The organism is Nonomuraea dietziae (assembly GCF_014195505.1).
Lineage (GTDB): Bacteria > Actinomycetota > Actinomycetes > Streptosporangiales > Streptosporangiaceae > Nonomuraea > Nonomuraea roseola.
The window spans coordinates 57,672-173,014 of sequence record NZ_JACIBV010000002.1; the positions used below are offsets into that span (position 1 = coordinate 57,672).

Annotated in this window: 102 protein-coding genes and 5 pseudogenes (2 of these 107 cut by a window edge); 56 read left to right on the top strand and 51 right to left on the bottom strand. The window is 69.7% G+C overall.

From position 1 onward, the window contains the following. Nucleotides 1–816, bottom strand: the 5' portion of a protein-coding gene (locus tag FHR33_RS42870; protein WP_221242518.1) for an MFS transporter. Its footprint begins 375 nt before the window's first position; only the first 816 of its 1,191 coding nucleotides appear in the window; the start codon lies at nucleotides 814–816; the stop codon falls past the left edge of the window. 238 nt (nucleotides 817–1,054) lie between these two features. Between FHR33_RS42870 and FHR33_RS53490 the strand changes: the two are divergent. From FHR33_RS53490 to FHR33_RS53710, 3 genes and pseudogenes are all read left to right on the top strand, one after another. Beyond that, nucleotides 1,055–1,249 (top strand): annotated as a pseudogene (locus FHR33_RS53490) (winged helix-turn-helix domain-containing protein); the annotation flags it as partial. 172 nt (nucleotides 1,250–1,421) lie between these two features. Next, nucleotides 1,422–2,198: pseudogene (locus tag FHR33_RS53705) on the top strand (AfsR/SARP family transcriptional regulator); the annotation flags it as partial. 1,407 nt (nucleotides 2,199–3,605) lie between these two features. Then, nucleotides 3,606–4,046, top strand: a complete 441-nt coding sequence (locus FHR33_RS53710; RefSeq protein WP_446685818.1) for a tetratricopeptide repeat protein — start codon at nucleotides 3,606–3,608, stop codon at nucleotides 4,044–4,046. Between the two features lie 97 nt (nucleotides 4,047–4,143). On the opposite strand, the gene FHR33_RS42885 is transcribed toward FHR33_RS53710, so the two are convergent. Next, nucleotides 4,144–4,560, bottom strand: a complete 417-nt coding sequence (locus FHR33_RS42885; RefSeq protein WP_183660752.1) for an NUDIX domain-containing protein — start codon at nucleotides 4,558–4,560, stop codon at nucleotides 4,144–4,146. Nucleotides 4,561–5,002: 442 nt separating this feature from the next. On the opposite strand from FHR33_RS42885, the gene FHR33_RS42890 reads away from it, so the two are divergent. Beyond that, nucleotides 5,003–5,446: a nitroreductase/quinone reductase family protein gene (locus FHR33_RS42890; RefSeq protein WP_183660760.1), complete on the top strand. Its 444-nt coding sequence runs from the start codon at nucleotides 5,003–5,005 to the stop codon at nucleotides 5,444–5,446. 201 nt (nucleotides 5,447–5,647) lie between these two features. Here the strand turns inward: FHR33_RS42890 and FHR33_RS42895 are convergent, their stop codons facing one another. After that, entirely contained in the window at nucleotides 5,648–6,979 is a 1,332-nt protein-coding gene (locus FHR33_RS42895; RefSeq protein WP_183660762.1) for an extracellular catalytic domain type 1 short-chain-length polyhydroxyalkanoate depolymerase, read from the bottom strand. Between the two features lie 518 nt (nucleotides 6,980–7,497). On the opposite strand from FHR33_RS42895, the gene FHR33_RS42900 reads away from it, so the two are divergent. From FHR33_RS42900 to FHR33_RS49430, 7 genes and pseudogenes are all read left to right on the top strand, one after another. Continuing rightward, the gene (locus tag FHR33_RS42900; protein ID WP_183660764.1) at nucleotides 7,498–8,961 is read left to right on the top strand and encodes an endo-1,4-beta-xylanase; all 1,464 of its coding nucleotides are present in this window, start codon (nucleotides 7,498–7,500) and stop codon (nucleotides 8,959–8,961) included. Nucleotides 8,962–9,533: 572 nt separating this feature from the next. Next, nucleotides 9,534–11,672 carry a glycoside hydrolase family 127 protein gene (locus FHR33_RS42905; RefSeq protein ID WP_221242519.1) on the top strand — a complete coding sequence of 713 codons (2,139 nt, stop codon included), beginning with the start codon at nucleotides 9,534–9,536 and terminating at the stop codon, nucleotides 11,670–11,672. After that, entirely contained in the window at nucleotides 11,569–12,261 is a 693-nt protein-coding gene (locus tag FHR33_RS52250) for an RICIN domain-containing protein (protein ID WP_312896099.1), read from the top strand. The genes FHR33_RS42905 and FHR33_RS52250 overlap by 104 nt, the downstream gene beginning before the upstream one ends. A gap of 5 nt (nucleotides 12,262–12,266) precedes the next feature. Beyond that, entirely contained in the window at nucleotides 12,267–14,267 is a 2,001-nt protein-coding gene (locus tag FHR33_RS42910) for an RICIN domain-containing protein (protein WP_221242521.1), read from the top strand. 33 nt (nucleotides 14,268–14,300) lie between these two features. Continuing rightward, the gene (locus FHR33_RS42915) at nucleotides 14,301–15,752 is read left to right on the top strand and encodes a non-reducing end alpha-L-arabinofuranosidase family hydrolase (protein ID WP_183660766.1); all 1,452 of its coding nucleotides are present in this window, start codon (nucleotides 14,301–14,303) and stop codon (nucleotides 15,750–15,752) included. Between the two features lie 549 nt (nucleotides 15,753–16,301). Further along, nucleotides 16,302–17,104, top strand: a pseudogene (locus FHR33_RS42925) (FAD-dependent monooxygenase); the annotation flags it as partial. A 27-nt stretch (nucleotides 17,105–17,131) separates the two neighbouring features. After that, the gene (locus FHR33_RS49430) at nucleotides 17,132–17,398 is read left to right on the top strand and encodes a hypothetical protein (protein WP_221242703.1); all 267 of its coding nucleotides are present in this window, start codon (nucleotides 17,132–17,134) and stop codon (nucleotides 17,396–17,398) included. A gap of 112 nt (nucleotides 17,399–17,510) precedes the next feature. On the opposite strand, the pseudogene FHR33_RS42930 reads toward FHR33_RS49430, so the two are convergent. Continuing rightward, nucleotides 17,511–18,048 (bottom strand): annotated as a pseudogene (locus FHR33_RS42930) (IS256 family transposase); the annotation flags it as partial. A gap of 105 nt (nucleotides 18,049–18,153) precedes the next feature. Between FHR33_RS42930 and FHR33_RS42935 the strand changes: the two are divergent. Further along, on the top strand, nucleotides 18,154–18,981 hold the full coding sequence (locus tag FHR33_RS42935) for an alpha/beta hydrolase family protein (protein ID WP_183660768.1): 828 nt from the start codon (nucleotides 18,154–18,156) through the stop codon (nucleotides 18,979–18,981). A gap of 362 nt (nucleotides 18,982–19,343) precedes the next feature. On the opposite strand, the gene FHR33_RS42940 is transcribed toward FHR33_RS42935, so the two are convergent. From FHR33_RS42940 to FHR33_RS42950, 3 genes are read right to left on the bottom strand one after another with little or no spacing between them, the layout of a single operon-like run. Beyond that, nucleotides 19,344–20,108 (bottom strand): sugar isomerase domain-containing protein, encoded by a 765-nt coding sequence (locus tag FHR33_RS42940; RefSeq protein WP_183660769.1) that lies wholly within the window; start codon nucleotides 20,106–20,108, stop codon nucleotides 19,344–19,346. Next, the gene (locus FHR33_RS42945; RefSeq protein ID WP_183660772.1) at nucleotides 20,105–22,111 is read right to left on the bottom strand and encodes a GH36-type glycosyl hydrolase domain-containing protein; all 2,007 of its coding nucleotides are present in this window, start codon (nucleotides 22,109–22,111) and stop codon (nucleotides 20,105–20,107) included. Before FHR33_RS42945 ends, FHR33_RS42940 begins: the two co-directional genes overlap by 4 nt. Next, nucleotides 22,108–22,890: a GntR family transcriptional regulator gene (locus FHR33_RS42950; protein ID WP_183660773.1), complete on the bottom strand. Its 783-nt coding sequence runs from the start codon at nucleotides 22,888–22,890 to the stop codon at nucleotides 22,108–22,110. Before FHR33_RS42950 ends, FHR33_RS42945 begins: the two co-directional genes overlap by 4 nt. A gap of 76 nt (nucleotides 22,891–22,966) precedes the next feature. On the opposite strand from FHR33_RS42950, the gene FHR33_RS42955 reads away from it, so the two are divergent. Continuing rightward, nucleotides 22,967–24,313: an MFS transporter gene (locus FHR33_RS42955; RefSeq protein WP_183660776.1), complete on the top strand. Its 1,347-nt coding sequence runs from the start codon at nucleotides 22,967–22,969 to the stop codon at nucleotides 24,311–24,313. Further along, a complete protein-coding gene (locus FHR33_RS42960) occupies nucleotides 24,310–25,632 on the top strand; it encodes a M28 family peptidase (protein ID WP_312896037.1) in 1,323 nt (440 codons plus the stop codon). The genes FHR33_RS42955 and FHR33_RS42960 overlap by 4 nt, the downstream gene beginning before the upstream one ends. Before the next feature lie 18 nt (nucleotides 25,633–25,650). Here FHR33_RS42960 and FHR33_RS42965 read toward each other — a convergent pair whose 3' ends face one another. The 4 genes from FHR33_RS42965 to FHR33_RS42980 form a co-directional block, all read right to left on the bottom strand. Continuing rightward, nucleotides 25,651–27,510, bottom strand: a complete 1,860-nt coding sequence (locus tag FHR33_RS42965; protein ID WP_183660778.1) for an AfsR/SARP family transcriptional regulator — start codon at nucleotides 27,508–27,510, stop codon at nucleotides 25,651–25,653. 204 nt (nucleotides 27,511–27,714) lie between these two features. Further along, a complete protein-coding gene (locus FHR33_RS42970; RefSeq protein ID WP_183660780.1) occupies nucleotides 27,715–28,392 on the bottom strand; it encodes a response regulator in 678 nt (225 codons plus the stop codon). After that, nucleotides 28,374–29,474 (bottom strand): hypothetical protein, encoded by a 1,101-nt coding sequence (locus FHR33_RS42975; protein ID WP_183660782.1) that lies wholly within the window; start codon nucleotides 29,472–29,474, stop codon nucleotides 28,374–28,376. The genes FHR33_RS42970 and FHR33_RS42975 overlap by 19 nt, the downstream gene beginning before the upstream one ends. Continuing rightward, on the bottom strand, nucleotides 29,464–30,567 hold the full coding sequence (locus FHR33_RS42980; RefSeq protein WP_183660784.1) for a sensor histidine kinase: 1,104 nt from the start codon (nucleotides 30,565–30,567) through the stop codon (nucleotides 29,464–29,466). Before FHR33_RS42980 ends, FHR33_RS42975 begins: the two co-directional genes overlap by 11 nt. Before the next feature lie 537 nt (nucleotides 30,568–31,104). Between FHR33_RS42980 and FHR33_RS42985 the strand changes: the two genes are divergently transcribed. After that, entirely contained in the window at nucleotides 31,105–32,424 is a 1,320-nt protein-coding gene (locus FHR33_RS42985) for a hypothetical protein (protein ID WP_183660786.1), read from the top strand. A 60-nt stretch (nucleotides 32,425–32,484) separates the two neighbouring features. Here the strand turns inward: FHR33_RS42985 and FHR33_RS51205 are convergent, their stop codons facing one another. Together FHR33_RS51205 and FHR33_RS42995 are read right to left on the bottom strand one after the other, a co-directional pair. Further along, nucleotides 32,485–32,898 (bottom strand): hypothetical protein, encoded by a 414-nt coding sequence (locus FHR33_RS51205; RefSeq protein ID WP_312896100.1) that lies wholly within the window; start codon nucleotides 32,896–32,898, stop codon nucleotides 32,485–32,487. Nucleotides 32,899–33,189: 291 nt separating this feature from the next. Then, the gene (locus FHR33_RS42995) at nucleotides 33,190–34,038 is read right to left on the bottom strand and encodes an EamA family transporter (protein WP_183660788.1); all 849 of its coding nucleotides are present in this window, start codon (nucleotides 34,036–34,038) and stop codon (nucleotides 33,190–33,192) included. A 114-nt stretch (nucleotides 34,039–34,152) separates the two neighbouring features. Between FHR33_RS42995 and FHR33_RS43000 the strand changes: the two genes are divergently transcribed. Further along, the gene (locus tag FHR33_RS43000; RefSeq protein WP_183660790.1) at nucleotides 34,153–34,731 is read left to right on the top strand and encodes a helix-turn-helix domain-containing protein; all 579 of its coding nucleotides are present in this window, start codon (nucleotides 34,153–34,155) and stop codon (nucleotides 34,729–34,731) included. A gap of 277 nt (nucleotides 34,732–35,008) precedes the next feature. Here the strand turns inward: FHR33_RS43000 and FHR33_RS43005 are convergent, their stop codons facing one another. Both FHR33_RS43005 and FHR33_RS43010 read right to left on the bottom strand, forming a co-directional pair. Then, entirely contained in the window at nucleotides 35,009–36,424 is a 1,416-nt protein-coding gene (locus tag FHR33_RS43005; RefSeq protein WP_183660792.1) for a VCBS repeat-containing protein, read from the bottom strand. A 706-nt stretch (nucleotides 36,425–37,130) separates the two neighbouring features. Continuing rightward, the gene (locus FHR33_RS43010) at nucleotides 37,131–37,715 is read right to left on the bottom strand and encodes a hemerythrin domain-containing protein (protein ID WP_183660794.1); all 585 of its coding nucleotides are present in this window, start codon (nucleotides 37,713–37,715) and stop codon (nucleotides 37,131–37,133) included. Between the two features lie 233 nt (nucleotides 37,716–37,948). Here FHR33_RS43010 and FHR33_RS43015 point away from each other — a divergent pair, with 233 nt between their 5' ends. After that, complete coding sequence (locus FHR33_RS43015; RefSeq protein WP_183660796.1) at nucleotides 37,949–39,151, top strand: hypothetical protein; 1,203 nt, start codon at nucleotides 37,949–37,951, stop codon at nucleotides 39,149–39,151. 49 nt (nucleotides 39,152–39,200) lie between these two features. Here the strand turns inward: FHR33_RS43015 and FHR33_RS43020 are convergent, their stop codons facing one another. Further along, nucleotides 39,201–39,572 carry a hypothetical protein gene (locus tag FHR33_RS43020; RefSeq protein ID WP_221242524.1) on the bottom strand — a complete coding sequence of 124 codons (372 nt, stop codon included), beginning with the start codon at nucleotides 39,570–39,572 and terminating at the stop codon, nucleotides 39,201–39,203. A 310-nt stretch (nucleotides 39,573–39,882) separates the two neighbouring features. Between FHR33_RS43020 and FHR33_RS43025 the strand changes: the two genes are divergently transcribed. Beyond that, nucleotides 39,883–40,164, top strand: coding sequence for a VOC family protein (locus FHR33_RS43025; RefSeq protein ID WP_350656923.1), 282 nt, complete (start codon nucleotides 39,883–39,885; stop codon nucleotides 40,162–40,164). Nucleotides 40,165–40,343: 179 nt separating this feature from the next. Here FHR33_RS43025 and FHR33_RS43030 read toward each other — a convergent pair whose 3' ends face one another. From FHR33_RS43030 to FHR33_RS43045, 4 genes are all read right to left on the bottom strand, one after another. Continuing rightward, the gene (locus FHR33_RS43030; RefSeq protein WP_183660798.1) at nucleotides 40,344–41,207 is read right to left on the bottom strand and encodes an alpha/beta fold hydrolase; all 864 of its coding nucleotides are present in this window, start codon (nucleotides 41,205–41,207) and stop codon (nucleotides 40,344–40,346) included. Nucleotides 41,208–41,371: 164 nt separating this feature from the next. Next, on the bottom strand, nucleotides 41,372–41,866 hold the full coding sequence (locus FHR33_RS43035) for an FAD-dependent monooxygenase (protein WP_312896101.1): 495 nt from the start codon (nucleotides 41,864–41,866) through the stop codon (nucleotides 41,372–41,374). Beyond that, the gene (locus tag FHR33_RS43040) at nucleotides 41,758–42,756 is read right to left on the bottom strand and encodes an NAD-dependent epimerase/dehydratase family protein (protein ID WP_183660800.1); all 999 of its coding nucleotides are present in this window, start codon (nucleotides 42,754–42,756) and stop codon (nucleotides 41,758–41,760) included. The genes FHR33_RS43035 and FHR33_RS43040 overlap by 109 nt, the downstream gene beginning before the upstream one ends. Further along, nucleotides 42,753–43,982 carry a CocE/NonD family hydrolase gene (locus tag FHR33_RS43045; RefSeq protein WP_246453746.1) on the bottom strand — a complete coding sequence of 410 codons (1,230 nt, stop codon included), beginning with the start codon at nucleotides 43,980–43,982 and terminating at the stop codon, nucleotides 42,753–42,755. Before FHR33_RS43045 ends, FHR33_RS43040 begins: the two co-directional genes overlap by 4 nt. Here FHR33_RS43045 and FHR33_RS53755 point away from each other — a divergent pair. Continuing rightward, a complete protein-coding gene (locus tag FHR33_RS53755; protein ID WP_512766928.1) occupies nucleotides 43,869–44,126 on the top strand; it encodes a hypothetical protein in 258 nt (85 codons plus the stop codon). The two genes, FHR33_RS43045 and FHR33_RS53755, sit on opposite strands and share 114 nt — an antisense overlap. 11 nt (nucleotides 44,127–44,137) lie before the next feature. Here the strand turns inward: FHR33_RS53755 and FHR33_RS43055 are convergent, their stop codons facing one another. Together FHR33_RS43055 and FHR33_RS43060 are read right to left on the bottom strand one after the other, a co-directional pair. Beyond that, nucleotides 44,138–45,430 carry an ArsB/NhaD family transporter gene (locus tag FHR33_RS43055; protein ID WP_183660806.1) on the bottom strand — a complete coding sequence of 431 codons (1,293 nt, stop codon included), beginning with the start codon at nucleotides 45,428–45,430 and terminating at the stop codon, nucleotides 44,138–44,140. Beyond that, nucleotides 45,427–45,870 (bottom strand): CBS domain-containing protein, encoded by a 444-nt coding sequence (locus FHR33_RS43060; RefSeq protein WP_183660808.1) that lies wholly within the window; start codon nucleotides 45,868–45,870, stop codon nucleotides 45,427–45,429. The genes FHR33_RS43055 and FHR33_RS43060 overlap by 4 nt, the downstream gene beginning before the upstream one ends. A gap of 424 nt (nucleotides 45,871–46,294) precedes the next feature. Between FHR33_RS43060 and FHR33_RS53500 the strand changes: the two genes are divergently transcribed. Continuing rightward, entirely contained in the window at nucleotides 46,295–46,675 is a 381-nt protein-coding gene (locus FHR33_RS53500; RefSeq protein ID WP_183660810.1) for a universal stress protein, read from the top strand. A gap of 2 nt (nucleotides 46,676–46,677) precedes the next feature. On the opposite strand, the gene FHR33_RS43070 is transcribed toward FHR33_RS53500, so the two are convergent. The 6 genes from FHR33_RS43070 to FHR33_RS43095 all read right to left on the bottom strand — a co-directional run bounded on the left by FHR33_RS43070 (nucleotide 46,678) and on the right by FHR33_RS43095 (nucleotide 55,547). Further along, a complete protein-coding gene (locus tag FHR33_RS43070; RefSeq protein WP_183660812.1) occupies nucleotides 46,678–47,160 on the bottom strand; it encodes a class I SAM-dependent methyltransferase in 483 nt (160 codons plus the stop codon). A gap of 299 nt (nucleotides 47,161–47,459) precedes the next feature. After that, nucleotides 47,460–48,635, bottom strand: coding sequence for a cation:proton antiporter (locus tag FHR33_RS43075; RefSeq protein WP_183660814.1), 1,176 nt, complete (start codon nucleotides 48,633–48,635; stop codon nucleotides 47,460–47,462). 3 nt (nucleotides 48,636–48,638) lie between these two features. Beyond that, nucleotides 48,639–49,118, bottom strand: coding sequence for a cation:proton antiporter regulatory subunit (locus FHR33_RS43080; RefSeq protein WP_183642579.1), 480 nt, complete (start codon nucleotides 49,116–49,118; stop codon nucleotides 48,639–48,641). Between the two features lie 360 nt (nucleotides 49,119–49,478). Then, a complete protein-coding gene (locus FHR33_RS43085) occupies nucleotides 49,479–51,161 on the bottom strand; it encodes an ABC-F family ATP-binding cassette domain-containing protein (protein WP_183660816.1) in 1,683 nt (560 codons plus the stop codon). Continuing rightward, a complete protein-coding gene (locus FHR33_RS43090) occupies nucleotides 51,154–52,779 on the bottom strand; it encodes an ABC-F family ATP-binding cassette domain-containing protein (RefSeq protein WP_183660818.1) in 1,626 nt (541 codons plus the stop codon). Before FHR33_RS43090 ends, FHR33_RS43085 begins: the two co-directional genes overlap by 8 nt. A gap of 239 nt (nucleotides 52,780–53,018) precedes the next feature. Continuing rightward, nucleotides 53,019–55,547, bottom strand: a complete 2,529-nt coding sequence (locus FHR33_RS43095) for a BTAD domain-containing putative transcriptional regulator (RefSeq protein ID WP_221242525.1) — start codon at nucleotides 55,545–55,547, stop codon at nucleotides 53,019–53,021. Nucleotides 55,548–55,872: 325 nt separating this feature from the next. Between FHR33_RS43095 and FHR33_RS43100 the strand changes: the two genes are divergently transcribed. After that, nucleotides 55,873–56,640, top strand: a complete 768-nt coding sequence (locus FHR33_RS43100; RefSeq protein ID WP_221242526.1) for an AfsR/SARP family transcriptional regulator — start codon at nucleotides 55,873–55,875, stop codon at nucleotides 56,638–56,640. 59 nt (nucleotides 56,641–56,699) lie between these two features. Here the strand turns inward: FHR33_RS43100 and FHR33_RS43105 are convergent, their stop codons facing one another. Beyond that, a complete protein-coding gene (locus FHR33_RS43105) occupies nucleotides 56,700–59,468 on the bottom strand; it encodes an ATP-binding protein (protein WP_183660821.1) in 2,769 nt (922 codons plus the stop codon). 132 nt (nucleotides 59,469–59,600) lie between these two features. Here FHR33_RS43105 and FHR33_RS53505 point away from each other — a divergent pair. From FHR33_RS53505 to FHR33_RS43135, 7 genes and pseudogenes are all read left to right on the top strand, one after another. After that, nucleotides 59,601–59,813, top strand: a pseudogene (locus FHR33_RS53505) (LLM class flavin-dependent oxidoreductase); the annotation flags it as partial. Next, complete coding sequence (locus FHR33_RS43110) at nucleotides 59,788–60,384, top strand: LLM class flavin-dependent oxidoreductase (protein WP_376773308.1); 597 nt, start codon at nucleotides 59,788–59,790, stop codon at nucleotides 60,382–60,384. The pseudogene FHR33_RS53505 and the gene FHR33_RS43110, both read left to right, overlap by 26 nt. Before the next feature lie 108 nt (nucleotides 60,385–60,492). Further along, the gene (locus FHR33_RS43115) at nucleotides 60,493–61,098 is read left to right on the top strand and encodes a TetR/AcrR family transcriptional regulator (protein WP_183660822.1); all 606 of its coding nucleotides are present in this window, start codon (nucleotides 60,493–60,495) and stop codon (nucleotides 61,096–61,098) included. Between the two features lie 130 nt (nucleotides 61,099–61,228). After that, complete coding sequence (locus FHR33_RS43120; RefSeq protein ID WP_183660823.1) at nucleotides 61,229–62,338, top strand: aldo/keto reductase; 1,110 nt, start codon at nucleotides 61,229–61,231, stop codon at nucleotides 62,336–62,338. A 168-nt stretch (nucleotides 62,339–62,506) separates the two neighbouring features. After that, nucleotides 62,507–63,352 (top strand): hypothetical protein, encoded by an 846-nt coding sequence (locus FHR33_RS43125; protein ID WP_183660824.1) that lies wholly within the window; start codon nucleotides 62,507–62,509, stop codon nucleotides 63,350–63,352. Nucleotides 63,353–63,373: 21 nt separating this feature from the next. Next, nucleotides 63,374–64,276, top strand: a complete 903-nt coding sequence (locus FHR33_RS43130) for an alpha/beta fold hydrolase (protein ID WP_183660825.1) — start codon at nucleotides 63,374–63,376, stop codon at nucleotides 64,274–64,276. Between the two features lie 229 nt (nucleotides 64,277–64,505). Then, nucleotides 64,506–67,271: a helix-turn-helix transcriptional regulator gene (locus FHR33_RS43135; protein WP_221242528.1), complete on the top strand. Its 2,766-nt coding sequence runs from the start codon at nucleotides 64,506–64,508 to the stop codon at nucleotides 67,269–67,271. Nucleotides 67,272–67,278: 7 nt separating this feature from the next. Here the strand turns inward: FHR33_RS43135 and FHR33_RS43140 are convergent, their stop codons facing one another. After that, nucleotides 67,279–68,052, bottom strand: coding sequence for an alpha/beta hydrolase (locus FHR33_RS43140; RefSeq protein WP_183660826.1), 774 nt, complete (start codon nucleotides 68,050–68,052; stop codon nucleotides 67,279–67,281). Between the two features lie 271 nt (nucleotides 68,053–68,323). On the opposite strand from FHR33_RS43140, the gene FHR33_RS43145 reads away from it, so the two are divergent. Next, nucleotides 68,324–69,382 carry an alpha/beta fold hydrolase gene (locus FHR33_RS43145; protein WP_183660828.1) on the top strand — a complete coding sequence of 353 codons (1,059 nt, stop codon included), beginning with the start codon at nucleotides 68,324–68,326 and terminating at the stop codon, nucleotides 69,380–69,382. Nucleotides 69,383–69,801: 419 nt separating this feature from the next. Here the strand turns inward: FHR33_RS43145 and FHR33_RS43150 are convergent, their stop codons facing one another. Next, nucleotides 69,802–71,415 carry a tannase/feruloyl esterase family alpha/beta hydrolase gene (locus tag FHR33_RS43150; RefSeq protein ID WP_183660830.1) on the bottom strand — a complete coding sequence of 538 codons (1,614 nt, stop codon included), beginning with the start codon at nucleotides 71,413–71,415 and terminating at the stop codon, nucleotides 69,802–69,804. Nucleotides 71,416–71,853: 438 nt separating this feature from the next. Between FHR33_RS43150 and FHR33_RS43155 the strand changes: the two genes are divergently transcribed. The 4 genes from FHR33_RS43155 (at nucleotide 71,854) to FHR33_RS43170 (ending at nucleotide 75,082) form a co-directional block, all read left to right on the top strand. After that, entirely contained in the window at nucleotides 71,854–72,681 is an 828-nt protein-coding gene (locus tag FHR33_RS43155; RefSeq protein WP_183660832.1) for an alpha/beta fold hydrolase, read from the top strand. A gap of 29 nt (nucleotides 72,682–72,710) precedes the next feature. Then, entirely contained in the window at nucleotides 72,711–73,157 is a 447-nt protein-coding gene (locus FHR33_RS43160) for a VOC family protein (RefSeq protein ID WP_183660834.1), read from the top strand. Between the two features lie 41 nt (nucleotides 73,158–73,198). Continuing rightward, nucleotides 73,199–74,344 (top strand): dihydrolipoyl dehydrogenase family protein, encoded by a 1,146-nt coding sequence (locus FHR33_RS43165; RefSeq protein WP_183660836.1) that lies wholly within the window; start codon nucleotides 73,199–73,201, stop codon nucleotides 74,342–74,344. 174 nt (nucleotides 74,345–74,518) lie between these two features. Then, complete coding sequence (locus tag FHR33_RS43170) at nucleotides 74,519–75,082, top strand: dihydrofolate reductase family protein (protein WP_183660838.1); 564 nt, start codon at nucleotides 74,519–74,521, stop codon at nucleotides 75,080–75,082. Between the two features lie 303 nt (nucleotides 75,083–75,385). On the opposite strand, the gene FHR33_RS43175 is transcribed toward FHR33_RS43170, so the two are convergent. Continuing rightward, a complete protein-coding gene (locus FHR33_RS43175; protein WP_183660840.1) occupies nucleotides 75,386–76,393 on the bottom strand; it encodes an RNA polymerase subunit sigma-70 in 1,008 nt (335 codons plus the stop codon). Between the two features lie 344 nt (nucleotides 76,394–76,737). Between FHR33_RS43175 and FHR33_RS43180 the strand changes: the two genes are divergently transcribed. From FHR33_RS43180 to FHR33_RS49445, 4 genes are all read left to right on the top strand, one after another. Beyond that, nucleotides 76,738–76,989 carry a hypothetical protein gene (locus FHR33_RS43180; protein WP_434094492.1) on the top strand — a complete coding sequence of 84 codons (252 nt, stop codon included), beginning with the start codon at nucleotides 76,738–76,740 and terminating at the stop codon, nucleotides 76,987–76,989. A 136-nt stretch (nucleotides 76,990–77,125) separates the two neighbouring features. After that, complete coding sequence (locus tag FHR33_RS53510; protein WP_376773325.1) at nucleotides 77,126–77,323, top strand: transposase; 198 nt, start codon at nucleotides 77,126–77,128, stop codon at nucleotides 77,321–77,323. After that, a complete protein-coding gene (locus FHR33_RS49440; protein ID WP_221242704.1) occupies nucleotides 77,235–77,429 on the top strand; it encodes a hypothetical protein in 195 nt (64 codons plus the stop codon). Before FHR33_RS53510 ends, FHR33_RS49440 begins: the two co-directional genes overlap by 89 nt. A 111-nt stretch (nucleotides 77,430–77,540) precedes the next feature. Next, complete coding sequence (locus FHR33_RS49445) at nucleotides 77,541–77,678, top strand: hypothetical protein (protein ID WP_221242530.1); 138 nt, start codon at nucleotides 77,541–77,543, stop codon at nucleotides 77,676–77,678. 484 nt (nucleotides 77,679–78,162) lie between these two features. Here the strand turns inward: FHR33_RS49445 and FHR33_RS43190 are convergent, their stop codons facing one another. Together FHR33_RS43190 and FHR33_RS43195 are read right to left on the bottom strand one after the other, a co-directional pair. Then, nucleotides 78,163–79,221: an acyltransferase family protein gene (locus FHR33_RS43190; RefSeq protein ID WP_183660844.1), complete on the bottom strand. Its 1,059-nt coding sequence runs from the start codon at nucleotides 79,219–79,221 to the stop codon at nucleotides 78,163–78,165. After that, entirely contained in the window at nucleotides 79,218–79,589 is a 372-nt protein-coding gene (locus FHR33_RS43195) for a hypothetical protein (protein WP_183660846.1), read from the bottom strand. Before FHR33_RS43195 ends, FHR33_RS43190 begins: the two co-directional genes overlap by 4 nt. 503 nt (nucleotides 79,590–80,092) lie before the next feature. Between FHR33_RS43195 and FHR33_RS43200 the strand changes: the two genes are divergently transcribed. Continuing rightward, nucleotides 80,093–81,280: a serine hydrolase domain-containing protein gene (locus FHR33_RS43200; RefSeq protein ID WP_312896039.1), complete on the top strand. Its 1,188-nt coding sequence runs from the start codon at nucleotides 80,093–80,095 to the stop codon at nucleotides 81,278–81,280. Nucleotides 81,281–81,756: 476 nt separating this feature from the next. Here FHR33_RS43200 and FHR33_RS43205 read toward each other — a convergent pair whose 3' ends face one another. Beyond that, complete coding sequence (locus FHR33_RS43205; RefSeq protein WP_183660848.1) at nucleotides 81,757–82,233, bottom strand: hypothetical protein; 477 nt, start codon at nucleotides 82,231–82,233, stop codon at nucleotides 81,757–81,759. Nucleotides 82,234–82,428: 195 nt separating this feature from the next. Here FHR33_RS43205 and FHR33_RS43210 point away from each other — a divergent pair, with 195 nt between their 5' ends. From FHR33_RS43210 to FHR33_RS43250, 9 genes are all read left to right on the top strand, one after another. Beyond that, on the top strand, nucleotides 82,429–83,412 hold the full coding sequence (locus FHR33_RS43210) for a DUF5937 family protein (RefSeq protein ID WP_183660850.1): 984 nt from the start codon (nucleotides 82,429–82,431) through the stop codon (nucleotides 83,410–83,412). A gap of 410 nt (nucleotides 83,413–83,822) precedes the next feature. Then, nucleotides 83,823–84,251: a carboxymuconolactone decarboxylase family protein gene (locus FHR33_RS51215; protein ID WP_183660857.1), complete on the top strand. Its 429-nt coding sequence runs from the start codon at nucleotides 83,823–83,825 to the stop codon at nucleotides 84,249–84,251. A 13-nt stretch (nucleotides 84,252–84,264) separates the two neighbouring features. Further along, nucleotides 84,265–84,963 (top strand): SDR family oxidoreductase, encoded by a 699-nt coding sequence (locus tag FHR33_RS43220; protein WP_183660859.1) that lies wholly within the window; start codon nucleotides 84,265–84,267, stop codon nucleotides 84,961–84,963. 91 nt (nucleotides 84,964–85,054) lie between these two features. After that, on the top strand, nucleotides 85,055–85,273 hold the full coding sequence (locus FHR33_RS43225; protein ID WP_183660861.1) for a hypothetical protein: 219 nt from the start codon (nucleotides 85,055–85,057) through the stop codon (nucleotides 85,271–85,273). A gap of 79 nt (nucleotides 85,274–85,352) precedes the next feature. Further along, nucleotides 85,353–86,498 (top strand): serine hydrolase domain-containing protein, encoded by a 1,146-nt coding sequence (locus FHR33_RS43230; RefSeq protein WP_183660862.1) that lies wholly within the window; start codon nucleotides 85,353–85,355, stop codon nucleotides 86,496–86,498. Nucleotides 86,499–86,508: 10 nt separating this feature from the next. Beyond that, nucleotides 86,509–87,948, top strand: a complete 1,440-nt coding sequence (locus FHR33_RS43235) for an MFS transporter (RefSeq protein ID WP_183660864.1) — start codon at nucleotides 86,509–86,511, stop codon at nucleotides 87,946–87,948. Nucleotides 87,949–88,015: 67 nt separating this feature from the next. Then, nucleotides 88,016–88,513: a carboxymuconolactone decarboxylase family protein gene (locus FHR33_RS43240; RefSeq protein ID WP_183660866.1), complete on the top strand. Its 498-nt coding sequence runs from the start codon at nucleotides 88,016–88,018 to the stop codon at nucleotides 88,511–88,513. 376 nt (nucleotides 88,514–88,889) lie between these two features. Next, nucleotides 88,890–90,131: an SGNH/GDSL hydrolase family protein gene (locus FHR33_RS43245; RefSeq protein ID WP_183660868.1), complete on the top strand. Its 1,242-nt coding sequence runs from the start codon at nucleotides 88,890–88,892 to the stop codon at nucleotides 90,129–90,131. Between the two features lie 108 nt (nucleotides 90,132–90,239). Then, complete coding sequence (locus FHR33_RS43250) at nucleotides 90,240–91,223, top strand: alpha/beta hydrolase (RefSeq protein WP_183660870.1); 984 nt, start codon at nucleotides 90,240–90,242, stop codon at nucleotides 91,221–91,223. A gap of 294 nt (nucleotides 91,224–91,517) precedes the next feature. Here FHR33_RS43250 and FHR33_RS43255 read toward each other — a convergent pair whose 3' ends face one another. The 5 genes from FHR33_RS43255 to ctaD form a co-directional block, all read right to left on the bottom strand. Next, entirely contained in the window at nucleotides 91,518–92,843 is a 1,326-nt protein-coding gene (locus FHR33_RS43255; protein WP_183660872.1) for an aspartyl protease family protein, read from the bottom strand. Beyond that, the gene (locus FHR33_RS43260) at nucleotides 92,830–93,084 is read right to left on the bottom strand and encodes a hypothetical protein (RefSeq protein ID WP_183660874.1); all 255 of its coding nucleotides are present in this window, start codon (nucleotides 93,082–93,084) and stop codon (nucleotides 92,830–92,832) included. Before FHR33_RS43260 ends, FHR33_RS43255 begins: the two co-directional genes overlap by 14 nt. A 414-nt stretch (nucleotides 93,085–93,498) precedes the next feature. After that, entirely contained in the window at nucleotides 93,499–93,858 is a 360-nt protein-coding gene (locus FHR33_RS43265) for a hypothetical protein (RefSeq protein WP_183660876.1), read from the bottom strand. 238 nt (nucleotides 93,859–94,096) lie between these two features. After that, nucleotides 94,097–94,423: a DUF3040 domain-containing protein gene (locus FHR33_RS43270; protein WP_183660878.1), complete on the bottom strand. Its 327-nt coding sequence runs from the start codon at nucleotides 94,421–94,423 to the stop codon at nucleotides 94,097–94,099. A gap of 33 nt (nucleotides 94,424–94,456) precedes the next feature. Next, a complete protein-coding gene (gene ctaD, locus FHR33_RS43275) occupies nucleotides 94,457–96,160 on the bottom strand; it encodes an aa3-type cytochrome oxidase subunit I (protein ID WP_183660880.1) in 1,704 nt (567 codons plus the stop codon). A gap of 581 nt (nucleotides 96,161–96,741) precedes the next feature. Here ctaD and FHR33_RS43280 point away from each other — a divergent pair. The 5 genes from FHR33_RS43280 to FHR33_RS43300 all read left to right on the top strand — a co-directional run bounded on the left by FHR33_RS43280 (nucleotide 96,742) and on the right by FHR33_RS43300 (nucleotide 101,362). Beyond that, nucleotides 96,742–97,269 carry a hypothetical protein gene (locus FHR33_RS43280; protein ID WP_183660882.1) on the top strand — a complete coding sequence of 176 codons (528 nt, stop codon included), beginning with the start codon at nucleotides 96,742–96,744 and terminating at the stop codon, nucleotides 97,267–97,269. 91 nt (nucleotides 97,270–97,360) lie between these two features. After that, nucleotides 97,361–97,735 (top strand): phosphodiester glycosidase family protein, encoded by a 375-nt coding sequence (locus FHR33_RS52255; RefSeq protein WP_312896102.1) that lies wholly within the window; start codon nucleotides 97,361–97,363, stop codon nucleotides 97,733–97,735. A gap of 130 nt (nucleotides 97,736–97,865) precedes the next feature. Further along, the gene (locus FHR33_RS43290) at nucleotides 97,866–98,240 is read left to right on the top strand and encodes a hypothetical protein (RefSeq protein ID WP_183660886.1); all 375 of its coding nucleotides are present in this window, start codon (nucleotides 97,866–97,868) and stop codon (nucleotides 98,238–98,240) included. Between the two features lie 152 nt (nucleotides 98,241–98,392). Beyond that, on the top strand, nucleotides 98,393–99,967 hold the full coding sequence (locus tag FHR33_RS43295) for a PucR family transcriptional regulator (protein ID WP_183660888.1): 1,575 nt from the start codon (nucleotides 98,393–98,395) through the stop codon (nucleotides 99,965–99,967). Nucleotides 99,968–100,117: 150 nt separating this feature from the next. Next, nucleotides 100,118–101,362 carry an NAD(P)/FAD-dependent oxidoreductase gene (locus tag FHR33_RS43300; RefSeq protein ID WP_183660890.1) on the top strand — a complete coding sequence of 415 codons (1,245 nt, stop codon included), beginning with the start codon at nucleotides 100,118–100,120 and terminating at the stop codon, nucleotides 101,360–101,362. Nucleotides 101,363–101,613: 251 nt separating this feature from the next. Here FHR33_RS43300 and FHR33_RS43305 read toward each other — a convergent pair whose 3' ends face one another. After that, a complete protein-coding gene (locus FHR33_RS43305; RefSeq protein WP_221242532.1) occupies nucleotides 101,614–102,234 on the bottom strand; it encodes an MBL fold metallo-hydrolase in 621 nt (206 codons plus the stop codon). On the opposite strand from FHR33_RS43305, the gene FHR33_RS43310 reads away from it, so the two are divergent. Further along, entirely contained in the window at nucleotides 102,217–103,251 is a 1,035-nt protein-coding gene (locus FHR33_RS43310) for a GlxA family transcriptional regulator (RefSeq protein WP_312896040.1), read from the top strand. The genes FHR33_RS43305 and FHR33_RS43310 overlap by 18 nt on opposite strands. Nucleotides 103,252–103,383: 132 nt before the next feature. On the opposite strand, the gene FHR33_RS53020 is transcribed toward FHR33_RS43310, so the two are convergent. Both FHR33_RS53020 and FHR33_RS43320 read right to left on the bottom strand, forming a co-directional pair. Then, nucleotides 103,384–104,562, bottom strand: coding sequence for an L-2-amino-thiazoline-4-carboxylic acid hydrolase (locus FHR33_RS53020; RefSeq protein WP_183660894.1), 1,179 nt, complete (start codon nucleotides 104,560–104,562; stop codon nucleotides 103,384–103,386). 418 nt (nucleotides 104,563–104,980) lie between these two features. Then, nucleotides 104,981–105,763, bottom strand: coding sequence for an AraC family transcriptional regulator (locus FHR33_RS43320; RefSeq protein ID WP_183660896.1), 783 nt, complete (start codon nucleotides 105,761–105,763; stop codon nucleotides 104,981–104,983). A gap of 96 nt (nucleotides 105,764–105,859) precedes the next feature. Here FHR33_RS43320 and FHR33_RS43325 point away from each other — a divergent pair, with 96 nt between their 5' ends. Next, entirely contained in the window at nucleotides 105,860–106,660 is an 801-nt protein-coding gene (locus FHR33_RS43325) for an NmrA family NAD(P)-binding protein (protein ID WP_312896104.1), read from the top strand. Between the two features lie 80 nt (nucleotides 106,661–106,740). Here FHR33_RS43325 and FHR33_RS43330 read toward each other — a convergent pair whose 3' ends face one another. Together FHR33_RS43330 and FHR33_RS51230 are read right to left on the bottom strand one after the other, a co-directional pair. Then, entirely contained in the window at nucleotides 106,741–107,412 is a 672-nt protein-coding gene (locus tag FHR33_RS43330) for a peroxiredoxin-like family protein (RefSeq protein WP_221242533.1), read from the bottom strand. Nucleotides 107,413–107,558: 146 nt separating this feature from the next. Then, complete coding sequence (locus tag FHR33_RS51230) at nucleotides 107,559–108,656, bottom strand: alpha/beta hydrolase (protein WP_183660900.1); 1,098 nt, start codon at nucleotides 108,654–108,656, stop codon at nucleotides 107,559–107,561. A gap of 136 nt (nucleotides 108,657–108,792) precedes the next feature. Here FHR33_RS51230 and FHR33_RS43340 point away from each other — a divergent pair, with 136 nt between their 5' ends. Then, nucleotides 108,793–109,794: an RNA polymerase subunit sigma-70 gene (locus FHR33_RS43340; RefSeq protein ID WP_183660902.1), complete on the top strand. Its 1,002-nt coding sequence runs from the start codon at nucleotides 108,793–108,795 to the stop codon at nucleotides 109,792–109,794. A gap of 500 nt (nucleotides 109,795–110,294) precedes the next feature. Here the strand turns inward: FHR33_RS43340 and FHR33_RS43345 are convergent, their stop codons facing one another. The 5 genes from FHR33_RS43345 to FHR33_RS43365 all read right to left on the bottom strand — a co-directional run bounded on the left by FHR33_RS43345 (nucleotide 110,295) and on the right by FHR33_RS43365 (nucleotide 113,715). Next, nucleotides 110,295–111,137 (bottom strand): alpha/beta fold hydrolase, encoded by an 843-nt coding sequence (locus FHR33_RS43345; RefSeq protein WP_183660904.1) that lies wholly within the window; start codon nucleotides 111,135–111,137, stop codon nucleotides 110,295–110,297. Beyond that, nucleotides 111,134–111,571 (bottom strand): MarR family winged helix-turn-helix transcriptional regulator, encoded by a 438-nt coding sequence (locus tag FHR33_RS43350; RefSeq protein WP_183660906.1) that lies wholly within the window; start codon nucleotides 111,569–111,571, stop codon nucleotides 111,134–111,136. Before FHR33_RS43350 ends, FHR33_RS43345 begins: the two co-directional genes overlap by 4 nt. 311 nt (nucleotides 111,572–111,882) lie before the next feature. Beyond that, nucleotides 111,883–112,464, bottom strand: coding sequence for a dihydrofolate reductase family protein (locus tag FHR33_RS43355; protein WP_183660908.1), 582 nt, complete (start codon nucleotides 112,462–112,464; stop codon nucleotides 111,883–111,885). A 125-nt stretch (nucleotides 112,465–112,589) separates the two neighbouring features. Next, the gene (locus tag FHR33_RS43360) at nucleotides 112,590–113,165 is read right to left on the bottom strand and encodes a dihydrofolate reductase family protein (RefSeq protein WP_183660909.1); all 576 of its coding nucleotides are present in this window, start codon (nucleotides 113,163–113,165) and stop codon (nucleotides 112,590–112,592) included. Between the two features lie 25 nt (nucleotides 113,166–113,190). Then, a complete protein-coding gene (locus FHR33_RS43365; RefSeq protein ID WP_183660911.1) occupies nucleotides 113,191–113,715 on the bottom strand; it encodes a pyridoxamine 5'-phosphate oxidase family protein in 525 nt (174 codons plus the stop codon). An 88-nt stretch (nucleotides 113,716–113,803) separates the two neighbouring features. On the opposite strand from FHR33_RS43365, the gene FHR33_RS43370 reads away from it, so the two are divergent. Next, complete coding sequence (locus FHR33_RS43370; protein WP_183660913.1) at nucleotides 113,804–114,475, top strand: HxlR-like winged helix-turn-helix transcriptional regulator; 672 nt, start codon at nucleotides 113,804–113,806, stop codon at nucleotides 114,473–114,475. Between the two features lie 220 nt (nucleotides 114,476–114,695). Here the strand turns inward: FHR33_RS43370 and FHR33_RS43375 are convergent, their stop codons facing one another. Next, nucleotides 114,696–115,343: the 3' portion of a winged helix-turn-helix transcriptional regulator gene (locus tag FHR33_RS43375; protein ID WP_312896041.1), read on the bottom strand. Its footprint extends 3 nt past the window's final position; only the last 648 of its 651 coding nucleotides appear in the window; its start codon lies beyond the right edge, outside the window; it ends in the stop codon at nucleotides 114,696–114,698.

The window sequence follows — 115,343 nt, forward strand, 5'->3', positions numbered from 1 at the left end:
GGCCAGCCCCCACGAGACCACCTGCCGAGGGGGGAAGCGGTCGGCGAGCCGTCCCGCCGCCATGTTGCCCACCATGTTGCCCACGCCCCAAGCCAGCAGCACGACGGTCAGCGACGTCGCAGAACCGCCGGTGGCACCCGCGACCGTGGGACTGATGTAGGTGTAGAGAACATGGGTGCCCGCAAGGGTCAACACGGTGACGGCGAGCATGCCGAACACGCGGATCTCCCGCAGCGGGGCCAGCCTGTCCCGCAACGTGACTGCCGGCAGGGAGATCGGCCCCAGGGCGACGGTCACACCCGCCGCCGCGACGACGCCGAGCGCGGCGACGGCCCACAACGTCAGCCGCCAGTCGGCGCCGCCGATCAGCGTGCCCGCCGGCAGTCCGAACGCGATGGCCAGCGTGAGCCCGCCCATGACGAAGGCCAGCGCCCGGCCGCGCCGTTGCTCGGGTGCGATCGCGGCCGCGGCGCCGATCAATCCGGCGCCCATGGCCGTCACGACGCGCGCGATAATCACGACCTCGTAGTTCGGGCCCACGGCCGTCGCGGCGTTGCCGACCACGAAGATCGCCAGGGCCAGCAGCAGGGCGGCCCGCCGATCCATCCCGCTCGTCAGCGCTCCAAGGATCGGCGCCGACACGGCGAACGCCAACGCGAACGCCGTAACCAGTTGCCCGGCCACCGCGACGCTCACGTCCAGGTCGGCGGCGATCTGCGGCAGCAGTCCGGCGATGATGAACCCGTCGGTGCCGACCGCGAAGAGCGCCATCGACAAGGGGATCAGCTGCCTGAGCAGCCGCTTCTGATCTCTCAACGTTCTTTCGTGTCCTTCCCGTGGCCCACCCCGCCGCGGAGCGCTCACGTCGAGCGGTCACGACCGTGGCGGCATGGGCGCGGCAGTATGTCCTTGCCGCGCCAGCATTTTCAGCGCCACTTGCTGATCGCTGTCCGACGGCTGTCCGGCGTAGGGTGGGCAGGTGCGGTTCGGTGTGCTTGGCCCTCTCTCGGTGGCGAAGGCGGACGGGACGCCGGTTGCCGTGCCCGGGGTCGAGGTGCGGGCCCTCCTGGCGCTGCTCCTGCTGCACGAAGGCCGCCTGGTCCCAGTCGACAGGCTGATCGGCGACCTGTGGCCTGGCTCGTTGCCGGCGCACCCCGCGAACGCGTTGCAGATCAGGGTCGCCCGGCTACGCCGGGCGCTGGAGGCTGCCGAGCCTGGCGCGCGTGCCTTGGTGGAGCACCGGTCCGCCGGTTACCGGCTTCGCGTGCCGGCCGAGTCGATCGACAGTGTCAGATTCCAGACGCTGCTTCATCGTGCCCGCACCTCCGTCGATCCATGGACCCGACGCCAGGTGCTCACTGACGCGCTGACGTTGTGGCGAGGCCCGGCGCTCGCCGGCTTCGAGGACCGCGCGTTTCACGCAGCCGGTGGCCGAGCGGCTGACCCAGCAGCGGCTGGCCGCCCTGGAAGACCTCGCCGAGGCGCGACTGGATCTGGGCGAGCACCACGCGGTCGCCGCGGAACTGACCGAATCGGTAGGCCGGCACCCCGGCCGCGAGCGGCTCGTGGCAGCGCAGATGCGTGCGCTCCACCGCTCCGGACGGCAAGCGGAGGCGCTGGCCGCGTACGACGAGTTCCGCCGCCGGATGGCGGTGGACCTGGGGCTCGATCCGAGCCCGGAGTTGGCGGCGCTCCATCAGGCGGTCCTGGTGCGCGACCCGGCGCTGGAGACGCCGCCGGGTCAGTGCCCCACGAACCTGCCCACCCCGGTGACCGAGCTGATCGGCAGGGAGGCGGCGGTCGCCGACGTGCTCATGTCGCTGGAGAGTCGGCGTCTGGTCACGCTCACGGGCCCCGGCGGGGTGGGCAAGACCCGCCTGGGAGTGGCGGTCGCCGCTGCGCTGGCCCCGTCGTACCCGGACGGCGTGTGGCTGGTCGAGCTGACCGGGTTGGATGGCGCCCATGCGGCCGATGCCGTCGCCGAGGCCGTGATGGCGGTGCTGGGCATCCGCGAGAACACCATGCTGGGGCCGGCTCCCGCCGGCGAGCCGATGGGCCACCTCGATCGGCTGACCGCCTTTCTGCGCGGCAAGAGACTCCTTCTCCTGCTCGACAACTGCGAGCACGTGGCGGGACAGGTCGCGGAGCTCGTGCTGGCCCTGCTCCATGCGGCGCCCGGCCTGCGCGTGCTGGCGACCGGCCGCGAACGGCTGGGCATGGCCGGCGAGGTGCTGTACGCGGTGCCGCCGCTGGACGTCCCCACCCCCGGGGCTGATGTGGAGGCCATATGGGAGTCCAGTGCGGCGCGGTTGTTCTGCGCCCGCGCCGCCGACGCCGATCCGGGGTTCACGCTGGAGGCGGCCAACGCGCGGGTCGTGACCGACCTGGTACGCGGGCTGGACGGTCTGCCGCTTGCTCTCGAGCTGGCCGCCGCGAAGGTCCGGGCACTGGGTGTGCACGAGCTCGCAGCCCGTCTGGATGACCGGTTCCGGCTGCTGGCCGCCGGCAGCCGCGGCGCTCCGGCCAGGCACCGGACTCTGCAGGCCGTACTCGACTGGAGCTGGGAACTGCTCACCGACAACGAACGGGTCGTGCTGCGCCGTCTCGCCGTCATGGACGGCGGCACACTGGCGGCGATCGAATCGATCTGCGCGGACGGCGACGCCGCCGCCCGAGGCGTGGCCGGGACCCTGGCACAGCTCGTGGACCGCTCGATGGTCATGGTCACCGGCGATCGGCGCTACCGCCTGCTGCAGACCATCGCCGCCTACGCCAGGGCGCGGCTCGACGAGGCAGAGGAGAGCGACGCCGTACGTGCCAGACACTCCCTGTACCACGTGTCGATGGCCGAGGCCCTGCTGCCTGGACTGTTCGGTCCTGATCAGCAGTCCTGCCTCCAGCAGCTCGACACCGAGCACGGCAACCTCCATTGCGCGCTGGACCATGCGATCGCTCAAGGGTCCGCCGAGCTCGCGTTGCGGCTGGTCGACGCGCTGGCCTGGTCGCTGTTGCTGCGTGGCCGGGTACGCCAGGCGGCACGGTGGGCCGACCGGGCGCTCGCCGTCGCCGGGCCCGCGCCGCAGGCCCTGCGCGCGCGGGTGCACTCGTGGCAGGCGGGCATCGCGATCCTGCTCGACGTCGAGCACGACCCGGCGGCCGCGGCCCGCACCGCGCTGACACATTTCAGCGGCGCCGACGACCCTGACGGGCTCGCCATGGCGCACTGGTTCTTGGCGTACGTGCTCCTCCACGCCGGAGACCTGGACACCGGCGAGGAGCTGGCGATGCGTGCTGCGGCGGGCTTCCACACGCTCGGCCACCCCTGGGGCCAGGCCGTCGTCGCAAGCCTGCGCGCCAACCACGCACTGGCAAGGGGAGATCTGGCCACCTCGCAGACGGCGTGCGACAACGCACTCGCGCTGTTCCGGTCACTCGGAGACCGGGGCGGCGAACTGCTCACGGTGTACCCGCGCGCCGCGCTTGCCGAGATCCGGGGCGACCATGACACGGCCGAGCGACTGCACCGCGACGGGCTCCGGCTGGCCGAGGATCTGGGCATGTGGGCCGAGGCCGCCGATCGGCTGTCCGGACTCGGCCGGATCGCGATGCTGCGCGATGATCACGGCACGGCGAGAGAGCTCCACGAGCGGGCCAGGCGGCTCGCCGCCGAACACGGCTTCAAGGCCGGCGAGGTCTACGCCGTGATCGGCCTGGGGCAGACGGCCCGCCATTCCGGCGACCTGGCAGCGGCCAGCGATCATCTGCACGAAGCCGCCGCGTGGTATCGCCGGACGGTCAGCGCACCGGGATATGCGGCAGTGCTCAGCGAGCTCGGCTTCATCGCCGAGCGAAAAGGCGACCCGGCAGAGGCGGCTGCCTACCACCGGCAGGCGCTCGCCTCCGCTCGGCGGCTGGGTAATCCCCTGGCCCAGGCCACAGCCCTGGAGGGCATCGCCGGGGCCCACCTGCTGGCCGGTCGGCAGTCACAGGCCGCCCACCTTCTGGGCGCCGCACACGCCCTCCGGGAGTCGTCGGGAGTGACGTGATCTCAGTGTGCCGCCAGGTGGTTGTGCCTTCCGGCTGAGCCGGGTGCGAGTGCGCGGATCTGCCGACGAGCGCGCACCTCTGGCTTCCGGAGCGACGTCACGTGACGAGCACGGCGGTGAGCATCGAGAGATACGACTCATGGGCGAGACGCAGGCTGTCAAGGTCGGACGTCTCGAACCACGCCACAGCGTCGTGCTCGTCCGGCGCGGCGTTGACGGGTGTTCCGGTCCACCTGTCGACCATCCAGATCTGCATGCCGAACGTCGCGGTCCGGATCTCATGCATCGGCGGGCTGGACGGCTCCGATGCCGTGATTCCCAACTCCTCCCGAAGCTCGCGCACAAGGCTCTCTTCCGGATCCTCCCCCTCCTCAACATGACCGCCCGGCAGGTCCCACACGTCGGGATACCAACGGCGTCCGGCGCTTCGATGACACAGCAACACCCGATCGCCGTCGCGAAGAACGGCCGTCACAATCCGGACAGGACCGGAGTCGTCAGCGGAGGTCGTCATCGGCACATTGTGACCCATGCGGATCCGCCGCAGACAAGGCGCGTCCCGCCGCCGACACCCGTCACCGTGCGTGAGCGGTGCGCCGGCCGGCGACAGACACGAGGGGCGGCACCCAACCTCACGAACATCGAGATCGGTGAGATTCCGCTGGTGCCGAAACTCAGCGACCTCTGGTGCCGGAACTCACGAACAAAGCCATGGGGGATGTCGCGTTCGCCGCGGAACCAGTGCAGCACCATGACCGCTTGCCGGAATGGCGTCAAGACCGGCCGGCTGAGTTTCTCGTGGTGAGAGCTCCTCTGCCGGGGGGTCCACGCCTGTTCCCGGCCTTCGGCGACTCCTCCCGAAAAGCCCGGAACGCCGCTGGCGGCGATCATACGAAGGCGTACATGGTGTTGCCATGGGGCTACCTTGATCGGCCCATTCCCCATAAACTACGCGGATGCTTCCTAACCTCGACGGCGAGGCGGGTGCCAGCGCCGAGCAACGCCTCCAGGACGAGACGATCATCTGGCTGACGACGGTCAGGTCCGACGGACAGCCTCAGACGTCGCCTGTGGGGTACGTGTGGGACGGAGTGAGATTCCTGATCATCAGCAATCCCGGCGCCCCGAAGATCCGCAACCTGCGTGACAACCCCAAGGTCACGCTGCACCTGGACCTCGACGGCAACGCGGAGCGATTCAGCGTCCTCACCATCGAGGGCGTCGCCGAGCTGGAACCTGCGCCCCTGGGCGGGCCTGCGCCGCTGAGTGAGCGGGAGGTCTCCGCCTACCTGGAGAAGCACCTGGAGTCGATGCGCTGGGCCGGTTTGACGCCCGAGCAGACCTTTGCCGACTTCTCCACCGCGATCCGGGTGACGCCAATCCACGCCCGCTGCTACTGAGCCGCCTGCCGCTGAGGTGAGCGATCGGGACGGGGCGGCGAAAACCGCCGGTCCGGGATCCACTACACAGGTGAGAGCTCTTCTACGAGGGCTCCACGTCTGTTCCGGCCTTCGACAACTCACTCGCGAAAGCCTGGAACGCCCTTGGAGGCCAATCCGCGATGCCCGTTGTAGTGCTCGGCATACCCTGCTGGGGCGGTGTCAGGTGCGGGTCCAGCGCTGGTTGGCGCCGCCGTGACAGGAGTAGAGCTGGAGCCGGGTGCCGTTGACGGTCCCCTGGCCCACGGCGTCCAGGCACAACCCGGACTGCGCCCCTGTGACGGTGCCGTCGGCGTTCAGGCGCCATTTCTGGTTGCCGCCGCCGTGACAGGAGTAGATCTGGATACCGGCTCCGTTGCCGGCGCCGGCCGCATCGAGGCACTTGTTGCCGTAGACCCGGAGCTCTCCGGCCGAGGTGGCGGTCCACTGCTGGTTGCCGCGCCCGTTGCAGTCCCACAACTGCACCGCGGTGCCGTCGGCGGTGGCGGCGCCGGGCACGTCCAGGCAACGCCCGGAGCCGACTCCCCTGATCTGTCCGGCGGGTGGCGGAGTCGGCGTCGTGGTGGACGAGCCGCCGTCCAGGCCGAAGAAGCGGATGGCGTGCGCGGCCATCCCTGGTCGCGGCAGGTCGTGGCCGGCTCCGGTGATGGTGTACGCCTCGACCTGCCCGGAGCCGAAGACTCGCCGGGTCCATGCGGATTGCGGGCTGTCGGTGGAGGCCGGAGTCTGGCTCAGCCCGTGCACGTTGGTCCACTGGTCGACCTCCTCCTGCAGCATCGTGTACGGCAGCACGGAGTCGGCGGTGCCGTGCCAGGCCATCAGGCGCGGCCGGGGCCCTGTGTAGCCGGGGTAGGCGTTCCTGACCAGGTCACCCCACTGCTGCGGTGTCTTGTCGCCGCACCCGGCGGGGCCGAGGCAACCGTAGGGAACTCCCGCGAACGGCGCGCCGGCCTTGAACACGTCCGGGTACGTGGCGAGCAGGTTGTTGGTCTCCATGGCGCCGGAGGAGAAGCCGGTGGCGAACACTCGCTGCGGGTCGCCGTTGTAGCGTTGCAGCACATAGGCCGTCATGGAGACGATCGACACCGGGTCACTGCCGCCACCGTGGCGCAGGGCCTCGCTGGACCACACGTCGAAACAGTTCGACATGCCGTTGGCGCTCTTGTTCGCCTGCGGGTAGATGACGATGAAACCGTACCGGTCGGCCAATGAGGCGAACTCGGTGCCCTGGTGGAAGCCCGGCGCCCAGCCGTTGCAGCCGTGCATCGCCACCAGGACTCCCGGGCGGGATGCCACCGTGTCGGGGACGTAGAGGTACATCCGCAGGCCGCCGGGGTTGGCTCCGAAGCTGGTCACTTCGGTCAGGGTCGCCGCCGACGCTCCCGGCGCGACCGTGACGAACACGGACAGAGCGGCGGCTACCGCCGTGATCAGAGCCGCCAGGGCGGCTCCGATGCCCGCGCACCTTCTCGTACGGCGTGCGCTTCGCTGCATGGGTTCACCTCTCCGATGTTAGCGTTAACAAACCGCTGGACTGGTGGAGCTCCCCTGGGGCCGGTGGAGGTGGTGGCAGAACGGAGCAAACACGAGGCAGAAAGGGGCTGTCAAGAGCGCCTTAACGTGCAGCGCGTCGACGGAGGCGACACCCGAGCGCGCTCACCTCGGATGACGGGCCTGGCCGGATTCGACCAGCGCGAGCGTCTCCGTGAAACTTTCATTCGCATCCAACCCGAGGCCTCCGTTGAAACTTTCAAGGACCGCCGCCCCAGAGAATGCCCAGTGCAATCGGCAAGGGAAGGATGGAGTCGCCGAAAATTTTTACTCCGTCCTTGACTATTTTCGGTGAGGTTCCCACACTGAGTGCCCGAGGTGATCTCCCCTGCCGGCTCGGTGGTGCTCAACAGGGGACTGCCGTCCCGACGCCTGTGGTGTGCGTCCCAGCCGGGGCGCGGCGTCGGTCCCGCGGGTGTCCCGCACCAACCCTTCCCCGATTCGCATACGGAGGCTCAAGCATGCGTGTCAACGCCATGTCCCCACCCACCGCCCGACGGCCGCTCGGCGCGCGCCGCCGGGCGCTGATCACCGGCGCGCTCGGCGCACTCGGCCTGATCACGGCACTGGCGACGGCGATTCCGGCCGATGCCGCGGCGAGCACACTCGGCGCGGCCGCCGCGCAGAGCGGCCGCTACTTCGGCACCGCCATCGCCTCGGGCAAGCTCGGCGACTCCGCCTACACGACGATCGCCAATCGCGAGTTCGACATGGTGACGGCCGAGAACGAGATGAAGATCGACGCCACCGAGCCCAACCGGGGCCAGTTCAACTTCACCGCCGGGGACCGGGTCTACAACTGGGCCGTGCAGAACGGCAAGCGGGTGCGCGGGCACACCCTGGCCTGGCACTCACAGCAGCCGGGCTGGATGCAGGCGCTGTCGGGCAGCTCGCTGCGCCAAGCGATGATCAACCACATCAACGGCGTCATGGGCCACTACAAGGGCAAGATCTACGCCTGGGACGTGGTCAACGAGGCCTATGCCGACGGCAACTCCGGCGGCCGACGTGACTCCAACCTCCAGCGCACCGGCAACGACTGGATCGAGGTGGCCTTCCGCACCGCGCCCGCCGCCGACCCGGCCGCCAAGCTGTGCTACAACGACTACAACATCGACAACTGGACCTGGGCCAAGACACAGGGCGTCTACAACATGGTCAGGGACTTCAAGGCCCGCGGCGTGCCGATCGACTGCGTCGGCCTGCAGTCCCACTTCAACAGCAACAGCGCCTACAACAGCAACTACCGCACGACCATCCAGAGCTTCGCCGCGCTGGGGGTCGACGTGCAGATCACCGAGCTGGACATCCAGGGCGGCTCGGCCACCACGTACGCCAACGTCGTCAACGACTGCCTGGCGGTGCCGCGCTGTACCGGCATCTCGGTCTGGGGAGTTCGCGACAGCGACTCCTGGCTCGGCGCCAACACCACCCCGCTGCTCTTCGACAGCAACGGCAACAAGAAGGCCGCCTACACCGCGGTGCTCAACGCGCTCAACGGCGGCAGCACGACGCCGCCGCCCGGTGGGGGCGACGCGGGGCAGATCAAGAGCACGGCCTCCGGCCGCTGCGTCGACGTGCCCAGCGCCGGCACCACCGACGGCACCGCGGTACAACTGTGGGACTGCAACGGTCAGAGCAACCAGCAGTGGACGCGGACCTCAGCAGGGGAATTGAAGGTGTACGGCAACAAGTGCCTGGACGCCGGGGGAACGGGCAACGGCGCCAAGATCCAGATCTACTCCTGCTGGGGTGGCGACAACCAGAAATGGCGCGTCAACTCCGACGGCACGATCGTGGGCGTACAGTCCGGGCTGTGCCTTGACGCCGTCGGCGGCGGCGTCGGCAACGGCACGGGGCTGCAGCTGTACAGCTGCTGGGGCGGCAGCAACCAGAAGTGGACCTACAACGCGGGCACCGCGTGAGCTTCACCGGCTGCTCGCCCCGGCGCCGGGCCTACTGACCCAGAACAGCTCCACCCGCTGACCGCACCCCGGGTGCGGTCAGCGGGTGGAGGCGGAGCAGCGCGCGCACAACCCCACGACTTCAGACAGTAAGTTAACCCGCACAAGGCCGCACCTTACCCTGTTGCCTCCCGGCGACTTCTGTGAAACTTTCACAGGAACGAGCGGTGCGGCGCGATCTCCTTGGCCGCAGAACCCCCAGGCGGGAAGGCATTCCGGCGGCAACGCCATGGTCGGCGAGGAATGCCCTCGTTGACGCCGGGCCGGCCGTCGGATGTACTCCGCGACAACGTACTCAATGGAACAGGCCACACAGCTCTGGACAAGAGAATGTTAACGCTAACAAATTCTCGTGGTGATCTTGCCAAGGAGCCCCGGATGCCCCCTCCCCGACTACGGCACACGACACACCGTCCGTCGGCATGCTGCGGGCACCCGAGACGTCGCCCATGAAATGTTAACGCTAACACTCACTTGAGAGTGAACCCGTGACCGGCGGCCGGTCACCACCCCCCATCTCCGAGGAGCACCGCATGTCCTTGAGCCGTCGTCAGCTCTTCCACGCCGCAGGCGCGACCGCCGCGCTCTCGGTCGCCGGCCAGGTAGCCGGCACATCCCCCGCTCTGGCGGCACTCCCCCAGGCCAGATCCGACATCGGCGTCTCGGCCTACGAGTTCGACCTCGGCCAGGTCCGGCTGACCTCTGGTCGCCTGCTCGACAACCAGAACCGCACCCTCAGCTACCTGCGCTTCGTCGACGTCGATCGGCTCCTGTACGTCTTCAGGACCAACCACCGGCTGTCCACCAACGGCGCGGCGGCCAACGGCGGCTGGGACGCCCCCAGTTTCCCGTTCCGGTCCCACATGCAGGGCCATTTCCTGACGGCGTGGGCGCAGGCCTACGCCGTGCTCGGCGACACCACCTGCCGGGACAAGGCCGACTACATGGTGGCCGAGATGGCCCGATGCCAGGCGAACAACGGCGCCGCCGGATTCACCAGCGGCTACCTGTCCGGTTTCCCCGAGTCGGACATCACGGCCGTGGAGAACCGCACCCTGACCAACGGCAACGTGCCGTACTACTGCATCCACAAGACCCTGGCCGGGCTGCTGGACGTCTGGCGGCTGATCGGCAACACCCAGGCCAGGACCGTGCTGCTGGCCCTGGCAGGGTGGGTGGACGCACGCACGTCGCGACTCGGCCCGAGCCAGACGCAGGCCATGCTCGGCACCGAGTTCGGCGGCATGAACGCCGTGCTGACGGACCTGTACCAGATGACCGGGGACTCCCGCTGGCTGACCACGGCCCAGCGGTTCGACCACGCGGCCGTGTTCGATCCGCTGGCCGCGGGCCAGGACCGGCTCAACGGGTTACACGCCAACACACAGGTGCCCAAGTGGATCGGGGCGGCCCGCGAGTACAAGGCGACGGGCACGACCCGCTACCGCGACATCGCCGTCAACGCCTGGTCCATCACCGTCGGCGCGCACACGTACGTGAACGGCTCCAACAGCCAGGCCGAGCACTTCCGCGCACCCAACGCGATCGCCGCCCACCTGACCAGGGACACCGGTGAGGCGTGCAACACCTACAACATGCTCAAGCTGACCCGGGAGCTGTGGCTGCTGTCGCCGGCCCGGGCCGACTACTTCGACTACTACGAGAACGCCCTGCTCAACCACCTGATCGGGCAGCAGAACCCGGCGGACGCACACGGTCACGTCACCTACTTCACCCCGCTCAACCCCGGCGGACGGCGGGGTGTCGGACCGGCCTGGGGCGGAGGCGCCTGGAGCACGGACTACAACTCCTTCTGGTGCTGCCAGGGCACCGGGGTCGAGACCAACACCAAGCTGATGGACTCGATCTACTTCCACAACGGCACCACCCTGTTCGTGAACCTGTTCGTGCCCTCCACGCTCAACTGGAGCCGGCGCGGCATCACGGTCACCCAGACAACCTCCTATCCGGTCGGCGACACCACGTCGCTGCAGGTCAATGGCGATGCGAGCGGATCATGGACGATGCGCATCCGCGTCCCGGCCTGGACCCAGGGCGCGACGATCAGCGTCAACGGAGTCCGGCAGAACATCGCCACCACGCCGGGCACCTACGCCGACCTCACCCGGTCGTGGGCGCCGGGCGACACCGTGACCGTGCGGCTGCCCATGCGGGTGGTCATGAAGGCCGCCAACGACAACCCCGACGTGCAAGCCGTCACCTATGGCCCGGTCGTGTTGTCGGGCGATTACGGCAACACCGGCCTGTCGTCAGCCCCCGCCCTGGCCCCTTCCTCGATCACCCGGACCAGCGCCTCCTCTCTGACCTTCACGGCCACGGCCAACGGGGCGTCGGTGCGGCTGGGGCCGTTCTACGACGCGCACGACCACAACCACGTCGTCTACTGGAACACCGGTGGCCAGGGCGGTACCGGCGCGGCGAGCTTCCGGCTGATCAACGCGGCCAGCGGGCTGGCCCTCGGCGTCCAGAACATGTCCACCGCCGACGGCGGCCCTGGCCCTCCAGTGGACCGACAACGGCACCGCCGACCACGACTGGGTCCCGATCATCGACGGCGGTGCCCTGCGGTTCCGCAACGTGAACAGCGGCAAGGTACTCGGCGTCGAGAACATGTCGACCGCCGACAACGCCCGGGTGCTCCAGTGGGGTGACACCGGCACCGCCGACCACCGCTGGACGATCAGCGACGTCGGCGACGGCTCAGTCAAGATCCGCAACGTCCACAGCTCCAAGCTGCTCGGCATCCAGAACGGCTCGACCGCCAACGGCGCCCAGGTCGTCCAGGACTCCGACGACGGCAGCCCCGACAACCAGTGGCGGTTCGTGCCGAACGGCGCGCGGCGTCTCCAGAACATCGGCACCGGGATGGTCGTCGGCGTCACCGGCATGTCCACAGCCGACGGCGCGCTCGTCATCCAGTGGGGCGACACCGGCACCGCCGACCACTTGTGGACGGCGATCGTCGACACCGGCGGCTACCTGCGGCTGCGCAACTCCCACAGCCAGAAGGTGCTGGGCGTGGAGAACATGGGCACCGCTGCAGGGTCGCGCGTCGTGCAGTGGGCCGACAACGGCACCGCCGACCACCGCTGGCGGCTGCGCCACGGGCCGGCCGCCGGCTTCCGCATCCAGTGCGCCTACGGCGGACGCGTCCTCGGCCTCGCCGGCACCTCGCAGGGCGCGCAGGTCGTGCTCGCCGACGACAACGGCGCGGACAACAACCTCTGGAGGTTCCTGTGAGGCGCGTGCTCGCGGTTCTCTCGTCCCTGCTTCTCGTGGGCGTGTTCCTCACGCCCCAGGCGTCGGCCGCGACGGTCGACACGAACGCGTGGTACGTGCTGGTGAACCGCAACAGCGGCAAGGCCCTGGACGTCTACAACCTGTCCACCGCCGACGGTGCGCGGATCACCCAGTGGACCCGTAACAACGGTAACCAGCAGCAGTGGCAGTTCGTCGACTCCGGCGGCGGCTACTACCGGCTCAAGTCCCGCCACTCCGGCAAGGTCCTGGACGTCCACAACTTCTCCACCGCCAACGGCGCGAACATCGTCCAATGGGCCGACCACAACGGCACCAACCAGCAATGGAGACTGGCCGACTCCGCCGGAGGCCACATCCGCTTGATCAACCGCAACAGCGGCAAGGCCCTCGAAGTCCAGAACGCCTCCACCGCCGACGGCGCCGCCATCGTCCAATACGACGACTGGGGCGGGAACAACCAGCAATGGCAGCTCGTCCCGGCCAGCGGCGACAGCGACTACACCAACCCGGTCGTCTGGCAGGACTTCGCCGACGGCGACATCATCAGGGTCGGCGACGCCTACTACTACTCGGCCTCGACGATGCACTACTCGCCGGGCGCGCCGATCCTGCGCTCCTACAACCTGGTCGACTGGGAGTACGCCGGCCACTCTGTCCCGAGGCTCGACTTCAACTCTGCCGCCTACGATCTCACCGGCGGCCGGGCGTACGTGAAGGGCATCTGGGCCTCGACCCTGAACTACCGGCCCAGCAACGCCACCTACTACTGGATCGGCTGCGTCGAGTTCAACCGGACCTACGTCTATACCGCCTCCGCCGTGGACGGCACGTGGACCAAGCGCTCGCAGATCGGCAACTGCTACTACGACGCCGGCCTGCTGATCGACAGCGACGACACCATGTACGTCGCCTACGGCAACGGCACCATCAGCGTCGCCCAGCTCTCGGCCGACGGGCTCAGCCAGGTGCGCGCCCAGCAGGTGTTCCAGACTCCGAGCAGCGTCGGCACCCTGGAGGGCGCCCGCTTCTACAAGCGAGGCGGCTACTACTACATCTGGCTGACCCGCCCCGCCAACGGCCAGTACGTGCTCCGCTCCACCTCGCCGTGGGGCCCGTACGAGATGCGCCAGGTCCTGCTCGACATGCCGGGCCCCATCTCCGGCGGCGGCGTCCCCCACCAGGGCGGGCTCGTCCAGACGCAGAACGGCGACTGGTACTACATGTCCTTCGTCGACGCCTACCCCGGCGGTCGGGTCCCCGCCCTCGCGCCGATCACCTGGACCAACGACTGGCCGACTGTGCAGACCGTCAACGGCGGCTGGGGAGTCACCTATCCCAAGCCGAACATCCAGACCAACCGGACCGTGGCGCCCATGATCGGACCCGACACCTTCACCTCGGGCAGCCTCGGGCACCGCTGGGAGTGGAACCACAACCCCGACACCAGCCGCTTCTCCACCGGCAACGGCCTGCGCCTGCAGACCGCGACCGTCACAGCCGACCTCTACAACGCCCGTAACACGCTGACCCACCGCATCCAGGGCCCGTCGTCGACGGCGACCATCGAGCTCGACCACTCGCAGATGACCAACGGCGACCGCGCCGGGCTGGCCATGCTGCGCGACCAGTCGGCCTGGATCGGCGTCAAGCGCGACAACGGCGTCAACCGGGTCGTGATGACCAACGGCCTGACCATGAACAGCTCGTGGCAGACCACCGGCACCGGCACCGAGGCGGCGAGCGCGGCCATCTCGGGCGGCCGGATCTGGTTGCGGGTCAGCGCCGACATCCGGCCGGGGTCCGGCAGGCAGGCCCGCTTCTCCTACAGCACCGACGGCAGCACCTTCGTGAGCCTCGGTCCCGCCTTCACGTTGAACAACGCCTGGCAGTTCTTCATGGGCTACCGCTTCGGGATCTTCAACTACGCCACCCAGTCCCTCGGCGGCGCGGTCACCGTGCGCCGCTTCGACCTCACCACCCCCTGACCAGACACTTCGACAGATGAATCGGAGAACCTCATGAAATGCAGACCACTGACCGTCCTCGCGACGGTGGCCACCTTACTGGCGAGCCTGTTCGTCGTCCTTCAGACGCAGTCCGCCTACGCGGCCACCGTCGACACCAACGCCTGGTACGTGCTGGTGAACCGCAACAGCGGCAAGGCTCTGGACGTCTACAACCTCGCCACCAACGACGGCGCCCGCATCACCCAGTGGAGCAGGAACAACCAGAATCAGCAGCAATGGCAGTTCGTCGACTCCGGCGGCGGCTACTACCGCGTCAAGTCCCGCCACTCCGGCAAGGTGCTCGACGTCCACAACTTCTCGACCGCCAACGGCGGCGCGATCGTGCAATGGGCCGACGGCAACGGCACCAACCAGCAGTGGCGGCTGGCCGACAGCTCGGGCGGCCATGTGCGGTTCATCTCGCGCCACAGCAACAAGGCCCTGGAGGTCCAGGGCGCCTCCACCGCCGACGGCGCGAACATCGTCCAGTACGACGACTGGGACGGCGCCAACCAGCAGTGGCAGCTCGTCCGGGTCGACGGCGGCAACCCCGGTACGTGCGATCTTCCCTCGACGTACCGCTGGACCTCGACGGGCCCGCTCGCGAACCCGAAGTCGGGCTGGGTCTCGCTCAAGGACTTCACCGTCGCCCCCTACAACGGCAGGCACCTCGTCTACGCCACGACGCACGACACGGGCACGAGATGGGGCTCGATGAACTTCAGCCCCTTCACCAACTGGTCCGACATGGCCTCGGCCAGCCAGAACACGATGTCCTCCTCGACAGTCGCGCCCACGCTCCTCTACTTCGCCCCGAAGAACATCTGGGTGCTCGCCTACCAGTGGGGCGGGACAGCCTTCTCCTACAGGACCTCCAGCGACCCCACCAACCCGAATGGCTGGTCTGCTCAGCAGGTGCTCTTCTCAGGAAGCATCACCGGCTCCAGCACGGGCCCCATCGACCAGACACTCATCGGTGACGGCACGAACATGTACCTGTTCTTCGCCGGGGACAACGGCAAGATCTACCGGGCCGGCATGCCCATCGGGAACTTCCCTGGCAGTTTCGGCACGACCTCGACGGTGATCATGAGTGACACGACGAACAACCTGTTCGAAGCCGTTCAGGTCTACAAGCTGCAGGGCCAGAACCGATACCTCATGATCGTCGAGGCAATCGGCTCGCAGGGCCGCTACTTCCGCTCGTTCACCGCCACCAGTCTGAACGGTTCGTGGACACCCCAGGCCGCCACCGAGAGCAACCCCTTCGCTGGCAAGGCCAACAGCGGCGCCACCTGGACCAACGACATCAGCCACGGCGAACTGGTCCGCGCCAGCGCCGATCAGACCATGACCGTTGATCCATGCAACCTGCAGCTGCTCTACCAGGGGCGCAACCCCAACTCCGGCGGCGACTACGGCCTCCTGCCCTACCGGCCGGGTCTGCTGACACTGCAGCGCTGATGGCGTGACGCCGTTCGGGGCGGCCCGGCGGTCCGGGCCGCCCCTCCATCAACGGCGGGAGCGGGCGGCGTACGGCGCGACCAGCCCACACCGACGCGTGCCGTGATCGCTCAGCTCGCCGAGCTGGCCGGAGTCTCCACCGCGACGGTCTCCAAGGTCGTGAACGGCCGTTGCCCGGCCATCATCCGCTCTTGCCGCTGTCGTACTTGCTGTCCATGGTGTCGGCCGCGTACCTGGCCAGAGGGCCGGCGCGTCGGCCCGTTCGTGACCGTGTCGTTCGGCGACGTCGGCCAGGTCGTCGGCCAGCGGCTCCTCTACGGTCGGGCGCCGGTAGATGTCCAGCCGGGCGAACTCCCGGCCGGCATTATCTCCCCGCTTCTGCTGCTGGAGGACCGAGATGGGATCTATCGCGAAGAACGCGGTGGCGTGCGTCGTCGCCGGCGGCGGCCCGGCGGGCATGGTGCTAGGCCTGCTGCTGGCCAGATCCGGCGTGGAGGTAGCGGGCTGGAGAAGTACCCCGACTTCCTGCGCGACTTCCGCGGCGACACGGTGCACGCCTCCACCCTCAACCTGCTGGACCAGCTCAGCCTCGGCGACCGTTTCGCCGCTCTGCCGCAGCAGCGCGAGCAACGGCTCACCATGGAGTTCGACGACGGCGCCATCACCGAGGACTTCAGCCGCCTGCCGGGCCGCCACCAGCACATCGCGCTGGTGCCGCAATGGGACTTCCTCAACCTGCTCGCCAATGCCGCCGCCGAGTCGCCGCACTTCCACCTCGCCCAGCACGCCGAGGTCATCGACCTGCTCCGGCAGGGCGGGCGGGTGCGCGGGGTGCGCTACACCGACAAGGACACCGGCCGGACGAGCGAGCTGGCCGCGCCGCTGGTGGTGGCGACCGACGGCCGGCACTCCACCGTACGGGACCTGCTCGGGCTGCGGCCCCGCTCCTCCGCCACGCCGCACGATTGCCTGTACGTCCGCATCCCCCGCCTACCCGGCGACCCCGACGGCACGTTCCTACGCTTTTCGGCCACCGGTGGCCTCATCATGATCAACCGTGGCGACTACTGGCAGGCCGCCCTGCTCATCGGCAAGGACACGGCGCAGGACGCGCTGGCTGACGACGGAGCGTGGACCCGCCGTGCCATCGCCCGGCTCGCCCCGTACACCAGCGAGCGCATGGCCGCCATTGGTGCGGCCGACATCGCGGTCCTGCAGATCCGCAGCGACCGGCTCGCCCGGTGGTGGGTGCCGGGCGCGCTGCTCATCGGCGACGCCGCGCACGCCATGTCCCCATCGCGGGCGTGGGAGTCAACCTGGCGGTGCAGGACGCCGTCGCCGCGGCCCGGATCCTGGTGCCCGCTCTGCGGCGTGGCCGGGTGAGCGATAGGGAACTGGCCCGGGTGCAGCGCCGCCGCCAGTGGCCGACCATACTCACCCAGGTGGCGCAGCGCATGGCACAGGAGCGTTTCGTGGCCGCCTCCATCACCGGCGACGCCTTTGTGACCCCCGCGCTACGTGTGCCGCAGCTGTTGCGGAGCCTGCGGCACTGGCAGGGGTTACCGTATCTGCTCGGCAGAGCCGTGGGGCTGGGCGTCCGGCCCGAGCGCCTGACCGGCCAGCTGGAGCCGTTGAGCCATGGGTGAGCGGTTCTTCGTCGCGGTGACCGTGGCCGCGACCCTGGTGACTGTCGCGGTCTCCATCGTCGTGATCGCCGACCCTGCCTTCGCCCTGCCCGCCGGCTCGGCCGTGAGCCCGGCGCAGGTAGCGGGTGCGGCAGCGCTGCCAGCAGGCGCCCGGCAAACTCGCGCCGATCGCCTGCACGCAACCGGTGTGAGCATCGGATGACCAGGTGCACCCCCGACAGGCCGCGGGCGACCAGCTCGCGTAGGAAGGCCAGCCAGCCGGCGCCGTCCTCGGCCGAGGTGACCTCCAGGCCGAGGATCTCCCGCTGGCCGCCTGCGTTGACGGCGGTGGCGACCAGGACGTGGACGCTGATGATCCGTCCGCCTTCGCGGACCTTCTGGGTCAGGGCGTCCAGCGTGCGGGTGCGGAACGTCTCCACCTGCGCATCGAGCGCCTCGGCCATCTCCTAGACCTGGCTTTGGGAGATGTGCTTGATGCCGAGTTGTTCGACCAGCTTGTCTACCCGCCGCGTTGAGACACCGAGCAGGTAGCTGGTGGCCACCACCCTGATGAGCGCTTGTTCGGCCCGGCGGCGCCGTTCCAGCAGCCAGTCGGGGAAGTGAGAGCCGCAGCGCAGCTTGGGGATGGCGAGCTCAACGGTGCCTGCGCGCACCGCGGCGGGCCACCACGACGCGGCGCCGCCGGTTGATCGAGCATTGACAGCGGCCCCGCTTCGACGAAAGATACGGTCATCCGTACAACATGTGGAGGATGTATGAGGCTTCTGGCCACCGTGGTGCTGTTATTGGGCATCATGGTCTCCCCCGCGCGAGCCACCGCCACGATCGAGTCGCACTACAGGGTTGCGGGACCGTGGACGGTCGTCACCGCCGACGTCGGCACCGCGTACAAGCTCTACTACCCGGCCGATCTCGGCGTCGGAGGCTTCAGGCATCCGATCATCACGTGGGGCAACGGGACCAACGCGGTGCCCTCGCAGTACTCGGGTGTGCTCAACCAGCTCGCGTCCTGGGGTTTCGCGGTGGTCGCCTCGACGGACAAGACGACAGGCACCGGCTCGGAGATGATCGACGCCGCACGGTACCTGGTCGACAGGAACGCCGATCCGGCCAGCGCCTTCTACGGAAAACTCGACGTCACCAAGGTCGGCGCCGTCGGCCACTCCCAGGGCGCGGGCGGATCGGTCAACACGGCCACCAAGTCGGGTGGCCTGATCACGTCGGTGGTGCCGATCGCCCTGCCCGCCCCCGGCTTGGTGGGGTCGGGCGACAGGTTCTTCGTGGATCAGCTGACCTGTCCCGTGCTGTTCCTCAGCGGCAGCAACGACTGGCTGATCTCGCCGCACTCCGCCGTCCAGGGCTACTACAACGCCGTCCCCGGCGCCGCCGCCAAGGCCATGCTCAAGGGGGCGGGGCACAACACGATCCAGGGCTCGGGCGGCGGCTTCCTCGGATACCTCACTGCGTGGCTGATGTACACCCTCCAGGGCGACTCCACCGCGCGCGGCGCCTTCGTCGGCTCCCCTCCCGAGATCGGCACCAACCCCTCATGGGAGAACGCGGCCCAGGAGAGCCTGCCATAGCTGTCGTCACCACAGGCTGAGTACGGGGCCCGACATGGTCGCACTCGACGAGGTCCTTCCGCGCGCAGGGACTGTCGAGATCCATCGAAGCCGTGATGGCGCGGGACTCCTCGATCTTGGACTGCGCTTCCACATCAGCGATGACGACGTCCTCGACAATCGCGTCGAGGATTCAGAGAGCATCAGCCCGGCCTTGGAGCTGATCGGACGCATCACGGAAACCGACGTCGCCGCCGACTGGTTCCTGGCCCAGCACTCACGCATCAGACCCACCTGCCGACGGCTCGCTCCCGTGGCAGGAGCCTTTCACCGCCCGACGCAGGCGCTGCCGATGCCGCCGTGCGATACGGCCACCAGGACGCTCATGGCTTTCTCAGCACCTCGGCCGCCCTGCGGGCGTGCTCCAGATAGGCGGCCTCGAACAGCTCCTCGGCTCGCCGCGGCCCGACGAGCTTGGCGCTGGAGATGACCGGCGGAACCAGGCCGTCCTCGGCCAGCCGCTCGGCCGTACGGACCTTGATCTCGTTGACCACGGCGACGGCGGCCACCGTGCTGCCGGGGCCGACCGGCTCGGTCAGCCCGTCGATCCCGCACAAGGCGTCGCCCACGGGTGTGCAGAGGTCGATCACCACATCGGCGTGGTCGGCCAGGCGGGTCCCGCTCGGGTGGCCGGGCTCGACGGCGTTCGTCTCCCGCATCGACGTCACCGCGATCACGGGCACGCCTGCCTTGCGCAGCCCCATGGCCATCTCGATCGGGACCGCGTTCAGCCCGCTGACGCTGAACACGATCGCCGCGTCGGTCGGCCGCAGCTCGTAGTTGGCCAGGATCTGCTCGGCCAGTCCCTCGACCCGCTCGATGAACATCGCCTGCCGCATCCCGTTCGCCCCGCCGACCTGCGTGTAGAACGTCATCGACAGCTCGACGACGGGATGGAAGCCCGGATAGGAGCCGTACCGAGGGAACATCTCCTCCACGGCCATCCGGGAGTGCCCGGTGCCGAAGGTGTGCACGACTCCCCCACTGCCGATCACCCTGGCCGCGATCGTGGCCGCGGCCTCGATCGCCTCCTCCTGGGTGCGTTCGATCTCGCCGAGCAGTTCGACCGCGCGCCTGATCCACCTCATGCCGGTCTCCCTCCATGGAGTGCGGCGCCGACGGACAGCACCCTGCTCTCGAATGAGGCACCGCCGCCGATGCGAAGGGCGCCTGAGATGTCGGGCTCGACGCCCAGGAGCCGTAGGTAGGCCAGCAACGGCTGGGCGTGCGCGTGCAGGTTGGCCACCGGGTAGGCCTGCATGGCGACGCCGAGGGCGACCAGGTCCCAGGTGCGGCCCGGGCGGACCGACTCCGGCGGCAGGTAGGCGTCGGGCCCGGACAGCGTGCCCTCCCAGACGTCGGGGTAGGCCGCCGCGTGCGCGGCCAGCGACATCCGCCGCCACCAGGCCCAGCCGAGCTCGGGAGCGTGCGCGGCGGCGGCCCAGACGAGTGTCATGTTGATCGCGTACCAGATCGCGCCGTCGGCTCCCGGCGCGGCGGGCCACCTGACCCTGGCGCCCAGCGGTGATCCCGCGGCGGCCGTGTCCTCGATCCGCTCCAGCAGCCCGCGGGCCTGCACGGGCGAGGCGGCCCCGCAGAGGATCGCCCACGGCTGGACCTCCAGCCACAGGTCGACCTCGCCGACCACGGCTCCGGGACCGTAGGCGCGGCGGAACCAGCGCCCGTTCCACTCGCCGGCGACCAGGTCCCGCAGTTCCTCGCCGAGCTCGCGCGCCTCGGCCCCCGTCGCGTGGTCGCCGAGCCGCTCGGCCAGCGCCGCGTAGCGAGGCAGCACCCAGGCGGCCATCGCCGAGTTCAGCACGGACTCGCCGTGCTCGATCATCTCCTCCCTCGGCACGCCGCTCATGGAGATCGCCAGATCGTTCCAGTCGGCGTTGAGCATCCGCACGTGCCCGTGCTCGCCCCGGCCGACGACGTCGGCGAAGAAGCGGAACTGGCGGCGCAGGTTCTCTCCGAGAGGCACCGCCTCCGCGGCGTGCACAGGGTGGTACGGCACGTCCTCGCCGAACGCCCGCACGTCTCCCGTCGCTGCCAGGTACTCCACTCCGAGCCACAGCGTCCACAGATTCTGGTCGGAGGGCCGGAACAGGTCGGTCCACGGCGACTTGTCCGGCCGTAGCGCGTACGGCAGGTCCCCGTCGGGGCTCCCCCACGCGCACGTGTTGCGCAGCACGGACAGGGCCAGGTCGGGCTCGGTGTACACGAGCGGCAGCGCGTGCTGCAGCGGATCACGCGCGGCCCCGTTGAATCCGTGCCTGAACGAGTAGCACGAGCCCTGGTCCAGCGTGTGGCCGCCCAGCACGCCGTCGGCGCACGCGCCACCCGTCAGCAGCGCCGCGTGCCACGGGATCTCCCGCTCGGCCTCGGGAGCCCGTACGGCATGCGCCCGCGGCAGCCGCGCGACGAGCTTCCCCAGGCTTTCCTCGAAGCCGGCGGCCCCCTCAAAGCCGGCGGTGCCCTCGGTGAGGAGGCCGTAGCGGAACTCCACGATCGTCTCGGTCTCGAGGTCGAGCGTGACGGCGAGCCGCCCCGACCTGGTCCTTTCCCCGCCCACCAGCTCCAGTTCGAGCCCGGGATCCGCCGCAGGAACAGGACCGCTGATCAGCCTGACGTCGGCGGGGCGGGTCTCCCACTCCTCGGTCAGCGCCAGCCGTACCGGCTCGCCGGTGAGGTTGCGCACCCACAGCCGGATGAGGACCCACGGCTGCTCCCCCTCGGGGCAGAGCACCGTGCGCTCGAGCGACACCCGCTCGTCGGCCACCCGCACCACCGCGAACGTCGGCCCGAACAGGCGCTCGGCCGTGGATCCCGCGGTGGACAACTCGCCGATCCTGCTCACGCCGGTGCCGCGGGTCAGCCAGCGCAGCCCGGTGTGCTCGTCGAACAGGTCGCAGCGGCCGAAGTTGTCGGCGACGAGTGTGATCCGCCGGTTCCCGAGGTGGACGACGTGCCGCCTCGTCGGCGGGTCGAGGATCGGGTCCCACAACGCGCGCGGGTCGCGCTCCTGGTCCATGGTGTAGGAGAACGCTGGCAGACCGTGGAGGAGCGTCCACTCGCCGAAGGAGCTCATGGCCTGGCCGGGCCGAGCAGGACGTTCTTCGCGTCGTTGAGATCGACGGAGAAGACGGCCAGGTCGCCTCTGGCGTGGCGGATCGTGTACTCCAGGGGCAGTCCCGCCTCGGTGGCCGTGGTCCTGCTGGTCGCCAGGAGGGCCGCGGCGATGGGGACGTGAAGCAGCTCGGCCAGGCGGTAGTCGGCGTTGACCGCGCCGATCGTCTCCCTGCCCGAGGCGGGGCTCAGCCCGTACCTGAGCCGTAGCAGCCCGTACAGCGAGCCGGTCAGATCCTCGTCCAGGATGCCCGGCACCAGCTCCGACGGCAGATGGGCGCTTTCGATCATGCACGGCTCGCCGTCGAGGAGCCTGATCCGCTCCAGGAACACGATCTCCGCTCCGGCCTCGAGACCGAGGGCGGGCGCCACGGCGGCGGGGCAGGGCCGTGGCTTGGCCTCCAGCACCCGCGTGGTGGGCTTGCGTCCCAGCTTGGCCATCGTCTCGGTGAAGCCGGCGGGCCTGGCGCCCAGCTCGGAGGCGGCCCCGAGTGGCGCCGTGTAGGTGCCGCTGCCCTGCCTGGCCACCAGCAGGCCCTCCTGGACCAGGTCGCCGATCGCCCGCCGCGCGGTCGCCCTGCTGACCCCCGCGAAGGTCATCAGGTCCTTCTCGGCGGGGATGGGGGTGTCGGGGGCGCAGCCGGCGATCACCGCGCGCAGGCGCTCGCGCAGCTGGTAGTAGAGCGGTACGGCAGCGCCGGGTTCGAGGGCCAGCCGCCGCGCCCAGTCGATGTCGGTCATCCGTCCTCTTCCCAATTTGTACGGACGACCGTATCTTTTCCGCCAACGGTATCCGTGTCAACGGAGGTGCTCGGTCATGGCCGTCTTAACGGGGCAGACGACGAGGGGCGAGCGGCTCGCTTATTTCGGCGGCGGTTTCGGGATCAACCTCCTGAGCGGGACCATCGGTTCCTACGTCCTCATCTATCTCACCGACGTGGTCGGGCTGGCCGCGGCGGCCGTCGGCACGCTGCTCCTGGTGGCCAGGCTCCTGGACGCGGTCGGCGATCCGCTCATGGGGTACGTGATCGACCACCTCCCCGAAAGGCGCGGCGGCCGCTACCGCCCGTACCTGTTCACCGGCGCGCTCCTGGCCTCCGTCAGCTTTCTCTCGGTCTTCTTCCTTCCCCTCTGGACGCCGTGGCCGCTGCTGGCCGCCTGGGTCACCTACCTGCTCTGGGGCTTCGTCGCGGACCTGGTCGACCTGCCGTTCATCTCGCTGCTGCCGACGATGGCCGCCGACACCGCCGAGCGATCGCGCCTGGCGGGGCTGTCGACGTTCGGGCGGATCCTCGGCGTGCTGGTGATCAACGTGGCGACCATCCCGGTGGTCTCCTCGTTCGCCGACGAGCGGACGGGCTCGCAGGTCTGGGCCCTCTGTCTGGTCCTCGCGTCGCTGGCCATCATGGCTCTCGTGCCGGGAAGGGTGCGCGAGCGCGTCCGCCCGGTGAATCCGCAGCGGTACGGCCTGCGCCGGCTGGTCACGCTGATCCTGACGAACCGGGCGGCGATGGTCCTGGTCACCGCCAAGCTCAGCGCTTCGACCGCCATCGCGGCCGGCGGCGCCAGCGTCTACTACTTCACCTACAACGTGGGTGACAGGTCGCTGATCAGCATCGCGGCCCTGGCCATGGTGGCGCCGACGATGCTGGGGGCGCTGCTGGTGCCGGCGCTGATCCGGCGCATCGGGCTCAAGGCCGCCCTGCTGGGGGCGCTGATGCTGTCGGCCGCGCCGTCCGTGGTGATCTGGCTGGTGCACTCGAACGTCACCCTGGTCCTCGTCCTGATGGGGCTGACGGCCGTGGGCGGCGGCGCGACGCTCACCGCGGCCAACGCCACCATCGCCGAGCTCGTGGACTACGCCGAATGGCGCTTCGGCGACCGCGCGGAGGGCGCGTTCACCTCGCTGGCCGCCTTCGCCGCGAAGGCGGGCGCTGGGCTGGGTGGGGCGATGGTGGCCTACACGCTCGCGTTCACCGGCTACGTGGGCGGCGCCCGGCAGAGCGAACAGGCGTTGGACGGGATCGTCTTCGCGATGACGCTGCTGCCTGCCGCCGTGTTGCTGGCCGGCGCTGCGGTCTTCCTCGCCTACCCCGTGACCAGGGAACTGTCGGAGCGGGTCGCGGCCGAGCTCGCCGAACGACGTCAGGAGGCTCTTTCGTGATCGTGCCCAGTGCGGCCCAGATGATGGAGTGGATCGAGACGGTGGTCGCCGAAGGCGTCCGCCGCCCCGGGTATCCGGCCGACGACAGGGTGGCGAAGTGGGCCGCCGGGCTGTTCGCGGACTTCGGGCTGCGGGAGGTACGGCTGCCGCCGGTCGAGCTGGAAGCCTGGCACCCGGTCGGCGCCACGCTGCGGGCCCACCTCGACACTGACCCGGCCACGATCGTCGAGGTGGCGGCGTTCGCGCTGCCGTACACGATGGAGAAGGCGCGGGTGACGGCGCCGCTGGCCCGCGCGCCCGAGCCCGGCGCGATCGTGGTGAAGGAGTGCGCGCTCGGCCGGCTCCCCCAGGCGTTGCTGCGTGAGGCCGCGACGTCGTTCTACGATCCCGAGGGCGTCTTCGACCACCTCGAACAGATCCTGCCCATGGACCTGGACGCGATGGCCGTCCTCGGGGCGGCGATCGAGGCCGGCGCCGCGGGTTTCGTCGGCGCCTTCACCGGCATGCCGTGGGAGAGCCGCGACCACTACGTGCCCTACGACGCGGTCCGCCGGCCCGTCCCTGCGGTCTGGCTGTCGCGCGACGACTCCCGCAGGCTGCTCGCCCTCATGTCCGAGGGCCCGTGCACCGCGACGCTCAGCGTCGAGGCGGAGGTACGGCCGGCCGTCTCGCACAACGTGACCGGCGTGCTGCCAGGCCGCTCCGACCAGTGGGCGATCATCGGGTCGCACCACGACGCGCCCTGGGCCTCGGCGGTGGAGGACGCCTCGGGCGTGGCGCTCGTGCTGGCCGCCGCGCGGTACTGGTCGCAGGTGCCGCGTGAGCGGCGGCCACACAACCTGCTGTTCCTGCTCACGGCGGGGCACATGGCCCACGCGGCCGGCACCAGGGCCTTCATCGCCGCCAACAGGGACCTCCTCGGCAAGGTCGTGCTCCAGCTCCACCTGGAGCACGCCGCCCTGCGGTGCGAGATCGTCGACGGCGTTCTGGTGCCGACCGCCGATCCCGAGCCGCGCTGGTGGTTCACCACCCAGGATCCCCGGCTGGAGAAGCTGGTCCATGACACGCTCGTCGCCGAGGACCTGCGCCGGTCGTTCGTCGTACGGCCCGACATCTTCGATCCCATGCCGCTCACGGACGGCGCGTTCTTCTTTCCCGAGAAGGTGCCGCTGGTGCACTTCCTGGCGGCGCCGATGTACCTGTTCGACTCGGCCGACACCCTCGACAAGGTCGACCAGGCCGCTCTCGAGCCGCTCACCAGGGCGGCCATCCGCATCGTGCTCGGCACCGACGGCTGGACCCGACCAAGGGACCACTGACACACGACCCGGAACACGCTAGAAGTACGGTGTCCAGCCGGGTCCGACGGCGGCGGCGGCGTGCGCCGGTCCGGAGAGGTGACGGGCGGCCTGCTCGCGGGCGTAGAGGCGGATCAGGTCGTGCATCCGGTAGCGGCCGGGTCCGGCGGATTCGAGGAGGCGGGCGTCCAGGAGGTGGTTGAGCGCGGCTTCCGCCCTGCGTTCCGGCCAGCCGGTGAGAGCGGACGTGCCGGCCGCCGTGTGGATGGGGGTCTCCATCGACCCGAGCCTCAGAAACGCCTGGGAGGCGTCATGACCCGCGGGCCCTCTCAGCAGGTGCTGGAGGCTGACCGCGATGCTGTGGCGGATGGCCAGATCGGCATGTTCGAGGGCGTCGAGGCGGCTGTCGGGGTCGGTGAGCTGATCGGCCAGCCAGGACAGCGCCCGATCGGGCCTGGCAGCCACGCGTGCCGCCGAGATGCGGAGCGCGAGGGGCAGGCCGCCGCACTGCCGGACGATCTGCTGCGCCGCTTCCGGTTCACCACGGACCCGGCCGGGACCCGTGAAACGGACGAACAGCGCGGTGGCGTCGGCGTGGTCGAGCCTGGTCAGCTCGAGATGACTCGTGCTGTCGAGCGAGGCCATGATCTGGCGGCTGGTGATGATCAGCGCGCATGCGGGCCCTGCGGGGACGAGAGGCCGGACCTGCCCGGCGTCGAGCGCGTTGTCGAGGACGACGAGCAGATGACGTGTCGAGGTCAGCGAGCGGTAGCGGGCAGCGGCCTCGTCCAGGGTGGACGGTACGGCGGCGCCGTCAAGCCCGAGTGAGCGCAGCAGCCGGCCGAGGGCCTCGTACGGCGGCAGTGGCCGGCGCCCAACGGTGGCGGCGCCCATGTCGACGTAGAGGACGCCGTCGGCGAAGCGGTCGGCGACGGCGTGCGCGACATGAACGGCCAACGCGGATGTGCCGACCCCACCGGGACCGTGCACCGCGGCGACGGCAGGCAGCCCTGGCCGGGTGTCGGTGAGCGTCCTGCGCAGCCATGCGATCTCCGCGGCGCGCGCGGTGAACGCCGGGATGTCGGCGGGGAGTTCGGTGGGGATGACAGGCTTGCCGAGCGTGGCTCGCTGCGCAGGGGTGTCGAGGTCGAGCGCGGGATCTCGCCGGAGTACCGCCTGCTGCAGCCGGCGCAGCGTCGATCCTGGTTCGACACCCAGCTCCTCGGCCATGGCACGGCGCGTCTCCCGGTACACGGCGAGCGCTTCCGAGGGACGGGAGGCCCGGTACAGCGCGAGCATCAGCTGGGCTCGCGGGCGTTCCCGCAGCGGGTTGGCCTCGACGTGGGCGGTGAGCACCGGTACGACCGCGTGGTGATCACCGGCTGCCAGGCGCAGGTCTACGTGGTCCTCCAACGTGGTCAGGCGCTCCTCTTCGAGGCGAGCCGACTCGGCCTCGGCCCACGAGGCCGTCATGCCGGCCAGGGCATCCCCTCGCCACAGGGCCAGAGCCCGCTGGAACAGCCCGTCCGCCGTCTCGATCTCGCCCTGTGCCTTCGCGGCACGCGCCCGGCGGGCCAGGAGCGAGAACAGGTGGACGTCGATGCGCTCGCGGGCGAGGTTCAGCTGGTACCCGCCGGAGACGGTCGCGATGATGTCGTCGCCCTGGTGCGGTGCGAGCAAGCCGCGAAGTTTCGACACCACGATGTGCAGCTGCTTACCCGCCGTCGTCGCCGTGCTCTCGCCCCATACCTGGGCGAGCAGCTGTTCCGAGGAGACCGGCTGCCCAGCACTCAGTGCCAACCTGGTCAGAACCCCGACCCGCCGCTCACCGGCCAGCACGGCCGGCTCGCCGTTCGCCGCGATCTCGCACGGCCCCAGGATGTTGATCTCCAGTCCCATCAGGCCCCCTGTCATATCGATGGCGCATGCGTCTCTGGGCCGGGAGCGGGAAAGGAGACGTCCGCTCATGGGAGCAGGCCGGCGTACGTTCGTCCCCGCGTAAGGGGATGCCCACTGCCCCGTGGAGTGGGCATCCGCGCGACCTGACCGCAGCAGATCACCACCCTACGGAGACAGCGGGCGTACCGATGTCCGGCGAACGACCTACAACGAGGTCTCCGTCTGGTTGAGCTCGGCGAGCGTGATGAGTCCGTCGTCGAGGGCGCGGCTGACCAGTTCGCTCTTGGTGCGGGCGCTCCGTCCCACATTGGCGTACTTCACCCGCACCCGTGTGATGTAGGTGTCGACGGTCTTGGCCGCGATGTTGAGCTTGGCCGCGACAAGCTCCTTGGAGGAGGAGACGAACCACGCCCTCAGCACCTCGACCTCCCGCTGGGACAGCCGAGGCCGGTCGGCGGCGGTGTCGGCGATGAACGCCCCGGACAGCGAGGGCGTGGTGTACGGCTCACCCCGCGCGGCCGCCCGGATGGCGGGGACCAGGTGCTCAGGCCCCTCCCGCTTGGTCAGGTAGGCGAGCGCTCCGAGATCGACGCACTTGATGGCGATGGCGTCTTCCGTGTGTTGCGAATACACGATCACGCGCCTGCCGATGTCGACCAGCCTGCGAAGCTCCCCGAAGTTCGGCAGACCGGGCACCAGCTCCAGATCGAAGATCACAACATCGGCGGCGGCCCCCGGCCCGGTCCAGACGTCGGCGAGCCGGTCTCCTGCGTCGATGAGGCCGATGGGCGGTACGGCGTGGGCACACCAGCTGCCGACTCCGGCGGCGATGGCCGCGTGATCGTCCACGATCACGGCAGTGATCAGCTCGTCGGCTGCCATCGGGCCTCCATCCAGACCATGTCGTCGTGGCGCAACGCCTCGACGCGGACACCGGTCGAGGCCGGGTTCGGCGCCGTCACCTCGTCGCAGTCGGCGACGACGCTGACCGACACCAGGTCCGCATCGCCCACGACGGTGACCCGTGCCCGTGAGGCGGCTGTGGCCAGCACAGTCAGCACCGCCTCGGTGAGGTCGCGCCGTACGGCCACGGGCGGCACCGGCCACTGGCCGCGGGCGTCCAGTTCCACCGCGACACCCTTTCGGTCGGCCACGTCGGCGCAGTGACGCAACTCGTGCAGCAGGGGGTCGGCGACGGAGTCGGCCTCGGCGAACAGCCGCCGCATCCGGGCCGCCTCAATGGCGCAGCGCCGCTGAACCCGCGGATCTCCGGGGTCGAGCGATCCGTCGGCGAGCCCTTCCAGCAGCGGAATCGTGGCCACTGACAGCTCGCCGTACCGCCGCAGCCTGCGCCGGTGCGCCTCAGCCGTACCGGCCTCGGAGGCCCGTACTCGCTCGATCTCCAGGTGCGAGGCCGCCGCCACCGCGCCGAGACGGTGCAGGATCGCCGCCATCACCGCCACACACAGCGGGAAGCCCACCACGCTCACCGAACCGGTGGCGAACCGGGCCAGCGCCTGCTGGGTGGGGTGATCGAAGACGAGCAGGTGCAGCAGGGCAGTGAGCTCGTGGGCCACCAGGAACGCCACGCAGGAGCGCAGCGGCCGATCGAGCAGGACGACGACGCCCACCCAGTTGGCGGCGCCGAACACCCAGTCGATCTCGGTCGAGGTGCGTCTGTCAGGCAGGGCCGCGTACGACAGGGCCGACGCGCCGAGCACGACGGTGATGGCGAGCCCGCGGAGCCGGCGCCACGTTCTTCCCCGGACGAGCAGGGCCGCCTCACCGGCGAGTACGGCCCCGAGTGCCGCCATGGCGCCGAACTGCGCGAGCGCGGGCTCATAGCGGTCCATGTGGCGCAGCAGGTTCGCCATCCCGAGCCCGAACACGATCGCCGAGGCGGCGAGCAGCGTCGCGATCCGCAGACCGTGCCGTAACGCGGCCTCGAACAGGTCAGCCGTCACCGGCGCGCCACTCCAGCCGTACCAGGGTGCCCTCGCCGGGGGCGGAGGTGATCGTGGCCGTGCCGCCGATGCGGGCCATCCGCCCATGGACGGACTCGCGCAGGCCGTACCTGGTGGCCGGCACCTCCGCCGGGGAGAATCCCCTTCCTTCGTCGGCGATGTCGAGCCGCAGCGCTTGGGAGTCGCCACGCAGCCGTACGGTCGCCCGGGTCGTATCCGCGTGCCGGCGCACGTTGGTGAGCGCCTCTCCAGCCGCATCGGCGATCGCGCGCGCGACGTCGTACGGCAGGCGCACCTCCTCGGGAGCGTCGAACTCCACGGTCAGCGGCACCGCGTCGAGGCCCGCGCGCAGCAGTTCCACGACATCAGCGTGCGCGTGCGCCGGGCCGCTGCCCGAGGCGAGCCTGTCGAGATCCCTGCGGGCCTGGGCGGGCAGCCAGCCGGCGTCGGAGCGCACCTGTCCGATGCCGACCATCAGCAGGGTCGTCGCCGCCGTGTCGTGCAGGGCGTTGGCGAACTCGCGTTCCTCGGCGCGGACGGCAGCGGCCAGGAGCGATTGGCGGCGCGCCCGCGCGGCCTCGTCGGCCGCCAGGTCGGCCCGGTGGGCGGCCCGCCGCAGCAGCGTCCAGGCCACCCGGGAAAGCGCGGCCGCCGCCGGCGCCCACAGCAGCCCTCGGATCACGCTGGCGTCCGCGCCCGCCGCGGCGACGGCGACCACCGTCCCGCCTCCGGCCGCCAGCGCCGCGGCGGCGCCCACCAGCACCGGGGTGTGCCACTGGCAGGTGACGCACATGAAGAGGACCAGCAGGCGCAGCCAGCCGGTGTTGGTGTCCTCGATCGCGTCCGTCCACCAGACGCACGCGGCCAGCCCCAGCAGGACGACAACGTCGAGGACGACCGGGACGCTCCCCCGGCCCCTGCCGAGCCACCACGCGTAACCACAGGTCCAGGCCGCCGCGACGGCGACGACGAGGGTGGTGGGCGCGAGATTGCCGGGAGCGGAGCGGAACAGCGCGATCGCGCAGATGGGAACCAGCGTCACCAGACGCATGACGGCCGCGTACTGGCGGCCGAAGCGGACCAGTTGGCGCATCGCCTCCTGCGCCACCCCGTCACCTCGCTCTCGTCGATCTCGTTCGGACAAATCCTAACGATCGACCAAACCGTAATCGCGGTGAGAGGCGTTCGCCTGACACTCCCGCATTCCCGTCGTCCGTAGGCTCGCATCGGGGGCGCAAAAGGGCGAAGCACGCCTTCCCGTCGTATGCCTGTCATCTCAGGGGCGGCAGGCTTGCCCGCTCTGGAGGTTCGTCCGATGTCCACCCCTCACCCGCCGTCCCACGGGTCCGGCGCGCCCGGACATCAGGGCGGCCGGCACGCCGCGCCGCCCTGGGCTTCCGGCGGCTTCCCGCCCCCCGCCCAGGGTGGACCTGCACCAGGCGGGACAGGACCGGGCGGGACAGGACCGGGCGGGACAGGACCGGGCGGGACAGGACCGGGCGTACGGTGGCCTCCCGGTCCCGGCGGGCAGCCGCCCCACCCGCAGGGCGGACCCGGAGGGCAGTGGTCTCCTCCTCAGCGAAACGGCGGCGGAAGGGGAGGGAAGGGGCCGCTGATCGCCGTCCTCGTCGTGCTCGGCGTCGTCCTGGTCGCCGGACTGGCAGGGGCCTGGCTGCTCCTGAGCCGTGACGAAGCCGGCCCGCCCGCGAACCCGGCCTCCGGCCGGAGCGCCCCTGTCCGGTCGCCCACGGCCAAGGAGGCGAAGACCACCGAGGCGGTGAAACTCCGGGCGATCACCGGCGACCAGCTCTGCGCCGCCGTACCGGACAACCTCCGTAAGAGCCTGGTAGCCGACGCCAGATACGGAGGAAAGGACGCATCCACCGCGGCGGCCGCCGACACCGAGAAGCGAGCGGCCTGCAGCTGGACGAACAGCAGGATGGACGTCGGCGACGGCGTCCTCGGTTATCGCGCGCTGAGCATCGCCGTGGAAGCCAGGAGCACGGAGACGCTCAGCGCCGTCGAATACGCCGCAGATCGCTTCGAGCGGGACAAGAAAGCGCACGAGCGGCGAGTCAACGTCCGCGACGGCAAGCGGATCGACGGCAGGACCTCAGGCTCGGCGTTCGGCGAGCTCAAGGCGCTGCAGTATGGCGACGCCTCCTACAGCCAGTCCTCCATCGGGATGAACGGCCTCAAAGCGGAGGTGTTCGTCAGGCAGGGCCCTTGGCTGATCAAGGTCACCTACGGCGGCGACAACCGGACCGGCGCCAAGTACCCCTCCGGCGACGAGACGCGGGCCGCGGCCGGGAAGGTCACCGAGCTCATCACCGCAGAGATGGCCAAGAGCGCCGACAAGGTGAAGCTCACCGGGCCCTGCGGCATCGTCACCGCCGAACAGATCGAGTCGGCGTTCTTCCCCGCCGCAGGCGGACCGTCCGTCAGTACCAACGACGGCAGGATCAAGCAGACCACCTGCACCTGGGCGGTCAAGGAGGCCGTCAAGCACCGGCCTGGGGATGAGTTCACCGCGCGCGGAGGCCAACTGAACATCCGCCTGGTCCGCTGGGGTGGGGGCGACACCGGATCGACGTTCCAGTTCGATCGCGACGCCAAGAAGTACGACCGCTACCACGACAAGGGCGGAATCGCCGACAGTCGCCTCCACATCGTGTACGAACCCCGCCAGGAGCTGTCCGGGCTCGGGGAGAAGGCGTTCGTCGTGCGTTCCAGCACCACCAAGCTCTACGACAAGAGCGCGCCTCCCATGATGGAGATGCTCGTCAAGGTCCTGGTCGGTGACCAAACGGTCGAGGTCGCGTTCCGGGGGACGACAACCGGAGGCGGTCTCGTCGACGCCGCCGGCTACCGGGCCCCTTTCTTCGATCCCGCGGTCGCGCAACCGGCCCTGACGAAGGTGGCCAAGATCTTCGTCGCGGGCCTGAAATGACCTGAGCTCGCGCTGGCGGCACTCGCAGGGCGATCAGGCTGCTCTGCGAGCGCCCGCTGATCAGTTCAGTGACGGTCCTTCGACGGTCAGGCTGACCCGCTGCGGGACCGGCTTCGGCGAGGCGGATCCAGAGTGAGGGCCATGCGGTCTGGGGGCGCGGGCCGGTGTCAGAGGGGCCAGGTGCCGATGCGGTCCAGGCGGCGTCGCTGCTGGGGCGGCGGCCGGTACGTCCAGGCCCTGGCCGCGGGCGGTGAGGCGTTCGGCGACCGCGGTGCGGTGCTGGATGCTCTTGTGGTCGTCGTATGTGAACGTGGCCTGGACTGCGGTGACCTCCAGGCGCAGTCCGCGGATGCCGGACGGCATGCGCCCGTACGGCGGGCGACCGGCGGCGACCTCGGCGTGGTCGCCGCCGGGCTGGAAGTGGGCGAGCTGCCGGAGCAGCAGGTCGGCCTTGGCCTGGGGGCCATCGATGATGTGCGCGCGGCAGGTGAACTGGACGGTCGCGTAGTAGCTGGTCGGGACGCCGTCGCGTGGCGGGACGTCCCGGGGCGGTGCGCCAGGTGCCGGGGACGAAGGCCTAGTCGCCGATGACGGTGAAGGTCACCTCCGGGTGCGCTCGATCGCCTTCCACACGGGGTTGGGGCGGGCAAGGTGGATCAGCAGGTCACCGCCGTGGCAGATGAAGTGGGTGGGAACGACGACGGGCGGGGATGAACACAGGAACTCCTTCCCGGCGATCGGCGTGGTGGAGGCGGTGCGGGGCGGTCAGGTGAGGGCCAGCAGGCTGACCGCGACGGCGGCGGCGCCCAGGCCGGCGAGCTGGCCGCGGCCGATGCGTTCGTGCAGGACCCCGCGGGCCAGCAGGACCGTCCCGGCCGGATACAGGGCGACGATCACCGCGACGATCGACAGGTCGCCGCTGCGGGCGGCGAGCAGGAACAGCAGGTTGGCGATCGAGTCCAGCACTCCGGCGGTCGCCGACAGGGCGTAGGCGGGCTTGTCCGGGCCGAGCCTGCGAGACATCATCGCGGCCGCGGTCAGGATGATCGCCGAGGAGACCGTTCGTCCGGCGATCAGCGGGGCGATGCCGCTGCCCGCGGGCGCCTGGTGCAGGAAGATCAGCTGCAGGGCGATGGCCGCGCCTGCGCCGAGCGCCAGGAGCAGCGCCGTACGAGAAGGACGGGCCGATGTGCCGCCTTGTCCGGTCGCGGAGCCGGCGCTGACCAGCACCACCGCCACCAGGGCCAGCGGCAGGCCCACCATCCCGGCCACCGAGAGGTGCTCCCCCTGGACCAGACCGACCGTCACCGGCAGCACCGCCGACACCAGCGCGGTCACCGGCGACAGCACGTTCATCGGCCCGATCGCCAACGTGCGGTAGAGCAGCGTGAACGCCGCCGCTGACGCCACTCCCGAGGCCGCGCCCCACGCCAGCGCCCCGGGGCTGAAGGTGGCGCCCAGGATCGGCCACAGCAGCAGTTCCACCACCAGGCTGGCTGGGGCGGCGATCATGACGGTGCGCAGCACGTGGGCCTTGCGGGCGCCCAAGCCGCCGAGGAAGTCGGCGCATCCGTAGGCCAGGGAGCTGCCCAGCGCCAGCAGCAAAGCGATCACGACACCTCCGATGCGGTTCAATGGAATGACTTCACGGTACATCAGAACGACCGGGCAATGTCAATCGAACGACCGTGGAGTACACTGAAACGACCGAGGAAGGGAGCCAGCCAGATGGCCGAGAACGACACCGCCCTGCGGACCGTCGCCCACAACGTCAGGACCGCCCGGCTGCGCGCGGGTCTGTCCCTGGAGGAGCTCAGTCGTCGCGCCCAGGTCTCCAAAGGCGCGCTCGCCGCGTTGGAGAAGGCCCAGGGCAACCCCAACCTGGCCACTCTCGTTCGCCTCGCCGACACGCTTGGCATCTCGGTGTCCACCCTCATGCAGGGCCCGCCAGAAGGCCGTACCGTCCGCATCGCCAGCGCCGAGGAGATCGAGCCGCTGTGGACCGGCGAACGCGGCGGCCAGGCCCGCCTCATGCTGGTCATCGCCGGTGCTGCGCCGGTGGAGGTGTGGCGGTGGCGGCTGCACCCAGGAGAGGACTACCCGAGCCAGCCTCACCAGGCCGGGGTCGTGGAGACCATCAGCGTCACCACCGGTCAGATGGTCCTCGTCCTCGACGGCGCCGAGCACACCGTCACCGCCGGGCAGAGCGCCACGTTCAACGGCGACAGCCCCCACACCTACCGCGGTGCCGGCACCGGCCCCTGCGATCTGATCATGACCGTGCACCTGCCGCCCGGCCCCGCCTGACCACCCTGTCCACGCCGGCCGTACGGACGCCCTCCTCGCCCGGCCGTCCGGTGGCCCGTCGTGCCGCTGCGTCGAAGAAGTCGCCAATCAGTTGACCGCGCCGCCCGCACCGAGCCGCCTGCGCGCGCAGAGAGGCAAACGCTCGACCGCGTGGTCGATCCCGCGGGGGTCGAGGTGACGCCGGGGGCCGCCCAGGCGGCCCCTTTCGGTCCCGGTCCTTGCCGTCGTCGAGCGAGGACCGGATCAGTTTCGGGAGCATCGATCCGGGTCGGCCCGCCTATTTCAGTAGAACCTCGCCGAAGTTCGCCTGAGTCGAGTTGAGGCCGTACCAGCTGGGGTGGACGGCCTGGGCGGTGACGGTCGAGACGCCGGTGGCCGAGCCGTGCAGGACGGCCAGCATGCCGCTCCCCCCGTTCTTGGCGGGGGTGCCGACGATGACCTCGCCCCTGCCGTCGCCGGTGATGTCGGTGATCGTGATGGCCTGTCCGAAGTGGTCGCCGGGCTTGGACTGCTCGCGGATCGGGTCGGGCAGGGAGGACCCGCCGATGGGCCCGATGCCGTCCTGAGTAATGGTCTGAGCACGTTTGACCACCGGACCGTTGGCGGAACCGGGGATCACCATGACGGCCCCGGCTTCACTGTGGCCCGAGACGGTGGCCTTGGCGGCACCGACGGCGATCTCGGCCCAGCCGTCGCCGTTGACGTCGCCCACGGCCAGGCCTGGGCCGAGTTCCGCGCCGGTGGCCAGCGAGGACAGGTCGACGCTGTAGCCGGGGGCCGGGGACGGGCCGGTGGCCCTGCCGTACCAGACCTGCAGCGAGGCGGTGCTCGGGGTGAGCATGACCAGGTCGGTGTGCCCGTCGCCGTTGACGTTGCCCATCACCACCTCGGAGTCGGCCTTCGGGCAGCCCTGACCGTGGGACGGAGGCGAGGCGCAGGTGGACGGCGAGCCCAGCACGGTGAGCTTCACAGGGGCCTGGTGCGGATCATTGATGAGCCACAGGTGGGGCCCGGGCTCACCTTCGCCGGAGTACCTGCTGGCGACGACCGCGATCTCCAGCTTGCCGTCGCCGTCGATGTCACCGGTGGCGGCGCTCGCCTCATGGTTGATATAGCTTTTGTCGTCCAAGTCGGGATAGATGGCATTCGCGTCCCTGTTGTACCAGCCGCCGACGCGGAACCAGTAGCTGCCCCTTATGGGCCCGACGATGTCGGTTCCCGGCTGGTCGTCGAACTGACCGCCTGCCAGTCTCCAGGGGGCGCCGAGCGGCCCGAGGACGCGGCGCTCGATCGTGGTGACCCCCTGGGCGGTCCAGGAGTCGACCTGCATGTCGTAGTTTCCTCTGGAGATGAGGTCGGTCCTGCCGTCGCCGTCCACGTCGGCCGCGCTTATCAGCTGGCCCCACCTCGCGCAGGGTCCCCAGCTCGTGCAGCCGGGCGCGGGACGGATGACGTGCCGGCTGTTGGTGAGGCCGTCCGGGCCGCCGTAGAGGACGGCCATCAGACCGGACGTGTTGGTGCCGGGATAGCCGGGGTAGTTCGGGCTGCCGAGGGCCACGTCGTTGTAGCCGTCGCCGTTGAAGTCGGTGTTCCCCGGCGCTTGGGCGGCCGCCTGTGCCGTCCCGTGCGGGACGATCAGGGCCGCCATCAGGGCCAGCAACGCCGCCGACCGCGCGATCTTCTGGGCATTCATGGAACGGATTGTCATGGGCCGGGACAGACCTGGCGTCACCCGTACGGCTGACCTCCCACCCGTCCCCCGGGTGACACGACAGTCCGGACAGTCCACGCCGGACCGGCGCGAGCCCGTGCGGGGGTATGCGCTGCGGCGCACCCCCGCACGCCCACACTCTGCGCCCACATCACCGAGGGCGTCACAGTCGACCGGTTGCGTGCCCGCAGCCCTGTGCCGCCTCCTGACCCCTCGGGCAGTCCCGGGGAGAGGACGACTCCTCATGTCCCCGGAGCAGCGACTACTACGCCCGCCGGGTGGTCTCCGACCAGGGGGAGGTCACGGCGGACGAGCCCGGCGGCGACTCGCCATACGCCCAGGTCAGTGCTTCAGGATCAGGGATCAGCCCAGGGCCGACGGACCCGGTCCTCAGCCTTCGAACGACACGGTGGCGAACCGGTACCAGGTCTTGCCTTTCTCGTCCCCGTAGTGGGTGCGGCCGGTCATGACCTTGCCGTGGGCAGCCTGCCAGCTGTGACTGCTCTCCTTCGTGCCTGAGGTTAGGGAGACACCCAGATCAGACGTGGCGGGCCGGCCAAGCGCCGCGGGTGTGGTTCGACGGCGCCGATACCGGACTTTCCATGTCCAACAAGCTTCGCCGGGCGGAGCTCTGTGCGTCGGATCAGCGGCCGATGTCCGGCGCTACCATCGCCTGCGCTGATGCCGGTCAGCGGGCCTTGCCCATGGCCTGGCGGATCACGTCACGTGCTCTGTCCATCATCGCGACAGGTGTGCCCACCAGCATGTTCTTGGTGGCCGACTCCGTTCCGGGATGCGGGTGCGTCGGCGCCATCGCCTCGGCCGCCTTCACCCCCACCGCCAGCGTCTTGCGCTCAGCCGGCGAGGTGTGCGCGCGCAACTGCATGAACTCGTAGCGCTCCTCGCTACGGGCGTGCGCCGTCACCGCACCCCTCAGCAGGGTGAGCTTCTCCAGGAAGTCGGCGGCCTCAGGTCCCTTCTCGTCCATCTCCATGAGCAACTGCTTGGCCTGGTTCTCCTCGGCCAGCCGGTCCTCGACGACGCCTTCCCCACCGTCGATCTTGCGGCGGGCATACGGATGGACGACCTCCTCTTCCGCCGTCTCGTGAACGGCGAGCAGGCGCACCAGCCGCGTGAAGGCCTCGGCCCGCTGCTTGTCCGAGGCCTGCTCGACCTCGTCGAACAGGTCCCTGATGAGCGCGTGCTGCGCCAGTAGCAGGTCGATGACGTCGTCCTGGTCCATCGTTTCGGGCATCGGCTGTTGATCGGCCATGGGTGATCTCCCTTCGAGTACGGCGTGCCCTACCCGAAGGCCGAGAGACGACGCCTGGGTTTACGCATTCCACGACCGCTGCTCGGATAACCACGAGGCTTCCGTGGGCAGCTTCGGGTAGCGCCGTGCTGCGGCCCCCAAGGCGTTCCACCATGGCGTCGCCGACGAGGGCGGCACGACCAGCCCGCAGGGCAAGCCCTGACACACTGTGGCTTCGAGGGAGCACGAATCAAATGACCTTCAATCCGTTGCGTGAGCGTGGCATCCCGCTGGACAAACAGCTGCGCAACTGGCGCGAGCTGAACGTGACACCGATCGACCCCGACCACGCCGATCCCTACACCCGCTGCCGCATCATCGCGATGAACGGCATCGAGGTCGAAGCGGTGATGTTCAGCCACCAGATGGCCAGGCACTGCCCGGACACCGAGATCAAGCAGCAGCTCGCGCGGGTGCGCTACATCGAGGCGCAGCAGCAGAAGGCGGTCAACTGGCTGCTGCCGGGGCTGGCCTCGGTGCTGGAGACCACGCTCGCCTACGAGCAGGTGGCGGTGGACCTCACCGCCTGGGTGGCCAGGATGGAGCCCGACCCCTACCTGCAGCAGGCCTACCAGTTCGGCGTGCTGGAGGACTTCGACCATCTCTACCGCTACGCCAACCTGTACGAGATGATCGAGCACCGCAAGGCAGAGAAGGTCGTCGACGGGCTGACAGAGGTCATGCCTGGCCGTCCCACCTATCTGCATCACCGCGACCCCGTTGACAACGTGCGCGAGCCCTATGACCGCACTTCGGCCGCCCCGCTGTCGAAGCTGCACGCGCTGACGATCCTGGCGGCGGAGCAGCAGACGATGAACTTCTACATGAACGTCGGGCCCGAGTACATGGAGCCGATCGCCCGCCAGCTCTACCAGGAGATCGGGCTGATCGAGGAGGAGCACGTCACCCACTACGAGTCGCTCGTCGACCCCGGCGAGACCTGGTGGGAGATGCTACTCAACCACGAGTACAACGAGTGCTACCTCTACCACTCCTTCATGGAGACGGAGACGGACCCGAAGGTGAAGGCGATCTGGGAACTGCACCTCAACATGGAGCTGGAGCACCTGCGCCTGGCGGCCGAGCTGTTCAAGAAGCACGACGGGCGCGACCCAGAGGAGGTGGCGGCGCCCGAGCTGCCCGCACCGGTGACCTTCGAGCCGAACAAGGCATACCTGCGCGATCTGATCGCCACACAGATCGATTACACGACGCTGGGCACCGGCTACGTGCAGGAGGCGCACGAGCGGTTCGAGAAAATGCAGGAGGCCCTGATGGGCGGGGAAAAGGCGCCGTCCGAGCGGGTGATCGAGGAGAACCGCGCCAAGTCTGGCGAGGAGTACCGGCTGGAAACCGAAGGGCCGCACCCCGTGGGAAGCCTACGCCTGGACCGCTGACCCTTCCACGGGCCTCTGCGCACCAGATCGCGGAGGCCTGTGGGCGACCTCAACGCAGCCGGTAGAGCTGCGTCTCGAGCCACGCCACACAGCGCTGGATCTGTTCCCGGCTCAACCCGGTGACCCCCTCCAGGTCCTCGACAGTGAGCACGTCATGCCTCTCGAAGGCTCTGGCGATCTTCCCTGCCCACAGTTCCTCATCAAGGAATGGACGACGTCGGTAGTGCTCCCGCAGAGCGACCAGGTGCGCGTAGCCGCAACTGGTCAAGAAGCGGTGACCGTCGTGTTGCGCGTCACCGTCGTGCGTCACCGACGAATCCGAGGCGATGCCGTGGACCCCTGTCCCGGGCGGGATGACCTTGCCACACCAGCCGCACCGATCAGGCGCGTTGACAGGTTCGTCCCGCATCTGGCTGTCCATGCCACCCGCCTACCCTCACGACCGTACAGCAGCAGCCGCCTTCGTCTCGGTCAGGCAAAAACGACGAAGGCGAGCCCTACGACAAGATCAATCCCAATTTGTTCTCTCAGGGGCTGTGGTCACCGGGAGTCGTACCGGTCGAGCGCTGGCAGGAGCTGATCGAAAGTACGCTCGGGAGGCAGGCGAGATCGTCGGGGTCAACACCCGCGCCCATCCACTCACCTGGCGCTGACCATGGCCTCCCGCTCTTTCGAGACAAGGGCACGCCTCCTCAGCCCAACCGGTAGAGCTGCTCGAGCCACACCACACAGTGCTGTACAGCATCGTCGATCCCGAGGGGTACGGGCCGAGGATCTGGTTTCAGCAGGTGCCTGAGGGCAAGGTGGCCAAGAACCGGTTCCACCTGGATGTGAAGGTGGGCGGCAAGCGGGAGGACGTATCGCTGGAGACCCGGAAAGCGCGGGTGGATGCCGAGGTGGAGCGGCTCGTCCAGGCGGGGGCGTCCGTTGTGCGGGTGCTGTCGCAGTCCGGGGTTGATCACTATGCGGTGGCGATGGTGGATCCCGAGGGGAACGAGTTCGACGTGGTCTAGCGCCGTTTTCCGCACGTCACACGGCTATCCCGCGTCTCCGCATCCCCCGCCGCACTTCGGCTTGAGGTCCGTCTGGAAGAGAAGGAGGCTTGGGTCCTTTCGAAAAGGAAGCTTGGGTGGAAGAGAAGGACGGTGTGGACGCGGTACCAGGGACGAAGCGACACGTGCGGAAAACGGGGCTAGCCGCGCAGGCGGCCAACGAGGGCGGGCAGGAGTGCCGGATTCTCGTGCGGGCCGAGATGTCCCAGACCTGGCACAGCCACCACCTCGGCGCCCAGCAGAGCGCGAGCCGGTCCGCTGATGCGGGCGGGCGGGTAGAAACGATCCTCGGCACCTGTGGCCACGACCACCCGCGTGCCCTCCCAGCGGCGCACGACGGGTTCGGGCAGCGGCGAAGGAGCCAGGCTGGTGCGGCTGTGCCGGGCGACGAGCGTCATCCACTCCACCGGCACACGGTTCACGTCGATGATCCCGCGTGTCTGACCGCTCATGTATCCCAGCAAGGCCTCGCTGCGCCTGGCAGTGGGAGCGACGAGCCAGGGCAGGGTGACGCCGAGCAGGGCGGGGGTCAGGCGGGCTCGACTCAGTCCGGCCGGGGACACCAGCACCAGGCCGCCGATCTGCGGCCCGGGTCGCGCAGCCAGGGCCACGGCCGCTCCCAGCGAGTGCCCCACCACCACGACGGGTTCACCACTTACCTGACAGATGATCTCTCCGAGCCAACGCCCATAGGCGGCCAGGCGTCCCCTCCCTGGCCGCTGTGGAGAGCTCAGGCCCGGCTGACCCGGAAGGTCGGCCAGGATCACCTGGTGGTCGGGTACCAGTGCATCGGCCACGTCCAGCTGGGTCGCGGCGCAGAAGTTGGTGCCCGGCAGCAACAGCACACGGGGGCCCTGCCCAGCGACGACCACGGCGGTCGCTCCCAGACCGGTCTCCAGCGTGCATATCCGGTGCTGTGTCGGCCAGGAGTCCAGCCGCTCCCGGCACCAGTCGCGGACGTGCCGCTCACCGGTGGGTGAGGTGTAGATCGTTGTGAAGCTCAACGCGAGCCTTTCCATGAGGGACGTCAGGTCGGACCGCCGACCAGGCTTCCCGGCTCACCAACCACACGAACCGCCGGTCCTCGGCGTGTGCGTGGCCTCCCGCCACTCTGACAAAGATCGCCCTCCCCCGCAAACGACTCCCGCCCGCTCCTGGACCCAGGGGTTCAGCCCTTGATGAAGCGGCGGATCATGTAGCGGCGTACCGCCGGGAGGGCGGCCAGGCGCAGTGGCAGTTGGGTCAGCCACAGCAGCAGGGGGTTGGCGGGCGCGTAGACGCCTTTGACCCGGCGTCCCAGCCTCTGTTTCCTCTCTGCCTCCGGCCGGAGCGCCATTTCCCACGCGGTCAGGGCGGCGCCGATGTCGCCGGGGTGGGCGTCGAGTTCACTGCCCAGCCGGTCGGCACCGCCCACGGCCAGGGAAGAGCCGTATCCGGCGAACAGCGTGACGCACCAGGCCGCATCCCCCAGTAGAATCACGCGGCCACGGTGCCAGGTGGGGGCGACGACCTGGCTTATGGTGATGATGGCGCGCATGAGGGTTTCCTTGCTGGTCAGAGCTGGCGCAGGAGGCGCTGTTCGGCAGCCGGGTCGAGCCAGGTGTCGGGTGAGGGGGCGTCCGGGCGTGAGACGGGGTCGCCTTCGGCCTGCAGCCAGGCCCAGGTGTCAGCGAGGGTGTCGCGCAGCGGGCGGGTGGTGAGCCCGGCGGCGAAGGCGGCGTCCACGTTGGCGTCGTGCATGCCGCTGGGCGTCGAGCCGTCGGGCAGGCGCAGTCCGAACTCCGCGCCCAGCGACAGACCTTCCTGCCGCAGAAGGTCGGCGGGCGCCCAGACCAGCTCGGCCTCGAAGCCGGTCACCTCCAGCGCCGTGGTCAGCAGCTGCCCGACCGTCACCGCGCCGGGGCGACCTGTCACCGTGTAGGCGCCACCCACGCCGCCTTCGGCGCAGCGCAGCATCCAGGCGGCCAGGTCACGGACGTCGATGTACTGCAGCGCCGCCTCGGCCGGGCCGGGGGCGAGGACGCGTCCGCCCTTCTCCAGTCGGCGCAACCACCACGGGATGCGGCCGACGTCCTCGTACGGGCCGAGGATCATCCCGGCTCTGGCCAGCAAGGCGCGCTCGCCGTACGTTTCGGTGACGACCAGTTCGCCGCCGCGCTTGGCGGCGGCGTAGTCGGCGCTGTCGTCGCTGGCAGGATCGCCGTCGACCAGCGGGGCGCTCTCGTCCGCGCCCGCCGGCCAGGGCCAGCGGTGCACGCCGCGGCTGGAGACGTAGCCGTAGTGTCCGGCGCGGCCGGCCAGCAGCCGGGCGCTGTGGGCGACCACGCGCGGCGCCCAGGCCCAGGTGTCGATCACGGCGTCCCATTCGCCGTCGCCGAGCGCGGCCGTCACGGCTTCGGGGTCGGTGCGGTCGGCGAGCAGCGCCCGGACTCCGGGGGCCGGTGGGCGGCTGAGACCGCGGTTGAGCGTGGTCACCTCGTCGCCGCGCTCCAGCGCGGTCTCGACGATCGCGCGGCCGACGTGGTGGGTGCCGCCGAGGACGAGCAGCTTCATGAGGTTTCCTCCGTGAGGGGTAGCCAGAGGGCTGACGGGTGGTCGGGGTCGTGGAAGATCTCGTGGATGGAGGCGCGCAGCGCGAGCGTCGTGGCCAGGGGCTCGCCGGTGCCCGGGTTACGGCCGTAGCGGGGGTGGGCGCCGCTGGAGACCTGCAGCCGGATGCGGTGGCCGCGGCGGAAGCGGTGCGCCAGTGGCCACAACGCGATGTCCACGGTGATCACCCCGTCGCTGTCGCGAGGGATGTCGCTCGCAGGGTCGAGACGCGCGACGCCGTCGCAGAGGTTGACCGAGCGGCCGCGCGGGCTCACCTCACACAGCCGGGCCACGTAGTCGACGTGCGGGATGGAGGCGCGGGCGTGCAGGCGGACCCGGACCGGGCCGATGACCTCGACCTCGCGGGCGAGCGGGGCGGTGGTGAAGGTGAGCACGTCGGGCCGGGCTTCGATGGCGCGGTTGTCGGCCGGGCCCGACGACATACTCACCGTCGTGCCGCCGACGGTGGGCGTGGGGGCGGCCGGGTCATAGCGGTAGCGGCTCGGGCCGGCTGCGGGGTCGGCGTGCATGCGGTTCAGCCCGTCGCCGGGATGCAGGTACCAGGGTGTCGGCTCATGGGCGGGCGGCCATCCAGGCAGGTCCTGCCACCTGTTCGCGCCCGTGACGAATACCCGCACCCCCGAGAGGGCTCGCCTGCCGAGCAGGGCCGCGTCCAGCGCGGCGAGCGCGTCACGCATGCCGTCGCGGGTGTACAGGCCCTTGCCGTGGCCCCACGGCCCGATCAGCAGCCGGACCGTACGGCCCGCCGCGAGCAGCGCAGCGCGGTCGGTCAGCATGCCGGGGAGGAAGAAGTCGTACCAGCCTCCCTGCAGGTGCACCACGGGCGGCATCCGCCCGACGTTGGCGCGGTGGTCCATGCGCGACCAGTACGCCTGGTCGGGGCCGTTGCCGATCCACTCCTGGAACCACCTCACCCGGTGCCCCGTCAGCGCCCGATCGGCCTCGGCAAGCGGGAGCGTGGCACTGGCGCGGCGCAGCTTACGGCCGGCGGCGGGCACCGCCAGGAACTGCCGGACGACTCGTTGCCCGTTAACGCGGCGGCGAAGACGGGGTCGGTGGGCGCGAGGATCGCGCCGATCAGCAATCGCTATCGGCTGGAGGAGGACGTCTTCGCCCGCGCCTTCCGCGCGAGGATGAGTGAGTTCGACGCGTTCAGCGCGCTGGCGCAGCGAGGTCTGCGCGCGGTCGGCGATGCACCTGGACCCAGGCGGCGGCTGGAACTCATGCGGGACATGTACGGCTTTATGGCCCGTGAATTCCCCAAACTCCTGGACCGCTGGGACCAGGAACGTGAGAACCGACAGCGTCCCTGAGATGGCGCTTCTCACATCAGGTAACGAACCCACAGATACGGCGCCACCAGCGTCACCGTGACCGCCGTCACCACCAGGCCGTACCTGGTGAACTCCCAGAAGCTGATCGGCGTGCGGTTACGTGCGGCGATGCCCAGGACGACGACGTTGGCCGCCGCGCCGACCGCGGTGGCGTTGCCGCCCAGGTCGGCGCCGAAGGCGAGCGCCCACCACAGCACCTGCCCTGTGCCGTTACCGCCGTTGGCCTGAACCAGTTCGGCGACGATCGGGCTCATGGTGGCCACGTACGGGATGTTGTCCACGATCGCCGACAGCCCCGCCGAGACCCCCAGCAACCCCATGGTGGTCAATCCCAGCTGGCCTTCGGTGGCGCTGACCGCTATCTGGGAGAGCTCCCCGATCACCCCTGTGTTCACCAGGGCGCCGACCATGACGAACAGCCCCGCGAAGAAGACCAGCGTCGGCCACTCCACCTCTTCGAGCGACTCCTCCGTGGTGACCTTCGTCGCCGCCACCAGGACGCCCGCACCCAGCACCGCCACCACGGAGGGTTCGTAGTGCAGCACGGGGTGCAGCACGAATCCGACCATCACCAGGGCCAGGACGCCGAGTGCCTGCCACAGCAGGCGCGGGTCGCGGATGGCCTCACGCTCGTTGAGCGCCATGATCTCGGCCGCGCGCTCGGGGTCGTAGACGAACACCTTGCGGAACAGGATCCTGCACAACCCGACGAAGACCACCATCAGCACCACGACCAGCGGCGCCATGTGGATGAGGAAGTCGTTGAACGACAGCCCTCCCCTGCTGGCGATGATGATGTTGGGCGGGTCGCCGACCAGCGTTGCCGCGCCGCCGATGTTGGAGGCCATCGCCTCGGCGATCAGGTACGGCGCGGCGGGCAGCGCCAGCCGCTCACAGACCAGGAACGTCACGGGGGCGATGAGGAGCACCGTGGTGACGTTGTCGAGCATCGCGGAGGCGACCGCCGTGATGACCACGAGCAGGACCATCAGCCTGAAGGGACGGCCTCTGGCCCGTTTGGCCGCCCAGATGGCCAGGTACTCGAAGACGCCGGTCTGCTTGAGCACGCCGACAATGATCATCATGCCGAGCAGCAGGAAGATGACGTTCCAGTCGACGCCGGAGTGCTCGGAGAAGAAGGCGGCCTCGGCGTCGGTGGCGTGGATGAGCAGCATGAGGCCGGCCGCGCCGAGCGCCGCCGCCACCCTGTGGATCTTCTCTGTGGCGATGAGCGCGTAAGCGCACAGGAAGATCACCACCGCCAGCCATGCGGTGACCGTCACGCCTCCACCGCCCGGTCGAGCAGCGCCTGCAGCGTGACCGCGCCGTGCAACCGGCCTCCGGCCACGACGGCGACCAGCGGGCTGTGCGTGCGGGCCATCAGCGCGGCCAGCTCCAGCACGGTGGCGTTCAGATCGGCGACGGGCAGCTCACGCCGCTCACGGGGAAGCGCCTCACGCACGGTCCGTTCACTGAGTTGGCGCAGGAACAGGTCAGCGTGCGCCTCGTCGATCACACGGGCCAGCGCGGGGTCGTCCTGACAGTAGCCGGGCACGGCCATGCGCAGCACCTGGGTGCCGGGAAGGATCGTGAACGGCAGGCCGTCGGCCCCGACGACGATCAAACCGGGTAGGTCTTGTTCGGCCAGGAGTCTGGCCGCCTCCAGCACCGGGGTGTCCAGCTCCACGGTCGGGAAATCGGCAAGCAAGTCACGCGCGCGCATAGTTGTCGGCCTGTCTGTCGGGATCGACTAGGACATTGCCGACCAGACTTCCCGGCGCACCACGAACGACCCTATCAACATCGGCCGATCTCTGACTCGGGCGGGCGTAGCAGGAGCAGCGCCGCGTCCACATGGCCGACGAGGTCCTGTCTCAGCGCTTCCAGCGCCCTCTCCGAATCTCGTCCTTGAGCAGGAAAGCACGCGAAGGACGAGGGACGATGGGTACCCGTAGTTAGGCAAGGTCAAGGGGCCCTCGGAGTTGGCCTCGGCCAGGACGGCGATGCGAGCCACGTACGAGCCTCCCCGCGTGGAGTCACCTCGGGTGTGTTGACCAGGCTTCCTGGCGCGCCGCAGTCATTCGGACGAGCAACACCCTCCGCCACAAGGCTTGGCGTCTGCTGCACGAACCATTGACACTGGAAGGGTGACTGGTCGGCTCGTCGTCGCCTACAACGATTCGCCGAGTACCCGTCGGGCGCTCGGAGAAGCGCTTCAGCGTGCGGCGAAGTCCTCGCCGTGCGAGGTGATCGCCGTGGCGGTCGACAAACGGAGCCCGACTCGCGCGGAGGACCAGCCACGGCCATGCGAGGTATGGCTGCGCGAAGCCGCTCGTCAGGCCCGCGAAAAGGATCAGAGCATCCGGACCGAGCTCCGGATAGGGCATCCGGCGACAGAGATACTCCAGGCTGCGCGTGATCTGGGCGCGGACTTGCTCATCGTCGGTCACAGTCGCTGGGGCGCGCATTCCAGCACGCTCGAGACGGTGCTACGGCACGCGCCCTGCCCCGTGCTCGTGATCCACTGATATCAGGCAGCCACGCCCATCACATGTGCGACATGGTCGAAGGAGAATCGTTCGAGTCGGCGGACCGCGAAAACCTTCTCGATGGCGGCCAATGGATCCCGCGCCGGATGGCAACCGCCACAGGCGGGTGCCCAGACAGGCGTGATCAAGCCTTCGGCGAAAGCCACGACCGGATTGAACGAGCGTGTGTGCTCGTAGAAGCGGAGCTCGCCGTCCCGGCGCAGCACCCTGCGCACCTCCGCCAGCGTGGCGTCCGGACGCGGTGAGCTGCACAGCATCAGCGAGCAGATCACGACGTCGGCGAAGTCGTCAGGAAAAGGCAGCCTGGTCAGGCTGCCGTCGACCACCCGCACCGGCGCGGACACGGAGGAGGCCGCCTCGCGTGCCGCCTGGCGCAGGGACGGATCCGCCTCGACGATCACGATCTCGCCCAGGCCCGGTGGATAACAGGCGAGCTTGGTACCGTCACCGGCGCCGAGTTCCACCACCCGTCCGGAGATCCCGGACAGCAGCCACTCGCGTTGCGGGGTTGGTCTGGCCGCCGTCCCTCTGCCGTTCATCACGGCGCGAGGGTGGTGAAACTGTTCCATGACGTGGCCCTTGTCAAGCGCCAGGATGAGCGACAGTGATTGATTGATGACAGGATCGTCGGTATCTCACCGCCCTGTCCAGTGCTCCGCCACGTGGCGTCGGCAATCCCCTCCCGGAGAGCGCGAAGACGGACCCTCCGGTGTGGGACTTCTCCGCGCCGTAGCCGGGACACACCTCGTCCAGCGTCTCGTCTCTAGCTGTTGCCTGCACTCGTGCCGGGTAGAAGCCGTGAGCGGTACGGTGGCGCGCCTCCCAGACGCGTGACGAGCGGCCCGGCTATGGCCAGCACGAGGACATAGGCAGCCACCAAAGGACCCAGCCTGTCATGATGAGCGCCGACCAAGCCGATGATCACTATGGAGAACTCGCCGCGAACGATAAGCACAGTCCCCGCTCTCAAGCGGCCACGCGGCCCTACTCCCTCCCGCAACGCCGCGTACTGACCGGTGACCACTTTCGTGGCGGCCGTGACGGCGGCCAGGGCGAGGGCGACAGGGAGCACAGGGACAAGATCGCTCAGGCTGACCGATAGACCGATCGCCAGGAAGAAGACCGCGGCGAACAGGTCACGCAACGGGGTGAGGACATTGCGAGCCCGCCTGGCCGCCTCCCCCGTGAGGGTGAGCCCGACGAGAAAGGCACCGACCGCGGCCGATGCGTGGACGAGCTCGGCCAGTGCCGCCACGATCAGAGTGAGGCCGAGAACTCTCAACATGAGCTGCTCAGGGTCTGGATCGGAAAGCAACCGCCCGAGATGGTGGCCCCATCGATACGACACGACGAAGGCGGCCAGCACCGCGCCGACCGCGACGAGCACGCCCAGCGCCGCTTGCCACCACGTGCCGCCGGAGGCGAGAACGACGAGCAACGGCAGGTAGGCGGCCATGGCGAAGTCCTCCAGCACCAGGACCGACAACACGGCAGGGGTTTCCCTGTTGCCCAACCGCCGTAGGTCATCAAGGAGCCTGGCGATGATGCCTGAGGAAGAGATGTAGGTGACGCCGGCCAGGGCAAGGATGCCGACGCCGTCCAGGCCGAGATACCAGCCGGCCAGCGCGCCGGGAACCGCGTTCAGTACGAGGTCGACGCCCGCCGAGGGCACGTGGCGGCGCAGGCTGACGGAGAACTCGTGGATGGAGAACTGCAGCCCGAGGGCGAGCAACAGCAGGACCAGCCCAATGGCCGCACCGACCTGGACGAACTCGCCGGCGGCGGGTACGGGAGCGATGCCTCCTTCGCCCAGCGACAGGCCGGCGAGCAGGTAGAGCGGAATGGGCGAAAGAGCGAACCGCCGTGCCAGAGCACCGAGGACGCTGAGGGCGGCCAGGATGACACCCAGCTCCAGCAGCAGCGCGACGGAGGTCTGCACAACTCAGCCCCGGATTATCTTTTCCACTCCGGCTATACCGCTCCGGGTTCCGATGACCACCAGGACATCACCCGCTCGCAGCACCTCATCAGGCGTGGGGGACGCGATCACATCTTCCCCGCGGACGATCGCCACGATGGATGCTCCCGTACGGCTTCGCGCCCTGGTGTGCCCCAGCGGGCGATCCACGTACGGAGAGCCGGCCCGCACCCCCGTCTGCCCCGCGCTCAGTCCCGGCACCTCCTTGGTGAGGTCGGCGAACCGCTCCGCGATGCGAGGCGCGCCGAGGATCTCGGCGAGCGTGTCGGCCTCCTCCCTGTTGAGCCGGAGCATGGACCGGCCCTGGTCGGGGTCCTCGCTCCCGTAGACGACGAGCTCGAACTCGCCCGTCCGCCGCGCCACCACACCGATCCGGTCACCGTCCTGGTTGGTGAACTCATACCGCAGCCCCACCCCCGGAAGAAGCACCTCGTTCACATCCATGAACTCATCATCGCTGTGACCTGCGCGAACATGGGAGAACGTGCCGCGAATACTTCGTCCATGCGGTTCGGGCGGTGTGCGTATTCGTGGAGGACTCCGCCGAGTCGGTCTCGCCAGGGCGGATCCGAGGAGCAGCTACGCGAACCGTTCACGCGGTTGCCGCATGACGTCGGTGCCGCTCTGGGCGTGAAGGTCTTGTCGGTAGAAGAGACGCCCGTCAAGGTTTTAGTGGAAGAAGTGGAGCGACAAGAGGGGCGACTTCGGCCGGTGGGCCTCCTGCTCCGCTCCCGGAGCAGGAGGCCCACTGCCATCCACCGGCGGCTCTCCTGCGACGTGGCTCACAGCGATGCCGTCACGGCTTCATGGCAGGCGGATGTGGCGGCCCTGCCAGCGGGAGCGCAACCATCGATCGTGGCTGGCGATCACGATCCCGCCGGGCCCGTCGGTGCCCAAGGCTTCCTCCAGCTCGTCGGAGAGGCGGGGTGAGAGGTGGTTGGTGGGCTCGTCGAGCAAGAGCACCTCGGGTGGATCAGCCACCAGCAGCGCCAGAGCGAGCCGGCGGCGCTGGCCGACCGACAGCTCCTCCACTCGCAGATCCACGTCACGCGGGCTGATCAGGCCGAGCGAGCGCAGCGGCACGGACTCGGCGCGCTCCTGGCCGAGCGCCCGCTCGTACGTCTGCCGTACCGTGCGGTCCGGCCGCTCGAACACGGTGTCCTGAGCCAGCAGCCCGACGGTCAGCCCGCACCGTCGCCGTACCTCTCCCTCCGCGCCCAGCCGTCCGGCCAGCACCGCCAGGAGCGTGGACTTGCCCGCGCCGTTCGGCCCGGTGACCAGCAGCCGCTCCCCCGGCGCCACGTCCAGCCGGTCGATATAAAGCCGTCCCGGAACCCGCACGTCCCGCAGTGACAGCAAGGTCTCGTCGTGGGGATCGCGGGAACCGGCGGCGACACCCTTCGCGGCACCGGCGGCATCGGAGGCGGCCGTGGCGTGGTTGGCCTCCGCGAGATCGGTGACGGTGACCAGAGTGCGGGGACGGAAGCGGAGCGGGGGTGGCGGGGCGGGGAGTTGCTCGCGTTCCAGCTCGGCGAGCCGGCGGGTGGCATTGCGTACCCGCCGCGAGATCTGGTGCTGCACGCGTCCCCCGCGGTGTCCGTACCCCATCTTCTCGTTGTCGCGTCGCGACCCGTCCAATGCCACCTGCCGCGCCGTCACCGCGACGGCGCGGCGCAGCTCTCCGAGCTCCTCCTGCTCTTCGGCGTGGCGCCGCTCCCAGCGCTCCCGCTCGGCGCGCTTCTCGGCCAGGTACGCGCCGTACCCACCCCCGTACCGGACGGGCCCGTCCACCGCCGGGTCGAGATCGACCAGGTCGGTGCAGACCGCGTCCAGGAACGCCCGGTCGTGGCTCGCCACGACCACCACCCCTGTCATGCCGCGGAGTCGCTCCTCCACGAACCCCGCGGCGGTATCGTCCAGGTGGTTGGTGGGCTCGTCCAGCAGCAGCGCGGTGGGCTGTCTGATCAGGAGCGCCGCCAGGGCGAGCCGCCCGCGCTGCCCACCTGACAACGACGCGAGCACGCGCTCGTGCGGCACGCCGCCCAGGCCGAGCCGGTCGAGTATGGTCTCCGCGCGCCGGTCGGCGTCCCAGGACTCGCGCTGTTGCGCCTGGTCGAGCCGGGCCCCGTACGCTTCGAGCAGAGCGGCATCGTCAGGGGCCTCGGTGAGCGCCCGGGTGAGTCGGTCGAGCTCGGCCAGGTCCGTACGGGCCTCGCGCAGGGCGTCGTCGAGCACGCCGGCGACCGTGGTGTCGGGGGCGAACGGCGCCTCCTGATGCAAGAAGGCCAGGTCGGCGGGGCGCACGACGGTGCCGGAGTCCGGCTCGTCCACTCCGGCCAGCAGCCGCAACAGGGTGGACTTGCCCGCACCGTTCTCGCCGATCAGCCCGATCCGGTGGCCGGGTGCGGCGGTGAGCGAGACGCCGTCGAGCACGCGCCGCGCGCCCAGCGTCCGAACGAGATCGCGGGCGAGCAGCACGTCACTCACCGGCGAGCCCTCCCGTCTCCAGCAGCCGCCCGCCGGACAGCTCCAGCCGGCGCTCCACCCCGATCTCGGCGAGGAAGCGCTCGTCGTGGCTGACCACCACGAACGCCCCCTCGTAGGCCCCGAGCGCGCTCTCCAGCTGCCCCACGCTGACCAGGTCGAGGTTGTTGGTCGGCTCGTCCAGCAGCAGCAGCTGCGGCGCAGGCTCGGCGCACAGCACGCAGGCCAGCGTGGCGCGCAGCCGTTCGCCGCCCGACAGCACGCCCACCGGCAGGTGCGCCCGCGGCCCGCGGAACAGGAAGCGGGCCAGCAGGTTCATCCGGTCCGCCTCCAGCATGCCGGGAGCGAACGCGGCCAGATTCTCGGCCACGGTGCGCTCGACGTCGAGCAGGTCGAGCCGCTGCGACAGGGAGGCGATCCGGCCGTCGGCCCGCCTGGCGCTGCCGCCGTCGGGCTCCAGCTCGCCGCTGACCAGGCGCAGCAGGGTGGACTTGCCCGCGCCGTTGGGGCCGGTCAGCGCGATGCGCTCGGGCCCGCGGATCGTCAGGTCGATGCCCGGCTCGGCGAACAGGCCGCGGGCCTGCAGATGTTCGCCGAGGAAGACCGTGCGCCCCGCGGGGACGTGGGTCCCGGGCAGTCGCAGCGTGATCTTCTGGTCCTCGCGCAGGGTGCGCCCGGCCTCCTCCAGCCTGGCCTTGGCGTCGCCGACGCGGGCGGCGTGCGTCTGGCCCGCCCGCCCGGCCGACTCCTGCGCGCCGCGCTTCATGTTCCCCGCGAAGATCCGCGGCAGACCGGCGTTCTTGAGGTTGCGGGCGGCGTTGCTCGCCCGGCGCTCGGCTCGCTCGCGGGCCTGCTGCATCTCCCGCTTCTCGCGCTTGAGCTCCTGCTCGGCGCTGCGCACGTTCCGCTCGGCGGCCTCCTGCTCGGTCCGTACGGCCTGCTCGTAGGCCGTGAAGTCGCCGCCGTAGAAGCGGACCTCGCCCCGATCCAGCTCGGCGATGCGGTCCATGCACTCGAGCAGGGCCCGGTCGTGGCTGACCACGAGCAGACAGCCGCTCCAGTCGCCGAGCACGGCGTAGAGCTTGCGGCGCGCGTCGAGGTCGAGGTTGTTGGTCGGCTCGTCGAGGAGCAGCACATCGGGACGCCTGAGCAGCTGCGCGGCCAGGCCGAGCGAGACGACCTGGCCGCCGCTCAGCGTGCGCAGCGTCCGCGCCAACTCAAGATCGCCGAGCCCGAGCCGGTCGAGCTGGGCTCGGGTGCGCTCCTCGATGTCCCAGTCGTTGCCGATCGTGGTGAAGTGCTCCTCGCTCGCGTCGCCCGACTCGATGGCGTCCAGCGCGGCGATCACGGGGGCGATGCCCAGGACCTCGGCCACGGTCAGATCGCCGGCGAGCGGCAGGCTCTGCGGCAGGTAGCCGAGCACGCCGTTGACGGACACGCTCCCGCCACCGGGCCGGTACTCACCGGCGATCAGCTTGAGCAGCGTGCTCTTGCCCGCGCCGTTCGGGGCGACCAGGCCCGTACGGCCGGCGCCCACGGTGAAGGACAGGTCACTGAAGACCGGCGTGTCGTCAGGCCAGGAGAAGGACAGGGTGGAGCAGATGATGAACGCATCGGACATGCGGAAGACCTCGTACGTACGTGATCCGGGCGCGCCGAAGCCGCCCGGCAAACGGGACAGGGATTCGGGTACGACGACGGGGGCCACATCGGCGGCGGTCATGTGCGCCTGCCGGGGCCGGTCAACCTCCGGTATCACCCGGAGATGTCGTCGTCACCTGCCACGTCTGGTCTCCTAGCTTCCGAACGAGCGTTTTTCACCATAGCAGCCGTATGGATCAGCGCGTGCCCGCGCTTTCGTCAGTCGTCCACGCCGGAAGCGTCCTGGCGGACGAACAGGTTCAGGTCCCGCTCCGCCCACAGCTCCTCCTCCAGATGGTGGTCTCGCCAATGCTCCGGGGGGTCGGCCAGCCAGTCGTGGCCGAAGATCGCGTACGGACGGTCCGCGCGCTCACGCTCCAACTCGTACTGGCCCAGGTAGTTCATCAACGGCCGCCACAACCGTCCGTTCGCCACGACGAGGTACGAGGCCGCCAACCCCGGTTCGTGCAGCCAGCCGCGGATCATCCACGCCTGGAACACGTCCGTGACGGGAGACGGCTCGGCTTCGAAGTCCGGGCAGACCAGATGCCGCGTGATCGCGATGTGCGCCCTGGGAGGCACAGCCACGCGCCGGCTCACGTCGTGCCAGATCTCCCCCACGACAGGGTCGCCCTCCAGTTCCTCCTTCTCCGGCGTCCGCACGGTCAACCGGCTCATGAAAGCACGCAGGCGGTTGCTCTTGCGGCACCGGAGCAGAGAGAACGCCCCCGGCTGACGGCTCAGCCAGAACCGGACGGACGCGGCCGTGAACTCGCCGTGGCTCTCGCGCGCCATGGTGACGAGTTCGTCGTGGTCTGCGGGGGTCGCCCCAGACGCCCGCACATCTTCCTCGCCCACCCTGGAGACGTACCGGCACACGACCCCACCGCGCCGGCGCAGATGACTGATGGTCCGCATGACCGCCACGCACGCGTGCGGGTCGCGGGCGTCGCGCAGCAGCTCGCCCATGACGTAATGGCGAATCCGCCGGTGCATCCGCTCATAGCCGACGGGGTCCCGCCACCGCAGGTGATAGTCGAGGACTTCGCGCAGCACACCGTTGACGTCGAGGCCGTGGGCGGCGGTCTCGACATACGGTTGCGCTCGGAGCCAGTCGAACAGCTCCGCCGCCTGACCGCCCGGCACCACCGCTCTGAGGAGATCCTCGGTGGTGTGGCGGGCGTGCGCGCACACGTACAGCGCCCATCGGTGCGCATCCGTCGGCACGCTGCCGGCCAGGAGCGCGAGCACGTTGTCGACCACGTACCGTACGGCCTCACGGCGCGACGGCTGTCCCGTGGCCGACATGCTCCTGCCGACCTCCGCGGCGAGCGACAGGGCAAAGGGGTGGCCTGCGGCGAAGTCCACGATGGACCTCCGGAGGCCGGGGTCCACGCCGCGGGCTTCGACCAGCGCGGTCGACTCCCGGACGGTGAGGGCTTCGAGGTGCCGGATCACGATCGTCCCGGACCAGGCCGGATCAGTGAGCCAGGCGGCGCTCGGCCCGGTCCTGCCCGCCACCACGATGATCGCGTTGCCGGGCAGCTTGCGGAGGTACTCGTCGCGCAGCCACGGTTCGAGGTATCCCAGCTCCTCGAAGGAGTCGATGAGGAGAACCGGGCCGAAGACGCCGGAGAGCTCGTCGGCGAATCGCTCGAGGCGTTCGCGCGCGTCCGCGGTCGCCGAGCCGTGGAGGTGCCGTACCTGCCGGCCGGCGGCGGTCGCGTCGTCGGCGAGTTCACGCAGCAGCGTCGACTTGCCGATGCCAGCGGGTCCGCGGACGAAGAGAAGACCCAGACGTTCGCCACGGCTCCTTCTCAGCAGGTCCTGGAAGGCGGCGCGCTCCGCGCCCCTGCCGACGAACTGACCGTCCGAAGTCCGCTCCGGCTGCGTGCCCACTGGCGCAGGGGACATCTGTGGAGGGCGTGCGGCGGGTCGCTCGGCCCATGGGTCGGGAGCGAACTCGTCGTCGTGGTCCGCTTCGGCCCGGAGGATCTTGTCGTGCATCGCCCGTAGCCGCGGTCCAGGACTGACGCCCAATTCCTTGCTCAGCAGGTCATAGACCGTCCGGTAGAGCTCGAGCGCCTCCGCCCGCCTGCCGCTGCGGTACAGGGCGAGGAGATAGATCTCGTACAACGGCTCTTCGAATCGGTTCTGCTCGATGATGAGCGGGGCCTCGGCCGCCACCTCGGTGTGCTCGCCCAGTTCCAGGCGGAGCTGCAGCAACTCCTGGGTGGCGATCAGCTTCAGTCGTTCCAGCCGGAACCGCTCGCGTTCGGCGGCCTCGCCCGGGACCCCTGCCAGCGCCGTGCCTGTCCAGAGGCCGAGCGCCTGCGTCAAACGCTTCGCGGCCACCGAGATCTGCCCGCTCGCATGCTCCTGCCTGGCGGTTTCGAGCAGATCGGCGAACTCGGTGGCGTCCAGCGCGAACAGCGACGGGTCCAGCATGTAGCCCCCGGACTGGGAGATGATCGCCGACCCCAGTCCGTGCTTGGACAGCAGCCGCCGGATACGGGAGATGTAGGTCCGTATGACGGCTTCCCCTGTGGCCGGTGCCCGCTCGCCCCACAGGCCGTCGACCAGCTCACCGATCCGCACGAAGCTGCCGCTGTTGGCCAGCAGCAGCATCAGGACGGCCTGTTGTTGCGGTGCGCCGAGATCCGGTCGCGTCTCACCGCAGTGGAGACCAGGCGGTCCCAGAACGGTGAACCTGCAGGGAGCCGAGACGGCGTTCGGCTGTCCGATCACGATCAGGGGCGCTTCCTTGCCAGAGTGCACGGCGGCCGGCCCGTCGTACGGGCCTGCGGTGGGACATTCCAAGAAGGTAGGTTCGCCCGGACCGCCTTCGCGAGCGTCACGTGACGCTGTGCGTGTACGTCATTCCGGGACCGGCATGGCGACCTCCTGGAACAGACGTACTGGAAACCGTACAAACACTGCTGAGCCGGACAACGCCTCAACAGTCCCGACGCGGCGTCAGTAGGGTCGGTCAGAGACGCCCGGGCACTGCTTCGGGGTATCGGTGACAGGTCGCGGCGCTACGCGAGAGTGTGGGGGAACCTCGATGGCCGGGGTGAGCTTTGGGTTGCTGGGTCCGATCAGGGTCTGGAGCGGCGGGCAAGAGCTGGACGTCGGGTCTCCGCAACAGCGGGGGGTGCTGGCCCTGCTGCTCCTGAGTGAGGGGCGGCAGGTCACGCTCGACGAGATCGTGAGCTCGTTGTGGGGCCGCGAGGCGCCGCGCAGCGCCGTCGTGAGCACCCGTACCTACGTCTCCCGTCTGCGCCGGGTGCTGACCGCCGTCGGTGCCGGCGGGCTGGGCACCGAGGCGGAGATCAGGTCGGCGGGCGGCGGCTACCAGCTGGTTGTGGACCCCGGGGCGCTCGACGTGATGGTGTTCAGGCAGACCACCGCCGCCGCGCGGGAGGCCCGCAGGCGGGGGGAGGTCGCAGAGGCATCCCGGCTGCTGCGCGGCGCCCTGGCACTATGGCGCGGACCGGCCTTCGAGGGGCTGGGCGGAGCCTTCTTCGAGGGCCGCCGCGCCTGGCTGGAGCAGCTGCGCGCGTCAGCCATGGAGGAGCGCTGGGCACTCGACATCGCGCGGGGCGACTGTGGCGAGGCGATCGCCGACCTGCTGCTCGCGACGGCGGCGAAGCCTTATCGCGAGCGGTTGTGGGAGTTGCTGATGTGGGCCCTCGACCGCGACGGCCGCCCCGTGGAAGCTCTGTCGGCCTATGACAGGATCGCCCGGTTGCTGGACGATGACCTGGGACTGGGGCCCGGTCCTGGCCTGCGGAGGATGTACGCCCGGATCAGGACGGCGGCCGACGCCTCATTCGTCTGAGCCACTCCACGGGCCGCGCCCGTCCGCCAAGGACGCCGTGGGCAGCGGCAGAAAGCCCCCTATCGAAAGGAAGACCCTTCCCCGAGGGTCTTGAGCACCCGCGCGAGATCGGCCCGGGAGCCCACTCCGAGCTTGGGGAAGATCCGGTGCAGATGGGTGCTGACGGTCCGGTGAGAGAGGTACAGCCGTTGTCCGATCTCCCGGTTCGTCAGCCCCTCGGCGACCAGCTGCGCGATGTTCAGCTCGTGCGGGGTGAGCTTTTCCCGCGCGTCCGGGTCCCGGTTCGGGCTCGACTCCCCCGCGCCGCGCAGCTCCCGTCGTGCGCGCTCACCCCATGCGGCCATGCCGAGCGCGTCGAAGGTCTCCCTGGCCGTGCGCAGGTGCGAGCGAGATTCCGCGGCCCGGCGCTGCCGCCGCAACCATTCGCCGAACGCCAGATGGAGGCGTCCTCGTTCGGCGGGCCACCCGGACAGGTCCGCCCGCAGCGCGGCCGTGAACCGCTTCTCCGCCTCCTCGTTCGGTGCCAGCACGGCGCGCGCGTAGCGCAACCCGATGTGCAACGCCGGTGACGGCGTCGATGCGGCCAGCGGCTCTACCTCGCGCAGGATGTCCCGCATGGTGTCGGCCCGCCCGGCACGCACGGCAGCCTCGGTGAGCTCTGCGAGGCAGTAAGCGCGCAGGGCCAGCTGGTAGGCGGGGTCCGAGGGGTCGAGTATCCGGCTCAGGGCGGCGAACGCGTCGCCGAAGCGCTCCTCGCTCAAGGCCGTGAGCCCGCGCGCGAGCTGGACGGTGGCCAGGACGGGCCGGGCACCGGCGGGAAGTGCGACGCGTTCGGCCTCATCGGCGAGTGTTCCGGCCCGCCCGTGGTCGCCCCTCAGCGCGGCGATCTCGGCCTGGACGGCCGTGGCCAGCCCGTACATGAACGGCTGACCGGTCTCCTGGGCGAGCTTGGCGGCCTCCGCCGCGACCGGCACGGCCGAGGCCAGGTCGCCGAGCCGGACCTGGCTCCACGCCTGAACGGCCAGTGTCCGGGGCAGCAGCCCGAGCCGGCCCTGGGCGCGCAGGCCGGGCGCGGCCGCCGCGGAGAAGCGGGCAGCCAGGCCGAACGCCCCGACCTGCAGGGCCGCGCTGCCCAGGTAGCGATCGATCTCCGGGGCGGCTCCGGCCACGCCGGCCAGTTTGCGCAGCAGGTCGAGCGTGATGCCGCCCCGCTCGAACGGCGCGACGTAAGCGGCGATCGCGACCATGCGCGGGTCGTCGGCAGGAACGGGCAGCCGGTCGGCCACGCCCAGCAGCGAGCGGCGCGCGGCCGTACCCGGTTCGGACCAGAAGCAGCGCATTGCGGCGCCCCACAGGATCCGGACAGCCGGCTCCACCTCCCCGTCGGCGGCCACTGATGCGGCCAGCTCGGCCAGCTCTGACACGCGGGAGACGTCCTCGCGCACCCCGTCCTCGAAGCCGCTGAGCAACCAGGCGGCAGTGGCGCGCCGACGCGGCGAGAGTTCGAGAGCGTGTGCGTCGCGCACCAGACGCTCGGCCGTGACGCGACTGCCGGATTCGACCGCGAGCTCGGCCGCTCTCAGCAACCTGAGCGCCTTCCGATCCTGCCCCTCACTCAGCCGGGCCGCCTGCTCCAGCGCCGCGATCGCGGCGGCGACCCCGCCCCGGTGCCGGGCCCGGTCGGCCGCGCGGTCCAGCTCGGCCGCCACGCCCTCGTCGGCTCCCGCCGTCGCGGCGGCCCGGTGCCAGGCTCGCCGGTCCGGCTGTTCGTGCAGCGTCTCGGCGAGGGCCAGGTGGGCCCGCCGGCGTTCGGCGAGCGTCGAAGCCGCCGCGATGGCCGACCGCATCAGGGGATGACGGAACGCCACCGCGCCGATGGCGAGCTCGATCAACCGGACCTCGGCGGCCGGTGCGAGGATCTCCAGCTCGGCCGTCGACCCCAGGATCAGGCTCGTGGCCGCGAGCGTTTCGGAGACCGAATCGCTCTGGTTGAGCGCCGCGACCAGCAGGGCGGTGCGGGTCGGCGCCGGCAGGGCGGCTACCCGGGCGGTGAACGCCCGCTCAAGACGCTCGCTCAGCGGCGGCACCGTACCCAGCCCGCCCAGGCGATCGCTCAGCGGCAGCGCCGGACCTGGGCCGCCGTGGCGTCCCAGGGCCGCCGGCAGCTCGGTCAGCGCCAGCGGGTTCCCTGCGGCCTCCTCCAGCAGCCACGCCCGCATCGCTGAGGTGAGGTCGGGGGCGATCGAGTCCAGGAGCTCGGCGGCGACCTCGGCGGAGAGCCGGTCAACGGGCATCGGGCACAGGCCGGCGTCCTGCACGGACGAGCGCTCACCTTCCCGGAGCGTCGCGACCATGACGATGGGCTCGGACTCGATCCGGCGCGCCACGAAGGCGAGGACGTCGGCACTGGCGCGATCGAGCCAGTGCGCGTCCTCGGCGACGACCAGCAACGACCGGACGGCGGCCGCCTCCGCCAGCAGGGTCAGCGTGGCCAGGCCGACGAGGTAGACGCTGGGTTCGGCCGCTTCGGCGAGCCCCAACGCGCTGCGCAGGGCGTCACGCTGCGGGGCCGGCAGCGTGTCCACGCCCGCCCGGACCGGGTACAGCAGTTGGTGCAACCCGGCGTAGACGAGGTTCTGCTCGGCCTCCACGCCGGTCGTCGTCAGGACGCGCAGGCCCGCGGCCGACGCCGCGGAGACGGCCTCCGCCACGAGCGCGGACTTCCCGATGCCGGCCTCCCCCCGAATGAGAACGCCGCTGCCGTCTCCGGGGTCGTCGACGAGCTTGGCCAGGGCCTTCAGCTCGGCTTCCCGTCCGAAAAGCGGCATGGTGCGGCACTCCTACCCTCGGGGCCCCCGGCTGTCGAGCCCCAGCCGTGCGCGACGTTCTGCCGCGACACTACCGAAGGCTCGCGCCCGGATCGCGCGGCGCCGTCGGGCAAGCGGACGTATACGTTTGAGATGGACGCCCTCCCCAGACGTCAACCGTTCGTCAACGACGTCTCCCCCCGCTGCTTCTCGCTCCCCGGCATATCGACCAACACTGATGCCGTGGTTGAGACCCGCCTCATTCACGCCTTCCACCGGCGCGCCACGACGGATCCGGTGCTGCTGGCCAAGCAGAGCGCGACACTCGACATGGTGTCCGGTGGCCGGGTCACGCTGGGTCTCGGGGTCGGCGCGCGGGAGGACGACTTCCAGGGCCGTGGGCACCGATCACGCCTCCCGGGGGCGGCGGATGGACGAGCAGCTGGCGACCATGCGCAAGGTCTGGGCCGGCGAACCGGTCGCTCCTGGCCTCGGGCCGGTCGGTCCGTCCCCGGTGAGCGCGGGAGGTCCCGAGCTTCTCTTCGGCGGCCTCGCGCAGCCGGCGCTGGCCCGGATCGCCCGCTGGGGCGCCGGCTACATATGCCCGGCCCCACCCGGATACGCGGGGGCGTTGTTCGAGCTCGTCAGACGACAGTGGAAGGACGCGGGCCGGCCGGGCGAACCGCTGCTCGTCGCCCAGATCAACGTCGCGCCGGGGCCGGAGTCCACCGTGGCGGAGGCTCGGGAGTCACTCCTGCGCTATTACGCGTTCGCACCGGAGCTCGCCGCGCAGGCCCTGCGGGCGATGGCGACGACCGCCAAGGAGATCAGGGAAACCGTCGCCGCCTATCTCGACCTCGGAGCGCATGAGGTGATGCTCAGCTGCTGGTCCGACGACATCGAGCAGATCGACCGGCTGGCGGACCTCCTGGCGTGACCTTTCGGTCAGGGTGCGGCTGCTTCTGATCGCCGCCCGCCGATGACCGCCCCGCTGGATGTGCACTGCAGCTAGTATGGACTAGCGAGTCCAGTCTGGGGGGCGGTCATGCGTACTCTGACCCGCAAGGGCGCCGCGACGCGGCAGCGCATTCTCGAGGGCGCGGCGGCGCACATCCGCGAGCACGGCGTGGCCGGCATGACACTCGACGACGTGCTGGCCAGGACCGCGACGAGCAAGAGCCAGCTCTTCCACTACTTCCCGGACGGCCGGGAGGAACTGCTGCTGGCCGTGGCCCGTTTCGAGGCCGACCGGGTGCTGGAGGACCAGCGGCCCCAGCTCGGCGACCTCACCTCCTGGCCCGCCTGGCGGTCGTGGCGGGACAAGGTCGTCGACCGCTACCGCAGGCAGGGCCGCCTGTGCCCGCTCAACTCCGTCACCTCGCAGCTGGGCAGCCGCACGCCCGGCGCGCAGGCCGTGGTCACCGAGCTGATGCACCGCTGGCAGGCCGAGATCGCCACCGGCGTGCGGCACATGCAGGAGGCCGGCGAGATCGACCCGGGCCTCGACCCCGACCGCGCGGCGGCAGCCCTGCTCGCCGGCATCCAGGGCGGCGTACTGATCCAGATGTCCACCGGCGAGACCGATCATCTGGAAGCCGCCCTCGACATGGGCATCGCCCACCTGCGCGCCAGCAGGCTCGCGCCGTCTTGACGGAGGGCTCATTCACCCGCCAAGGCGGCGACCAGGCTTTTTGGACTTGACAGTCCATTTCTCGCTGCGCAAGCTGACGAGTGTCCATCCCGACCTCCTCGAATCTGCTTGCGAACGGAGTGGCACCCTCATGTCCTTGGACCACTACTACCTGCTCGGACGTTCCGGGCTGCGCGTCAGCCGGCTGGCACTGGGCACGATGAATTTCGGCACCGGCGGTTTCCATGCCGCGTACGGCAAGACCGAGAAGGAGGCCCGCCCGATCTTCCGCAGCTATCTCGAAGCGGGCGGGAACTTCATCGACACCGCGGATTTCTACACCGCCGGCGAGAGCGAGACCATCCTCGGCAACCTCATCGCGGAAGCCAAGGTGCGCGACAGGGTGGTGCTCACCACCAAGTTCACCAACAGCGTCGCGCCCGGAGATCCGAACGCGGGAGGCAACGGCCGCAAGCACATGATCAGAGCGGTCGAGACGTCACTGCGCCGCCTGCGCACCGACTACATCGACCTGTTCCTGCTGCACACCTGGGACCGGATCACCCCCGTCGAGGAGGTCATGCGGACCTTCGACGACCTCACCAGGGCCGGAAAGATCCGCTACGCGGGCCTGTCCGACGTGCCCAGCTGGTACGCGGCGAGGGCCCAGACCCTTGCCGAGGTCCACTCCCTCGTACCGGTGGTCAGCCTGCAACTGCCCTACTCCCTCATCGACCGGACGATCGAGCTGGAGCACGTCCCCATGGGGCAGAGCCTGGGACTCGGGATCACCGCATGGAGCCCGCTCGGCAGTGGCTTCCTCACCGGCAAGTACCGGAGTGCCGACCAGGGTCTGGCCGGAGACGGCCGGCTCAGCGGCGCGAGCTCCCCCGGACGCTCGTGGACGGAGCGGGACTGGCGGCTGCTGGCGGCGGTCGAGAGCGTCGCCGGCAAGCTCGGCGTGACGATGGCCCAGGTCGCGCTGAACTGGGTCGCCACCCGGCCCGGTGTCGCCTCGGCGATCGTCGGGGCGAGCAACGCGGACCAGCTCGACGCCAACATGGCGGCCCTCGACTTCGACCTGCCGGCCGAGCTGCTCGACGAGCTCGACGAGGCCGGCGCCGTGCCACGCCAGTCGGTCTACCAGATGTTCACGCCGGACTATCAGAGCTGGCTGGTCAGTCCGGGCGTCAAGGTCGGGGACAAGCCGGCCGGATATGCCCCCGCCGTACGGAACTGGGCATCCGCACGCAGCGCCTGACGGACTTCGCGCGCCGTGCATGCGGCGGCCCTGGCTGCCCGCACCGCCGCGTATACGCGTCGTCAACGTTTCGCATGCGGGCGGCCCCTATGGTCATGCGCCATGTCGAGTCACCCCATATCTCTCGAACCGCCGGAGACACCGGCACTTCCGGATGCCCACGCCCCCGTGACGCGGGAGGACGGTGGCGGTGTCCTGGAACTGCTCGAACGCATCGGATCCATCGTCGTGCCGATCGCGGTGGCGCTCTACGCGCTCCTCTACATCGGCATCGAGCAGATATATGCCGTCTTCGGTGTCAACCCGCAGCAGGTGGGCGTCGACCAGGCGGTGCTGCTCGGCCGTATGACGAGCACCTTGGTCCTGCTCCTGCTGGTCGCCATCCCACTGCTCGGCCTCTTCGTCGGTCTGGGCTGGCTGGCCGACAGGATGACCCGGGGTGCGGCGGCCAGGCTCGTCCGCAGGATCAGGGAGCTGCCCTGGATCGCCGCAGCGCTGGCGGCACTGTGGTGCGGGGCTACGTACTGGGGCCTCTTCAACCTCTTCGGCGATCTTGACCTGTTCGTCATGGTCGTCATCGCGGTGGGGCTCGGCGTGCTGGCCTTCCTGATCCCGTTTCGGCTGTTGCGTCGCAAGGCGGTCGGGCGCGCCGGGACCAAGGTGCTCGTCGGCGGCCTGACCGGGGCCGGCCTGGGCTTCCTGCTCATCCTGGGGCTCGTCGAGGGCGCGATCGACGTCCAGGACAGCGGTCAGTCCAACGAACTGCTGAACGCCGTGGGCTTCCAGGATCAGTGGGCGGTGGTCAAGAGCGCCGAGGACGACAAGCCGCTCTACGACGGCCGCTGGATGATGCTGCTGGGTGAGAGCGACGGCACGTACGTCCTGTACGACTGCGACAAGCTCGAGACCCTCCGAAGGCCGATGGAGACCACCAACCTCGGTCAGATCGAGCTCGATCCCGAACGTGAGGCGGGCTTCACCTGCGGCGGACTGGCGCAGCAGAACACCCCGTAACACCGTAAGCAAGGAAGGCACATGAACACCGCCGTCACGACCCCGCTGTCGCCGGGTACGCACACCGTCAACCTCGAGCGCGTCGCCCAGCGCTACCACGTCGCCGGGACCGGGCCCGTCTGCCTGGCCCACCCCGGCGGTCCGGGGCTGTCGTGGGAGTACCTGCGGATGCCGGCGGCTGAGGAGCACCTGACCATGGTGTACGTCGAGCCGATCGGGACGGGCGCCTCCGGCCGGCTGCCGGCGCATCCGCACGGCTACACGCGCGAACGCTACGCACAGGCCCTGGACGGGCTGATCCGGCACCTCGGCGTCGCCCGCGTTCACCTGCTCGGCCACTCGCACGGCGGCTTCGTCGCGCAGCACTACGCCTTGACGCGCCCCGACCGGCTCGCCGGCGTCGTCCTGTACGACAGCGCCCCGGTGACCGGCCCCGAGCACTTCGCCGAGGCGGCGCGCAACATGGAGGTGTTCGCGCGGCGCAACGCGGGCAGGCCAGGGCTGCGGGACGTCCTCGACGCGTGGGAGTCGCTGGGCGGGCTCGCGGACGACGAGGCGGTCACCCTGGCCGCCCGCGGGCTGCTGCCCGCCTACCTCGCCGACTACTGGGACCACCAGGAAGAGTACGCGTCGCTGTTTTCGGTGACAGGCACCTACATCTCCGGCCTGGACGACCGACTCGTCCCCGATGCCATCGACGACCGGGCGATGCTCGGCTCGTTCGCCGTACCGGCGCTGGTCATCGCCGGCCGCCACGACGTCATCTGCGGCCCGCGCTGGGCAGGAGAGCTGGCCGACGGGATTCCCCACGCCGAGCTGGTCCTGTTGGAGAACAGCGGCCATCTCGGTCACGTCGAGGAGCCGGACACCTTCGCCCGTGCCGTGACGGCCTTCGTGGCGGGAAGTGCCCGTGACCACTCCTGAGCGGCCCTGCCCTGGCGTGTATACGCGTCGTCAACCGTTCGTATACAGCAAGACCGCCTGTCGCGGGCTCCGCGTGCCCACCACCGTGCGGGGCCGGCGCGCCCGCGCGGGGTGCCGACGCCTCGCGGCGGTTACGGCGGCGGCGCTCGCTGATCGTCACCCGCGGAGGCGGCTCGTTTCCACGGGCCCTTCGCGGTTGACGGCGATGACCTGAAGGAGTGAGGGAAGCGTGGAGTCGCTCGTCTCGACAATGGTGGGCCGGGATGACGTCCAAGGGGAGCTGTCCGCGTTCATGACGGCCACCGAGGGGCAGGCTCTCATCCTCAGAGGCGAGACCGAGGTCGGCAAGAGCGCCCTCCTCGACCATGTGGCCGGCCTCGCGGCCTCGGAGAACCACCGGGTGATCCGCGCCGCCGGCGTCGAGGCGGAGGCGGAGCTGCCCTTCGCCGGCCTGCACCAGCTGCTGTACTCGCTGCTGCCCCGCTCGGCCGGGCTCGACGAAGGACACCGTGCCGTCTTCGACGTCGTCTTCGGGCTGCGCGATTGCAAGGCCCCGTCGGTCATGACCCTCGGCATCGCCGTCCTGGACCTGCTGTCTCTGGCGGCGGCGGAGCAACCACTGCTGCTGTTGCTCGACGACGGTCAGTGGATGGACGCCTCCAGCGCCGAGGTGTGCGGGTTCGTGGGGCGCCGGCTCACCGGCAGCTCCGTGAAGATGCTCATCGCCGTACGGTCCGACGTCGGTTCGCGGTTCGACACGTCCGCGCTTCCAGAGCTCCCCGTGGCGGCCCTGCCGGAGAGGGCCGCCGGGCAGCTGCTGGACCTGCGCCATCCGCGGCTCGACACGCAGACCCGGCGGATCGTCATGGAGCAGGCCATGGGCAACCCCTTGGCGCTCTTGGAGCTACCCGCCTACGTGAACGGCGGCCACCACGGCCGCACGGCCGAGGAACCCCTCGGATTCGGCGACGTCCCGCTGTCGCGCCGTCTCCAGCACGTCTACGGCATCCGCATCGAACGCCTGCCCGCTCCCGTACGCGACGAGCTGCTGCGCGGCGCCCTCGACGGCGTCGGGGCGGGACCGGGCGGCAACCACGCTCCCGGCGCCCGCTACCGCATGCGTGAAGCCGACGAAGCGGTCGCCGCGGGCCTCCTGGACACCGACCCGGCCACCGGCGACCTCGTCTTCCGGCATCCGCTGATCCGCACCACGGTCGTTCGGCTGGCGACCCCCAACCAGCGTCGCGCGGCACACGCCGAGCTCGCGGGGGTGCATCGTCACGACGTCGAGCGGCGCGCCCGCCACCTGGCCGCCTCGATCGTGGATCCCGACGAGGAGGTGGCAGCCGCGCTGGAAGCCGCGGCCGACTCGGCGACCCGGCGCGGCGGCGCGATCGCCGCCGTGGCCTGGCTGACCCGCGCGGCGGAGCTGAGCGAGACCCCCGCCGACCGCTCCAGGCGGCTCGGCGACGCCGCCTTCATCGCCGGACATGCCGCGCTCCTGGACCAGGCGCGGAAACTCGTCCGTTCGGACCTGCCGCCGGGCGCGAGCGAGTCCGCCGCCGCGGTCGTCACCTCCGCCTACGTGGCCCTGTACGAAGACGGCGACGTGCGCGCCGCGCATCGCCACGTCGCTGCGGGGATCGAGAGCCTGCGAAAAGACAGCGCGCACGAGCCCGCTGACGTACTGACCCGGCTGGTGAACGTGCTGCTGGCCATCAGCCAGTACGCCGGCGACTCCGTGCTGTGGGACCGCACCGAGCAGCTCATGGACTCTCTGGGGGACCGAGTCGACACACGCTCGGCGATCTACCGCGACGCGTGGAGCGACGTCGTCCGGCACGGCGCGGGCGTGCACGAGCGCGTCGAGCGCGCCTTCGCCGGCGTCTCGGAGCTGGAACCGTGGGACGTCTCGCGCCTGGCCGTCGCCGCCTACCACGTCGACACGCTGAGCCAGTACCGCCCCTACCTGCAGCGGGCCGTCGACCTTGAGGTGGAGACCGGCGCCGTGGCCACCGGCATGACCATGCTGCACCTGATCATGCTCGACCAGCTGGCCGCCGGCGAGTGGGACGACGCCGAACGTACGGGACAACGCGCGCTGGAGCTGACCACGTCCCACGGAAACGCGCTGTTCACCCACCACACCCGTGCCTATCTCGGGCTCCTGGCCGCCATGCGTGGCCAGGTCGAACGGGCACGGGAGTCGCAGGCCGTCCTGGACGCCTGGGCCCGCCCGCGCGGTGTGGGGTTCCTGACCCAGATCGCCGACGCCATCGGCACGGCGGCGGCCCTGAGCGAGGGTGACTACGAAGCCGCCTACCTGTACGCCATCGGCATCACGCCGCCCGGATCGTTCGAACGCTACGCCCACCAGGCCTCACGCACGCTGCTCGACCTGGTCGAGGCCGCCGTGCACACCGGGCGCCTGGAGCAGGCCCGCCGGCACGCCCAGGCCGCCTCCGACGCCGGCCTGCCCGGGGTGTCCCCCCGGCTGGCCCTCATCACGTACGGCGCCCTGGCGATGACGGCCGCCGACGAGAAGGAGGCCGAGGACATGTACGCCAGGGCCGAGGCCCACCCGGCCGGAGCCGGCTTCCCCTTCGAGCTGGCGCGCATCCGCCTGGCCCACGGCGTCCGGCTCAGGCACACGCGGGGGCCCAAGGCCGCGCGGCCCGTCCTGGTCCGCGCCGCCGAGTCCTTCGAACGGCTCGGCGCCAGAGGCTGGGCCGAACGCGCCCAGGCCGAGCTGCGCTCCTCGGGTGCGCCCGCCCGCGCCTCGCTGTCGTACCTGACCGCGCTCACCTGGCAGGAACGCCGCATCGCCGAGCTGGCCGCAAGCGGGCTGACGAACAAGGAGATCGGCGCACGCATGCACCTGTCCCCGCGTACCGTCAGCTCCCATCTCTACCGGGTCTTCCCGAAACTGGGCGTCACCTCCCGGGCCGCGCTGCGCGACGCTCTGGGCAAGACCGGCGCCGGTGGCGATGTGTGAGCCCCCTTCACCACTTCGACGGGTCGGCGCGCACTCCTTGCTCGGCGAGCCAGACCAGCACGTAGTCGGCGACCGCTCGCCAGCCGCTGTCGAGGACCAGCGAATGGGCCCGGTCCGGGAACTGCTTGAGGTTGCTGGTGGCCGTCGAGTCTCCGTACAACTTGTACACGGCCCGGGTGACGTGATCGGGCACCAGCCGGTCCTCCTGCCCCGAGATCAGCAGCAGCGGGCCGCGGCCGGTGTTGCCGTGGTCCACGACCGCCCGCGGATGCCGTACGGCGCCGCCATGCCCCAGCTCGGTCAGCAGCCGGCGCGACCCGGGAACGACGTGGCGCTCGAACAGCTCGGCGGACTCCTGGTCGGTGACCGCGTTGGCGAACAGCCGCCGGAACCTCCCGGCGTCCATCGACACCGGCCACGGATCCCCAGGCGCCAGGGCGGTCGCGTGATCGACAGGGGCGGGGGCGATGGCGACCGCGGCACAGCCCGCGTTGGCGCCCAGGAGGTGCTGCGCGATGAGGCCGCCCACCGAGTGGCCGACGATCACGGGCGGGGTGTCGAAGGAACGGACGATGCGTGCGTAGTGATCCGTGAGCGCGTCGAGCCCCAACTCGTGGAGCGTCTCGGGACGCCGGCGGGCCTCGCCCACCGTGGCGGGCTCTCCCGGCCAGCCCGGCGCGCAGACGGCGAACCCGAAACTGGAGAAGCGCTCCTTCCATGACTCCCACGACGACGCGTGGAGCCACGCGCCGTGGATGAAGACGACGGGAGTGGGGTTCACGGATCCTCCGGAAAGGGCTCAGGACCAGGTCTGCACAAGGATCGCCCGGATGCGCCCGGGCGGGAACAGTCGAATGACCGAATGTCCCCGTCCGCGTCGCTTCGCTGGTCCGGCTGGTCCGCCGGGACACCGTGCTCCGGCGAGCTTGTCGTGTGGCCGGCACGGCTGCCGGTCGCCGTGTCTCACCGTCATCTGACTGATGTGTCGGGCCCCCCTGCCCGAAACAGTAAGAAATGCCGCATTCCTTGTGACACGACACGGAGGACTCCACATGATCAACAGGCGCACCTTCGGCAAGGCCGTCGGTTTGGCCACCGGCGCGGCCGTCGCCTCGCTGGCGGGCTTGCAGGCCTTCCCTTCCGCCTCCGCCACCACGCGCGGGGCGGCCCCGAGGTTGCCGGCGGTCACGCGCGGCACGCACACGTCCTTCGCCTCGCTGAAGCAGGTCAAGGCCGGGCTGCTGGACATCGGCTACGCCGAGGCCGGCCCGGCCCGCGGGCCCGTGGTCATCTGCCTGCACGGCTGGCCGTACGACATCCACAGCTTCGTCGACGTCGCTCCGCTGCTGGCGGCGCAGGGTTACCGGGTGATCGTTCCCTACCTGCGCGGTCACGGCACGACGCGGTTCCTGTCCTCGAAGACGTTCCGCAACGCTCAGCAGTCGGCGATCGCGCTCGACATCATCGCCCTGATGGACGCCCTCAAGATCGACAAGGCCTTGCTCGCCGGCTTCGACTGGGGGTCGAGGACCGCCGACATCATCGCGGCCCTGTGGCCGCAGCGGTGCAAGGCCCTGGTGTCGGTGAGCGGCTACGTCATCACGAACCTCGAGGCCAACCTCGAGCCGCTGCCGCCGAAGGCGGAGTACGCCTGGTGGTACCAGTACTACTTCGCCACCGAGCGGGGGCTGAAGGCCATGGAGGACAAGAGCAAGCGCCACGACCTGACCCGGCTCGTCTGGGACACCGTCTCCCCGACGTGGGACTTCGACGACGCCACCTTCGACCGCACGGCCGCGGCCTTCGACAACCCCGACTACGCGGCCATCGTGATCCACAACTACCGGTGGCGGCTGAGCCTGGCCGACGGGGAGCGCCGTTACGACGGTCTGGAGAAGCGGCTCGCCGACCGGCCGGTCATCAAGGTCCCGACCATCACCCTTGACGCCGAGCGCGACCCCTTCACGGCGCCGCCGGGCGACGGCTCGTCGTACCGCAACATGTTCACCGGCCCCTACGAACACCGCACCCTGGCGGGTATCGGCCACAACCTGCCGCAGGAGGCGCCCACGGCCTTCGCCCAGGCCGTCGTCGACGTGGACCACCTCTGACGAGCGCGACGGCAGGCCCACCACCTGCGTCACCGAAAGCCTGCCGGATGCGATCCGGCAGGCTTTCGGTGCGTCTGTGGCTTTGTCGCAGCCACGCCTCGGCTTCGTGTGGCGCGCCCTCCGCGACCCGCCGAGTCGTCCAGACGCTGGGTCAGCAACGATGCGCGAAGCGCCGACCATGAAGCAGCCGTACATCCAGCCGAAAGGGCCCTCACTGCGCGGCGGATTCAAGGGGTCGTAGCAACACCACTGATCAACTGAGCCAAGAGCTCAGCGAGACGCCCGGCTGGGGTTTCCCAGCCGGGCGTCTCGCGTGGTCGGCCGTTTCGCGTGGTCGGCCGTTCAGTCCGGCGGCGATGGCGGCGAGGTGCTCGGGGCTGCGGATCGACAGATCGGCGCCCTTGGGGAAGTGCTGGTCGTCAGCGCCGGACGGGAGCGCAGGAGTAGCTGCCGGCGTCGGCCGGATCGCCGTGACCGGTGTAGCGGGAGACGAACGGGTACCGGCACAACTCGCGCCTCATCGTCTTGCCGGAGGAGTCCGTGATGGCGGCGCTCAGCGTCTGCGGAGCCTTGCCCTGTTCGACCCAGGCCGTCAGGGCACCAAGGGCGTCGGTGGGCTTCGGGCCGGTGCTCGTGTCTCCTGCGCAGTGGGAGACGCCCGGTGCCAGGAACACCCGGTAGAAGTCGTCGACCCGGCGCGCACCGCCCATGGCAAGCTCCACCCGCCGGCGGTAGTCCACGGTGCCCTGGGCCGGAATCAGCTGGTCGGCCTGGCCGTGCCAGGTGAGGAGCTTGCCGCCGGACCTGCGGAACGCCGACAGGTCGGGGTCGTCGGTGCCGGTGATCGTGTCGTACTCGGCCTGGGACTGCTTGAACAGCTTGGCGAACTCGGCGTAGGTGATCGTCGAGAGGTCGTAGGAGGGCTGCCGCTTCAGCCACGTCGCGACCCAGGCGGCCGGGACCGGGAACGGCGCGCCCATGCGGTTGCCGTCCGCGTCGGGCTGGGTGCCGGCGAGGTCGAAGCCGGCTCCGATCGGTACGCCGGACCACAGCTTCGTGCCGGACGGGGTGCGGGGGCCGTCCCAGATCTTGCGTACGACGGCCGCGTCGGCCGCGGTGATGGTCTCCTGCTTGCCCTCGCACTCGACCGTCCTGCCGACGAGCCGGCGCGGGTCGAAGTCGCACGTGGAAGGGTCGCCGATGAGCCCGTCGCGGGCGCCGTCGAGCGGGTCGCAGGCCTTGACGGCGGCCTGGTTGAACAGGTTGAGCTCGCAGGGGGCGGGGAAGGTGTTCTCCTCGTTCATCACCACCTGCGGCCACAGGGTCGCGACCTCGAACTCGTCCCAGTTGATCGCCGGAGCGGTGGCCAGGATGCCGTCGTAGTCGCCGGGGTGGCGCTGGGCCTCCATGTAGCCCTGGCGGCCTCCGGTCGAGCAGCCGTTCCAGTACGAGTAGGAGGCGGGCTTGCCGTACACCTTGGCGATGACCTGCTTGGCGACGACCGTCATCTCGTGCTGTGAGCGGTCGGCGAAGTTCTTCAGCAGCGCCGTGTTCACCTCGCCCGCGCTGTTCAGGGCCCAGGTGGTGTCCAGGTAGGTGCCGACGCCGGCGTCGGTGGTCGCGGCGGCGTAGCCGCTCTTGATCGCGCCGGCCAGGCCCGCGCCGTAGTCGCCGGCGGCGAAGGCGCTGCCGCCCAATGCCTGGAAACGGCCGGTCCAGCCCGTCTCAGGCAGCCAGATCTGCACCTTGGCGTGGTCGCCGACGCCCGGGTGAGTGAGCGTGACGGTGACCGCGCAGTGGGCCGGCACGCCGGGGATGTCGGCACCGGGCAGCGGCGTCACCGGCGGGACGTTCACGGTGCCCGCCTCCCGGTGCTGCGCCGTCACGGATTCCACCGTGGTGCCTGCCGGGGCGGTCACGGCGATGGACGAGCAGGTGAAGGGGGTGGCGACGGCAGCCGCGGCACCGGTCGGCAGGCACATCGCCGCCGCAAGCGGCACACCGGCCGCGAGAATGATCAGAAAGCGCTTCATGACGTTCCTTTCGCTGAAGTTCAGGTCGTCAGCTGTTGGGGTGCGTCTCACTGTCGTTCGCGGCCGACACCCGGCACATCAGTCAGTTGACGGTCAGCACCGGCGAGCCGCTCCGGGCGCACGTCACACGCGCTGCGGCGCACTCAGCGGGCCGCATGCGGGGCATGCGCGCGGCTCTTCCGCCCATGGCGCGCGCGGTGCCGCCCGTGCTCACGTCGCCGACTGAAGAGTCGAATGGCTTAACGCGCCGAGGCGCGCACACGACCGCCACGCAAGGCGAGGTTGCCCATCGACCAGCGCCGTTGTGCTGCCGAACGTCGGTCAGGCCGACTCCTCATGCCTGACCGTCAAATGACCGATGTGGCCGCGGCCCTTCCCGGATGACAGTGATGGCGCCAGATTCACCACCTTCGTCCCAAGCTTTGAAAGGGGAATTCCGTGGCCAGCAGCAAGGGTGTACGCAGCAGGGGGCTCACGTGGGGCGCCCTGTCGACGGTCGCGATCGGTCTCCTGACCACCGCCGTCGCCACGCCCGCCCTCGCGGCGGACAAGCCCGCCAAACCGACCATCGTGCTGGAGCACGGCGCCTTCGCCGACGCCTCCAGCTGGAACGCGGTGATCAAAGAGCTGCGCGCGGACGGCTATCCCGTCGTCGCCGCGGCCAACCCGCTGCGCGGACCGGCCCACGACGCGGCAGCACTCCGCAGCGTCCTCGATCACGTCGCCGGACCCAAGATCCTCGTCGGGCACTCCTACGGCGGCTCGGTCATCAGCGTCGCCGGCGCGAACGACCCCCAGGTCAAGGCCCTCGTGTACGTCGCCGCCTTCCTGCCCGCCCCCGGCGAGACCGCCCTGGAGCTGACGAACAAGTACCCCGGCTCCACCCTCCCCGCCACCCTCGACCCCACCCCTTTCGCCCTCCCCGACGGCACTGCCGGAACCGACCTGTACATCAAGCCCGGCAAGTTCCACCACCAGTTCGCCGCCGACGTACCGGCCGGCACCGCGGCCCTCATGGCCGCCACCCAGCGGCCCATCGCCCAGTCCGCCCTGGAGGAGACGACCGAGGCCGCCGCATGGAAGGACAAGCCCACCTGGGCCGTCATCACGACCCAGGACCTCAACATCCCGGCCGAAGTGCAGCGCTACATGGCCAAGCGCGCCCACGCGCACTCCGTCGAAGTACGCGCCTCCCATTCCGTCGCCGTCTCCCAGCCCAAGACCGTGGCGGGCGTCATCGAGAAGGCCGCACGCACCACCCGATAGCCCCACGACCCGAAAGAAGGATCACAACCATGGACATGAAGCTCGAAGTCGTCGTCCTGCCCGTATCCGACGTCGACCGCGCCAAGGACTTCTACACCCGGCAGCTCGGTTTCCGCCTCGACGCGGACTTCCCCATCAACGACGGTTACCGGATCATCCAGGTCACTCCCCCCGGTTCGGCCTGCTCGATCATCTTCGGCGACGGCCTCACCGACGCCGAACCCGGCGCGGTCGAGGGGCTGCACCTGATCGTGTCCGACATCGAGCAAGCCCACAGGGAACTGGCCGGCCGCGGCGTCGACGTCACCGGCCCGTTCCACGACGCCACCGGCGCTTTCCACCAGGCCGGCGAGACCAGCCGCGTCATGGGCCTGCACCCGCAGCGTGCCAGCTACGGCTCCTTCGCCTCGTTCGCCGACCCCGACGGCAACCGCTGGTTCCTGCAGCAGATCATCGAACGGCTGCCCGGCCGCTGACCAGCGGCATCCCCGAGACACGGCCACACGATGGAGGACCAGTGACCAACGTAGACACCCGTACCTATGACGTGGTCGTGATCGGGGCCGGCCCGGTCGGCGAGAACGTCGCCGACCGGACCACCGCCGCCGGCCTGAGCACCGTCATCGTGGAAAGCGAACTCGTCGGCGGTGAATGCTCCTACTGGGCGTGCGAACCGAGCAAAGCCCTGCTGCGCCCCGCACTCCTGCGTGCCGACGCCGGACGGGTGCCCGGCCTGGGCCCGGCCGCCGCCGGACCGCTGGACACCGCCGCCGTACTGGCGCATCGCGACCGCATGGCCGCCCACTGGAACGACGACGGCCAGGTCGAATGGCTCAAAACGGCCGGCATCGACCTCCAGCGCGGCCACGGCCGCCTCGACGGGCCACGACGCGTGGCCGTGACCACCCCCGACGGCGGAACCATCCGCCTGCTGGCCCGGCACGCCGTGGCCGTGTGCACCGGCAGTACAGCCGCCCTCCCCGACCTGCCCGGGCTCGCTGCCCTGCGCCCCTGGACCAGCCGCGAAGCCACCAGCGCCCCGCAGCCGCCCGGACGACTCGTCATCGTCGGCGCGGGCGTCGTGGCCACCGAGATGGCCACCGCCTGGCAGTCCCTCGGCACCGAGGTCACCCTCCTCGCCCACGGCGCCCGCCTGCTGCCGCAGATGGAACCCTTCGCCGGCGAACTCGTCGCCGACCGCCTGCGAGAAGCGGGCACCGACCTGCGGTTCGGCGTGACCGTCACCACCGCTGCCCGTACGGGCGGCGAGGTCGGCATCACCCTCTCCGGCGGCGGCCGACTCACCGCGGACGAGATCCTCTTCGCCATCGGCCGCGCGCCCCGCACCGGCGACATCGGCCTCGAGACCGTCGGCCTGATCCCCGGCGACTGGCTCACCACCGACGACTCCCTCACCGTCACCGCCGCCCCGGGCGACTGGCTCTACGCCGTGGGTGACGTCAACCGGCGGGCCCTGCTCACCCACCAGGGCAAGTTAGGCGCCGAAAAAACGATGCTTAGCTGCGTCGGCGCTGGGAGAGGTAGGTACTGGCGGATCTTGCCGGGCACGTGCGGCCGCTGGTCGCCGAGCGAGATGCCCAGCGTCGGGAACTGGTTGGCGATCTCCCGCGCGGTGAGAGGGCCCGGCGCTGTAGCTGTGTGACCTGGCGTTCGCGAGGGTGAAATCGAGATCCGGTGGGTAGTGCTCGAGCACGCCGAGTACGCCGTGCCGAGTCCGGAACGCGAGGACTACCTGCGGACGCAGATCGCGCACCGATGAGGTTTCCGCGCCGCGCCCGTCTGTACGTGTGAGATCGACTCACAGGAGGCTGACACGATGCGGAAACTGACCTTCGCCATGAACATGAGCCTGGACGGCTACATCGCCGCGCCCGGCGACGACCTCGGCTGGAGCGTGCCGAGCGACGAGCTGTTCCAGTGGTGGTCCGACCGGGTGGACGCGACGGGCCTGGCGCTGTACGGGCGCAAGCTGTGGGAGACGATGAGCTCCCACTGGCCGACCGCCGACCAGCAGCCGGGTGCCACACCGGCGGCGATCGAGTTCGCCGGCCGCTGGCGGGACATGCCGAAGGTGGTGTTCTCCTCGACGATCGACACGGTCGACTGGAACACCCGTCTGGTCACCGGCGACGCGGTCGCCGAGATCACCCGGCTCAAGGCCGACGACTTCGGCTCCATGGACATCGGCGGCGCAACGCTCGCCGGGGCGGCCATGCGGGCAGGGCTGATCGACGAGTACGCGATCGTCACCCATCCGGTCCTGGTGGGCGGCGGCACGCCGTTCTTCACCGCCCTGGACAGCTGGGTGAACCTGAGCCTGGTGGAGACCCGGACGTTTCCCGACGGCGTGGTGCTGACCCGATACGAGACGAGACGATGAGCACGGGCCACATGCTCGGCTCATGAGACCAGGCCGAAATCCTTCCTGGCATGCTCACCGTGACCCTCGGCTATGAGGGAACCTTCCCCGGCCCTTCCTTGCGTTCCGAGTGAGCTGTTGACCTACTCGCTGGAGATGAGGATGATGATCTTCGGGCATGAAGATGCCCCGCCGGCAACGCCGGCGGGGACGTGGTCTTCGCGTTGCCGCGTTGGTGTTCAGCTGGTCGGGGTGCTCATGCCGCGGTGACTTCGGTGACGCCGGCCCGCGCGCTGGACTCGTCGACGATGAGGACCTGTCTGATCACAGCGTCGCGGGCAGGCCCAGCCATGGTTTGTCGGTGGCGTCGAATCCGGTGAGCTCGGCGACCTTCCCGTCGACGACGTGCAGGACCGCGATGGCAAACAGCCGGTACTCCGGATCGCCGGGGGCGCGGAGGTACAGCACGGCGGCAGGCATGCGGTTGACCATCGTGGTGATACAGCGCCAGTCGTCGTAGCCGCACTGGAAGAGCCCACCGGAGACCCAGCCGTCCACCGCGTCCTTGGCCGTGACGACCAAGGTGCCCGGATCGGGCAGCATCGCGAAGCGCAGGTCGTCGCGCAGCAGGGACATCAGCCCGTCCAGGTCGTTGCGCTCATGGGCGTCGATGTACGACTTCACCACGCCGCGCTCGTCATCCGACAGCTCGTGTGTGGCGGGGCTCCGCCAGTCGAGGCGGCGGTCGGGCAGCTGCTCGCGCATCGTCACGCGCGCCCGCTGCAGTGCGCTGGTCACCGATGCGACGGTCAGCTCGAGGGCGTCGGCGGCTTTCGACGTCGGCCAGCCGAGGACGTCGCGCAGGATGAACGCCGCCCGCTGCCGCGGCGGCAGGTGCTGGACGGCGACGATGAACGCCAGCTCGATCGTCTCCCGCGCCACCACCGATTCCTGCGGGTCCTCGGGGAGCATCCGGTCGGGGTAGGGCTGCAGGTACAGCACCTCGGAGCCGGGGTCCGGCAGCCCGGACGGTACGGGTGTGCGGTCGTTGCGCTTTACCAGGAAGTCGAGGCAGGCGTTCGTCGCGATCCGGTACAGCCAGGTCCGCAAAGCCGCGTGGCCCTTGAACGACTCCCGCTTGTTCCACGCTCGCAGGAACGTCTCCTGCGTCATGTCCTGGGCGTCCTCGTAGTTCGCGAGCATCCGGTAGCAGTGCACCTGCAGCTCACGCCGGTGGCGCTCCGTGAGGAGCGCGAACCGCGCCGGGTCGCCTGAGCGGACCGCCGCGATGAACGGGGCCTCGTCGGCGCCCAGCGGTCTGCCGTCGGTCATGGTCATCAATCCTTCCACCGGTGCGAGAGGGCTGACAGAACTGACGACGTGGCGGAGGATTTCTGATCGGTGAAGCCGCTGACACCGGGCCGCCGCTGGGTCGCCGAACGGACCCTCGGCTGGCTCATGCTCCACCGCTGGCTGGTCAGCGCCATTCCCAGTACGGGCCACGCCTGCCGTCTGCGACGGTGCAGCCGCGTGGTGTCCATCTCGCTGCGTAAACTGTTGGCTCGTGTGCCTGTCTGTGATGTCAACGTGCACACTGACGGTTTTTCGTTCGACCGAAGGACTGAGCCGTGCCCGACCGACCTGAGATTGTCTGCATCTGCGGCTCTACCCGGTTCGTGGACGAGATGCGTGCGGCGAACCGTGATCTGACCTTCGCGGGTGTCATCGTCGTCGCGCCAGGCGAAGCAGACGAGTTGATCACCAACGAGCAGAAGACCGAGCTGGACTCCCTCCACCTGCGCAAGATCGACCTGGCTGACCGGGTTCTGGTCGTCAACCCCGGCGGGTACATCGGCGAGTCCACGAGCAGGGAGATCGCATATGCCCACGCCACCGGCAAGCCGATCTCGTTCACCGATCCCGTCTGACCAGTAGACGCTTCGTGGTGCGCGCGGGCAACGAGCCTCGGTCAGCCTCGGAGCGTGTTGCTAGAGGATCTTCGAAGTCGTCGGGCGCAGCCTTGTGCTTGTGTCGCGTGACGTGATCTCTGATGAGGCGTGGGCCGTGCTCGGGCCTCTGTTTCCCGCTGTGAAGGCTACGGGCCGTCCGCCGGTAGACCGACGCATGGTGGTCGAGGCGACGGCGTGGCGATTTCGCACCGGGGCGCCGTGGCGTGATCTTCGACCGCTGGTCGAAGGTCGGGGTCTGGGCGCGCGTCCTCGAGCAGGTCCAGGCGATGGCTCACCAGGGCGGCGACGGTGACTGGATCGCGTCGATCGACTCCACGATCGTGCGTGTCCACCAGCACGGCACGACCCTGCCCAGGGACACAGGGGGCACGGTCGAACTACAAGAAGTTCGGAGATGAACCCGCTGATCACGCGATCGGCCGCTCCCGTGGCGGGTTGACGTCCAAGACGCACCTGGTCGCCGCCGTGCAAGGGGCGGGCGCTGGCGTTGTCCTGACCGGTGGCAGGTCGTGGAGACGACCATGCTGCCCGACACGCTCGACGAGATCCGCGTGGCTGGCGCGACCGGACGGCCACGTCAGCGCCCGGACCGGCTGCTGGCGGATAAGTGCTACCCGTCCAGGGCGAACCGGGCGTGGCTGCGCTAGCGCGGCATCGCCACGACGATCCCGGAACGTGACGACCAGATCGCCCACCGCCGCAACCGACCTGGCCGCCCGATCGACTTCGGTGACGAGCAGCGGCAGCGGTACCGGGGCCGCAACGTCGTCGAGCGCTGCTTCAACAAGCTCAAGCAGTGGCGCGAGCTCGCGATGCGATCAGACAAGACCGCCCGCAACCACCACTCCGGTCAGTGCCTCGCCGCCACACTCCACTGGGTCCAGACCTTCAGCAACACGGCCTAGTAGTCGACCAACCACCCGCCGTACCGGAGCCCACCCCCGCCTACCTGCAGGAACGGCGCAGATGGTGGCTGGTGGGGCCAGCCTTACCGACAGGCCGACAGCGGTGGCAGGACGTGCTCGAAGCCGGGCAGCCTGGCCTGCGCGACGGAGGCGTACAGGTGCTTGTCGAACCGGTGCAGGCGTGATCGGAGTCGCATGTGTATCTCTTGCCCAGCTTCGTCGACGTTTACAGGACGCGTTTGGCTCCCGGCAGGGACCGCACCAGGTAGGCCAGGCCCCAGCACAGCGGCAGGGCCAGAACCGCGACGACGGCGAACTTGACGATCGCGGCGGCGTGCAGCGCGCTGAAGGCGTAGGACAGGCCCACCAGCACGACGGGGTGGATGAAGTAGACGGTGTAGGCCTGGTCGGACAGGAACCTGCCGCGCGGCCCCTGCCGGTTGAGGCGCTCGCGGAAGGTCACCAGCAGGCCGATGGTGATCCCCACCGCGAACACCGCCTCCCACGTCGCCGCCGCCAGCTCCGACGGCACGCCCTGGGTCGCGAACCGGACGGGCAGCAGCACCAGCGAGCAGGCCGCCGCCGCCGCGAAGCCGAGCCTGCCCGCCCTCCTCGACAGCGCGTCGAACCAGCCGTGCCTGAAGGCCAGCGTGCCGAGGACGAACATGCTGACGTACTGGGGCAGGTGCGAGGGCGTGGGCAGGCCGAGCACCGGCACGTACAGGCCGGTGGGGACGACCAGCCGCCACAGGAAGGTGGAGGCAGCCAGCGCGAGCGTGTACCCGGCGATCGCCGCGAGCCCCGGCGCGCCCTGGGGCACGGGGCGAGGGGCCCTGCCGTAGCGGCGGACGAGGGCGTAGCCGGCGACGAGGACGAGCAGCACCTCCACGAACCACATCGGGCCCGGGTCCCAGGAGGCGAGGTAGAACTGCCAGTACGGCAGGTCCATCTGCCTGTAGATGCCGAAGGTGGCCAGCGGCCGCAGCAGCAGGAGGAAGACGAGCAGGGGGATGCCGAGCCGTACCAGCCGGTCCCTGAGGAACGGGCGGGCGCCCTTGCGGTCGTGGGAGCCGGGGGTGAAGAAGCCGGACAGCAGGAAGAACAAGCCCATGAAGAAGGCCTGGTCGAACATGACCAGGACGTCGAGGGCGAGCCCGGAGGGGTCCTGGGCGGGCTCGACGTGGTACCAGACGGGGATGTTGCCGTAGGTGAGGGCGACGTGGTGCAGGACGACCAGCACGGTGAGGGTCACGCGCAGGTTGTCGACGTAGGCCAGGCGCTTCATCGCACCGCCCTGAGGAAGATCTCGACCAGTTCCCTGGCGTGGGCGTCGAGGTCGTGCTCGGGGTAGGCCGCCCAGTAGGCGAACATGTTGTCCACCGCCGAGGAGTGGGTGATCGCCATGACGCGGGTGTCGAACTGGCGGAACTCGCCGGTGCTCTGGCCGAAGCGGTAGATGCGCTCCAGCGACTCGTAGAGCTCCTCGTTGGCGGTGATGCCGTAGCGGGGTGAGCCGTCGGGCAGCCGGAGGTTGTGGAAGATCTCCCCCAGCGCCATGAGCTGGACGCGGTGGATATCGTCGACGGCCACGTGGTCGCCGAAGGCTTTACGGAGTTCGACGATGCGGAGGGCGGGCTCCCGTTGTGTTGGCATGCCTTGAGAATCGCGCGGCGGCGGGGGCGGCGGATCGTCCGGCCGGAGAGCGGGATGGTGGATTTCGGCATCAACCGATCGGTTGATGCGGGGAGAGCGGCTGGTCCGTGGCGCGGGTCCCAGCGCCGCTGTCCACCTGCACATGCTCCAACGCCAGGCTGTCGTGCGTAATGGCTGCGCTGCTCGCGACAGAGATCGGCAGACCGCACCCTCCAGCGCTACCTCAAGCCCAGCAAAGAAGGCACCCACCGTCTCCTCGACGGGCTCGACGCCCAGCGAGGGACCTGGACGCCCAACGCCGACGAAACCATCCCGACATCCGCCTGGAGTAGCCCGCTACTCCCGGTGGCGTAGTGCGGCCGGTGGTTGATCCCGGTGCGGTAGCGCAGTTGCCTTCCCTGGGGGGACGCCCCTGACCAGCACCCCCACAACAATTGCCGCTCGTGAGAGCCCGTGCGCCGCGGTCTGGGTGCACGGGCACCGATCATGAGAGGACGGATGTCGTGAAGATCAGCCTGGTGACCCGGGCGAGTGCGGCCGTGCTGAGTGTCGTGGGCATGGTGATGGTGGCTCCCGCCGCTGAGGCGCGCTCCGGCGTGGATGACGCGAAGCTGACGTCGGCTCTGGAGGAGGTCCACCGGGCCGGCATGCCGGGGGTGCAGGGCGCCGTCCGCGCGGGTGGTCAGGCGTGGCGCGGCGCCTCCGGGGTCGCCGACCTGGCGACCGGCCGCCCCCTCAGGCCGGACATGCGCCATCGGGTCGGCAGCATCACCAAGACTTTCACCGCCGCCGCGATCATGCAGCAGGTCGAGAAGGGCCGCGTGCGGCTCGACGCGCCGATCAGCCGCTACCTGCCGCACGTGGTGCCGGGCGAGCGCGGCGAGAAGATCACGGTCCGGATGCTGCTCAACCACACCAGCGGCATCCCCGACTACCTCCTGGCGGCCTTCCCGTCCCTGGCGGACATGTCAGCCAAGAGCCTGGACGACAACCGGTTCAGGCGCTTCAGCCCGGCCGAGCTGATCACGATGGGGCTGGCGCTGCCCGCCCGGAAGCCGGGCAGCCTTCCCGGGGTGTACTCCAACACCAACTACCTCATCCTCGGCCTGCTCCTGGAGAAGGTGACCGGCACCACGGCCAAGGCCTACATCACCGAGCACGTCATCCGGCGCGCCGGGCTGCGGCACACCACGCTGCCGACCGGGCCCCGCATCAAGGGCCCGCACCCGCGGATGTACGAGGCGATGCACGGCCGGATCGACCCGCCACGCGACTACAGCGTCTACGACCCGTCGTGGGTGGGTGTGGGGGCGGCGCTGGTGTCGACCGTGGAGGATCTCAACCGCTTCTACGGCGCGCTGCTCGACGGCCGGATCGTCACCCGGGCGTCGCTGGCGCAGATGCAGCGCACGGTCCCGGTCTCCACCCAGGTCTACGAAGACAAGATCGACTACGGGCTGGGGCTGCACAAGGTCACGATCCCGGGCTGCGGCACCTTCTGGGGCCACAACGGCACCATGTGGGGGGCCGGGGCGGTGTCCCTGACCCGCGCCGACGGCGCCCGCCAGATGTCTTACGCGATCAACCTCGTCAGGTGGAACGCGTTGGACGCGTCGGGCAAGCCGCAGCCCCACCCCATTGACGAGGCGCTGTCGGCCTTCCAGCAGCAGGCGCTGTGCGCCACCGCCTAGCGGCCGGCTCGACCTGACCGGGCTGTTGCGCCCGATGCAGGCCCAGCGGTACGGCCCTGGCTGAGCACCGTCGTCGACGACAGCACCCGGGCCATTCTCGGCTGGGCGCTGTCTTCGACCCCGCACGCCGGCACCGTGCTGACCGCCCTGCACATGGCACTGGTCTACGACGTCGGACGCAGCCCGTTGGACGCCGTGCCCACCCAGAAACGCATCGACCGCGGCCTGGAGTTCGCCGCCGCCGTCTACGACGCGATGGCCGCCCTGTGCGTCCACATGACCGGCTGCCCGTCCGCCGGGCTCACCGCAAAGGCAAGACCGAAGGCCTGCACTGCGCCCTGCCCGGCTTCACCTGAAGGGCCACGTGATGCGGCGGGCAAGTCGATTCGGCGCCCCTGCGTGGGTCACAGGTCAGGCCGGACGGTGCCGCAACTGACCATCACCCCAGGTCAGCCATATCCGCCTGGTCGTCGCGGTTATTGCGGCAGTCCCACATAGGGACCGAAGCACGTGCTGAAGTCGCGATAGCAGGAGAAGTGTTCGAGGCCTTCGTTGGGGTTTCCGGTGGTCATCCAGACATTGACCTTGGTGGCCCCGCCGGCGACGTCCGCGTTGACGGGAAGGGTCGCGGGCCCAGATTCGTCGCACCAGGTGCTGGAACTCTGCCAGTCCAGCCGCCGCCCGGAGTCGGCTATCCGGGTGTCCGCGTACACCCGCCGGCACCCGACTGCCTTGAACGCTCCGGTGACACCGACCGATCGGTTGTACCAGGTGACCGTGCCCTTGTAGTAGCTCGCCCCGACCTGGATCGAAAAGGTGCTGGTGGGGTAGGCGGCGGCGGTGGCGGGCGCCGCCGCGAAGACCATCCCGGTAACCGAGGCCACCGCGGCCACGACCGCGCCGATCTTCCTCGTGCGGCTCTTCGCCTTCGTTGTGTCCTTCAGCCTCACCATGACAACCACTCCCAGGTTCCTCGAGTAACGGGTGCGCAAGCCACGTATCACCGTCGTGCGGAGGCGACCGCCTCAGATCGGGCGGTGAACGTTGCCGCCGTTGTTCGGCGACACCACTCAATCCCGCGTGGACCTTGTGCCGCAAAGCATTCGAGCCAGTTCAAATCCACCGCGACGACTGCTAGCGTCGGGGCGGTGCTCGCGCTGCGTGTAGACGCCGACACGGTGTCCAGGACCCGGTTGTCGCCCTCTCCGGCGTCGGAGTGCATGGCGTGGCTGAAGCTCACCGCCGCGTCGAGACGGCACCCGGTGTTCGGAGATCCCGGACCACTCGCCCGCGCGTCTCTTGCCCACCCGGACGTCGCCCTGCTCGCCGACCTGTTGCCGCAGAACGGCGACACCTACACGCCCGACCTGCTCACCCCGCAGCCAGGGACGGACGCACAGCGTCGTGACCTGCTCGACGAGCAGATCGCGCAAATCGAGGCCACAGCGCAGGACGACCTCGAAACCCAGGTCTTCACCCACACCCGGACCCACTGGAGCAGGCCACTACGGGCCACGACCCGCCGGATCGCGGAGTCGGGGCGGATGCAGCGACGTCTCGCCAACGGGCTCGCCCTGTTCTGGCGGGATGCCCTCTCCGACTGCTGGCCCGAACTGCGCTCCATCCTGGATCAGGACATCGCCCATCGCGCGACGGCCATCGCCACCCACGGCGTCGGCCGAGCGATCGGAGCACTCCACCCCGACATCGATTGGGCTGGCGACGCGGTTACCCTCGCCAAGTGGGGGGATGGCGAAATCGATGTCACCGGCCGGGACCTGGTCCTCGCCCCCAGCGTGCTCAACTGGCCCCACGTCATCATCCAGGTCGATGTCCCCGGGCAGTTCGTCCTCTACTACCCCGCCCAGCGAGTCGGAGCCAGCCGGGACCGCAGCTCCAGAGGGATCGCGCCCGTGGTCGGCAACGCCCGAGCAGCCCTGCTGGCGGACCTCGAAACCGCCCGGTCGACCGCAGAACTCGCCACCCGGATCGGATACAGCCCGGGCACCGTCTCCTACCACCTCAACGCACTGCACCGCGCACGCCTCGTCACCAAGGTCAGAGAGGGGCGCTACGTGTTGTACCAGCGGACCGCACAGGCAGCACGTCTGCTGGAAGAACCCCGCGACTAGCCGGCCGACCACAGATCGATGGCGACCAGCCCGATGTTCGCTCGGGAACCCGAACACCTTCACTCGAACTCGAAGTCATCAACCGGCCGTACAGCTCCACCCGGCACCACCGACCATTACGACGAGTGAGGGATCTTGCTGAGATTGTGTGTCGCACCGACTGTCATCCGTTGTCGTTCGCCACTGACGTTTCGTGTCGCTCAACAACTCCCCCAGCCTCCCCACAACGACTCGCGCGCGATGGGGCCATCGACGGGTGCACGGGAAGCCTATGCGGCTCGGCTTGCAGGTCAGCGCGGCGACCGTGTGGCACATCCTGCGTTCCCGCCGTTTCGGCCCGGCGCCCAGGCTTCTCGACACCTGCTGGCGGACCTTCTCACGGTCGCAGCCCGAAGGCCTTCTGGCCTGCGGTGCCGAAGACGTCGCCGGACGTCGGAGCACTCTTCAAGGCGGTCGATCAGGGCGGCATCTCCCATGAGCTGCAGGAGATCGTGGGTCTGCGCGCCAGTCAGATCAACCGCTGCAGCGCCTGCGTGCACGCCCACGCCCAGGCCCTGCCCAAGACCGGGGAAAGCGTGGAGCGGATCTCCGCCGTCGCCGCATGGCGGGAGGCGCCGTTCTTCACCGACGCCGAGCGGGCCGCGCCGGAACTGACCGAGGTGGTCACCCGGCTGGCGGACCTTTCCGGTGCGGCGGTGAACGACGAGCTGTGGGACCTGATCTCCGACCACTTCGACGAGAAGCAGATCTCCGCGCTGCTCCTGCTCATCGGGTTGACCAACCTGTTCAACCGGCTCAATGCCGCCATCAAGGAGCCCGCCGGCGCCACCCGGACGTGACGGAGCACTCCACATGACCACCATCGCACTGATCACCGGCGCCACCAGAGGCATCGGCCACGCCACCGCCAAGCTGCTCGCCGAAAGCGGCGTCACCGCGATCCTCGGCGCACGCGACGCCGTACGAGGCAAGGAGGCCGCCGAGCGGCTCGGCCTGCCGTACGTGCGGATCGACGTCACTGACTCGGCCGGCGTCCGCGCAGCAGCCGCGTGGATCGAACAGGAGTACGGCAAGCTCGACATCCTGATCAACAACGCCGGGATCACCATCGCCGACGGCCCGCCCAGCTACGCCACGAGCGAGGAGGCCAGGCGGGTCTACGAGACCAATGTGTTCGGCGTGATCGAGGTCACCCACGCGATGCTGCCGCTGCTGCGCCGCTCACCGGCCGGACGGATCGTGAACGTCTCCAGCGAGCGCGGCTCGCTCGGCCGCGCCCTTGACCAGGGACATCCGCTGTGGCGGATGCTCAACCTGGCCTACACCTCCTCCAAAGCCGCCATGAACATGATCACCGTGTCGTATGCCAAGGAGCTGTGGGCACCGATCAAGGTCAACGCCGTAGACCCGGGGTGGGTCAGAACCGACATCGATCACGGCACTGGGGCCAAGAGCCCCGAGGAGGGTGCCGTGCCGATCGTGGCCATGGCACTGCTCGGCCCTGATGGCCCCACCGCCGCTTTCGTCCAGCACGAGGGCCCTCTTCCCTGATAGTCCCCGAAGGAGACGGCGGCTGACGGTCACCCGCTCAGCCGCGGAGCCTTGACGCCTCGGGTGACGTGCGGGTTGGCCGGCTGTGACGGTGGCCGGCTTCATCGGCGGCGGCGGGATCTCGTGGTTCAGCCACGGCTCCGGCTGGGTCGCCGACTCGGTGTGCGCCTTCAAGATCGTCGATGCCGGCGAGGGCGTCGACCAGGTCGAATGTCTCCGGAGTCCGGGCGTGCCGGCCGCAGCGTCACGGTCGCAGTTCCTCTCCTCCGGCTACGTCACACCGCTGACGCAGCACAGCAGACAAAGGTGACCGCGAACGCACCGGTCACCCTTCCCCGCGCCATCCGTCATGCCGGGGACCAACACTCACTCAGGAAGGGTTGCCGACGATGAGCAGGATGGATGTCCACGGAACGGTCGCGGACGGGTTCGAGCAGGTGCGCGAGGCGTTCGCCGCGGTGGTGGCCGAGCAGGACGGCCAGGTGGGCACGCAGCTGACCACCTACGCGCACGGCCGGCGGGTGGTCGACCTGTGGGCCGGGGACGAGGTGAGCGGTGAAACGCTGACCGGGGTGTACTCCTCCACCAAAGGTGCCGCGACGCTGGTGGCGGCGGTGCTGGTGCAGGAGGGTGTCCTCGATCTCGACGAGCCGGTGGCCCGGCACTGGCCGGAGTTCGCCGCCGCAGGCAAGGACGGGATCACGCTGCGGGACGTGCTGACTCACCGTTCCGGCGTCATCGGCGTCGACGGCGGGCTGTCGGCGGCCGAACTGGCCGACGACGTGGTGATCGCGCGCCGCCTCGCCGCGCAGCGGCCGTACTGGCGACCGGGCTCCGCCTACGGCTACGGCGGGTTCGTCACCTACGCCATGGTGAACGAGGTGATCCGGCGCGCCACCGGCCAGTCGCTGCAGCAGGTCTACGACGAGCGCATCCGGACCCCGTACGGGCTGGACCTGTACCTGGGGCTGCCCGAGGCCGAGGAGGGCCGGTTCCGGCCGATCGAGGGGTGGACGGCCACCCCGGAGCAGGAGGCCGCGTTCTGGGCGAACGTGCCCGGACCGCACAGCATCCTCGGCATCGGGTACGGGCTCAACAGCACGCCGCCGCTGGACCAGGTGGCTTTCGCCAACACCCGCGCCGTACGCGCGAACGGTCAGGCCTCGGCCGGCGGCGTGGGCAGCGCGCGCGGCCTGGCCGGCCTGTACGCGGCGGCCGTATGGGGCATCGACGGACGACCGCCGCTGCTCAAGCCGGACACCGTCGCCGAGTTCGCCCAGCTGCACTCCGTCGGCGCCGACCTGGTCCGCGGCGGCCAGGGCAACTACGCGCTCGGTTTCCAGGCCAAGGGCCTGCGCTACCCGTTCCTCAGCGCGAACGCCTTCGGCCATGACGGCTCGGCCGGCTCGGAAGCCTTCGCCGACCCGGTCAGCGGCATCGCCTTCGGCTACACCCGGCGCCGCTTCGGCTTCGGCTGGTCCTATCCCGAACACGACCTGCTGGCCGCCGCGGTGCACGAAGCCATCACCATCTGAAGGGCCTCACATGAGCACGCACACCACTCCCCGTACGGAAAGAAGCGGCCTCGCCCTGCTGGTGATCGCCGCCGCGCAGCTGCTGATGGTGATGGACGGCACCATCGTGACCGTGGGCCTGCCCGTCATCGGAACCGGGCTCGGCATCGCCGAGGCCGACCTGGACTGGGTCCTCACCTCGTACGCCCTGGCCTTCGGCGGCCTGCTGCTGGCCGGAGGCCGCGCGGGCGACCTGTTCGGCCGCCGCAGGATGTTCCGCGCCGGGCTGGTCGTCTTCCTGGCCGCCTCCCTGCTGGGCGGCGTGGCAGGCAACGGAGGCGTGCTGATCGCCGCCCGCGTCCTGCAGGGCGTCGGCGCCGCGATCGTCGCGCCGGCCGCGCTGTCCCTGCTCGCCGACACCTTCCCCGCCGGACCGCTGCGCAACAAGGCGCTCGGCGTCTACGGCGCGATGGGCGGCCTGGGCTCGGTCGTCGGGCTGCTGCTGGGCGGCGCGCTGACGGAGTACCTGGGCTGGCGATGGATCATGTTCGTCAACATCCCCATCGCACTGCTGGTCCTGGCCGGCACCTTCGCTGTGGTGCCCGGCAGCCGCGGGCGCGGCGGTCTCGACCTGCCCGGCGCGGTCACCGTGACCCTGGCCCTCGGCTCGCTGGTCTACGCGATCAACCGGGCCGGCTCGCACGGTGTCGGCGACGGGCTCACCCTGGCCTTCGGCTCGGCTGCCGTCGCGCTGCTGGTCGCCTTCGTCCTCATCCAGCGCGGCGCGCGCGACCCGATGCTGCCCTCAGGCGTGCTCGCCGACCGTGGCAGGCTCGGCGCCAACCTGGTGATGCTGCTCATGGGCGCCGGGCAGCTGGCCACCTTCTACTTCCTCACCCTCTACATGCAGACGATCGAGCAGTACACGCCCATGATCACCGGTCTGTCCTACCTGCCGTTCGCCATCGGCATCGGCATCGGCTCCGGCGTGGTCGGACCCAGGCTGCAGGCCCGCACCGCCACCCGGACCGTCCTGGCGATCGGCATGGCGGTGGCGGCCGCGGCGATGGGCTGGTTCAGTCTCCTCGCCCCGGGCCAGAACCCCCTGCTCGTGCTCCTGCCCGCGCAGCTCGCCGGAGGCATCGGCCTGGGCATCGGCTTCGTCGCGGCCACCATCGGCGGCGTCCACGGCGTCGCACCGCGCGACTCCGGCATCGCCTCCGGCCTGGTCAACACCAGCCAGCAGATCGGCGGCGCCCTCGGCCTGGCCGTCCTGGCCGGCATCGCCGTCGCCGCCACCACCGGCCAACCGCAGGGCACACCCCTGCCCGACGCGCTCACCAGCGGCTACACCGCGGGCATGCTCGGCGCGGAGGCGTTCTATCTGGCCGCCATCCTCACCGCCGTGCTGCTCCTGCGGCCGCGCCCTGCGAGCCGGAACGCCGAACCCCTCGGCAGCGCCTCCCGGTGAGATCACCGGTCACCTTCACGCCCCGCGACCCGTCAGAACAGCGAAACACCGTTCAGGAAGGAACCTCATGACCACCATCGAGCAGCACAACCGCCAGTCGCGTCTCCCCAACCCCGCCGTGCTCGTCCCCGAGCTCAAGGACATCGGCGGCGCCCTGTACAAGGCGACAGGGAACGGCACGATCCCGCAGACCACCATCAGCCTGGTACAGCTGCGCGCCGGCCAGATCGCCGGCAGCACGTACCTGACCGTCCTGCACACCGGCAACCTCCGCAAGGCCGGCGCCAGCGAGGAGAGCATCACCGCCGTGGCCTCCTGGCGGGACGCGCCCTACTTCACCGCCGCCGAAAGGGTCGCGCTGGAGCTGGTCGAATCGGTCCTGACCCCGAACCCGTCCGGCGAGCGCGTCCCCGACGAGCTGTACGCCCGGGCGTCCGAGCAGTACGAAGACCAGGCGCTCGCCACGCTCATCATGGCCATCGGCCAGGTCTGCTTCTTCCTCCCCCTGGCCCTCATCGGCAAGCCGCTGCCCGGCCTGTCGCCGGCGGAGCAGTGGAGGAAGTAACACCCACCCACCAAGGGCCGCGCTCGGGGTGAGGCTTCTCACCCCGAGCCCCTCCGCCCCTGTTGGAACCAGCCGGTCTCCATCGACATCCGCGAATCCGGCCTGTGTGATCGGTAGCGCACCGGGGCTCACTCTGGACCATCCTCCGGGTCGCACAGCCCCCGGACACCCACCAGGCCGTGTCGGGCAGCGCGAACGACCGGCGGCATCTTCGCCGCGAGCGGGTAGCCCGCCGTACATCTTCTTTGCCTCGGCGAGCGCGCCCACAGCGGCCCTCCGCCGAGACGCCCACCCGGCTTCGGCGACATCAAGAAGGCACGCGCTTCCCACCCCTGGACTGACCTCGCACCGTACCGTCACGAAAGAAAGACCCCTCATGAGAGTCAAGGCATCCCTGATCGCCCTCCTGGCCGCGCTGCCCCTGGCCACCGCGCCGCTGCCCGCCGCCGCGGACGGCGGCAGGTGGGGCGGCGGGTGGGCGACAGCCGTCCAGCAGCCCACCGCCACCCCCTGGTTCCCCAACTGGTCGCAGCAAGGCTTCGACAACCACTCCGTCCGCCAGGTGATCAGAACCTCGGTAGCCGGCACCCACCTGCGCATCCGGCTGTCCAACGCCTACGGCACCGCCCCGCTGCGGCTGACCGGAGCCAGCATCGCCAAGCCCGCGATCGGCGCGGCGGTGCGTCCGGGGACGATCCGGCCGCTGACCTTCGCCCGCTCCGCCTCGGTGACCGTGCCCGCCGGCGGGCAGGCGGCAAGCGACCCCGTCCGGCTCCCGGTCCGCGCACTGGAACAGCTCACGGTGACGCTGTACTTCCAGGGAACCACCGGCCCTGCCACCTTCCACAGCATCGCCATGGCCACCTCCTACCGCGCCAAGGGTGACCAGGTACGCGACGCGGGCGGCGCGGCGTTCACCGAGACCAGCCTGTCGCGTTACTACCTGTCCGGGCTCGACGTGTCCGGCAGGAAGGACACGGTCGTCACCTTTGGCGACTCCATCACCGACGGATACGGCGCCACCAACGACGCAGACGACCGCTACCCGGACCGGCTCGCCGAACGCCTGGCCGCCTCGGGCACACCGGTGCTGAACGCCGGGATCGGCGGTAACCGGGTGCTCAACGACTCGGCCTGCTTCGGCGAGAAGGCCACCGTCCGCTTCCGGCGCGACGCGCTCGCCCAGCCCGGCGTGCGCACCGTGATCGTCCTGGAGGGCATCAACGACATCCTGTTCGCGCAGGACACCTCCGCCTGCGCCGCGCCGAACCCGCGGGTGAGCGCGAACGAGCTGATCGACGGCCACCGCGCCCTGATCCGCGCCGCCAAGTCGCGCGGCGTGCGGGTCGTCGGCGGAACCCTGCCGCCCTTCAAGGGATCGGCCCTCTACAGCGAGTACGGCGAGAGCGTGCGCCAGGCCGTCAACCACTGGATCCGCACCGGCGCCGAGTACGACGCCGTCGCCGACTTCGACCGCGCGCTGGCCAATCCGGACCCGCGCCATGCCGGCGAACTCCTGCCCGCCTACGACAGCGGCGACCGCCTGCACCCGAGCCCGGCCGGCTACCAGGCCATGGCCGACGCCGTCGACCTGTCCACCGTGACCAGCCGGAGATGACAGTGATCGAGATCGACCTGCACGGCACCGAAGCGGACGGACCCACCGCTCCTGCCGCCCCCGCACTCCTGCCCGGCCGCGAGAACACCTTCACCTGGAGCACCTGACATGAACCTGAATCGACGCAAGCTGATCACGATCAGTGCGGCGCTGGCCGCGACGGGCGGCCTGGCCGCGACCGCGAGCCCGGCCTCGGCCGCCATCGGGCCGAAGCTGCCCGACGACGCCGAACTGGCCGCCTCACTGCCCGGCGGTTTCCGCAGCGCCCACGCCTACGTGAACGGGATCCGGCTGCACTACGTCACGGGAGGCGCGGGTGAACCGCTCGTCCTGCTGCCCGGCTGGCCCGCCACCTGGTGGAGCTACCACAAGGTCATGCCGGCACTCGCCCGCCACTACCGCGTGATCGCCGTCGACATCCGGGGCATGGGCGCCTCCGACAAACCCTCGGGCGGCTTCGACAAGAAGACGATGGCGCGCGACGTTTACGAACTGGTGCGCAAGCTCGGCCACCACCGCGTCAACATCGCCGGGCACGATATCGGGGCGATGGTCGCCTTCAGCTTCGCGGCCAACCACCCGGCCGCGACACGCAAACTCGCGTTGCTGGACGTGCTGCATCCCGACGAGAGCCTCTACCAGATTCCGATGTTGCAACGGCCAGGCGGCGACACGCACATGTGGTGGTGGGCGTTCAACCAGGTCCAGAGCCTACCGGAGCAACTACTCGCGGGCCGATCGCGGTTTCTGATCGACTGGCACTACGGCATCGGGCTCGTCGACCAGGCCTCGGTGACCGACCGCGACAGGGCCATCTACGCGCGCGTCTACGACAGGGCCGAGGCCATCCGGGCGGGCAACGGCTGGTACCAGGCCTGCCATCAGGACATCCAGGACATGAAGACCTACGCCAAGGTCAACGCCCCCGTGCTCGGCCTGGTCGCCCCGGACACCCGCCCCTGGTTCGAGGGCACACTGCCCCACGTCGCCACGGACGTCCGCGGGATTGTCACCGTGGACAAGGCGCTGCACTGGCTGTGCGAGGAAGATCCCGAACTGGTATCCCGGTCACTGGCCCAGTTCTTCGCCTGACGGCAAGCATGCTCGCCCGGCTGCCGACGACTCGGCATGTCACCATCGTTCAGTCGGAAGGTCGAGCCGGTGGAGCTGGAGACGGCCGCCTCCTGCCCCACCCACCCCCGCAGCCTCAGGAAGCGTCACGGTTCAGGTCTCGCCTTTCGCGCAACCGCTCGAGGCCGGCGGACCGGTAGGTGTCCATCGGTGCGTTGAGCGGCCCGAGAGGAGGGCGCCTGGTCCGCCCTCACCCTCGACCGGGGGAGCCGGCGGTTCCAAGTAGCTCCCATGACGCCCGTGCAGTCGCGGTGATCAGGCGGCCACGCCGCGGGCGATGTAAAGGTTCATGTCGGTGAAGTCGACGGTGATGTTGTAGGGCTTCCAGAAGCAGTGGGAGAACCAGCCCATCGTGTCGAACCCTGTCCCATAGGGCCAGGGCACGTTGACCGGCTGGTTCGGGTTCGTATAGGAGTAGACCTCCTTGGCGACGGCGTTGCCGAGGCGGATCTCCTTCGGGTAGCAGGGGTAGACGACGGCCGGGTGGCTTTGGGCGAAGGTTCCGACCTGGCGGTCGTAGTCGGTGCGGATACCCAACTGCTCGGCCGTTTCCCCGCGCATGCCCGCGGCGATCTCGCTGCCTCCGCCGAAGTTCACACCCACCACCCCTGTGCGGGAGCCGGCGACGCCGGCGAAGCTGCCCGTGCTGTGCAGGTATTGCTCACGGGCCAGCCACAGCGGCAGGGGTTCGGCGCCCGCCCGTGTGGCGGCGGCGTGTGCCTTCCCGGCCGTTTCGGGGGTGCGGCGGCGCAGGATCAGTTGCCGGCCCGCGTAGTCGAAGGTGGTCAGCAAGTGGTAGAAGACCCACGTGCCGATCAGGCCGTCACTGTCGGTGTCGACATCTCCGCCCGACTCCGTCGCCGACCAGCCCACCGGGATGTTGCGCAGTTCGATGCCGCCCAGTTTGAAGGAGTCCAGCATCCCGTAGTGCGCCCATATGGAACCGCCCTCGAAATCGATCTTCTGACTGGCGACGGGGCTCAGCCCTGCCTCCTTGGCCACCGACGCGCGCATGCCCAGATTCGGGGCGCCGGTGTAGAACGAGAAGCGCTTCGTCGGCCCGCCGTTGAGCGAAACCTCCACCAGCGGCATCGGGTCTGTCTGCTTCCACGGCACCCGCGCGGTCTGGCCGTGGACCTGATACGCCTCGCCGCGGACTGCCGCGAACCACTTGGCGTAGCTGTCCTCGCCGGCCGCTTTCCAGTGGGGGACGGACAGGCCGAATTCGTCCTGCCGGATGTAGCAGTCGGCCAGGAAGTGGTTGGCGTCCTTGTCGTCGGGCGCCAGCTGGAGGGCCATCTTGAGGTATTTTTCAGCGACCGCGAACCGATTGGCCAGCAGCGCTACATAGCCGCGCCGGCGGGCCGCGTGCAGGTTCTTGGGGTCCTTTCTGAGGATCTCCTCGTACGCGCGGCCGGCCTGCTCGAACTTTCCGGCCTTGAACAGCGCGTCCGCGTCGGCGCTGTCGGCCAGCGCCGTGGCCGCCTCACCCAGCAGCGGCACCGTCGCGGCCGCACCGGCCAGCACCGCGGCGCCTCGCAACACCGAACGCCGGTCCCATCCCCCGTCATTCACCAACACCTTCTCCTCTCGTGATCACCTTCGCCGGAACCTTGTGTCCACGGACGGTCACCGCAGCCACCCGCTTGGTCGGCCCGTTCGGGTTCGACCAGTCGACCGGTACGGTCACCGTGCCGCCGCAGTCCACCTCGGGCTTGTCCGGAGACGGCTTCCAGTCCACGGTGGACGGCGCCGCGCTCGCGGTGCTGATGATGCCGACGGACCCGGCCGCCGCCACGGCGGCTGCCACGCCTGTGCGCATGACTGCCTCCTCAGGCTGCTTCACGACGTAGGGTCGCCGGCCCGACGAGCACATCCTGCGCGTACGACGGGCTCGCGCCGACAGTGATGCGCTGTGGTCCATGCCTCCACTGAAGACGGAAGACTGTTGCCGTGACGTATGCGTTTTTCGATACGCCCGCGATACACGAAATCCCGGCCTCAAGGAGGCCTGGGGGGATCGGCGCCGATTCCTGCTGTTCCCGGTCGAGCGAGGGCGGGGTGTCCCCGGCCGACTCGGCCACCGAGTACGGCATCGGACGCTCCACCATCCACCGCATCACCCACAGGCGGGAGACCTCCAGGTAGGGCGCTCACAGGCCGAAGCCGGACCGTCGTGGGTTCCGGCCCCGTGCACAGCCGCGACTTGCTGAGGAGCCTGGTACAACGCCCGCCCTCAGTGCAGTCGGTAGACCTGCGCTTCGAGCCAGGCCACGCATCGTTCGATCTGTTCGCGGCTCAGCCCGGTGGCTTCCTCCAACTGCTCAACGGTGAGCGCTTCAGACCTGTCCAGGGCTCTGGCCATCTTCCCCGCCCACAGTTCCTCGTCGACGAAGGGACGATGGCGGTAGTGCTCCTGCAGCGCGGCGAGATGCTCACGGCTGCAGCTGGTCAGGAAGCGCTGGCCGTCGCGTGCGGGGTCGCTGGCGTGCGTCACCGAAGAGTCCGGTGCCATGCCGTGGACCTCCATCCCCTCATGGATCGCCATGCCACACCAGCCGCATAGCTGAGGTCCTTCCGGCTTCTCGCTGTCCATGCCTGCCGCCTACCCGCACAGGTGTGCGGCAGCAGCCCCCTTTTCCCCTGTCAGGCAAAGTCTTGAGGGGCGGCTAAGGCCATCGTCGTGGGCACGTATCCGTCGAGCAGGTGCAGGTCCGGGCCGCACACGGAGTTCGCGATGACCCTGACGAGCGCGTACTGTCGGGTCCGGCACACCCTGAACGGCCACCCCCGTTGAGCCCGGCCCAGCGCAGCGCCCTCATCGAGCTATGTGTTCAGCATCGCTGGTGAGCGCCATGGGGCACTGCTGTCGACACCTGGCTCTGAGCGGTTGTGCTTGTCGTTGGCGGCGAGGACTGCGCGGATGTGCAGCTCCTGCCCGCGCCGAGGAGCACGAACGTCCACACAGCCGTCAGCAGGGTCACGGCGAGCAGAACGTAGACCAGTTCCCGCGTGCTGATCCGGCAGGCGAAGCGTTGCGGACCAGTGGTCGATGCGGCGGCCTCCAGTGCGTCGAAACGGCGGCTGAAGGCCCGGTCCTGGTGGATCAGATCCAGTTCGATCTCGGCCAGAATCTGGCGCTCTCTATGGGAAAGTGCCACGGTGTCACCTCCCTGGCGGGCAGCCTTCGAATGTCATGACGCGTCCGGCTTCCGCACGGCTTCCTCGCCCTCCAGCGCGCGAAACGATCGGTGCGGGTAGTGAAAGTCGAAGGCGGGCCGCTCGGACCGGATGGACGGCATGCTGGTGAAGTTATGCCGCGGCGGCGGGCAGGAGGTCGCCCACTCCAGGCTGTTGCCGAATCCCCACGGGTCGTCGACGGTCACCCTGGGCGCTTTGCGGGCGGTCTTCCAGACGTTGTACAGGAACGGCAGCGTCGAGGCGCCAAGGAGGAACGCCCCCACTGACGAGATCTGGTGCAGCGTGGTGAATCCGTCCCCGGCACTGTAGTCGGCGTAACGGCGCGGCATGCCAAGCGCTCCCAGCCAGTGCTGGACGAGGAAGGTGGTGTGGAAGCCGATGAACAAGGTCCAGAAGTGCCACTTGCCCAGCCGATCATCCAGCATCCGGCCGGTCATCTTCGGCCACCAGAAGTAGAAGCCGGCGAACATGGCGAAGACCACGGTGCCGAAGACCACGTAGTGGAAGTGGGCGACGACGAAGTAGGTGTCGGTGATGTGAAAGTCGAGCGGCGGCGAGGCCAGGATGACGCCGGTCAGGCCGCCGAGCAGGAAGGTGATCAGGAAGCCGACCGCGAACAGCATCGGTGAGGCGAACGTCAGGTGGCCGCGCCACATGGTGCCGATCCAGTTGAAGAACTTCACGCCCGTCGGCACCGCGATCAGGAACGTCATGAACGCGAAGAACGGCAGCAGCACCTGCCCGGTGGGGAACATGTGGTGGGCCCACACGGTCATCGACAAGCCCGCGATGGAGATGGTGGCCCCGACCAGGCCGATGTAGCCGAAGATGGGCTTGCGGCTGAAGACAGGGATGACCTCGGTGATGATCCCGAAGAACGGCAGCGCGATGATGTAGACCTCGGGATGGCCGAAGAACCAGAAAAGGTGCTGCCACAGCATCGGGCCGCCGGTGGCCGGGTCGTAGATGTGGGTGCCGAGCTTGCGGTCGGCCTCCAGCGCGAGCAGCGCGGCGGCCAGCACGGGGAAGGCCATCAGCACGAGCATGCTGGTCAGCAGGACGTTCCAGGTGAAGATCGGCATTCTGAACATCGTCATGCCGGGTGCGCGCATGCACACGATGGTGGTGAAGAAGTTCACCGATCCGAGGATGGTTCCCAGACCGCTCAGAGCCAGCCCCATGATCCACAGATCCCCGCCCATGGTCGGGCTGTAGGTCATGTCCGACAGCGGCGTGTAGGCGAACCAGCCGAAGTCCGCCGCCCCGCCGTTGACGAAGAAGCCGCTCACCGCGATGACGCCGCCGAACAGGAAGAGCCAGAAGCTGACCATGTTCAGGCGGGGGAAGGCCACGTCGGGTGCGCCGATCTGCAGCGGCATGATGACGTTGGCGAACCCTGCGAACAGCGGGGTCGCGAACAGCAGCATCATGATCGTGCCGTGCATGGTGAACAGCTGGTTGTACTGCTGCGCGCTGACGACCTGCAGCCCGGGTTCCAGCAGCTCCGCCCTGATCACCATGGCCATCACGCCCCCGAGGGCGAAGAAGACGAAGGAGGCGATCAGGTACATGTATCCGATGACCTTGTGATCGGTCGAGGACAACCAGTTGGCGATCACCGCGCCTTTGCGGCGAGTCCTGGCCGGAGCGAGTGGCGATGTGAGCGGCTCGTCCGCGGTCGGCTTGTGAACGGTCATCCAGCACTCCCCCTCCGCCACTGTGGCGGGTCTGCGATCACCTGCTACGAGCGCGAGACCTCATCGCGGGGCTACCCCGCCGACCTGGCCCTATGCGTCCTGAGCTGCGGTATCGTCCATATATTGATCAGCCATCTACCTGGTGTTGTCCTTCGGCGGCTCACGCGGGTGCGGCGAGGACACGACCGGTTGGGGGCCGCGCCAACCCTGTCCAGGTAGCTACCGCTGGGATGTGACCTCCGATGACTTGGCGCCGCCTACGGACGCGATGGGCGCCATCGTCTCGGTGTGCGCATGAGGTTCGCCGCCGATCCGGCTTTTCACGCATCACCTCCGCGAGACCGGCCTCGGCTGGGAGCGGAACGGCCGAGGGCCGGATCTGGATGGCGATCAGGCCGCGCAGGTAGCGGCAGGGCTTTGCCAGCGCGCCGGTTCGAGTCCGGCGCTGTAGCGGCCCGCCTTTCCGGCGGCCTGGCGCGGCCGGACCAGCTCTGCTCGACGCCTCCCCGAGCAGGATCGACACCTGGAACAGCCCATGAGGCAACCGCGTGATGTCCCTTCGGTGGGGTAGGGGGTCGAGCATGCTGAGGAGCGCGCTGTGGCAGGGGATGCTGGCCGGACTGGTCGGGACAGCGGTCATGACCGCAGGTGAGAAGCTGGAACAGCGGCTGTCAGGTCGCCCAGACTCCCACGTTCCGGCCAGGACCCTGGAGCGGCTGATGGGTCTTCCAGAACGGCCTCGGCAGCAACCCCGTGCGCTCAACCTGGCCATGCACTACGGCCAGGGCGCGCTGCTCGGGATACTGCGTAGCCTCATGGCCCAGGTGGGGCTGCGAGGGGCATGGGCGTCGACGATGTTCTCGATGGTGCGGCTGACCAACGACCAGATCCTGGAGAACGCCACAGGGGTGGGAGCCCCGCCTAGCACTTGGCCTCGTGGCGAGCTGGCGGTCGACCTGCTGCACAAGACGGTCTACGGGTTCGCCACCGGCGCGGTCAGCGATGCGCTGGCTGCGCGCGAGGGGATGGGTCCGGGCCAGCGTCATGCTGCGATACGGCCGGGCCGCCACCACGGGGTCCGCCCGGCGTCCCGCTCGGCCGGTGTCTGAACTTCTGCGATGACGGTAGAGATGCGTTGTAGCGCGTCCGAAGTCGCGTAACGACAAAGCTTGACGGTACTCACTGATCGATCCGCTTTCCATCCGACCTTCCGTAGGCACCGCGCGATCGTCACACCGGCCATGGAGGGGAGGGCCAGGGCCACCGAGGTGGACGGGCCTTGCTCGAGGAAATCCTGCTGCACAGCGCGCCAACCCGCGATCCATGATCGGCGTCGACGATCGCGGCCGGCTGATGCTCGTCGTGGTGGACGGCCGCCAGGCCGGATACAGCGAAGGGCTCGGCATCGCACAGACGGTTGAACTGATGATGAAGCGGCTCGGCGCGGTGGAGGCGATGAACCTCGACGGCGGCGGATCGAGCATCATGGCCACTGCCGGCACGGGCATCGTCAACCGGCCGTCGGACGCCACGGGCCAGCGCTCGCACGGCAACGTCATCCCGGTCAAGCCGTAGCGGACCGTGGATCGGTCGCCCGAGAACCCTGGCTCTCGGGCGACCCGCAGCCCGCGGTGGCCGCGCTCCCCCGCACCACCGGTGGCGGCCTGACACGCCTTTCCCGGTGGCCTGGGCTATGGTCGGCCCTATGACGGGACCGTGGAGAACGCCACAAAGGTCCATCGCGTTCGCCGGCGTGATGGGCCTGGTCCTGCTGTCCCTGGCACTGGCCGGCGTTTCGGGCTGGGCGAGCGGCGGCCCCGCAGTTGGGCAGATTTCGACCTCCGGTCCGGCATGGAGCCTGGTCGGGTGGGACACCGAACTGTCCGCCCTCCCGCCGCAGGCGGGCGGCGCCCGCGAGCACCACGTGCTGTCGCTGTGGCCGCCCGTGCGCGGCGAACGCCACGGCACGCTCCCCCATCTGGCGCTGCTGCCGTCACCGGGCTCGGACACGGACACGCTCCGCGATCCCCAGCAGCTCGCGCACCGCACCGCGGGATCGCGCAGCCCGCCGCGCACCTAGCCGACATCTTCCCCGCCCGGCTCCGCGGCCACCCCGCTGCGGAGTCCGACCACGCATGCCGCACGCCCACCGCCGCACTCTGGCCGGGGTACCGGCGGCCACGCGGGGGCGGCCCTGGCCGCCCCCTCGTTTTCGACGATCCGGAGCTGACCTTGATCACAGTGGACCGCCTGGTGAACGTGCTCGGCGGATACGGCGTGCGCTTGTTCGGCCGTCCCGAGGCACGTTCGGCATGGCTGCGCAGCGTGGCGATGCCGGAGGCTTGCGAACATCACGTCGCGGGCGACCTGCTCCTGGCCGTCGGCACCTGTTCGATCGACGAGGCGGTGCGGTGGGCAGCCGCGGCCAGGGCCGCGGCGGTCCTGGTCCGCCCCGCCCCTGACACCGAGGGCGCGGGCGCAGCGGACGTCGAGCGAAAGGCCGCCGCGCTCGGCCACCGGCACGGCGTGGCCGTGCTGCTGGCCGACCCCGCCGTCTCGTGGAGCCAGTTGGCCGGCGTGGTGTACGGGCTGGTGCTGGAAAGCCGCGAGACCGCCTCGGGACGCGGCCCGACCGACCTGTTCGCCCTGGCCGACAATCTGGCCGACGTCATCGGCGGAGCGGTGACCATCGAGGACCGGCACTCGCGGGTGCTGGCCTACTCCCGCTCCCAGCAGGCCGGCGATCCGGCCCGGCTGGAGACCATCCTCGCCCGCCGGGTCCCCGATCGCCTCCGTGAGCTGTTCCAGCAGCAAGGGATTCTCGCCCGGCTGGCGGCGACGGATGAACCGGTGTTCGTGCCCCCCGATGCCGGTCACGGCCTGACAGGGCGGATGGCGGTGGCGGTGCGGGCGGGCCGCGAGCTGCTCGGCTCGGTGTGGGTGACGTGCGAGCGGCCGCTGACCGGCGCCCACCGCCACGCGCTGGCCGACGGCGCGCTCACCGTGGCGTTGCACCTGCTGCGCTCCCGCACCAGCGCCGACCTGGAGCGGCAGGTGGAGTCCAACCTGGTCATCCGGCTGCTGGAGGGCAGCGTCGACGCCGCGACGGCGATCAGCCGGCTCGGCCTGGCACCCCGGACGATGCGGGTCATCGCGATCCGCGCGTACACGCCCGATGACCGGCACGCCGCGCTGCTGCTGGCCTTCGAAGAGGCCACCGCCGGTTTCGGCTGGTCCCGGCCGGGACGCAGCGCGCTGCTCGGCGACACGCTCTACACCCTCCTGCCCGCCGAACCCGCGGAGCCCGCCGAGGCGGCCCGGCGCTGGATCAGAACCCTGCACGCCGAACTGCCCACCCGCGTGCGCGTCACGGCCGGGATCAGCGCACCCGCCGAGGTCACGGAGCTGCCCTCCGGCCGCCAGGAGGCCGACGAATGCCTGGCGCTGCACGAGAGCGCCGAACCCGGCGCCGTCCCGCCCGCCTATGACGATTCCTGGGACGACATCCTGCTGCGGCGGCTGCGCGCGACCGCGCGTACCGGCCGGATCCCGGCCCGCGGACCGGTTTCCACGCTGCTGCGGCACGACAGCAGCCACGGCACCCACTTCGCCGCCACCCTGCGGGTCTGGCTGGAGTGCCAGGGCGACCTCACCCTGGCCGCAGACCGTCTCGAAGTGCATCCCAACACCGTCCGCAACCGGCTGCGCAAGATGGGCGAGCTCACCCCGCTCGACCTGGGCGACGCCCGCCAGCGCCTGGCCATGACCATCATGCTGGCCGCCGCCGCGGACGAACCGCGCCGATGACCTGACGCAGACCTGTCAACGGTTTCCGCAGTGGCGTTGTCCCGGATCCACAACCGCGCCGCCGCGATTGTCTCCCGCGCACAACGTCGCCGGTCGCCGCCCCGGCCATGCTGGCTGCGACACCGGCATCCGTACCGTTGGAGGTTGAGCATGGTCGACAATTGGCCGCGATCGGTGATCGTGGTGGGCGCGGGCATTGTGGGCCTGTCGACCGCGTGGTTCCTGCAGGAGCGCGGCGTCAAGGTCAGCGTGGTCGACCGCGGCGGCGTGGCGGCCGGCGCATCCTGGGGCAACGCCGGATGGATCGCGCCTGGCCTGGCGATCCCGCTGAACGAGCCCGGCGTGCTGCGCTACGGCCTGCGCTCGCTGCTCAACCCGGCCGCGCCGCTGCACGTGCCCGCCAGCCTCGACCCTGGCCTGTGGAGGTTCCTGGCCCGTTTCGCCGCCAACAGCCACTGGCGCTCCTGGACCCGTGCCGCGCGCGCCAACCTGCCGCTCAACGACGAATGCGTCGAAGCGTACGAGGTGCTCGCCGCCGACGGCGTGTCCGCACCGATCGTCGCGGCGCCGATCACCGCCGCTTTCCGCACCCCTCGCCAGGCCGAGGGCCTGCTGAGCGAGCTGCGCAGGCTCCAAGCCGTCGGGCAGCAGGTCGAGCACACCGTGCTGGACGGAGACCAGCTCGCCGCGCACGCACCGCTCGCAGGCGAGGCCCTCACGGCAGGCGTGCGGATCGACGGCCAGTGCTACGTCGACCCGGGCGCCTTCGTGCACGCGCTCGGCAAGGCCGTCATGCGACGCGGCGCCACCGTGGACGCCGTCGAGGTCGCCGAGATACGCACCGACGACAGAAAGGTGATCTTGCGCTCGGCCAAGGGCACCGTCCTGACCGCCGACGCGGTGGTGCTGGCCACCGGCGCCTGGCTGCCCCGCCTGGCCCGGCAGTGGGGCGTGCGGGTCCCGGTACGGGCCGGCCGCGGCTATTCTTTCACCGTACCGGTCGATCACCCCGTGCCAGGCCCCCTCTACCTGCCCGACGTCCGGGTGGCGTGCACGCCCTACCAGGGCGGGCTGCGAGTGGCGGGCACCATGGAGTTCCGTGACCCGGACGCCCCGCAGGTCTCCGCCCGGCTGGAGGCCATCATCGCCTCCGCCCGCCCGCTCCTGCAGGGGGTGCGCTGGGAGGAACGTAGCGACGTCTGGGTGGGGCCCCGCCCCGTCACTCCGGACGGACGACCGCTCATCGGCGCGACGGTGGCTCCCACCGTCTACGTGGCAGGCGGCCATGGCATGTGGGGCCTGGCCCACGGCCCGATCACCGGCCGGCTGCTCGCCGAGCAGATCACCACCGGCAAGCAACCCGCCGCCCTGGCCGACTTCGACCCCCTCCGCTGACACAGACCGCCTCGCCAAGGCGTCCAGCCCGTCTCCGCCCCTCCACCTGCGGAAGGCCCATCCGGGTCCGTGGTCAGCCGCGCATCAAGTGACCTTGGCGCCGTCGAAGGCGAACCGCACCGAACGCCAGCGGATCGTTCGGGCTTGCGTCCGGTAACCGCGGACCTGAAGGTCGTCGTTGGTGAGGACGGGCTGCGGGGACTGCTCTGCCTCATGTCCGGTTTCGTGTGCGAGGGGCTGCCGGTCTCCCGTCAGAGTGGTGTTTCCGGTCCGGGGATGAAAGCGGGGCCGTGGCCGGGCACGATGATGTCCGCGACGGACACCACCCGCTTGCGTGCGGTGCGGAGCGCGTCCATGTCGACGGCGTGCCTGTCTCCCTGCGAGGTGGCGTCGTTCCAGGCGTGCGTGAACGCGACGATGCCTTCGCGCGTCCCGACAAGGGTGGTGATGTCCTCGAAGGTGTGTCCCGGCGTGCGGATCAACATGATCCCTGGGCTGAGCCGGTAGCCCTCGGCGTCCCTCCAGATCCACTCATCGTCGCGGTAGATCGCCCAGTGGTCATGGAACCTGGCGTTGGGGAACAGGGCCGCGTTGAGAGTGTGGTCGGGGTGGTGGTGACTGAACACCACGTCGGTGACCTGATCCGGTGCCACTCCCCGAGCAGTCAGCGGGTCGAGGATCAACGATCGGCTACGCACCATGCCGGGATCGATCACCAGCCGGACATCGCCGTCTTCGACATAGCCGACCGTGCTGGCCACTCCTGCGCTGCCGTACCCCTCATGCAGGACGGTCTGAACCGCGCTGGCCGTGAGATCCGTCATGTTCACCTCTTTCTGTGTTTCATGACGAGTGTGGAACGGCCGGTCCACGGCCGGAAGTGGCAAGACTGCGGATGTTCGCCGGATTTCTGCCATGATGCGGTGGTGCGCCCTTTCCGTTCGATCGCTGCCTTCGCCATGCAAGGGGTGAGCGCCTTCAGCCTCGGGCTGGTGGGCAAGGTCTTCGCTGACCGCACGCCACTGGGCCTGCCCGCCTTCGAGTTCTTCGTATGTGCGGAGCGGCCCGGCAATGTGCGTACCGACCTCGGCCTTCCGCTCCATGTCGAGTTCGGGCTGAACCACCTCGCTCGAGCGGATCTGATCATCGTGATCCCCGCGGACGACGCGGCTCCGCAAGACGCACCTTCATCCGCCGTGGTGGACGCGATCCGCGCCGCTCGCGAGCGGGGTTCGATCGTCGCGAGTTTCTGTACGGGGTCCTTCGTCCTGGCGGCCGCGGGTCTGCTCGACGGTCGCCGCGCCACCACTCACTGGAGCCTGGCCGGCGACCTGGCCACTCGCCACCCGGACGTCACCGTCATGCCGGAGGTCCTCTACGTGGACGAGGGCGCCGTCGTCACCGGCGCCGGCGCGGCCGCCGGGATCGACCTCTGCCTCCACCTGCTGCGCCGCGAACACGGCGCGGCGATCGCCAACGTCATCGCCCGCGAGATCGTCGTCGCCCCCCACCGCGACGGAGGCCAGGCCCAGTACATTCCCGTCCCCGTGCCGACCGACGGTGGTGATGAACGGCTCGCGGGCGTGCTGGACTGGGCGCGGCAGAACCTGGACAAGCCGCTGTCGGTCAACGACCTGGCGGCCCAGGCGCTCATGAGCCCCCGCACGTTCGCCCGGCGTTTCAGGAGGGCGACAGGAACCACACCGTACGCATGGCTGCGCACACGACGACTTGATCGCGCCGAGGAACTGCTCGAGATCACCGACCTGCAGGTCGAACAGATCGCCCACCAGGTCGGCATCGGTTCGGTCTCCGTGCTCCGCGAGTTGTTCATTCAGCGCCGTGGCGTGTCGCCTCGCGCATATCGGCGAGCCTTCAGCCAGTTGTGAACACGCCACCGCCGCCTCAATGGCGTCGGACTCCTAGGACGTGTCCCGTGGATCATTGAGTCGGATCGCGGAGCACTCGGGGGCTCCGTCCCGGATGGGAAGGAGCCCCCCAAAGGTGGGGCTATGAGGGTGTCAGCCCGCTTCTTGGCTCCGGCTGAAATGGAATGGGCAATGCGTGCCGCCCGTTCCGATGGTGGTGCGGCGATCGAAGTGGAAGCCGTGCCTGTCGGGCGCGATGGCCTCGATCCAGTTCGCGTCGAACGCGCACATGACCGGGGTCAGTTCCGGCGCCGAGTTGGCGACCAGAACGTCGTGGTAGAAGCACCGACGCACGTCGACGTGATAGCGCTTGTCGTCGTCGACCGGCCTGGCGAAGACGAACCCTTTCCCGAACGCGTACTCTTCGCGCGATTTGCTCAGCTCGACCATGGCTTGGAAGGCGTCCGGCGCGGTGTCCAGCATCGCCCGGGTGCCCTCCTTCATGGTGTCGCCGAGCGGTTCGACGAAAGCCGCACGCACGGCGGCGATGGCCGTCTGCCGGCCCAGCCTGGGCAGGAGGAATTCGTAGGCAGCCACCAGGGCCAGGGTCATGCGCAGGTTGTGGCGGGCGGGTTCATCGACGATCAGGTGCTGATTCGCGGCTTCGAGTTCGCCCTGACGTGCCCGCATGGCTGTCGTGAGATCGCTGGGAAGTGCGTACTCGAGCAGGGTCGCGGCGAGGTGATCGTAGAACGCGTCAATGAGCAGCGTCGTGTCGCGATCGGGATCGGGGACGTAGTCGCCTTCGGCGAGCCCGAACTGGTCGGTGGACATGATGGTCCTTTCGTGTACGGCTCGGCGCGTACACGACCGTGATCCCGCGTGAAGGCGTGACTGGTCGTGCTCGCGACCGAGCGAGCACGCCAGCGCACTCCACCGACCGACCAGGCGCTGACAAGCTTGTGTTGATTGTCGCCGCCAGTGTGGCACGCCTCCGACGATCATGTCCATCCGGCGGCCGAACCCATGATCCAGGGCGTCGAAGCCGGGCGGGCGTCCGCCCGCGCTGCCCCGCTTCAGCCGGTTGGCCTGCTGATCCTTCTTGATCGGGACGACCGCTTTGATGCCGCGCCTGCGCAGGTTGGCCCGGTTGTCGCGGGAGGAGTATGCCTTGTCCGCCAGTACCCGCGCCGGCCGCTCACGAGGACGGCCCAGCCCTCGGCGTGGAATCCGGATCCGCTCCAGCACACGCCGGACATACGGGCTGTCCCCATGCTGACCGGGACTGACGATCCGAGCCAGGGGACGACAACGCCGGTCGGCGGCCACCACGGGAACGGCCCAGCGCCTCAACGCTGCTTACCCGTTCCGTGATCTACGACCTCCCCCCTTCGGCGGGAGGTCGGCCGGTGGCGCATGCCGCGCTCCGGCGGCGTGCTGATGGGCCCTCACCACGGGTGGAATCCACGCTCACCGTCCACTCATCGCCTTCGACCGTCTCAGAGCCTGCTGGCAGAGGCCTTTGGGTGCTGAGTGCGGGGTCTGGGATGGTCCGGGCGGAGCCTCTTCAGGTGATGTGGCCGCGGACAGGAGCGGGCCTGTGGTTCCACCGCGCCGGCGAACCGCTCGCCGCGGTGGTGTGGGAGCTGCCGCAGCGCGATCTCGGTGTCGACGTTGAGAAAGGGCACGAACGCGGCTCAGGCGTCCTCCCCGTCCAGCCCCGGCCACGATGCCGCCCGCCGCTTCGCAGTCACGTCCGGCAGGCCGTGCGGCACTCGGTGGGGTTGACTCCGTGGAAGCGCTTGAAGGCCGTGCTGAATCCGAACGCGTCGGCGTACCCGACCTGGTGGGCGACCGCGGCGACGGTCGAGGTCGACTCGGCCAGCAGATCGGCGGCCAACGTCATCCGCCAGTCCTTCAGATACGTCAGCGGCGGCGTGCCGACCACCTTGACGAACCGTTCGGCGAGCGTGGTCCGCGACACGCCCGCCGTGTCGGCCAGCGCGGCCAGCGTCCACGGCCTGCCGGGCGCCGCGTGCATCGCACGCAGCACCGGGCCCAGCGTCTCGTCGTGCCATCCGACGGGGGCTGCGGGCTGCTGGTCGAACCAGGCACGCAGCGTGCACACCAGCAGCCAATCGAGCAGCCGGTCCAGCACGACCTGCTGACCGGACGCGCACGAGGCGGATTGCGACGCCAGGAAGTCTCGCATCGCCGTGCAGTCGTCGCCGTCCGGCAGCACCAGCATCGGCGGCAGTATGTCCAGCAGCCGGTGTGCCACGGCCCCGCGCACGTTGTACGCCGCGACGAGTAGGACAGTGTGTTCGTGCGAGTGGGCGGTGAACGGTCCGCGCACAATCGCTGTCTCGCCGACGCGCACGACGCTGTCTGCCAGCTCCGTCACGCCTTGAATCGGTGCGAGCAAGGTCAGGGCCGCATCGCCGGTGAGGCGCCGTGGTGGCGTCAACTCCTCGACGCTGACTCCGGCGCCTTCCGACCGGACAGTGCGCAGCAGATCATCGACCGGATCCATGCAGCCAAGTCTACGGACGATCGGACATGTGCCCCGGACGCTGAACCATGTCCGTGACCGTGCCGAACCGCTTGACTCGTGGGCATGACGATTGTGGTGTTGGGCGGAACGGGCAAGACCGGGCGCCGCCTGGTGGACACGTTGCGCGGGCGCGGCGAGGACGTCCGCGTCGCGACCCGGACGAGCGGAACGCGGTTCGACTGGTCCGATCAGGACACGTGGGCGGCCACGGTAGCGGGCGCGTCAGCGCTCTACCTGGTCGCGCCGCAGGAACCGGAGTCCGCCGAGGTGTTCGTGAAGCAGGCGACCGAGGCGGGTGTGCGCCGGTTCGTGGCGTTGTCCGGCCGCGAGATCGACAAGTTTCCCGGGGATTTGCTCGGCATGGCCGCGGCGGAACGGGCCGTGCGCGACTCCGGTGCGGAGTGGACGATCATCCGCGCGAACAACTTCAACCAGAACTTCGACGACCCGCAGATCTGGCTGGCCCCGCTGCGCGAGGGACGGCTGGCCCTGCCCATCGGGGACACGCCGGAGCCGTTCATCGACACTCAGGACATCGCCGACGTCGCCGCGGCGGCGCTCACCGAGGATGGCCATCACGAGCAGGTGTACACCCTGTCCGGGCCCCGGGCGCTGACCTTCGGCGCGGCTGTGGCGGCCATCGCCAAGGCGTCGGGACGGTCCATCCGGTACGAGGAGCTCACTCCGGAGCAGTACCGGGACGAACTCCTGGCGCAGGGAGCTTCCGAGGAAGCCGCGGCGGAGCTCAACGCGCTGTTCGCTGTGATGCGCGAGGGCCTCTACGCCGAGCCGTGTGACGACGTGCGGCGTGTGCTCGGACGCGTTCCGATCGACTTCGACACCTATGTCGCTCGGGCCGTGTCCGCATGGCGCTAGATCGTGCCGACATCCCCGAGTGATCTCCAAGAGCCTGCTGACGAAGACTCAAGTGCTCGTGGGGATGGGGTGGTAGAGCTCTAGGTCAAGGCGTCGAGGCCGGCGATGATGTCCGGAACCTCGGTTCGCGAAGTGTAGTCGGGGTGGACACTGATCCATCGGAGAACATGAGCGCCGTCGATGATGGCGACAGTGGGCATCGGCACCGTCACCGTGCCATCGGCATTGGCGGCGGCCACGTCGATGCCCAGCCGGGCCAGGGATGCGAGGGCGTCCGGCGTAGGCTGCGTGAGAATGCCGAGACCGGCGGCCAGCCGGTTTCCCACGTCAGAAAAGACCGGAAACGTCAGCTCATTCTGCTGCCGCATGGCCAGCGAACCCTGGAAGGTCTGAGGGCTGATACCCGCCAGTTCCACGCCACGGTTGGCCAGCTGCGGCAGTAGCCGCTTCTGGTACGTCCGCAGCGCCAGGTTGCAGTACGGTCCCCACACCCCCCGGTAGAACACCAGCACAGCCGTCCGGCCGCCCGTCATCGCATACAGCGACGTCGATTGGCCGTTGACATCGACGAGGGGCATGTCGGGCACCATGAAGCCCAGCGGGGCGAGCCCGGCCGGGACCCCCGCGGCTCGCAGTGCAGCCTGTTCGGCGGTGAACGGGCTGAGCGCGCCGGCGGGTGCCTGGCTCATCATGGTCGCCGTCAGTTTCTGCGCCTGCTCGGCGATCGAGGTGTCATGCGTGTGGATCGTCATAGGAGCCCCTTATGAACGAGTGAGTGAGTCGGGCGTGGTCGACTGACCAGGTCGTACGGGTGGACGGTGCACGGGGAAGGGAGGGAGCCTGGGCGGGCATCTCGGCCGGCGAAGATGGCCGCCCAGGGGCTTTCAGGTATGTGGCGTCAGGCGAGGCCGAGCCGGGGGCGCACCCATTGCGCCAGCTTCCTGATCGCCTCGTCGGCGGCCAGGGCGCGGCCGGCGCCCATGTGCCAGGTGTGCTGCTGGTCTTCGAAGATCTCTACCTTGACCTCCACGCCCTCCTTTTCGGCGAGTGTGGCGAGCCGGTGGCTGTCATCGAGGATCATCTCGGTGCTGCTGACCTGGATGTACAGCGGGGGCAGGCCGGCCAGATCGGCGTAGAGAGCGTTGATGGCCGGGTCCTTGGGGTCGCCGTGCTCGCCCAGCAGGATCTGTACCAGGAACTCCAGATTCATCGGTGTCTCGCCGCCGAACAGGACGTCCGTCATCCGGTTGGTCGTGCGGGTCTGGCCACCGTTCTCGATGTCGAACCAGGGCGACAGCGGCATCACGGCCGCCGCGACGGGCAGCCCGTGGTCGCGGGCGTGCAGCATCGTCTGCACGCTGAGCCCGCCGCCTGCCGAGTCGCCGGTGACGGCGATGTGCTCTGCCTTGATGCCCTGATCGAGCAGCCAACGGTAGGCTGCGGAGGTGTCGTTGATCTGGGCGGGGTGCTGGTGCTCGGGCGTCAGGCGGTAGTCGACGATGAGGGCCCTGGCACCGACGGCCTTGGCCAGATGCGCGAACATCTTGCGATGGGTGTACATCGAACCGCCGATGAACCCACCTCCGTGCAGGCACAGAAGCACCCGATCTTCCACACTGGCCTTCGGCGTCGCCCACATGGCCGGCACGCCGCCCGCGTCCACCTCGACATAGTCGACCCCACCAGGTTCGGTGGTCGCGTCGCTCCAGTGGTCATTGAGGTCGCGGGACTCTTCCAGCGAGATCGGCGGATTCTGCGCGAACGCCGCGTTGACCTGCCGGTAGTGCTCGGTCAGCCAATCAGTCTTGCCTGTCATGTGCAGAGTTCCTTTGCGGTGTACGCCGTCACACCATGAATGCGTGGGAGGGGACGGCGTCGGTTTCCTTGAGTGGTCGCCTGCGTGCAGCAGGCAAGCGACACCCATGCCGTAGGCGACACAGGTATGGATGTGCAGGGCTTCTCGCCGGGGCGTGCGCTGTTTCGGCGAGGCTTTCACCCATAGAGACAGACCGCACGCTGAGAAGGAATCGCTGCTCCCGTGAGGAGCCCGGAGCGGCTTCGGCACGCAGGGCCAGGCGCGGCCTGGACTGCTCGGCGGCGATTCCTTTTGCCGCCCTGGATGGTCCTCATTGGTGAGGCTCAGCGAGAGTCGACACAACAGGCGGGAGAGGACCACGGTGAGCACGCACGAGGAGTTCGCCGCGCTCGCGGAGCCATACCGTCGCGAGTTGCTGGCGCATTGCTACCGCATGATGGGCTCGGTGCACGAAGCCGAAGATCTGGTGCAGGAGACCTACCTGCGCGCCTGGCGCGGCTTTGAGAAGTTCGAAGGCCGCTCCTCTCTGCGCACCTGGCTCTACACGATCGCCACCAACGCCTGCCTGAACGAGCGCAAGCAACGCAGCCGGCGTGAGCTGCCCTCCGGCCTCGGGGCGGCGTTCGGCGATCCCGATGCCCCACCCGAAGCGGCGGGCGGAGACGTGCTCTGGCTGCAGCCGATCCCCGACACGATGGTCACGCCCGGCCCGGGCGACCCCGCCTCCATCGTCACCTCGCGCGAACAGCTGCGCCTCGCGCTCATTGCCAGCCTCCAGAAGCTGACGCCGCGGCAGCGGGCGGTCTACCTGCTGCGCGAGGTGCTGGAGTTCCCTGCCGTGAACGTGGCGGCCATGCTGGAGACCTCCGTGGCCGCGGTCAAGAGCTCGCTGCAGCGCGCTCGCGCCGCCCTGACCGACCTCGACGCCACGCACGAGAAACTCACCGAGCATGGTGTCCAGGACCTGCTGGAGCAGTACATGACCGCCTTCGAGAAGGCGGATCTGGCGGCTCTGGAACGGGCCCTGCGCAAGGACGCCGCGCTGGAGATGGTCGGCTACTCCACGTGGTTCTCCGGGCTGGACACCTGCCTGCGTCACCTCGCCCGGGCGCTGGGTTCTCCCGGAACCTGGCGGATGGTTCCCGTCCAGGCCAACGGGCAGCCCGCCGCTGCCGCCTACCTACGCGGGGAGAACGGCACCTACGACGCCTTCGGCCTCGCTGTCCTCACCGTCACGCCGGGCGGCATCAGCCGGATCACCGTGTTCGGTAAGGAAGACCTGATTCCTTCGTTCGGCATACCGAGCGCGCTGTTGTGAGGTCACGACGAGACGCGCCGTCCGAACCGCGCCATGAGTCGGTCGCCTGGGCCGGCTCCATCGGGAACGGGTAAGGGCGGGTCATGCTGCAAGTGGCTGATACCTGTGGTCAAAACCAGAGGGAGGAGCTCCAGGACCCCGGCGGCCAACGAGGGCGGAACGGGCTGGGCGCGTCTACAGGACCAGGCGACGTCCCAAGCGTGGACGGTGATCTCCAGCGTGCACCGGCAAGGAGGAGACGCCGGGGCAGGTAGCGGTCACCGATCGCGACAGGGCTGTCCGGGCGCGCACTCGCCGCGGCCACGGCCAACAGCCTGCGCGTCCGGACGTGGGAGAAGGCGACAGGATCGTCCCACGTCTGAATGACAGGCTCGAGGGCGCGGCCGCAGGTTGTGGTCGGCGTCGGGCACCGGCGCTTCGATGCCCTGGCGACAGCTGTGCGTCACCACAGATGGAAGGGAAAGGTCTGGACCGGGCGGGGGCTGTCTTCGGGCTGAACGTCAAAGGAGGAACTGCAGGGTGCGCTCGGCCACAACCGGGGCCGTTTTCCCTTCCGGCCCGAAATGGTCAAGGCCGGGCACGCTTTCGAGCGTGACCTGGGGAAGGGTGTCGCGTACAGCATCGAACTCCGCTCTGGTCGCGCGCGGCGTACGACCCCCGCACAGCAGCAGGACCGGAGCGGTGACGGCCGTGAACGCGGCAAGCCGGCCCTGTTGGCCCGCCATCTGCTCGTGCTCGGCCAGGTTGGCCTCCAGAAGCGGCCGCATCCGCTGCCAACTCGGCCCGCGGAACCCGACACGCAACGCCATCCGCAGATACCAGTACGGCAGCTTGGACACGAAGGCCGGCGCGCCGCCCGAGCCTTTGATGAAATGGACGAACGCGCCATAGGGATCGCCTGCGGACAGCCGTTCCCGGTAAGGGGCCATCCAGTCTGTGGAAACGGGGCCGACGGGAACTCCGGGCTCGTAGACCGCGATGCGCTCGAACACCTGGAACGACCGTGCGGTCTCAAGGACGACAAGGCCGCCGTAGCTGTGGCCGAACGCCAGCCGCGCGCCGGTCTCCGCCTGGACGGCCAGCAGGTCTTCCACTTCCTTGCCCAGGGTGTACTGGGGCCCCTGAGGGCCGCTGGCGCCGCGTCCTCGCCGGTCGACGACGTGCACAGTGAAGGAGCGGGCCAGAGCGGAGGCCAGCGGCAGGTAGTCCTGCGAGGTTCGCAGAGCGCCGCCGAGCACGATGAGGCCCGGCCCTGCGCCTATCGTTTGATAGCTGATCGGCGTGCCGTCGGTGGAGGAGACCGTGCGCTGATGCGTCTGCGGGATCTGGTTGGCCTGCTTCATTTGGTTGACTCCCGTTCCACGCGGTCCAACGTCGCGAGCAGCGTCGCGGTGTGCTCGGCGAACTCGGCGTAGGGCACACCACTGTGTGCGACCAGGGCGGCCAGCTTTTCCTCGAACTCCTGGCGCAGCGAGGCCACGACTTGCTTTCCCTGGTCGGTGAGGGTGAGCCGCCGGCGGTTCCCACCCGCAGGGTCGGGCTGGACATCGAGAAGCCCCTCGCTGGCAAGGACGGCGGTCATGCGGCTCACCGACGGCTCGGTCACACCCAGGCCGTCGGCAAGGGCCCGTTGCGTTGAGACGCCCAGCTCGCCTACCAGGGTCAGCGCAAGAAAGCGGCTGTAGGAGATGTTGTGCTCGGCCCGCAGGATCCGGTCGGCCGCTCGGTCAAGGCGGGCGACGAGCACGTGCAGGTTGAGGCTGAGGTTGCGTTCCACGTCCTATAACTTAGCATGCTAACTTAGCATTGCAAGGTTCGATCCGGAGCTTGCCGGCACAGGCGCGAGACCGGGAGCCGCGCGACTGGGCGACGCGGTCGACGTCACCAAAGCCCAGATCGACGCCCTATCCGACCCCGAGATCGATGTCCTGCTGGAAATCTGGGAGATGCTCCGCCTGGCTCCCGGCAATGGCCGCGATTATCGACAAGATCAGATTCTTGTGCTGTCCGCCTGGTAGGCCCTCCAACGCGCATGGCCGCCCAGGCCGAGCGCGCCCGACGATGCCGTATCGCCGGCCGCGTCGGAACTCAGGAGGCGGCGCGGTCGACCGGCCGGTACTTCATCAGGACGACTCCTGAGGTGAACGGCTCGGCGGAGATCAGCTCCAGCCGTTGCGGTGGTCGGCCGCCCTCGAACAGAGCCTTGCCGTCGCGCAGGAACACGGGATGTACCAGCAGATGGAACTCGTCGACGAGCCCGAGCTCAACGAGAGACCCGATCACCCCGAGGCTGCCGTAGACCACGATGTCCCCACCGTGGCCGCGCTTGAGTTCGATGATCTCGTCCGGGTCGACGCGTTCGTGTCTGCGGGTGTTCTGCCACGCCGCGATGCTTCCCGAAGCGGAGATGACGATTTTCTCCATGGTGTCGACCCGTCGGGCGTATCTCCGCACCTCCTCCGCTTCCTCACGGTCCTGTGCGGCCCGCGGCCAATGGCCGGCGAAGTCGGCGTGCGTGATTCGCCCCAGCAGCAGGCCACCGGAGCCCTCCACCAGCTCCCGCTCATACCTGAGCACCTGCTCGTCGATCTGCAACCAGTCCATTTCGTCTCGCGGACCGGCGACGAATCCGTCGAGCGTCGTCCACATCGACACAATGATCTTGCGCATCTTTCATTCTCCGTCGCGGTGCGTTGAACTTGGCGTCTTGCCGGACCGGTGTTGATTTCCGAAGCCGTCTGCACGGCCGGCAACTGCGACGTGATCCCTCTTGCGGCACCAGGAGGCGCCGTCGATCAGGTCCGTCGATAGGTGGAGATGACCACTCCGGTCCATGCCGTGGTGGTGTCGGTCAGTTCCAGGTTCAACGGGGTGCCGGCGTTGAACAGCCGCTTGCCGCCACCGATCACGGTGGGGTAGGTCAGCAGTACGAATTCGTCGATGAGTCCGGCGGGCAGCAGCGTGGTGATCAGCTGGCTGCTGCCCCAGATGCTGATGTGGTCGTGCCGCTGTTTCAGCTGGGTGACCTGCTCGGTGACGTCTCCCCGCAGCAGGGTGGAGTTGTTCCAGTCGACGGTCTGCAGGGTGCGGGAGGCCACGTACTTGGGCTGGCTGTTGAGCTGGACGGTCCGCGGGTCTGCCGGATCGGCGCCGGGCCAGTAACTGGCGAACAGCTCATAAGTCCGCCTGCCGATCAGCAGCGCGTCGGCGTCCAGCACCGATTGGGTGGTGCGATGGTCCACCACCGGGTCGGCGTAGGGCTGGGTCCAGCCGCCGGCCTTGAAGCCGCCGTCGCGGTCTTCGTCCGGCAGGCCGGGTGCCTGGATCACGCCGTCGAGGGTGACGAACGCCGTCACCACAATCTTGCCCATTCTCAAACGTCCTTGCTCAAGGTAGTCATCGGTTGGCGCCGAAGGCGGCCAGGACGGGTTCGGGAGTCCGCTCCGGAAAGCGCTTCTGGAAGTCCAGGACGCCGACCCACGTGGGGCGCAGTGCGATTCGGACCATCCGGAGGCCCGGCTGGTCGATCGCCGTCAGGTAGGCGGCCCCGGCCTCCTCGCCCATCCCCGCGCGCTGAATCGTGGCGTACTCGGGAAGCACTCCTTCCACCTCGGTGAGGGTGACCTTCCCACGCAGCATGAGGGCCTGTGGGGGAGCGTCGGTGGTGTCGATGCAGATCGCCACGTCACGACGGGCGCGCAGGTCGCGGATCTTGTAGGTGCTGGCGAACGCGCCGATGACGACCTCGCCGCCGTTCCAGAGGAAGTTGACCGGGATCAGCCGCGGTGTCCCATCCTTACCCGTGTAGGCCAGCCGGGCCACCAGAGTCGAGTCGTTGAGCAGGCGCTGCGCGGTGGGGGTCTCCAGCAGTCGTACGTCGCCCTGCGGCGGGTCCGCCGTCTGGGTGTCAGAGAGGCTCATGAGGCCTCAAGCTAGCGAAGCTACTCCTAAAGAACAAGTGGCGCTCTTGAATTAGGATTCCTACGGTAGTCTGCGGATTATGAGCGGCATGCGCAGCTATGGAGACCCGTGCGGTGTGGCCCGCGGCCTGGACGTCATTGGTGAACGCTGGGCCCTGCTGGTGGTACGCGACCTCCTGCTGGGTCCCAAACGCTTCAACGATCTGCACGCCGGCCTGTCGGGCGTCAGCCCGAACGTGCTCACCCAGCGGCTACGCGACCTGACCGAGCACGGCGTCGTACAACGCCGCGACCTGCCACCCCCGACCCGCGTCCGCCTCTACGAACTCACCGACCGGGGGCGCGCGCTGGAACCGCTCATCCTCTACCTCGGCCGCTGGGGCAGCCAAACCGCGACCGCCCCCGACGGCCTTCTCGGCATCGACTCGATCATGCTCAGCATCAAGGCAGGCTTCGACCCGGCCCAGGCCGCGCATCTCCATGGCGTCTACGAACTGCACATCGACGCCGACACCTACTTCATCGAGGTCACCGACGACTCGCTCCACATCAGCCGCGACAGCGCACCCACGCCACCCCACGCCACCCTCACCACCGACCTCGACACCCTCCGCGCCATCTGCGACCACCAGATCACCCTGGCGGCGGCGCTGGACTCGGGCTCGCTGCACCTCGGCGGCGACGAACACGCCAAACAGGGCCTCACAGACCTTCTCTTGGCCTCGTTCATGCCCGCACCCCAGCCGGCCGACATGCCCTGAAGAGCAAGATCATTCTCGCCGCTGATGGCTGTTCCTGCGCTCCTCGCCCCGATCCCCAGGGCCGATACGCGTCCAGCGTGAGGTCCTCGACCGGCACCAGCTGCCTGCCAGACAAACGCAGACATGCCGGACGCCGGCGGCCAGGACAGCGCCGATCCTGTCGCCGCGGCGGGGGCGGCCGCCGATCGGGCCCGGCGAGATGGGCCGAGGCGCGGCCGGCCTACAGTCCCACCGCCGCCAGGAACCGTCGGGCTGCCCCGACATCGCCGGCCAGGGTCATTCGCCCTGATCCCACCGACGTCTCCAGATCCTCCTCGTGGTTCACCAGCAGTCCGAGGGTCTTGTGGTCGGTGATGATGGCCGCGTCGGCGGGCCCGGCCGCCTGGCCTCGCGCCATCTCCGTCAGCCTGCCGCTGATGACGCGCACGGCGAAGATGTCGGCGCCGATGCGGATCTCGTAGTTCGCGCTCCAGTCCGGCTCATCGGACGGGCTGAAGGTCGAGCGCAGCGAGAGCATGAGCGAGTTGGCCCGCATCTCACCAGTACGGGGCATGATCGGTGTGCGGGAACCCCACAAGCCCAGCGCGCTGACGATGGGTGCCAGCTCGGCTCCCCAGTCGGTCAGTTCGTACACCCGTGAAGCCGCAGGCGGGGGAAGCGTGCGGCGCTGGAGCACGCCCGATTCCTGAAGTTCACGCAATCGGTGGGACAACACGTTCGGGCTGATGTCGGGCAGGCCCGCCTGCAGGTCGACGAACCGCTGGGGACCGAGCAGCAGGTCACGGATGATCAGCATCGTCCAGCGCTCACCGAGGACGTCCATCGCGAGCGCCACACCGCACCCATCGTCGTATCTGCGTTTTGCCGC

Coding starts and splice junctions, on each gene's coding strand:
- FHR33_RS53710 (WP_446685818.1), top strand. CDS start 3,606: ATGCTGCGCGATGATCACGGCACGGCGAGAGAGCTCCACGAGCGGGCC.
- FHR33_RS42885 (WP_183660752.1), bottom strand. CDS start 4,560: ATGACGACCTCCGCTGACGACTCCGGTCCTGTCCGGATTGTGACGGCC.
- FHR33_RS42890 (WP_183660760.1), top strand. CDS start 5,003: ATGCTTCCTAACCTCGACGGCGAGGCGGGTGCCAGCGCCGAGCAACGC.
- FHR33_RS42895 (WP_183660762.1), bottom strand. CDS start 6,979: ATGCAGCGAAGCGCACGCCGTACGAGAAGGTGCGCGGGCATCGGAGCC.
- FHR33_RS42900 (WP_183660764.1), top strand. CDS start 7,498: ATGCGTGTCAACGCCATGTCCCCACCCACCGCCCGACGGCCGCTCGGC.
- FHR33_RS42905 (WP_221242519.1), top strand. CDS start 9,534: ATGTCCTTGAGCCGTCGTCAGCTCTTCCACGCCGCAGGCGCGACCGCC.
- FHR33_RS42915 (WP_183660766.1), top strand. CDS start 14,301: ATGAAATGCAGACCACTGACCGTCCTCGCGACGGTGGCCACCTTACTG.
- FHR33_RS42935 (WP_183660768.1), top strand. CDS start 18,154: ATGAGGCTTCTGGCCACCGTGGTGCTGTTATTGGGCATCATGGTCTCC.
- FHR33_RS42940 (WP_183660769.1), bottom strand. CDS start 20,108: ATGAGGTGGATCAGGCGCGCGGTCGAACTGCTCGGCGAGATCGAACGC.
- FHR33_RS42945 (WP_183660772.1), bottom strand. CDS start 22,111: ATGAGCTCCTTCGGCGAGTGGACGCTCCTCCACGGTCTGCCAGCGTTC.
- FHR33_RS42950 (WP_183660773.1), bottom strand. CDS start 22,890: ATGACCGACATCGACTGGGCGCGGCGGCTGGCCCTCGAACCCGGCGCT.
- FHR33_RS42955 (WP_183660776.1), top strand. CDS start 22,967: ATGGCCGTCTTAACGGGGCAGACGACGAGGGGCGAGCGGCTCGCTTAT.
- FHR33_RS42965 (WP_183660778.1), bottom strand. CDS start 27,510: ATGGGACTGGAGATCAACATCCTGGGGCCGTGCGAGATCGCGGCGAAC.
- FHR33_RS42970 (WP_183660780.1), bottom strand. CDS start 28,392: ATGGCAGCCGACGAGCTGATCACTGCCGTGATCGTGGACGATCACGCG.
- FHR33_RS42980 (WP_183660784.1), bottom strand. CDS start 30,567: ATGCGCCAACTGGTCCGCTTCGGCCGCCAGTACGCGGCCGTCATGCGT.
- FHR33_RS43000 (WP_183660790.1), top strand. CDS start 34,153: ATGGCCGAGAACGACACCGCCCTGCGGACCGTCGCCCACAACGTCAGG.
- FHR33_RS43005 (WP_183660792.1), bottom strand. CDS start 36,424: ATGAATGCCCAGAAGATCGCGCGGTCGGCGGCGTTGCTGGCCCTGATG.
- FHR33_RS43010 (WP_183660794.1), bottom strand. CDS start 37,715: ATGGCCGATCAACAGCCGATGCCCGAAACGATGGACCAGGACGACGTC.
- FHR33_RS43015 (WP_183660796.1), top strand. CDS start 37,949: ATGACCTTCAATCCGTTGCGTGAGCGTGGCATCCCGCTGGACAAACAG.
- FHR33_RS43020 (WP_221242524.1), bottom strand. CDS start 39,572: ATGGACAGCCAGATGCGGGACGAACCTGTCAACGCGCCTGATCGGTGC.
- FHR33_RS43040 (WP_183660800.1), bottom strand. CDS start 42,756: ATGAAGCTGCTCGTCCTCGGCGGCACCCACCACGTCGGCCGCGCGATC.
- FHR33_RS43060 (WP_183660808.1), bottom strand. CDS start 45,870: ATGCGCGCGCGTGACTTGCTTGCCGATTTCCCGACCGTGGAGCTGGAC.
- FHR33_RS43080 (WP_183642579.1), bottom strand. CDS start 49,118: ATGGATGTGAACGAGGTGCTTCTTCCGGGGGTGGGGCTGCGGTATGAG.
- FHR33_RS43090 (WP_183660818.1), bottom strand. CDS start 52,779: ATGTCCGATGCGTTCATCATCTGCTCCACCCTGTCCTTCTCCTGGCCT.
- FHR33_RS43105 (WP_183660821.1), bottom strand. CDS start 59,468: ATGCCGCTTTTCGGACGGGAAGCCGAGCTGAAGGCCCTGGCCAAGCTC.
- FHR33_RS43115 (WP_183660822.1), top strand. CDS start 60,493: ATGCGTACTCTGACCCGCAAGGGCGCCGCGACGCGGCAGCGCATTCTC.
- FHR33_RS43120 (WP_183660823.1), top strand. CDS start 61,229: ATGTCCTTGGACCACTACTACCTGCTCGGACGTTCCGGGCTGCGCGTC.
- FHR33_RS43130 (WP_183660825.1), top strand. CDS start 63,374: ATGAACACCGCCGTCACGACCCCGCTGTCGCCGGGTACGCACACCGTC.
- FHR33_RS43145 (WP_183660828.1), top strand. CDS start 68,324: ATGATCAACAGGCGCACCTTCGGCAAGGCCGTCGGTTTGGCCACCGGC.
- FHR33_RS43150 (WP_183660830.1), bottom strand. CDS start 71,415: ATGAAGCGCTTTCTGATCATTCTCGCGGCCGGTGTGCCGCTTGCGGCG.
- FHR33_RS43160 (WP_183660834.1), top strand. CDS start 72,711: ATGGACATGAAGCTCGAAGTCGTCGTCCTGCCCGTATCCGACGTCGAC.
- FHR33_RS43170 (WP_183660838.1), top strand. CDS start 74,519: ATGCGGAAACTGACCTTCGCCATGAACATGAGCCTGGACGGCTACATC.
- FHR33_RS43175 (WP_183660840.1), bottom strand. CDS start 76,393: ATGACCGACGGCAGACCGCTGGGCGCCGACGAGGCCCCGTTCATCGCG.
- FHR33_RS43190 (WP_183660844.1), bottom strand. CDS start 79,221: ATGAAGCGCCTGGCCTACGTCGACAACCTGCGCGTGACCCTCACCGTG.
- FHR33_RS43195 (WP_183660846.1), bottom strand. CDS start 79,589: ATGCCAACACAACGGGAGCCCGCCCTCCGCATCGTCGAACTCCGTAAA.
- FHR33_RS43205 (WP_183660848.1), bottom strand. CDS start 82,233: ATGGTGAGGCTGAAGGACACAACGAAGGCGAAGAGCCGCACGAGGAAG.
- FHR33_RS43220 (WP_183660859.1), top strand. CDS start 84,265: ATGACCACCATCGCACTGATCACCGGCGCCACCAGAGGCATCGGCCAC.
- FHR33_RS43230 (WP_183660862.1), top strand. CDS start 85,353: ATGAGCAGGATGGATGTCCACGGAACGGTCGCGGACGGGTTCGAGCAG.
- FHR33_RS43235 (WP_183660864.1), top strand. CDS start 86,509: ATGAGCACGCACACCACTCCCCGTACGGAAAGAAGCGGCCTCGCCCTG.
- FHR33_RS43240 (WP_183660866.1), top strand. CDS start 88,016: ATGACCACCATCGAGCAGCACAACCGCCAGTCGCGTCTCCCCAACCCC.
- FHR33_RS43245 (WP_183660868.1), top strand. CDS start 88,890: ATGAGAGTCAAGGCATCCCTGATCGCCCTCCTGGCCGCGCTGCCCCTG.
- FHR33_RS43250 (WP_183660870.1), top strand. CDS start 90,240: ATGAACCTGAATCGACGCAAGCTGATCACGATCAGTGCGGCGCTGGCC.
- FHR33_RS43260 (WP_183660874.1), bottom strand. CDS start 93,084: ATGCGCACAGGCGTGGCAGCCGCCGTGGCGGCGGCCGGGTCCGTCGGC.
- FHR33_RS43265 (WP_183660876.1), bottom strand. CDS start 93,858: ATGGACAGCGAGAAGCCGGAAGGACCTCAGCTATGCGGCTGGTGTGGC.
- ctaD (WP_183660880.1), bottom strand. CDS start 96,160: ATGACCGTTCACAAGCCGACCGCGGACGAGCCGCTCACATCGCCACTC.
- FHR33_RS43280 (WP_183660882.1), top strand. CDS start 96,742: ATGCTGAGGAGCGCGCTGTGGCAGGGGATGCTGGCCGGACTGGTCGGG.
- FHR33_RS43290 (WP_183660886.1), top strand. CDS start 97,866: ATGACGGGACCGTGGAGAACGCCACAAAGGTCCATCGCGTTCGCCGGC.
- FHR33_RS43300 (WP_183660890.1), top strand. CDS start 100,118: ATGGTCGACAATTGGCCGCGATCGGTGATCGTGGTGGGCGCGGGCATT.
- FHR33_RS43320 (WP_183660896.1), bottom strand. CDS start 105,763: ATGGATCCGGTCGATGATCTGCTGCGCACTGTCCGGTCGGAAGGCGCC.
- FHR33_RS43330 (WP_221242533.1), bottom strand. CDS start 107,412: ATGACGATCCACACGCATGACACCTCGATCGCCGAGCAGGCGCAGAAA.
- FHR33_RS43345 (WP_183660904.1), bottom strand. CDS start 111,137: ATGAAGCAGGCCAACCAGATCCCGCAGACGCATCAGCGCACGGTCTCC.
- FHR33_RS43355 (WP_183660908.1), bottom strand. CDS start 112,464: ATGCGCAAGATCATTGTGTCGATGTGGACGACGCTCGACGGATTCGTC.
- FHR33_RS43360 (WP_183660909.1), bottom strand. CDS start 113,165: ATGGGCAAGATTGTGGTGACGGCGTTCGTCACCCTCGACGGCGTGATC.
- FHR33_RS43365 (WP_183660911.1), bottom strand. CDS start 113,715: ATGAGCCTCTCTGACACCCAGACGGCGGACCCGCCGCAGGGCGACGTA.
- FHR33_RS43370 (WP_183660913.1), top strand. CDS start 113,804: ATGCGCAGCTATGGAGACCCGTGCGGTGTGGCCCGCGGCCTGGACGTC.